Source organism: Pelotomaculum propionicicum (assembly GCF_004369225.1).
Lineage (GTDB): Bacteria > Bacillota > Desulfotomaculia > Desulfotomaculales > Pelotomaculaceae > Pelotomaculum_B > Pelotomaculum_B propionicicum.
In genome coordinates, this window is the sequence record NZ_QFFZ01000011.1 from 1 (window position 1) to 84,243 (window position 84,243).

Consider the following 84,243-nt stretch of genomic DNA (forward strand, 5'->3'; position numbering starts at 1 on the left):
GTAATTGTTATTCCTTTGAAACCACCTTTGCGCATTAACGACCTTGCCATGTCAATATTTGTCATTCAATTGTAAGATGAATTTTTTAATTTCCCCATAGAAACTAGCCGTCAGCGGTTTAGTCCAAGGTGGCTTATGCGAAGCTTTGCATAAGCCACCTTGCGGTACCCCTTCCTCGGTGTATATGACTACCCCGTTCAGCATCACACCAGACTTGAGATAGAGCCGGATTAGTCTAAGAACTCGCTTGTCCTTTACTTTTCTTGCAACCAGGCTCATTAGTTTATCCTGGTTCACTGTATCAAAGTACTTAGCCAAGTCGATATCTACCACCCACTTGTATCCTCCCTCAATGTACTTCCGAGCTGCTTTGACCGCCTGTTTTGCATCTCTGCCAGGCCTGAATCCATAGCTGTTTTCGGAGAATTCCGGGTCGAATATGGGTGTCAATACCTGCGTTATCGCTTGCTGTATCATCCTGTCAAGAACTGTAGGTATACCTAGCTGTCTTTTGCCCCCATCGGGCTTATTTATTTCCACACGCCTGACGGGTTGGGGAGTATATCTCCCTTCCAGGATTGCCTGCCTGATAGCTTCCCCGTTTTGCTTCAGGAAGGGCAGAAGTTCATCTACCTAGCGTGCCTGCCAGACCTCCCCGGGTAAGAGCGACCGCTTTCATTCCGTATACTTGCCACATCTACTGTATAAGCCTCGGGTAGTATTGGGCTTCGCTTTGTGATGCAAACTCGCCCGACTTAATTCAGCCTATATGTGGTTCGTGTTCCTCAAGCCGGAACTTTGCTTACAGCTTCTTTCAGATTCCACCTCACGACGGACACCCTTGCTGTTCGGCTAGTGGTTGCTACTACCAAGCCCCACAGCGGACTTTCACCGCCAAGCTGTCGCCCATGCCAGGCACACATCTAAAAAGCAAAGCCGGAATCCAGCTTTGCTTTAAGATTCGTCCTAAACTATCAGCTTTCCTTTTCAAAATCCTTTTTGCCCGCGCCGCAGACAGGGCACACCCAGTCATCAGGCAGGTCTTCGAAAGGCGTCCCGGGTGCGATGCCGCTGTCCGGGTCACCAACTGCCGGGTCATATACATACCCGCACACACTGCACACGTATTTTCCCGAGGACGTTTTCTTCTCTTCCTCTTTCTTATTAAAGGTAGGCGCCGAGGGAGGCACGCTGCCCTTTTTCACCTGCTGATAGTATGCGTAAGTCATAGGGGCGCCCTCCCCTAAAACATCGGCTTCAGTGATCTGGCCGACAAAAACTGTATGTGTGCCGGCATCAAACTCGTAGACAACTTTTGCTTCGATATAAGCAAGAGTATTTTCGTCAATATACGGCACGCCGTTTGGGGTCAGTTTCTTGTTAATTCCCTGGAACTTGTCAATCTCCCGGCCGGATTTAAAGCCAAACTGGCCGATCAGCGAGAGCGGCGCGTCCTGGGCGATGACTGACACCGCGAAAAACTTGCTGTCCTTGATATACTCGTGGGTCAGGTTGTTCTTGTTAATGCTCACTGCTATCGTAGGAGGATCATTAGAAATCTGAAAGGCGGTGTTGGCAATCTGTCCGTTCAGCGAATCGCCCTTTTTTGATGTAATGATGTACAGGCCGTAGCTGATGTTATAAAGCGCTTTGGGGTTCAATACTGTCACCTCTTTCTGTAATTTCTTAATCATTCTCCTACAATTATCTTATGATTTCCTTACCATTTTCTTATTTTATTTTTAATTCTTCGATGCCCCAGAACTCTTCGGCTTCCTTCTCCATTTTCTCCAGCCTGTCGTAATAATCCGGAAACTCGTTAAGGTGAGCGAGAGCAATTTTGCCGGTTACCAGCGGGTCATCCTCCGTAACGTTGGTTAAAGCATCGCGGGAGCCGTGTTCCAGTTCCACATCCATTCCCCTTCTGAACTGGTCCACATCGAACTTGTCCCATTTGATCCCGAGCTTTTCACCGATTTCCCTGGCCTGATCCTCTGTAAATTTCTTCTTCACCTTTTACCATCCTCCCTAAAGAATAATTATTCTCTTAAGATGCCATGTTTAATCCTTTTTACTCACTCGTATTTTGGCATTTTGTTCTTCCAGACTTTACAAAACTCCTTATGGCCGGGGCTGGCAAAACGCTTTATCACCAGGGAGGCAACCACTACCGCCAGGGCCGGAGAGAGCCCTACATGGGTAACCAGCAGTGAGGCCAGCGCGGCAGCCACAGCAAGGTCATTTATATCAAAAGCGTTGATTAGTTCCTGCCGGTCTACCATGTCGTCAATATTATCACCACAGATAAATTTATATGTCTCCACATTCCAGCGGCGGAAAAGGCGCCGGCCAAAATCCCTGACATCCTCGACAAATTCCATTTCCGGTTCATTATATATGACTATCGGTTCAAAAAGACCAGCCTTGGCCGGGTCTGCCGCTATGGCTCTGGCAGTTTCCCCCAGCCTCTCGTACAGTTCATCCTCACTCAGCTTTAATAATTTGGCAACTACCGGTTCAGCAAGCTCAGCTAATACAGACATTAACATACCTCCTCCCCGCTCGCTTTCATTTTGATGTGCTGTAGTTGATTACTTTCCCGTCTGATTCAAATACTATAGTTCCCTGCTGATCAGTCCTGAGTGTCACCGCGCCTGACCTGGCCAGCCTGTCAAGGACAGCCGGATGGGGGTGGTTATAATCATTGCCGGCGCCGACTGATATAACCGCATAACTTGGGCTTACCGCCTGCAAAAACTTTGCAGTAGTGGAGGAACTGCTGCCGTGGTGGCTTACTTTCAGGACCTGTGCCTTAACGTCACAACCGGCGGCAAGCATCTCCTTTTCAGACTCACTCTCGGCATCACCGGTCAACAAAAAAGCCACATCCTGGTACTTGAGAAAAATAACCGCCGAATAATTATTCAAACTCTCGTATTCTGTTGCTTGCGGCGCCAGCAATTTTGCCGACAAACCGCTGTTCTCGAAGATACTTACCCCCGCCCTGGCTTTTTTAATAGACAGGCCCCGCTCTTTAATTACCTGCAAGAGATCATAGAAAACCCGTGTGTTGGTAGTAACTTCAGGCATGATCACCTCGCCGGTCTTAAAGTTCTTGATTACAGCGTCAAGTGAACCGATATGATCTTCATGCGGGTGAGTGCCCACGATAAAATCTATCCTGTCAACGCCCCTTTCCCTCAAATAACCCATAACAGTGCTTTCACTTTCTCTTGCAGCGGCATCTATAAGCATGTTCCTTCCATCGGGCAGCTGCACCAGAATAGCGTCGCCCTGTCCCACATCAATAAAGTGGACTTTGAGCACCGCGGGCTTTGCCGGGACATTTGGCTCGCTTTGCGTCTGGACCGGCAAGGGACTCTGCACATTGCTCTTATTGTTCGCCTGGTCTGACCAGATTTTGGCGCAGACTGTTAAAAAAATAAGAGCCAGAATAATTATGAACAGCTTTTTCATGGTGTTTCCCATCTAAAAAATCAGTCCTTAAAAAGTTTTCTGGCCAATGAATCTGTTTTGTTTTTTAATCTCGCCGTAGCAACTGGATCAACCCGCACATTAAGCCTGATCACATCGCCCTCCATAGCTTCAGGCGGCAGCAGTTCCCGCGGCAGTTTAAAAATAATTCTGTTTGCTTCCACTATAACCCAGTCACCCTCAAAACGGTCGATCACTAACATGTCGCCCTCCGGGTTAAATTAATTGCCGAATCCTGCCATATGTATTATTATATCAATGAATTCAGCCCGTAACAATCATGACCACCCGTAAAACGGGTGGTTTGCTCTAGCCCTATAAGGGCTTGGTACTAAGCTGAGTCTCAAGACTCGCTGAAAGTTCCTACCAACCGCATGCATGCCCCACTACCCTTAAAAGGGTATTTCACCTACTTTTTAGCTGATTCCATTTAATTTGTTTCGGTCTTAACTTTTTCCCACTTCCAAATTTTTAACACTTTTTCACTAACGTATTGCTTTCAAGCTATTGTCAACCTTTAATCTGAAAAGAACTGTTCATAGCTATAAGCTTTTTGGAACCACCTGCATAGCAGGTGGTTTTCGTTACACAACAAAAACGGCGCCTAAAGCGGCGCCGTTGCTTTTATAATGTTGAGATCCTTACTGTGTATAGATATACACTGTGTTGTCGGCATCGTTATACTTTACTGTGCAGCCGAATTCCTCCGCGACAAATCTCAGCGGCACCATAGTCTTTTGGTCAATCACATAGGGTACTGCGTCAAGCTGTTTTTCTTCTCCGTTTACATAGTAGGCGCGTTTTTTCAGGTACATAATTATGACTGTGTCATCGCGCAAAATATTAATCTGGTCCGGGCTGTATCAGTTTACCTCACAGCCCAGCGCTTCAGCCAGGTTTCTCAAAGGCACCATGACCCGCTTGCCGCTTTCCAGGTTTACTACCATCGGATCGGTGTCAAAGGTAAGGGTCTTGCCGTCAAGCACCACCTTCGGGGTATTTTTGATAAACTTCTCAAATTCAGCGCTGTTGAACTCAGTCAATACAGGGACATCGATCTGCACCTCCTGATCGGTCCTGACCTCTGACTTGCCTTTCATAGCGAAATCCAGGTAATTAATGTTCTCTTCAGTATCTTTAACACTGACTTTGATGTCGCAATTTGATTTTGCTTCGAGACCGGTCTGATATAAATCTCCCGTCACAATTATTTCGCCGTTTCCTTCGTCCGCGCTGACGTTCAGTTTTAAAGAATAGTTTCCGCTTAATTCAGTTTTACTGCTGGCAGATTTACTGTTGAAAAAAGCGGTCCCTTTAAAATCCTTATCGCCGAAATTCACAGTAACCGCGGCAGACCCCTGCCCGCCGGGCAGCAGGGACGTTTCTATTTTACATTCTTCCAGGGTCACCTTGTCGCCCAGCAATGTCCTTATCTTTTCCGGGGTATCCGGGTAACTGCCGTCCTTGACGCTTTTTTCGATACCATCTATAATGTCGCTTTTAATTTTAGTGATGTCCTCAGATTTAACTCCTGAGGCAGTTAGATAATCAGTCAGCAGGGTGGCGAACCGGTCTTTTTCAATGGCGATTTTCCGCATCTCCGCCGCCGCCACTTCTACCAGGCCGTCCTGGTCCAGTTCGAAAACCACTTTATGGTCGGATAAACATAAAGAGGGACAATAGTCCTGCCTTGTTTTGTGGCCGCAGGGCCGGAACAGAAACACAGCCTGAACCGACCCTGTGGCCTCTTTTAAAATGTTCGGAGCAGACAGCAGTTTTAACCGGCCGCCCTCTTCCCCCACGGTTTGATTACCGAAATAAACACCTGCGCTATAAGCAGCAGTATTTGGGCGATCCCGAAATTTAAAGCCATGCGGCTGTCATACAAGTAAGTGGGGTCGTGGAAAGCCAGGGCGCGCTGGGCATCCGCGATGGCGGTAGCCCCGTTGGTCCACGGTCCAAGCCAAAATGTGCCGAAAAGAATCTGGGCCACTGTGGCCACCCACTTAAATGTTACCCAATTGAACTTGAAAAAACCCCAGTTGGTAAATAAGGAAAATAAAAGGCCGGTTATCAGAGAGCCAAAAGCAGCCGGGATTATGATAAAATCATCCAGCAGTTTTATTGTGGCATTAAAGGCGTATAACTCATCCCCGTTGGCGGTATAGCCTTTCAGCAGGGCCAGGAGAGTCATTGAGAGGCCGGTGCCAATCCAGGCGCAGGAGAAGAATATGTGAAATCCTTTAAGCCATGACCTTCCTTGCAAACCAAGCTGTTTCAATTCTTCGAACACCCCCTGGTATGATTAATCTATATTTTCTAGGTAACAATGGGCACTTCGATGCTTAAAAGCGGCGCGTGCTGCTGAGCCCCGTAAACATCAGTCTCACCCTGACCGCCTGAAACAACAGGGCGGACAATGGTAGCCTTAATCGCGTTAGCCTGTTCAAACTCCACAAGGTCCAGCACTTGTTCCACACTTATATTATAAAGTCGCGCATACAACTCCTTTCTGAAAATTCCGGAATGCCGCGCCAGCTTAAAAAACTTTCGGTTCTTAAATATTATATCCAGGGTCAGCTCATAAGGGCCCGAATTCTTACTGCGTATAACTTCGGCCAGCTCAGTAATCTTAACTTTTTTCAAAATTCATCACCTTAAATATTGAATATTTCCAGCGGGAACAGCTCAAACGGGTCATTTACTTCCATGAGGTGGTAGATATTAAAACGGTAGACCTCACCGCCTTTAAAATCCGACGGTGAGTACGGGAAAGCCAGGTTTCCCGCTGTGGCTACCCGGCCGGGATAACTGCAGTGGAGCATGGTCGAGCGGGCAAAGCCGCAGATGGTGTCGGCAATTGCCTGAGACTCGCCTACCGCTTCAATGATGATGCCGAGTTCGTGGGGGACTATGCTGCGTTCCGGTTCCAGCAATCCCATCACACCATTTTTCCCGTAAAACTTAAAATCCAGTAAATATTTATAAGCGGCTGAAGCAAAATTATCCTTGACTCTTTCCCTGACTGTTTCCACAACCAGGTCTATTTCTTTAATCATGACAGGATCGCGGCAGCCTGCAATGGTTACAGCGCGGAAGCCGGCCTTTTTTACCCCTTCAAGTTTTACTGAATATTTTTGAGACGGTATAAGCTTGCTGCCGGTAACCCTTACCCGGCCCTCCGCCGCCTGCTCAAACTCAGCGTTTTTGAGCTCCAGGCAGCCGCCCGGCAGCGGCAGGTAGAGAGGGTCTGATTTTTCATATAGGGTATGCGCGGCAACAGAAGTCACAGTACAGCGGCGCATTGGATTAAGCGGCTCCACCTCAAAATAACCCGCTCCGATAGTGCCCAGCAGGCAGTCACTGCCGCTGCCGGGAGTGGCGGCTATAGCCCCGCACTCCAATATTTTCCCCAGGTGGATGGCCGGTCCGGGCCTGTAACCCTGCCTGACCAGCGGGGCGGCAAAAACCGAAGGGTCATAAGCCCGTCCGGCTAAAACAACCTGCGCTCCGGCCTCAAGAGCCCCGACCAGAGGCTCAATGCCCATTTGGCCGACAATTCTAACTGACTGGTCTATATCTTCTTCTGTTAACAGCGGCACCGGGCCAAGCGGCGTAATTTTCCCCGTTCCCAGCGCCGCTTTGACTTTTTCCCGGTCTATCTCAGCGTGGATCAAGGCCAGCCTGAAATGGAGGCCTTTTGCTGCGGCTATCTCTCTGACCAGTTCAGTGTCCCTTTTTAAATGAGGCTCCCCCCCACTGCCGCCGGCTGAGCCGATCAGCAGCGGGATGCCGTTAGCCACAGCCGCTTCCAGGAGGATCTCCAGGTCCCTTTTAACAGAGTTCCGGTCGGTAAAGGGAACACCGGCGCCAAGATAATAGGGACCGGGATCTGTTGAGCCCGCGTCTACCGCTATGGCGTGGGGTTTTCTTTTCATACCTTCCTTAAAAGAATCCAGGGGAAAACCATAGCCTAGAATAGCGGTTGGTGACAAAACGCGCATTTCGCCCATTGCCAGTGCCTCCTTTGTAAACGCCTGCGCTTCACTTACAATTTCATAATAGGTCTAATTACTACCCGGTTAAAACAACAGTGAATTTTGGCAGTTAGATGCAGGATAAATCTTTATAGCAGAAGAATACCATTTTTAAAAGATTATTTAAAGGGAGAAGACTATGAAATATTTAGTTTTATTGAGCGATGGCATGGCTGATTATAATATTGAAGAGCTCGGCGGCCAAACACCCCTTGCCTACGCCAAAACCCCCAATATGGACTTTTTGGCCGCAAAAGGTGAAATCGGCACTGCCGCTACAGTACCGGCAGGATTTCCGCCCGGCAGCGACGTGGCTAACCTTTCTGTAATGGGCTATGACCCTAGAAAGTACTACACTGGCCGCTCTCCCTTGGAAGCTGTCAGCATGGGCGTTAAGCTGGCTGACAGCGACGTGGCCTTTCGCTGCAACCTTGTGACTCTTTCCGGTGAGGAAAAATATGAAGACAAGTCTATGGTCGATTACAGCGCTGATGAAATAACCTCCCCCGAGGCTGCAGAACTGATTAATGCGGTAAATGAGCAGTGCGGCGGCAACGGCCTTGTTTTTCACCCGGGTTTCCGTTTCAGGCACCTCCTGGTCTGGCAGGGCGGACCGGATGGGATGAAACTGACACCTCCCCATGATATATCCGGGCGCACCATAGGTGATCACCTGCCAGACGGAGAGGGCGGCGGAGTTTTATTAGATCTGATGAAGAAAAGCAATGGCATTTTAACCGGCCACCCGGTGAATCTGTCCAGGATCAAGCAGGGTCTGAGGCCGGCTAATTCGGTCTGGTTCTGGGGCCAGGGCAGGAAACCCGCATTGCCTAGATTTATTGACAAGTATAATCTTACCGGCTCCATCATCTCAGCGGTTGACCTGATCAAGGGGATCGGTATCTGCGCGGGCCTTGACATAGTAGAGGTGAAAGATGTGACAGGCACGGTCGAAACCAACTACAAGGGCAAGGTCGCAGCTGCCCTGAAAGAGCTTGACAGCGGCAAGGATTTTGTTTACGTCCATGTAGAGGCGCCGGACGCCGCCTCCCACAGGGGGGAAACCGGGACCAAGGTCAGGGCCATCGAAATGGTAGACGAAATGCTCGGCCTGCTGTTGGCAGGTCTGGAGCGGCACGGCAGCTTCAAGGTCATGCTTCTGCCGGACCATTTTACCCCGCTCAGCACCATGACGCACTGGGACGGGCCCGTACCCTTTGCCATTTACAACAGGAAGGCCGAAAAAAACAACAAAAACGCAGCCTTTACTGAAGAGGCAGCAGCCGGTAGCGGGATCTCTTTCGAAGACGGTTATAAATTGATGGATTATTTCATAGGAGCCTGACTTTCTTGGCTCATCCCACATGATATAGAAAATAAAAGCCCCCTTTGTTTGGCCAAAGGGGGTGTCTCTATTTTACAATATGATTATTCCTTTTACTCAGTAACACCCTTAAGGTTGCCTTGTAAGTCTTCTGTCAATGAAACAAATTGACAGGATTTACAAGATTAAAAGGATTTACAGGATAATAGTTTAAGGAATTCAGAATTCAGTAGTCAGAAGTTTAAAGTCAAAAGTCTAAAATCAGAAATAAAAAAGATCTTATATATTCAGTCTCCTGACTCCTGTATTCTGACTCCTGTATTCTCTTTGTCCTTAAAAATCCTGTCAATTTGTTTTATCTTTACACTGAGCTAACGGTATAATCATTCTTTACAATATTTTTTCTTTTTAATTCCCATTCTGCTCAGCCAGGTTGAATTTCTTGTGCAGGGCGGCGACTGCCTTAACAGAGTCTTCCGCCCTGATAATACAGGACACCTTGATTTCAGAGGTGCTGATCATCTCCAAATTAATCCCTTCCCTGAACAAGGCTTCGAACATTTCAGCCGCCACACCGGGGTTGCTGACCATGCCGGCGCCTACAATGGAGACCTTGGCCACACCGTCACCGTAGGTGAAACCGTCAGCTCCCAATGCTGTCTGCAGTTTTTCAACAACCTCCAGCGCTTTTTTCAAATCTCCCTTCGAGCAGGTAAAAGATATATCATTCCTTTCATCGCGCATAGCGCTTTGAATAATCATGTCAACATTTATTTTCTCATCCGCCAGGGCTTTAAATAAGGTATGGGCAATGCCCGGCTTGTCCATAACATTAAAAAGGCCTATTTTCGCAACATTATTGTCACAAACCACTCCGGTCACAACAAGCGATTTTTCCATTTCTTCCACCTCCCTTACCACAGTCCCGGGGTTATGGTTAAAACTTGAGCGTACATGCAGCGGCATCTTATACTTCATAGCCAGCTCCACAGCACGGGGGTGCAGCACCGCCGCGCCTAAATTAGCCAATTCCAGCATTTCCTCGTACGAAATCACAGCAAGCTTGCGGGCTTCCGGGACAACGCGGGGGTCAGTGGTATAGACCCCGTCGACATCGGTATATATCTCACATAAATCGGCTTTTAAGGCTATGGCCAACGCCACAGCGGTCGTATCGGAACCGCCCCGTCCCAATGTGGTAATGTTGTTGTTCACCTGGTCAATCCCCTGGAATCCTGCCACCACTACTATTTTACCCTGTTCAAGTTCTTCTTTGATCCGTACAGTATCTATACTGTTAATCCTGGCTTTAGTGTGGGCGCTGTCGGTATGGATCCCGGCCTGGGCGCCTGTCAAAGAAATAACTGATTCTCCAAGTTCTTTTATAGCCATGGCTAAGAGCGCTATGGAAACCTGTTCCCCTGTTGACAAAATCACGTCCATTTCCCTGTCTGTTGGAGAATCGGTTATTTCTTTAACCAGACTGACGAGGTCGTCAGTGGTATCACCCATGGCCGACACGGTCACCACGATTTGATGGCCCTTGCTCCTGACATCGGCAACCCTGCGGGCAACCCTGTGAATTCGTTCAGCGTTGGCAACAGAACTGCCGCCGTATTTCTGGACTACAAGCATCTTCTACAATCGCCTGCCTTTATACCTCAGTTTAACTATTAATCAACTGTTAAATTCTTTTATTCTGACTTCTGAATTCTGAATTCTGACTCCTTTGCCCTATTTAACCTCTAGCGCCCTGGCCCCGATCGGGCTGGGTTTTAGCACCATTACCCTGGATTTCACACCGTTTTGCCGGAAAGTCTCGCCCATAACCCTGGCAATTAATTCGAAATTTGAATCGGCAAAGGCTATCACCGAAGGACCCGCGCCGCTTAACGTTACACCGCGTGCACCGGCTAGTTTGGCTGCGGCAAGCACCTTTTTCAGCCCCGGAATTAAGGGTGAACGGAAAGACTGGTGGAGCCTGTCCTCCATAGCCACACCCAGAAGCCCCAAGTCCCCCTGCTGCAGGGCCGCCACCAGCAAAGCGGCCCGGCCGACATTAAAAGCAGCGTCCTGAAAGGGTACCTGGGCCGGTATAATTTCTCTCGAGGTTTTGGTAATCAGAGCAAAATCCGGTACCGCCACCACACCTTTCAGTCCATTGGGTGGTTCAATTTTTAAATATTTTATCTCTCCGTCAGACTGCACCGAAACAACAACGCCCCCCAGTACGGCAGGAACCACGTTATCCTGGTGACCTTCGATGGAACTGGCTATGTTGATCAGCTCTCTGATAGAAAGCTTGCCGCCGGTGAGCAGGTTGGCGGCTATTACGCCTCCTACTATGGCTGCCGTGCTGCTGCCCAAACCGCGGGCGACAGGTATTTGATTTAAAAGGCGCAGCCTTAAGCCTGACATCGCAAAACCCACTTGCCGGAAAAGACTGCGGGCGGCTTGAAATACCAGGTTGCTCTCATCCCTGGGAATGTCCGCCGCGCCCTCACCGCTTACTTCAATGGACAGCCCGCGGGAGGTCGGGACCATTTCTATCACGTTATGAAGCTCCAGCGCCATCCCAAGGCAGTCGAAACCCGGACCAAGGTTCGCCGTCGTAGCCGGCACCTGTACTCGGATTATCACAGGCAGTCCCCCTGCGTCTTAATAAAATGAAAGGTCAGTCCGCTATTCGCCTTCAACCCTGATCACGTTGGAAACTTCATTTACTACTGGCAGTTCTTTTATTTCTATAAGAGCATCCTGCAAGTTTTTTTCAAGAACATTATGGGTAATCAGAACCAGTTCAGCGCACTCCCCTGAGGTATGCTGAATCACAGAAGCGAGACTAACCTGGTACTTGCCAAAAATGAAGGCTATGCTTGCCAGCACGCCCGGCCTGTCAGCCACATTTATGCGTATGTAATACTTGGTTACAGTGAGCCCCATCGGCTTGACCCGCTTCTCCTCAAAACAGGTGCAGCCGATCATCCCGGGCACGTTATTAACCAGGTTGCGCGCGGCGCTCATCACATCAGCCGCAACAGCACTGGCGGTGGGAAGTTCACCCGCTCCACGGCCGAAAAACATCACATCCCCCACAGCGTCACCAGTGACAAAGATGGCGTTATACACATCATTCACTGCTGCCAGCGGGTGATTTTTCGGCAGAAGCGCCGGATGCACCCGTGCCTCGATACCGTCACTGCTCTCCCTGGCTATGGCAAGCAGTTTAACCGTATAGTTGAGATTGGCGGCGTATGCTATATCTTCGGCGGTAACGCGGGTAATTCCTTCTACAAAGACCTGGTCCAGGCGCAGCCTGGTGTTAAAAGCGATTGAGGCCAGGATGGTCAGCTTGCGCGCGGCGTCGTACCCCTCAACATCTGAGCTGGGGTCAGCTTCAGCGTAACCCAGGGACTGGGCTTCGCACAGCGCTTCCTGAAAACCAAGGCCTTCCTTGCTCATCCTGGACAGCATGTAATTGGTGGTGCCGTTGATGATGCCGATTAACTGCGTAATTCTGTTGGCTGCCAGGCATTCCTTGAGAGGCGTGATGATGGGGATCCCGCCCGCCACACTGGCTTCAAAAAACAAATCCCGGCTGTTGGCATCAGCCGCCGCAAAGAGCTTCTTACCATGCAGGGCGATCATGTCCTTGTTGGCGGTAACCAGGCTTTTCCCTTTTCCCAGCGCTGACAGGGCATACTCCAGCGCCTGGTCCACTCCGCCCAGCACCTCAACGATAATGTCTATTTCAGGGTCGTCAAGCAGCTCGTTGACATTGGTGGTCAGTAAACCCTCACTCAGCGCCAAACCGCGGTCCTTTGCCGGATCCCGCACCAGGATTTTTTTTATTTTGATGGGCACTCCAACTTTTTCTTCGATACCCGCTCTGTTGTCAGTCAGAATACGGTAGACACCGCGCCCGACGGTGCCCATGCCCAGTAAGCCAACACCGATTTCTTTTTTTGCAGCCACCCGGCTTTCCTCCTTTATAAACACAAAAACCTTAGTACATCTTGCTATACTCTTAAAGCCTCTGCTAGACATTATAGCATCGGCGCCGCACCCGGGCAACGTCAAAAACGCCGGCAGAGGTATCTATTAAAAATATCCTGGCATAATTGCTATTTTCTTGATCCAGATTGTCATTAAAAGGCGCCTTCTGGATAATAATAGAACCAGTGGGACAAGAAAGATTCTCTACAGGGTATATCTAAGAGGTGCTTTCAGTTGGACACCAACTCCTGTTTTGAACAAATTCAAGAACTGCAAAGCAAATCGATTGAAATGCAAATATATAGTTGGACCCATAATGAAATATTTTCATTTCAATGGTGGCTGCTCATGGTGATATTTATTGTCCCCTGGTTAATTTGGTGGAAATATGTGGATAGAAAGCGGCTTAAGGAAATCTTGTTATATGGATTTTTTGTGCTGACAGTTGTAACTATCATTGACGAGGTAGGTTGCCAGTTAAATCTATGGGAATATCCATTTGATATTGAGCCGTTATTTCCACGTTTAATTCCAGTTAATTTTACGGCATTGCCCATTATTTTCATGTTTATTTATCAATACTTTTCAGAATGGAAACCATTCATCATAGCCAGCGTCTTAGTGTCTGCCGTTTTATCTTTTATTGGAGAGAATATACTTGAATGGGTTGGTATTTATGTATTGTTTAAATGGGAAAATTATTACTCGCTACCTATATATGTTATTATCGGGGTGTCCTTAAAGTGGTTATTAGAAATTGTCCTGAAAAAGGAAGAGGATGCCCATAAGAACCATTAGAGAATAATCTTCTTTCCGGTTATTTATTTGCAAGAGGTGTTCGGGATTGTTTAAAACCATAAACAGAAAGAATCAGCGTTATCCCAGAGCCGTGATTTCTCCCTTCACAACAAACACCATCAACAGGACCAACCCCTGGGTGGCGGCGTGGTGGTCCGCCGCTTTTCCGGGGTTCGGGCATATGTTTTTGGGCAGGTACATCACAGGATTTGTTTTAACCATCTGGGAAATCATTTTAAACCTTAAAGCCAACATAAACCTGGCCATCATTTATAGTTTCACGGGGCAGTTTGACCAGGCCAGAGAGGTCCTGGACTACAAGCTGTTTATTGTTTATATTGGCGCCTTTGTCTTTGGAATTTGGGACAGCTACCGTATTTCAGTTGAAATGAATAAGCGTTCAGTTCTGGCAGATAGAACAGATCCCGTGGTTGACAATTTCTCAATGAGCCCTTTTAGCATTAATTGTTTCGAAAAAAGGAACCCCTGGGTCTCCGCCGCCTGGTCCTGCTTGGTGCCGGGCCTCGGGCACGTTTACATCCACAGGCTTGCCACCGGTTTTTTTGTTTTAATTATCTGGGCTCTGGCCGTTTATTTTTCACGCATGCTTGTGGCCATGCATTTAACTTTAACAGGTGCGTTCAGCGAGGCCGCGGCTGTAATCGATCCCGCCTATTTTCTCTTTCTGCCGTCTCTTTATGGTTTCTCTATTTATTGTTCCTACGTTTACACAGTGGAATACAACAAGGTTTTCAAGGCGGAACAGGCAGGATATTTAAAAGCCAATTACCAGTCGCCCGATTCTAAAATGCCCTGCTGATTGATGTAAGCCGTATCTACCTTTTTATATTTGCCGGGCAGAAAAGGGGTAAATAAATATAAATGCATATTGTGGCCTCTCTTGAACAGTCCCTCTTCCTGGAACTGGCCATCACAGAACTGGAAGAGAAGGGTATCGCAAAAAACAAAATAGTCGCTGTGCCGCTTAAAAAAAAAGCTGGGAACAGTAGAATATTTGACACTATCCACCGTGCCGACGGTATCAGCCTGTTTGACGGCGCCATGATCCTGGGCACCGTATTTGCGATTTTGGGAGCCATCTACGGAACGGTTTTAAAGTGGGGTCCTGTACTGTGGGGGATCATCGGTTTGTTTACCGGGTTTGCCGTGGGTCTTCTGCTCGACCTTTTAATAAACAAGAGACGTACCGCAGGTAAAAAGACAAAACCGATTCCAGCGGAAGTAGTACTGATCATTAACTGCGACAGGGAACAGGCAGAAATGGTTGAAAAAGTTCTCTGGGATAACCAGGCCCTGGGTGTGGGAAGAATCAACACATAAATTGTGTTAAATAATAACAGTAAGCGGACAGGCGGAGGGTTAATTAATTATGAACATAAGCGTGGAACCGGTAATTAGTCTAACAGCTTTTTTATTAGCTTTGCTCCTGTTAATTTTTGCTGTTGACTGGCGCTACTTCCGGGACTGGATAGTCATCTTTCTGTATAAAAGCCTCTTGGACAGTTTATGGGGTAGTGCGGTGGTGAATGCCGGCCGAATAGAATTTCCTTTCCGTCAGTTACCCCAGCTTTTTAAAATGGGTCTTCTGTTTGATTACTGGGTCTTTCCTATCCTCTGCGTCTGGTACAACCATATCACCAGGGAGCGCGGCCTCTGGCAAATTTTTTTCTACGCCGTGCTTTTCAGCGCCGGCATGACTGCAATAGAATTCCCCCTGGAGTTGTATACAAACCTCATAAAGTACATAAAATGGGACTGGTTTACGACTTTTTACACTTTAACCATAACATTTTTGTCATCCAGGGCTTTCATCGCTTTCTACCGCTGGGGCTGCGACTATTTCGGCCGCACAAAACCTTAAACTGGACTGTGCCGATAAAAAATAAAACCGGCCAGGCGACCGGTTAAGTTTATCAAATTATTATACAAATCAGCCCGCCGGAGCCTTCATTGACAATACGCTGAAGCGTTTCCTGAAGTTTGCCCTGGGCGTTCTCAGGCATGCGGTGCAGTTTGTTCTGAATTCCTTCCCGGACCAGGTCGTGCACCGACTTGCCGAAGATTTCCGACTTCCATATCTTCTGCGGGTTGTCTTCAAATTCTCTCAGCATATACTGCACAAGTTCCTCACACTGTTTTTCAGTCCCGATTATAGGTGTGATCTCAGTGGTAATGTCTGCTTTGATCATATGCAGGGAAGGCGCGCTGGCCTTGAGCTTAATGCCGAAGCGGCTGCCCTGGCGGATCAGTTCGGGTTCTTCCAGGATCAGTTCATCCAGGGTCGGCGTAACCACTCCATAACCGTTCTCCCGGACTTCTCCCAGAGCATCCGCCACCTTGTCGTATTCCCTTTTAGCCACGCTGAGATCCCTGACCAGGCGGAACAATTCTTTTTCACCGCCAATATCAAAGCCTGACTGCTCGCTCAGCACCTGGTAGAAAAGCTGCGGGCTGGAAGTTATATTTATCGCCGCGGACCCGGTCCCCATATCCATACTGCGCAGGCTGACCTGCTCTATAAAATCATAGTCTGCCAGGGATTCCACCGCACCGTCGACATCTCTAAGCCGCCGCACGTTTTTAACGGTTTCACGGATCGACTCCTCAAATTTTTGACGCAGCCAGTGTTTAAGCTCCAGTTCCTCCACCCAGGGCGGCAAATTAATATTTACTTCGTTCACAGGAAACTCAAAAAGCAGCTTTTCCAATATGTGCAGAATATCCGCCTGGGACATCTGGGCGCAGTCCACCGGGACTACCGGGGTGTCGTATTTCTCACTCAGCTCGGCGGCCAGTTTTAGAGCCTCCTCACCAGCGGCGTCGGTGCTGTTAAGAAGCACCAGGAAAGGACGGTTGATGCCCTTCAACTCCTCAATAACCCTTTCCTCGGCCTCAACATAATTCTCCCTCGCAATATCTGTTATGGAACCGTCAGTGGTGACCACCAGGCCCATGGTGGAGTGTTCAGAAATCACCTTTCTGGTCCCTACTTCAGCCGCTTCCTGGAACGGGATAGGCTCTTCAAACCACGGTGTCGACACCATCCGCGGCCCGTCATCTTCCTCATAGCCAAGAGCCCCTTCCACCCGGTAACCAACACAGTCGACCATCCGTATTTTTACGTTTAGATTCGGCGTCACCTGGATTTCAACAGCTTCGTTGGGCACAAACTTGGGCTCGGTAGTCATTACCGTCCGTCCCGCCGCGCTTTGAGGCAGTTCGTCCTTGGCCCGCTCCCGGTCATAAACGTTGGTCATATTGGGGAGTACCATCAGTTCCATCAGGCGTTTTATAAAAGTTGATTTGCCGGTGCGGACGCCGCCAACCACGCCCAGGTAAAGATCCCCCCCGGTACGTTCCGCGATATCGCGGAAGATATCGTTCATTTCCATATGCACACTCCCTCCCAAATAAATTTTTAGACGCATCTATCGTAAAAGATTGCATCCCTCCCCACATCTCAAAAAATCAAATATCGATCCTGCCGTGAAACCTAGTCCACGTCTATTTTTTTCCAGTGGCATACAATAACAGTATATATATATGAGCCTGTTGGACGAATATAACCTGGCAAATGAAAAATCCAAAAAAAAATCCAATATTTACCTGATACATTCCAAGTGCTCCTGAGAAAAGGGAAAGAGTATGTTTTGTTGAACTACCTTGGTGGGAGGTGTTTGAAAATGCTTGAGAAGGACAGGCATGTGCTGGAGGGCACTTTTTTAAGCGACCCCAAAAACTTCAGGCGAGTCCTGCTGAGTATCGCTGACGGGGTCTATATGACATTTATACGCTGAAGCCTCGGGCGATCAAGCAATTATTGGGGTAAAGGACAGCGGCATTGGCATAAACACCGCTGAACACGAAAAAATATTCGAGCAGTTCTATCGCACTGACAACATGGTTACGCGTAAAACCACAGGCACGGGCATAGGTCTTTCCATTGTCAAAAAAATTGTGGCGATGCACAACGGGGAGATTACCGTCCTTAGCGAGCCTGGTCAAGGCAGCACATTTGAAGTAAGCCTGCCTTTGTCCGCCGGTTAAACAATACGCCTGCCTATTCTGAAAATCTTATCTTTCCCATAGCCCCCGCGACACGCGCCACTTCTTCCATCTCGTGGGTTTTGCTCCGGGTCATCAGGTTGTTTACAGCAATGTCAGGCGAAAGCCCTTCTTCCAGCACCCTGTAAATCTGCTCGGTGATAGGCATTTCAACTCCATAGCGTCTGGCCAGGCTGTAGGCGGCACGCGTAGTGCGGACTCCTTCAACCACCATTTTCACTTCAGCCAGAGCTTCATCAATTGATTTGCCTTTGCCGATGGCGATGCCGGCCCGTCGGTTGCGGCTGTGCATGCTTGTACAGGTCACAATTAAGTCCCCCACACCGGCAAGCCCGGCGAAAGTAAGGGGGTTGGCGCCCATTGAGAAGCCAAGACGTGAAATCTCGGCCAGCCCCCTGGTCATTAAGGCTGCTTTGGTATTGTCCCCGTACCCCAGGCCGTCCGCAACACCGGTTCCCAGGGCGATAATGTTTTTTAAGGCGCCGCCCAGCTCGATACCTGTCACATCCGGGTTGGTGTACACCCTGAAATACTGGCACATAAACAAATCCTGCACGTATTCTGCGCTGCTCAGGCAGTATGACGATGCCACTACTGCTGTTGGCACCAGCCTGCCGACTTCCTCAGCGTGGCTGGGGCCGGAAAGCACCACGAAACGTTCCAGCATGTCCTGCCCGGCCTCCTGCGCCAGTGCCTGCGACAAGCGGCAGAGGCTGTCCTCTTCAATACCCTTGGCGACATTAACCAGCACTGCACTGCCTGGCAGGTAAGGCATGGACTGGCGGAAAACCTGCCTGAAAGCGTGAGAGGGAACGCCATAAATAACCACATCAACGTCCTCCAGGGTCCGTTCCATATCTACAAGAACTTCTACACCCGGTGGAATAGTTACACCAGGCAGGAAGCTGCTGTTTTCCCTTGTTTGCTTGATTTCATCCACCTGATCCGGCAGAATGGACCACATTCTTACTGAAAAACCCTTATGGGCCAGAAGCACGGCAATAGCTGTCGCCCAGCTGCCCGCGCCGAGGATTCCTATTTTTCTAAACACTGAAGCCAACCCCCTACCACTTTTTCAGGTTGATTTTAGGCTCGGTACCGTTTGCCAGCCTTTTCATATTTGGAATATGTTTATACACTGCAAATACCGCGGCAAAAACACCCAGCAAAATATACGGAAAATCAAGGTGAAAGGCCGCCATTAAGATTGGGATTGAGATAATGCCCAGGATGGATGCAAGTGAAATATACCGAAAGATACCAACTAAGACAAACCAGATTACAGCGGTGCAGGCCAGCACCGGAAAGGAAACAGCGGCAAAAACACCGGCCGCTGTGGCAATCAGCTTGCCCCCTTTGAAACCAAGGAACAACGGCCAGCTATGGCCGGCCAGCACAGCCGCCCCGGCCAAGGTTACCAGCCAGGGGCCGCCGAAGTGCCTGGCCAGTATAACAGCCAGCACACCTTTGCCAAGGTCACCGGCAAGAGCGATGATGCCGGCCACCGGCCCGGCCGTCCGCCAGACATTAGTTGTCCCCACATTACCGCTGCCGCACTGGCGGATGTCGATACCTTTCCACCACCGGCCCACCAGAAAACTGAACGGTATGGAACCGATTAAATACGCCACAAATATTACCCAGGAATTGTTCATACTTGTCTCCCCCTACAATTGGGAAGTGAGACGTGAGAATTGGGACGTGGGATACAGGTATTCCTCTTAAGCAAATTCTGTGTGAATGAATTCGCACCTACAATTAAGCAATCAGACATCAAACGTGGGTTATGCCGCATCCTTGAGGTTTTTATCCCTTAAGAATATCTTTCATTCTCACTTCTCACTTCCCACGTCTCACTTCTCACTTCTCATTTCTCAACTTCTTTTGTCCTTTTACGCAGCGCGAAGCGGATTGGAGTGCCTTCAAATCCATAAGCCGAGCGAATTTGATTCTCCAAAAAACGCAGGTAGGAAAAATGCATAAGCGCGGGATCATTCACAAACAAGATAAACTTGGGGGGTTTTACTCCACCCTGAGTGGCATAAAGAATTTTAAGCCTTTTGGTTTTTTCTGACGGGGGCGGAGTGCGCGTAACAGCTTCTTTTAACAGGTTGTTTAAATCCGGGGTGTTGATGCGGAATGAATGCTGCTCAGCCACAAAATCCACAAGCTCCAGCACATTAGAAACGCGCTTCCCTGTTATAGCTGAAGTAAATATCAGCGGCGCGTACTGCATAAATCCCAGTTCCTTGCGTACTTTTTCAGTGTAGCGGTTCATAGTTCGGTCGTCTTTTTTGAGCAAATCCCACTTGTTGACCACCAGTATGGACGCCCGGCCTGATTCGTGAGCGTATCCGGCTATGCGCTTGTCCTGGTCCGTTACACCGGCCACCGCGTCAATTATCATCAAGACAACGTCGCTACGTTCAACAGCCCTGAGCGACCTGATCACGCTGTATTTTTCAGTGGGATCTTCAATTCTGCTGCGGCGGCGAATTCCCGCGGTATCTATGATCACATAATGCCTGCCGTCACGTTCAAAAGCAGAGTCAATGGCATCCCTCGTAGTGCCCGGTATGTCACTGACTATAACTCTTTCCACACCGAGGATCGCGTTAACGATTGATGACTTGCCCACATTAGGCCTGCCGATAACAGCAATCTTTATTGTATCGGGAGGATAATCCTCCTCAGTATCAGCCGGCAGCAAGCTCACCAGCCTGTCCAACAAGTCGCCGGTATTCAACCCCTCGGCCGCGGAAACCGGTACCGGTTCGTCCAGTCCCAGCTTGTAAAACTCGTAAGTGTCAGTTTCAAATTTAAAATTTTCTACTTTATTGGCAGCAAGGACAGCAGGTTTTTTAGATTTGCGTATAATTAAAGCTACTTCCAGGTCATCCGGGTTCAAACCGGCCCTGGCATCCACAACAAAAAGGACAGCGTCCGCCTCATTAATGGCCAGCTCCACCTGACGCCTTACGCCCTCGTTTATTTCTCCGCTTTCCTGGAAATCCAGCCCCCCGGTATCAACCAGGGTAAAACTGCGGCCGGCCCACTCTGTATCCTGGTAAAGACGGTCTCTTGTAACTCCCGGCTCACTCTCCACTATGGCTACCCGGCCGCCGACGATGCGGTTGAAAAGAGTTGATTTGCCTACATTTGGCCTTCCCACAATGGCCACAACCGGCTTAGCCAAAAAACATCACCTCCGCAAACAAATTGACAGGATTAACAGGATTTAAAAAGATGATTTACAGGATTAAAATAAGAATATTAAAAATATAAATATACCATGAAATCAATAAAAGATATTAACTTATAATTTTAAAAATTAGTAACTTATTACCAAAACATTAAATCATATTTTAATTTATTAAATCTTAGTTTTAAAATCCTGTAAATCCAAATAATCCTGTAAATCCTGTCAATTTGTTTTAATAATTTATATTTTACCCCGGATTCAACTGAAATTAACTATTTTTAATAAAAACATCTGCTCTTTCAGGGCTGCCGGTCAGGACATCCACCAGTTGGCGCGGTCCCGCCACAGCCGCTGTATTTACCTGCAGGCGGGATGCCAGTTCGGCTAAACTTATATCGTCCAGGAAAACCGGCGCTTCCTTTTTCAGCATGACTGACGGTATTACCAGCAGGTCGCCGGCCTCACCAGGCGCCACCTGCTTTAATATGTCCCTGCCTGTTACCAGGCCGGCAACGGTTACCTGCCGCCCGAAAAAGTAGTTCTCAATTGTATGCAGCGAGACATTCAGACCGCTGATTTTATTCAGTCTTTCCGCCACAGGTGACAAAATTTGAGCCGCCAGTGACCCGGTTAAGATGGCAGCTTTCTTGGCGGCAATTTCTGGCGGCAGGGTTTTCTGCACTTTAGCCCATTCGTCCAGAAAAAGCCGGGTAAGGCCAACACCGTTTTCCAGCTGAGGGAAACTGCCGTATCTTACAGCCGGCGGTACCGTTTCTCCGGCCAGCAGGTAAAATTCGTCAGAGGCAAAAATAAAAGGGTCACCAAAATCATGCGTGTATTGTTTCTGCCTGGCGCCCACCCAGCGCACAAGGTCACTGGCTTCACCGGAGGCAACCCCCCGCAGCTGAAAAAGCTCCTGCCTGTAACGGGTAAGCCCTACGGGCACGACTGCCAGAGAACTGACTGACGGCCATAATCCGGCCAGGTCGGAGGTAGTCCGCTCCAGCTCCGCCCCGTCATTCAGGCCGGGGCAAAGCACCACCTGAGTGTGCATTTCAATGCCGGCTTCGGCCAGATAACCAAGCTGGTCCATGATTAGGGCCGCTTTGTCGCTGCCCAGCATTTCCCGCCTGAGCGCGGGGTTGGTTGTGTGTACTGAGATGTAGATCGGGCTCAGCCGCTGCCTCGCTATCCTGCGCAGTTCATTGTCTTTAAGATTAGTTAGTGTGATAAAATTGCCGCTCCAGAAGGACAGGCGGTAGTCGTCGTCTCTCACGTAAAGTGTCTTCCGCAGCCCCACGGGCATTTGATCGACAAAACAAAAAACACACTTGTTGGAGCATCTTCTGGTCCTGCCAAAGCCGCCGCCGCTGAATTCCAGACCCAGGCACTGGTCAAAGTCCTTCTCGACGTCCAGGATCCACAGCTCCCCGCCTGCTTTTTTCACATCTATACTTAATTTTTCTTCAGTCTCCCAAAAGCGATAATCAATCAGGTCATGCAGAGTCTCACCGTTTATAGAAAGGACCCGGTCTCCGGGCTCCAGACCGAGTTCCGCCGCGATGCTTTCCGGCTTCACCAGACAAACTTCCAGACCCCTGTTTTTCAATGGGGCATTACCTCCCGCGTTTACTCTAAACAATTATCTATAAATTCCATAATATAGTCAAGGAAGATTTGAACGTACGGTTTTTACATCATGCACCAACTCTGCAAGCCTGCCGTAAATCTTTTTAATCCCTGCCGCAGCCAGAGAGTAGCCCAGGGGGGCAAGGAACCTGGAGCCGCATAGCAATCTGCCTGCCAGAAGGTACAAGTTGTCCCTGACCCCGCTGTCAACCAGGTTCAGTTCGTCTTCCGGTATGTTGTAGATGCTCTGAAAGCTTTCAACCAGTCGGTGGACCATGCCCCTCTCACCCTTGACGGACAGGGCATATATTTTATCCCCCTGCTCATCAGAGCCAAGTGATACTACATTACCCTCCCCGTCTCTTATATTCAAAAACAGCTGGCCCCACAGCTGGCTTTTGCCCGGTACTCTCCCCGCGGGCAGGCGTCCTGTATGTATGGCTCCGGCCAGCGCGGCCAGAGGCAGTTTGCTGTCGCTGAAGTACAGAATCCTTTTCACTGTCTTTACCTACCTGGTCTTTTATTTTTCGCACCAGCTCGACCACCCGGAAATACGCGGCCTGGGTTCCCATTGTCACGATCGGGCGCCCAAACCTGATAAATCCCCAGCGCCGCGAGATGAAACCTCCAAATTTCATAGTTAAATTAACTTTTTCCATCACATTTACAAAAAGGTAGTCATCCTGCGGGATATCAAAAATACCGGCCAGGCCTGCAAACACCTTTTCTAAAACCAGTGGCCGGCTGCGCCGTGCTGTAAGGTATATTTCATGGCCGAATTCATCAATACCCATAAAATAAATATGCCCGTGCTCGTCGGCATCCTGCCGGTCAAAAAGCGGCAGCTGCCAGAATTCCTGCTTTTCGGGGACATGGTCCACGGGCAGCAGGCCCAGGTGAATCGCAGCGGCGGTTACTGAGGAATGGGCCCCACCGTAACAGTGATATATAATTTTCATCGGCTCACCTCAATGCCTAACTAAAATGTAGCTGCCGTTCTCCAAATCATGCGCCATGGCGTCAAAAATTCTGGCTAAATAATTGGCGGTGCGCTCCTGTTCCACCTTATCCCGGGCAAAAAAAATAGGCGCTCCCCCACTGACTTGCTCCTTATCAAGGGCAACTATCGCTAATATAATGCCTGAGGCGGTTTCGTTCATTGGTTGTTCACCTTCTCCTTCGCGGCGCGAATTGATGGGCCGGCCTTTAAGGGCTTGCTCCTGGCGCTCTCCAGTACGGGTGTCAGTTTTACAGCGGCAATAAGCTGTGCCGGATCCTTTTCCACCGGTAAAATATAAAGGCCCACTTCACCGGTATCAGGATTTTTTCTGGCCAGCGGCGTATATTCAGGAATGTCTATGTCCTTTTTGCTCCCAAGGATAACAGCGGCTGTAAAAGCCATGGCGTTACGCTGGCCGATATCATGTATGGTCGCCCTGGCGTTGCCGTCTTTAGGCTTGATTTTAACAGCCAGGCCGTCCTGCAAAATTTTTTCCCGCATAGACTGCAAACCAACGTTCATGATACCTATTTCATCCACCATCAGGACCGGACCTTTAAAACTAATAGTTGCTGGGACAACTTCGCAGATATCACCGACAATCTCGCCTGACATGAAATGGTGGCAGGCCAGCAGCGCCAGGACAGCCACCAAAACACCGGTAATCATGCCGCCGAACTGTACAGCCAGGCTGGTCGCGAAAGAGGCGCCCATCACCAGGTAGTTTCTGGCTTCAAAAGTCCTGGCGATCCCTTCGATGTAATCAAGCCCCCTTTTTACCAGTTCGGTTCTTTCCAGGCTTTCCAGCGTCCGGCGCTCCATGTTTCTGATTTCCCTGAACTGCTGTGCGGCCAGGGCCAGAAAGGTTACAGCCGCAAAATCAGGCTTCAGGATAGCGGGGACAGCCACGGCTCCCAGCGCGGAGGCGATCAGCCCCAGCAGGAAGTGCGCCAGGAAACCGTGCGGGTAACCGGGGTACTGCCGGTAGTCAATCCTGAGCAGGACTACACGGGCAAGTGTACCGGTCAGTACGCCGGATAATATGACAATAAGGTAGTCTGGTATATAGTTTAGCATCCCTGGCTCCTAGGGCTTACTCCTGGTCGTCACTGTCCTGCCCGCCCCTTTCCCGCGTACCCGGCTTGCGGGCGGCCCCGCGCAGGCTGAACAGCCCTGTAACCTCCCTGCCGAAGTTAGACATGTTCTTTTTCATATTGGCCGTGCTCCCAGAAGTTATTAAAAGATAACCCAGCCCTAAGACCAGGGTGATGCCCAAAATCCAGCCTACAGCTTTCCAGCCGCCCCCTCCGGTCGTTTTAACCGGCTTGGCGGCGGTAGGGGCTGCTCCAGCCGGCGCACCTGATATGCCTAGCACGGTTGGCACAGCGTCAGTAAACAGCGACACACCGCGTTCAGCTTCTTCTTTACTGTTGGTATGTGTGCCGGCCTCGATCAAAAGAGCTGTGGAAGAAAGGTCCTGGTTATAGTCACCCTTGCCGACAAAAATCTCTTTGACCACCTTCGCGTGCATTTCGTTGGCCGCGGCCATCATGCGCTTGGCAAAGTCCATATTGGCGTCCATTTTGGGATTTTCCCTGCCCACAACCAGGCGTACTTTTGCCACATTTTTTCCTTCAATATTTGAACGGTAATAACTTGGGTCAGGCACACCGTCCCGGTGCACGTCAAAGATAGCGGCCGGGTTGGTCTTCATTAAATTTGACGCTGTCCTGCGTGAGCGGACATAGGCGTTGTTGTCGTGCGGGTCATGGGCAGTCTGGTCGTAGTTGACAGTCATATTCTTACCCTGCAGCCTGTCAACCATAGCCTTGCCTACCTGGTAGATCCCTCCTTTAAATGGGATCGCTTCACTTCCGTCCGATGGCACATACGATTCATCAGTGTGGGAATGATAAATGGCAATATTCCCTTTTTTCTGTTCAGCCAGATTTGTACTGACCGGCACTTCCTGCCTGGCGTACAGTTCGCTGTACGCCACTATCTGGGGGTCAACCCCCAGAAACCTGGCCTCCGCCCTGTCACCGTCAACTTTATAGACCCGGTAGCTGTTTCCTTCTGAAGTGTAAAGCTCGTCTCCCACATAAGTGGTCCTGGCCATGATGCTCAAGGTATTACCCTGTTCGTCGAAGATTGTAGTGTACCTGCCGGAGAGGTGATCCGGGCTCTCCTTATTGAAGAACCCGGCTATGGTAATGGCGGGATACACATTTGAGTTCCTGGCAGCGCCATAATAAATCAGGGAGACTCCTGCCAGAAGCAAACATCCATATAAAAAGGGTTTCAGCCGTTTACTGCTCATCCTTTTCCATCTCCTTTACCCTTGCTGTTTCCCAGTCCGGGCCGGTCCCACTATCACTGTCCGGGCCTGGTTTTTTCAGCCCTTTCACCAGTTCTTCCGGCCGTCCTTTGGCACTGGGCCCGCCTGCCAGCCTCTCCAATGATTCACCTATAAGCTCTGCTAGGATAACCGCGACTATGCCGGCCAGTACAATGGTGTCAAACGCCCCGGCGCCCCCGATATTAACTCTGTAATTCGCCGGCGCTCCCTGGTAGACCAGCCAGACGTAGTGAAAAACATCGACCAGGAGCACACCCAGAGTAGCCGATATGAAAGCGCCTCTCCTCGATCTGCCGAAGAGGTAGGCAACAATACCACCTACAAGGGGATAAAGATAAATGGGGTCGAGGACTGCGTAACGCCCGGCAGGCTCCATAGTCGTCCCTCGGTTGACAAGAGACCCGATAAAATAAACTATAACCGCCGTCGCGGCAGTTCCCACCAGCGCCCTGACCCATTCCTTCCCGCTGCCGGCCCTGGCTAAAAGGTAAATTGCCAGCCCCAGCGGCACCAGAGCGCCGCCCACATTCAAAGAAGTGTTAAAAGGAAGAAAGGGAAGGGGGATATTTATATAACTTCCAATAATTATAGCCCCTATCACCACTAAGGCGCCCCTGTCCGACAGCCTCATCCGGTCCAATGCCCGCTGGGCCAGACCCAGGTAAATAACAATTGACGCCACTAGTAAAATGATGATACCGATGTTGTTCTGGTCCATATTTTAAGCCTCCTCATGCTTGGAAATATCATGAATTAGGCTGTCCATTCGGCTTTAAATTATACAAAAAAACCTCTGAATTAATTAATCAGAGGTTTATCATATAGAAAAAAAGCGGCTTTGCGCCGCTTTTTACTCAATATCCTTTTTCTCAAAAAGGTCGCCTACCATGTCTCCAATAGTAACCACATCGTTCTTTTCCTGAGTTTTGGTGTTGTTAAAATCGCGGACTTCGCGTTCCTGTTTTTCTTTGGCGACCTCCCTGATCGAGAGTCGAATACGCTTCTCAGCCGGGTCCACACTCAAAACTTTTACATTGACCTCTTCTCCCTCGCTTACAACCTCATCGGGCTTAGCGACATGCCGGTCCGCCAGGTGCGAAATATGGACCAGGCCTTCCACACCGGGCTCCAGCTGTACAAAGGCGCCAAACGGGGCCAACCTGACCACCTTGGCCTTGACCACACCGCCTACCGCGTACTTTTGTTCCACGGTATCCCAGGGGTTAGGCAGCACCTGCTTTAAGCCCAGGGAAATCTTTTCATTATCCCGGTCAATTCTTAAAACCTTGACTTCTATTTCGTCCCCTACCTTCACCACTTCCGAAGGATGATTGATCCGGTGCCAGGACATTTCTGAAATGTGCAGTAGCCCGTCAACGCCGCCAATATCCACAAATGACCCAAACTGAGTCAACCGGCGCACAACCCCTTTAACTACCTGGCCCTCTTCCAGGTTGTCCAGCATTTCCTGGCGTATCCTGGCATATTCTTCTTCCAGCACGGCCTTGCGTGAAAGAATCACTTTTTTCCTGCCCCGGTTTAGTTCAATGACTCTTGCGGTAATGGTCTGGTTAAGATATTTGGAGAGGTCTTCCACATATCCCCTTTCAACCAGTGAGGCAGGCAGAAAAGCACGCACACCGACATCCACCAGCAGCCCGCCTTTGACCACATCACGCACGACTCCTTCAACAGGTTCACCGGAGTTTAATATCTCCTCAAGCTTTTCCCAGGCTTTTTCAGCATCTGCTTTTTCTTTTGACAGAATCAGTTTCCCTTCGTTGTCCTCTGCTTTTAAAACATAAACTTCTATTTCATCCCCCACTTTGACAATGTCCTGTGGGGAAGTAACATCACAGCAGGACAGTTCCCTGATCGGAATGATCCCTTCTGATTTGGCCCCCACGTCGACCATCACCTCGTCCTGGCCGACATGCACTACCGTGCCGGTAACAATGTCTCCCGGCCGGACAGCCTTCACTTCAACAGCGTCTTTCATCTCTTCTTCCTGCTCAGGGCCGTTTTGTTCTTCAATCTCGCTCATTCGTCTCCTTACCTCCTCTATAATCCAGTCAGGTGTGGACGCACCCGCTGTTAATCCGGCCGTATTTACCCCGTTAAACCAGGCCGGATCCAACTCATCAGCCGTCTCTATAAGGTGTGTGGCAGTTCCCGAAGCAGCGCAGAGACCGGCCAATTTCCTGGTGTTAGCGCTATTTGCGCCTCCCACAACGACCATCATGCCGACCTTGCCGGCAAGTTCCCGGGCCGCCTGCTGCCGCTGGCTCGTGGCGTTGCAGATGGTGTTGCATACCTTAATCTTCGCGCCAGTGCCGCGCAGCACTTCAACAACAGAATTAAAGTTTTCCAGTGGCTGCGTTGTTTGGGCTATCACCCCGTATGCCGCTTCCTTGTTTAAAAGAGCCGCCTCCGCGGGGTTTTCCACCACAATCGCCTTGCCGCCTGTCCAACCTTTAATTCCCTGGACTTCAGGGTGATCCCTGTCCCCTACCACCACTACCTGATAGCCTTGCTCCGTCAGGTCATGGGCCAATTCCTGCGCCCTGCGCACAAACGTGCAGGTAGCATCAACTATATCTAAACCAAGCACCCGGGCTTCATTCACTATCTCCGGACTTACGCCATGGGACCTGATTACTATCGTACCATTGCTTATTTCTTTTAAATTGTCTATCTCCACAACGCCCATTTCAGCCAGGCTTGCCACTACCTGGGGGTTGTGAATTAAAGGACCCAGGGTATAAATAGGGCCTGGATTACCGCGCACAGTATCCTTTACTATTTCTATAGCCCTCTTAACACCGAAACAGAACCCGGCTTTCGCGGCTACCCGTACCTTCATTTTACCACCGCTTTACCCGTATCATAAAGTGTTTCGCTCAGATACCGTAAAAATCCTTCAAAAAATTAATTGTCCGGCACAGACTTTTAATTGCTTTTATTCTCTCCGAGCAGCACAGCCACCTGTTCCATAATGGTGTCGCTGGCCTTCTCCCAATCATCTTTACTGGCCTTTTTGCCGCTATGGCAAACCACCGGTTTACCAACAAAAACTTTTATTTTCCCCCACACGCCTCTGGTGCCGCTCACCGCTATGGGCAGCATGGGAACCCCCGCTTTGAAAGCCAGCATTGCCGCGCCGAGGTGGGGTTTTAACATATCATCGGTAGGGTTTCTGGTTCCCTCCGGAAACACACCTACCACCTGACCTTCTTTCAGCAGACTGACAGCGGTCCTGATGGCATTACGGTCAGACTTGTCCCGCCGTACCGGGAAAGCTCCCGACGATTTAATCACATACCCTACAGCCGGTATTTTAAAAAGCTCCGACTTGGCCATAAAGTGAACTTTTCGTTTAAAAGCACAGATTATTACTACGGGATCCCAGTAGCTGACATGGTTTGCCACCAGGATAATCCCGCCGCTGGCGGGGAGGTTCTCTCTCCCATAAACTTCCCAGCGCCTCAGCACCACCAAAACAATCCGGGCTAGATATTTAAGCACCCGGTAAACAATGTTCTCCATATTTCTACCCTGCCGGCTGAACTCTGGCAATAATCATATCTGCCACCTGTTCCGCTGTAAAGAAAGTACTGTCAATGACCTCCGCGTCAGGCGCCTTGGTTAACGGGTCTGCTTCTCTTGTTGAGTCGATCCCGTCTCTTCTGATGATTTCTTCTTCCATCTGTTCTTGACTGAAGATACTGCCCTTTACCGCTAGCTCATCCCTGCGCCTTTTTGCTCTTACAGGGGTGGTGGCTGTAAGAAATATTTTTACGGGCGCGTCCGGCAGGACAACCGTGCCGATATCGCGTCCCTCCATTACAACCCCGCCTTTTTCAGCCATGGCCTTTTGCAGTTCAACCATTCTCCGCCGCACTGCCGGGACCATAGCCACGTAAGAAACATTACCGGATACTTCCGGGCCGCGGATCTCTTCAGAAACGTCCTCATTGTTTAAGAAAACCCTGAGCCTGTCATCCTCACCATTCCGGAGACTTACCGGTGTGACCCCGGCCAAACGGCCGAGTGCTTCCGGGTCGTGCATGTCCACCCCGTCACGCAGCGCCTGCAGGGTTAAGGCCCTGTACATAGCGCCGGTGTCTATGTAAATGTAACCAAGTTTTTTCGCTACCAGCTTCGCCACGGTGCTCTTCCCGGCGCCAGCGGGTCCGTCTATGGCTATATTTGGATAAAGGTTCATCTGTCAACCCCGTATTGTTAAAAAGTGCGGAACACGGACAATTTCGACGTTTTTAACTTTTTTCCTTTTTTTTATTATTTTATTATAACCGGATTACCATCTATAAACTAATGCTTTCCAGTACATTTTTGAACCCCGGAAAAGATATATCAATACAATCAGAGCCTCTTACCAGGGTCTGGCCGGATGCCAGCAGCCCGGCCACGGCGGCGGCCATGGCGATACGGTGGTCCCCGCCGCTCTCACAGGCACAGCCGTTAAGAGATCGGACCCCTTTGATCGACAACCCGTCCGCCAGTTCTTCAACCGAAGCCCCGAAACCTGAAAGCAGCCTGGCCGTGCTGGCTATTCTGTTGCTTTCTTTAACTTTCAGCTCAGCGGCGTCCCGGATTTCGGTCTTGCCCTCCGCCAGCGCTGCAGCAACCGCCAGGACGGGCACCTCGTCAATAAGGCGGGGAATGATCTCTCCGCCCAGTTTTACTCCAGTAAGCTTGACGGCGGAGCGGACACGGATATCGCCCACAGGCTCGCCCCCCTCCTCGCGCAGGTTTTGCAGCGTTATGTCCGCGCCCATCTCTGAAAGCGCGTCAATAATGCCGCTCCTGGCAGGGTTTAAGCCCACACCGGTGATGGTAAGGTCCGAACCCGGAGAAACACAGGCGGCCACCAGCAGGAAAGCCGCCGAGGATATATCCCCGGGAACTTTTATAACCTGCCCGGTCAGCCGCGGCAGGCCTTTTACCCGCACACTTTTATCGTCAGCTTCCAGCTCAGCCCCAAAGTGCCTGAGCATTCTCTCGGTATGGTCCCTGGAACGGTGCGGTTCGCTGACCACAGTATCCCCTTGGGCAAAAAGTCCGGCAAAAAGTACAGCTGATTTAACCTGCGCGCTGGCTACCGGTGAATTATAGCAAATTGGCCGCAGTTTTCCACCATGCACTGCCAGGGGAGCCAGCCTGCCGCCCTGCCTGCCTTCAATATGAGCCCCCATCAGGCGCAGGGGTTCCGTCACCCTGGCCATGGGGCGCCGGCGCAGGGAATCGTCTCCGGTTATAACACTGAAGAATTTTTGCCCGGCCAGAATACCCAGGGCAAGACGCATGGTTGTTCCAGAATTTCCCGCATCCAGAACATCGCCGGGTTCCTGCAAACCTGCCAACCCGCGGCCAATCACCCTGACCATGCCCTCTGCCGGGCCTTCTATGACCACACCCAGTTTTCTAAAGCAGTTTATAGTGGAAAGACAGTCCTCGCCGGGCAGAAAGTTATAAATCAGCGTTTCCCCCTCCGCCAGAGCGCCGATCATCACTGCCCGGTGAGAAATGGATTTGTCGCCGGGCACGGTCACGGTACCGCGCAGCCCTCCGGTTGGCTGGATCACCATGTCCATAGCACTCACCTTCTACTCCTGTATGATTTAACTCAAGCTACAATTTCGAATAAATTCGAACCTAACAACAGGTCGCATTCAACAGTAAATGAGACAGGAGAACCGTCCCCTTGTCTCACCTTTTACGCACTTTATAGCCTTTTTCTCCAAGCACCTTTACGGCGCCTTCCTGCTCCTCAGCGGTGGCGAACCCCAAACGGATAGTGCCGCCTTCTCCTTCACGCACTCTTAAAATTTCGATGTCAAAAACGTTCAGGCCCTCCTGGGCCAGGAAGGAAGTAAAACGGGCAATAACACCCGGCTGGTCGGGCACATTGAGCAGTACTTCGAAAAGCGCCGGCAGGTACCCTTTGGTCTTAGCCGGCAGAGTGGAGCGGACTGCCCTGGCGCTTTCCAGCCTGGCCAGAATTAAATCTTCGTTTTCCTGTTCTATGGCGTTTTCAAAAAGATCAAGTTCTCCCCTGAAGCGGCGGATCATTTCCAACAGCTGTGTTTTGTTGGCTATAAAGATATCCCGCCACATTAAAGGGCTGCTCGCGGCGATCCTGGTGGTATCCCGGAACCCTCCCGCCGCCAGGGGCAAAACCCCCTCGCTGTCAGGTGTCAGCAAGGCGGTATTGACCAGTGAAGCGGCCAGCAGGTGGGGAAGGTGGCTGACTGCCGCCACCACCTGGTCATGCCGCTCCGGTGTCATCTCAATGACCTTGCCGCCGACGCCTCCAGCCAGTTGCCGCCCCGCCTCAAGAGCCGCGGGGGGTGTTTTGTCAGTGGGGGTGATGATATAAAAGGCGTTCTCAAACAGGTAGGGGTCGGCCCCTTTGACGCCGCCCTGCTCCGAACCCGCCATGGGGTGGCCGCCGATGAAATTGACGCCCGGGGGCAAAATGCTTTCCGCCCCACGCACTATCCCCGCTTTTGTGCTGCCCACATCTGTCACCACAACGCCGGGAGACAGGCGCGGCATTATTTGTGCCAGCACCGGGATGGTAGCGCTGACCGGGGTGGCGATAATTACCAGGTCCGCGCCTGCGACCCCTTCAGCCGGAGTTGCGGCAAAGCGCTGCACCGCGCCGAGTTCAACGGCAAGACGCAGGTTTTCAAGCCTGGACCCTGACCCGACCACTTCACCGGCCAGTTTCCTGGCGCAAAGAGACATGCCGAGTGAGCCGCCGATCAGGCCTACCCCTATTATAGCCACCCGGTTAAACACCGGTTTCAAGGCATTTTCCTCCCAGTTACCTCCACCATCCGCCTTAGATCCGCCATCATTCCAGCAAAGTTCTCAGGCGTCAGGGACTGCGGGCCGTCACAGAGCGCTTCAATTGGATTGGGGTGCACTTCAATCATCAGCCCGTCGGCGCCGGCGGCGATAGCCGCCCTGGCCATAGGCGTCACAAAACGCCATTTGCCTATGGCATGGCTGGGGTCAACAATAACCGGCAGGTGAGACAGGTGTTTTACCACCGGCACAGATGTCAGGTCCAGTGTGTTTCTGGTATAGGTCTCAAAACTGCGTATGCCTCTCTCACACAAAATTACATTGTAGTTGCCGCCGGACATGATGTATTCAGCCGCCATCAGCCACTCTTCAATTGTGGCGGAGGGCCCCCTTTTCAGCACAACAGGTTTATCAATCTTGGCCACTTCCCGCAGCAGAAAGAAATTTTGCATATTGCGGGCACCGATCTGCAGAATATCCGCATACTGCGCAACCACAGGCAGCGTTTTGGCATCCATAACTTCAGTCACGATCAGCAGGCCGGTGGCCGCGCGGGCTTCCGCCAGCAGTTCCAGGCCTTCTTCCTCCAGGCCCTGGAAGGAGTAAGGGGAAGTCCTCGGCTTGTAAGCGCCGCCCCGCAGGATAGTAGCCCCGGCCTCCTTGACAATGCGCGCGGCGCTGAGCAGTTGCTCCCTGCTTTCAACGGCACAGGGCCCGGCCATGACATGGACCGTTTCCCCTCCTATTTCCAGGTTGCCTACCCTGATCACCGTTCCCTCTTCATGAAAAGTCCTGCTGGCCAGTTTATAAGGCCGGAGGATGGGAACGACTTTTTCCACGCCTGGCATTGCCTCCAGGTCAAGCTCTATTAAATGGCCTTTATCACCGATAGCGCCGATAATTGTGCGTTCAACACCGCGTGAAAGGTGAATCTGGAAACCCAGTTTTTCCAGGCGAATTATTACCGCTTCTATCTCGTCATCACCGGCGCGGTGATTCATTACCAGAATCATTTTGCAGGTCCCCCCGTTCCGTATAATAATTAATAATCCTATTATTTCACAAATGCAAAAAACAAAAAGCACTCCCAAGAGGAGCACTTAATCAGACCATAAGCATATACTTACCGCCTCCCCTGCCGTTCTGCCGTACTTCTCGTGTTGTCTCCCCGGAGCGCCCGCAGGCTTAAGCCCCGGGGCCATAAACCGTCCTGCAATCCAACAAAAAACAATAGACCAGATTTATCTTAGCATACAAATGGCAAAAATGGCAATAAGCATCTCTGCCGGCTCCGGTGTTAAGCCGTGTCCAGCATGTTTTTCATACTCCTCACCAGCGCCCCCGCCGCCGGTCCGGCCGCGCCGGCATCCCTGCTGCCGGCAATGATCTTAACCAGGGCGCTGCCGACCACCACCGCGTCACAATACACCGCCGCACGCGCGGCCTGCTCCGGCCCGGCAATGCCGAAACCTACCGCCAGGGGCAGGTTTGCAAAGCGGCGCACCCGGCTGGTGAAAGCTGCCAGGTCCGTTTTTATTTCCTCCCTGACCCCGGTCACACCGGTCACGGAAACACAGTAGATGAAGCCCCGCGCGTCCGAGGCTATTTTAACAAGCCTGTGCTCAGTCGTAGTCGGCGCCACCAGGGGAATCAGGTCAAGGCCGGCCTTGGCCGCCTCCCGCCGCAGCGGGCCCGACTCTTCATGCGGCAGGTCGGGAATAATCAGCCCGTTTACCCCTGTCGCCGCGGCATTGCCGGCGAATTTGCCAACACCGTATTTGTAGACAGGGTTATAATAGCCCATCAGTACAATGGGGACACTGCAGTGCTGTCTTATCTCTCCAACCGCTCCGAATATTTTATCTATTGTTGTCCCTGCGGCTATGGCCCGGGCGGAGGCCTGCTGGATTACCGGGCCGTCGGCCAGGGGATCTGAATAAGGTATGCCCAGTTCAATAATATCCGCGCCGGCTGCTGCCAGGTGCTTTGCTATAACTACCGTACCGGCCAGGTCCGGGTCACCCGCTGTGATAAATGTAATGAGGCCCTTTTTCCCTGCCCGGCGCAGCTTCTCCAGGCATGCTGTAATCCTGCTTTCGCCTCTCATATGTTCACCCCCGCTGATCCCGCAATAGCCGGGATATCCTTATCACCACGCCCCGAAAGGTTCACCACGATCATACTCTCTGCCGGCAGGGAAGGCGCCATTTTGACGGCCTCGGCCAGGGCATGCGCGCTTTCCAGGGCCGGTATGATGCCGTCTGTCCGGCAGAGCAGGTGAAAGGCCGCCAGCGCCTCCTTATCGGTGGCGGTGGTGTAAACTACCCTGCCGGCGTCTTTTAGGTAAGCGTGTTCGGGGCCCACACTCGGGTAGTCCAGCCCGGCGGATATGGAGTGGGCGTTTTGGACCTGACCGTTTTCATCCTGCAGGATATAACTTAGCGACCCGTGCAGCACCCCGGCGCTGCCGCGGCTCAGAGTTGCCGCGTGCTCACCGGTGTCCAGGCCGCGCCCGGCGGCTTCGACCCCGATTAGCCTGACTCCTGTTTCGTTTAGGAACGGGTAAAAGATGCCCATAGCGTTGCTGCCGCCCCCCACGCAGGCAACGATAAAATCGGGCAGGCGGCCCGCTTCCCGCACAGTCTGGGCCTTTACCTCCACGCCTATGACCGACTGGAAATCCCTGACCATCTCAGGGTACGGGTGGGGTCCGGCCACTGAGCCGATCAGATAGTAGGTATCACGCACGCTGGTCACCCAGTCGCGGATGGCCTCGTTCATGGCGTCTTTCAGTGTTTTGCTGCCGTCGGAAACAGGTATCACCTCTGCTCCCAGCAGCCGCATCCTGAAAACATTCGGGCTCTGACGCCTGATATCTTCCTCACCCATGTAAACGGCGCATGACAAACTGAACAACGCGGCAGCCGTGGCCGCGGCGACGCCGTGCTGGCCCGCTCCTGTCTCGGCGATCACCCTCTTTTTGCCCATGCGGCGGGCTAAAAGAATCTGCCCGATAGTGTTATTGATCTTATGGGCGCCGGTATGGTTGAGATCTTCCCTTTTAAGGTAGATCCTGGCCCCGCCGCAGTGTTTTGTGAGACCCTCGGCGAAGTAAAGCGGTGAAGGCCTGCCGACGTAATGTTTCAGGTAATACTCCAGTTCCCCTATAAATTCAGGGTCGTTTTTTATGTTACGGTACGCCTGCTCCAGTTCCTCCAGCGCCGGCATTAAAGTCTCCGGCACGAAACGCCCCCCGTAACCACCGTAATAGCCCCTGTTGTCCGGGAAAGCATCTCCGGCATAATTCATAAGTTATCACATCCCCTTTGCCTATCGAAAGCGCGGCAGTATTTATCTTTCATTTGCCTGTGTCAACCGCCGGCCCGGAAATCTGTCAACTTGATTAAACCCTGTCCCGGTTCGGCACAGCGCACCAGTGCCTCACCCACCAGCGCGGCGTGCACCCCTCGTTCTTTCAGCCTCAAAATATCGCCCTTATTTTTAATCCCGCTTTCTGAAACAACTGTAATTTTGTTTAAATCGATAAGGTCAATCAAGTTGAAGGTCACGCTCAAATCAGTTACAAAATTGTGCAGATTACGGTTGTTAATCCCGATAATTTCCGCACCGTACGCCAGTGCCTGGCTGAGTTCCCGCTCCGTATGAACCTCCACCAGGCAGGACAGGCCCAGGTCGCCGGCTAATTTGGTCAATTCCGCCAGCAGAGCGGGAGAAAGTGCGGCCACGATCAAAAGCACGGCATCGGCACCCAGCGCACGGGATTCGTAAATCTGATAAGGATCTATGATGAAGTCCTTTCTTAAAACGGGTATACGCACCGCTCTTTTAACTAAAACAAGGTGACACGGGTGACCCAGAAAAAATTTCTCCTCGGTGAGGACCGATATGGCGGCAGCGCCGGCCTGTTCGTATGCTGCCACTATTTTTACCGGATTATAGTTTTTACACAGGATGCCTTTAGAAGGAGACGCTTTTTTGGTCTCGGCAATAACTGCAAGCTCTCCGGAGCGCCGTATGGACGGCGCCAGCGGCAGCGGCGCCGGCAGGCCCTGCGCCGCCTTTTCTAATTCATTAAGAGGCATTATTCTTTTGCGGCTGGCCAGTTCCGCTCTTTTATGGGCCAGGATACGGTCAAGGATCATTGGGAGACCGCTTCTTTAGGCGACAGGCGCCTGGTTGTTTCAATCAAATCTTTGAGTTTGCGCATGGCGGCCCCGGAATCAATACTTGACGCGGCCATTTCCAGGCCTTCTGAAATCCCCCGGGCCTTACCGCCCGCCACCAAACCCAGAGCCGAGTTTAACACCACCGCATCGCGGCGCGGGCCTTTCTCACCCTCCAGAACCGAGCGGGTAATATCAGCGTTTTCTTTCGGCGTCCCCCCGGCTAAATCAGCAACAGGGGCATATTTGAAACCAAACCGGGCAGGGTCCAGAGTACCTTTGCGCACGGACCCGTCTTTAACTTCACAGATCACGGAAGTACCGGCCAGGGAAACCTCATCCAGGCCTCCGGCCCCGTGCACCACAAAGGAACGGGACGAACCCAGCCTGGCCAGCACCCTGGCCAGCACCTCGGTAAGCGTCGGGCTGTAGACACCCAGCACCTGCGCTCTCGCTCCGGCGGGATTGGTCAGCGGGCCGAGAATATTAAAAATGGTCCTGATCCCTATTTCGCGGCGGGGTCCCGCGGCGTAACCCATCGCACGGTGCAGTACCGGCGCAAAAAGAAATGCGATGCCTGCCTCAGCCAGGCACTCCTCCATAGCGGCATGGTCCAGGTCGACCCTGACGCCCAGCTCTTCCAGCACATCGGCGCTGCCGCTGCGGCTGGACACCGACCGGTTGCCGTGCTTGGCGACAGGCACACCCGCCCCCGCCACTACAAAGGCAGCGGTTGTAGAAATGTTAAAAGTGCCTGAACCATCGCCTCCGGTACCACAGGTGTCCACCAAAACCGGGTAGCTGGATTTGACCGGCGTTGACATGCGCCTCATCACCCTGGCAAAACCGGTGATTTCCTCCACTGTTTCCCCTTTAAGGTGCATGGCTGTAAGCAGTGAAGCAATCTGGGCGGGGCTGGCCTCCCCTTTCATAATCTGTTCCATTACGGCAACGGCCTCTTCTTCCGCCAGGTGCCGCCCTGAAACAACCTTCCTGATAGCTGTCTTCATCTCAGCTTTCCTCCTCTCAACTTGCTCAGCTTTATTATGATTATTCCTTTTACTCAGCAACACCTTAAGATTGTCTTGTAAATCTTATGTCAATAAACAAATTGACAGGATTTACAAGATTATAAGGATTTACAGGATTTTATAAATAAATGAAGACATATATTGATTATTCCTTTAGCATTGAAACCTTTAATGTTATCCTGAAAAACTTTTGTAAATAAGAATTCTCAATAAAAATTTAATTTTATAATCCTGTTAATTTTCTAAAATCCTGTTAATCCTGTCCATTTGTTTTATCTTTACTGAGCCAACGAATCAATCATTTTTTTAGTATTCCAAAAAGTTGCGCAGCAGGCTGTGACCGTACTCGGTAAGGATTGATTCCGGGTGAAACTGCACCCCTTCCACACGGTACAGGCGGTGGCGCAGCCCCATAATCTCGCCTTCCCCGGTCCAGGCGGTAACTTCCAGGCAGTCGGGCAGGCTGTCTGTATCGACTATTAATGAATGGTACCTCGTGGCGTTAAACGGTGACGGTATGGCACGGAAGATAGTCCTGCCGTCATGCTGGATAGGAGAAGTTTTTCCGTGCATCAGCCTGGCCGCCCGCACCACCATGCCGCCGAAAGCCTGACCTATGGCCTGGTGGCCCAGGCAAACCCCGAGGATGGGGACACTGCCGGCAAAACGCGCAATCACCGCCAGAGAGATGCCGGCCTGGTCAGGTGAACAGGGCCCCGGCGAAATGACAATTGCTTCCGGCCGCAGTTCCTCTATCTGCTCGCAGGTAATCCTGTCATTGCGGACAATTTTTACCTCCCTGCCCAGTTCACCCAGGTACTGGACCAGATTGTAAGTGAAAGAATCGTAGTTGTCGATCATCAAGATCACTTATTTCGCCTCCTCCAGAGTCTTCAGCAGCACACGCGCTTTACTCATTGTTTCCTCGTACTCCCGCGCCGGGTCGGAGTCGGCCACGATGCCCGCCCCCGCCTGGACATAGGCGTTGCCCGCATGGAACAGCACAGTCCTGATCGCAATGGCGGTATCCAGGTTCCCCGAAAAACCCAGGTAGCCGATAGCCCCGCCGTAGACACCCCTCCGGTCCGGCTCCAGTTCCCCAATAATCTCCATAGCCCGCACTTTTGGGGCGCCTGACAGAGTACCTGCCGGAAAGCAGGACTTGAGGGCGTCAAAACAACTCCTTCCCTGCGCCAGCCTGCCGCGGACATTTGATACCAGGTGCATAACGTGTGAGTATTTCTCCACTTCCATAAACCTTTTCACCCTGACACTGCCTGTCTCGCACACCCTGCCCAGGTCGTTGCGCCCCAGGTCTACCAGCATCAGGTGCTCGGCCTTCTCTTTTTCGTCCGCCAGCAAATCCCCGGCCAAATTCTCATCAGCTGTCAGGTCCTTACCGCGCGGTCTGGTGCCGGCAATCGGGCAGGTCTCCACCGCACCGTCTTCTACTTTGACCAGCATTTCCGGGGAAGAACCCACTACCACCAATTCGCCGAAATCCAGGTAAAAGAGATAAGGGGAAGGGTTTAAGGCCCGCAGTCTCCGGTAAACGTTAAAAGGCTCACCGGTGAAGGGTACCCGTAGCCGCCGCGACAGTACCACCTGCAGGATATCACCGGCTGCGATGTATTCCTTGGCCCGCCGGACCTTTGCCATAAACTCGGCGCGGGTCATATTGGCCTCAGCCGCCCCGCCTGCCTCAGCCCTTTCCTTCCTTTCATGCTCAAGAATAATGTTGTTTTTCAGCGCCCCAATAACCTTTTCTATCTGTTCCACAGCCCGGTCATAGGAACTTGCCGGCTCAGCGCCGGGCCGGCTGTTGACAACAATGTTCAGCGCCTGCCGGACATGGTCGAAGATCAGGACAGTACCGGCAAAAATGAAGCAGCATTCAGGTATGCCGGGAATGCCTTCACCCGGCTGCATTTCTATATCCTCAATAAAGCGCACCAGGTCATAGCCGATGTACCCCACAGCGCCGCCAAAAAAGCGGGGCAAACCAGGTTTCAGGTAGACTTTAAAGGAAGAAACAATTTGCTCCAGGTTATCCAGCGGCATACCTGCACAGGTTTCCTGCCGCCCTTCTTGTTCAACCAGGGACCCGGATCCTCTGGAGACAAAGGTGAGGAAAGGGTCAAAACCTATAAATGAGTACCTGGCCAGGTTCTCACCGCCCTCGACACTCTCCAGCAGGTAAGCCGGGCTTTTGGGAGCAATTTTCTTGTAGATGCTGGTTGGTGTGTCAAGGTCGGCGTTGATCTCACAGCTGACCGGGATCAGGTTATACGCCCCGGCCAGGTCCAGGTACTCAGCCCTGCCTGGCGTAATCATGCTCTCCCCCCCTGAAAAAAGATAAACCGGCACTCAAATGAGTGCCGGCAATTTTCAAAAAATGAAAACCGAACTCACCTCAGCTATACTCGACTATTCCTCTGCTCAACTAACTCTGCTCTAATAAATTTGTACTTAAAATACCACAATGGACAAAATGCCGTCAAGCATTTTTTTCTTTTACAACCATGACCGGACAATCGAGGTTTGCCACCAGGTGGGTGGAAACACTCCCCATCAGGAAGCGCTTAACTGCGCCGCGGCCGCGGGCGCCGACAATAACCAGGTCAAACTTGTTCTCCAGGGCAAACCGCTCAAGAGTACTGGCCACAGTGCCCCTGAGCAGGTGGGTAACCACCCGCACGCCTGCCTGTTCCGCCATTGCCGCGGCACGGTCCAGGTCACCACGGTGGGAGGCGCTGTCCTGCAAGGCGCCGCCGCTCTCCGGCAGCTGCGGCAGGTTCACCGCCATGACCACGTTCAGCGCGGAACCGTACTTCCGGCAAAGATCTATGGCTATGCTTAAAGCCTTTACCGAGTGAATTGAACCGTCATAGGCGACCAGTATATTCTCAAACATATCGGGCCTCCGGATTCCCAGCGTACCACATTAATTATAATCCCGCCATCCAGATTATGTCAAAGAATAAATCTCTAACAAAATGATTAGCTTTAATCACCTGTATTTATTTCGTACTCCTTCATTTTTCTATACAGGGTGTTCCTGCCGATGCCGAGTGCCTGCGCCACTTTAGAGATATTATAGTCAAATTTACTCAGAGCCTCGGAGATGGCCTGCTCCTCCAGATGCCGCAGGTTTAAGTCCGCGACAGAATAATTTCCTGCCACAGGTTGTTTTCGCTTCAGATATTCAGGCAGATCTTCAAGCGTGATGGTTGTCCCCTCGCAAAAACTGATCGATCGTTCAATTATGTTTTCCAGTTCCCTGATATTTCCCGGCCAATCATAGCTCTGGAAGAGGAATTTAACCCCCGATGCGATATGATTGACCACCTTGCCGAGACGGTTGCTTATTTTTCTGACGAAGTAATTGGCCAGCTCCATAATGTCGCCTTCACGTTCACGCAGGCTGGGAATGTCGATACTGAGCACGTTTAAACGGTAGAACAGGTCTGGCCGGAAATTACCGCCGGCTGCTTCTTCCACCAGATTTTTATTGGTGGCGGCAATGATCCTGATATCAACCGCTACCGGCCGCTGCCCGCCGACGCGGACAACCTGCCGTTCTTCCAAGACACGGAGCAGACTGGCCTGAATGTCAAGGGGCATGTCCCCGATTTCGTCCAAAAAAATTGTGCCGCCATTGGCCTGCTCAAATACCCCCTGCCGGCCGCCGCGCTTGGCCCCGGTAAAAGCCCCTTCTTCATAGCCAAACAGCTCGCTCTCAATCAGGGTCTTAGGCAGGACCCCGCAGTTAACAGCCACAAAAGGCCCGTTTTTACGGTTGCTGGCATTGTGAATCGAATGGGCGAACATTTCTTTGCCGGTCCCCGTTTCTCCCTGCAGCAAAACGGTGGAATCGCTACGCGAGGCCAGTTCGGCCAGCCGTTTGGCGTTTTGCAGGCGCGGGCTGCGTCCGATTATGTCGGCAAAAGTGTAACGGGTAGAATTACCCGGAACGGTTGTTTGCCCGATTGGGTTTTTAATATTCTTTATCGAAGCCACAGCACCCATCCAGCGGCGTTTTTCACCCCAAATTGAACGGATGGAGTAGGTAAAACCATGCCTTATGGCTGCCTGCCGCAGCAATCTGTCAAGACGGCCGGGGCCGTCCAGCAGTTCCGTCCAGACAGAGCTATTATCGTTTAAAACCATGAATCGATTACAATTTCAGGTACGACGGCAGGGTTGACCTGCCTGTTCTCGACAAACTGCTGCCAGGCGGGAGGAGGAACTGTAAGGTTTGACCTGGTCATTTTGTTCCCTCCATAATGGACAACGTTCATCCTGGGATATAGATTGTTTTCTGTAATTATGTTTCATGATCGAACAAATTTCAACTATTTCTGTTTTCCTAATTGTAATCGCTACTTAAAGCGAGTGCAACATCTAACCTGTTGGATTTACAAGCGCTTTTTGGTTGTTTACTGTTCCATTCCGGAGCAAAATCTTGATGATTTTTGCCATATTGACACAATTCCTGTGAAGGAGGCAGCCGGACAGGAACCGGTCATAACACCGTTAACCCGCTAAACTGCTTCCCTCAAAGGAATTGTTTGTGATAAAAATATAGTCTGACCTTTGGCATGTATTTTGCTAAAAATATTTTAAATATTTTTCATCCGGTATCCCGCAGTATTGCCTGAACACTGAAAGGAGGGTCTGGCTGGAGTAACGGATTTTACAAAATATAGGTTTTGAAATTAAGGAGGTGAAGAACCTGGCCAGCAAAGGCCAGGTCCGGTATGACAAAAATATTATCTTTGGCGCCGGAGAAATGCACCGGCTGCCGCACCTGTGAATTAGCCTGCTCTTTCCAGCACAACCAGGAGTTTCGGCCTGCCGCGTCCCGGATCTCTGTTCTTACCTGGGAATCAGCCGGTGTTTCAGTGCCTATGATGTGCCTGCAGTGCGACAACGCGGCCTGTGTAAAGGTCTGCCCGGTAGGGGCTATCAGCAAATCTGTGACCGGAGCCATGGTTATCAATGAAAACCGCTGTATTAAGTGCAAGATGTGTGTGATTGCTTGTCCTTTCGGCAACACCACCTACGACGGGTCAAGCGGCAAAATAGTCAAGTGCGACTTATGTCAGGGAGATCCGGCCTGCGTGAAATTCTGCCCGTCGGGGGCGGTTACCTATAAAGAGGCCGCGGCGGCAACCGTAAGCAAGAAAAAAGCTTTCGCGGCTAAATTCAAGGATCTGGTTCAGGAGGTGAGCGAATAATGTTTGGTTGGGTAGGACAGGTTTTAAGAGTTAATCTTACCGCTGGAACTGTAAAAAAGGAAGCGCTCGATCCTGCTGAGGCACGGAATTACATCGGCGCGCGCGGTCTGGGGACCCGCCTGTGGATGAAAGAAGTCGACCCTAAGGTTGACCCGCTCAGCGATAAAAATAACCTGATCTTCATTACCGGCCCGCTGACCGGGACTCTGGGAACCAGCGGCGGCCGTTACAACGTGGTCTGCAAGGCGCCGCTGACGGGCGCGATGGCTGCTTCCAACTCAGGCGGCTACTGGGGACCGGAACTGAAATTCGCCGGTTATGACGCCCTTATATTTGAAGGCAAGGCTGAGAAGCCTGTTTATCTCTGGATTAATGATGATGAGGTGGAATTACGGAGCGCGGCAAAACTCTGGGGCAAAACGGTCAATGAAACCACCGATCTGATTAAAGAAGAAACCGATGAGGACGCCAAAGTAGCCTGTATCGGGCCGGCGGGTGAAAACCTGGTCAAGTTCGCCTGTATTCTAAATGATTATACCCGGGCCGCAGGGCGATCAGGCCTGGGCGCGGTAATGGGCGCAAAGAATTTGAAAGCTGTTGCCGTTAAAGGAAACGGCGGTATCCGGGTGGCCGATCCCGACGGGTTTATGGCTTCTGTCACCAAAGCCCGCCGGATGTTAAAGGAGCACCCGGTTACCGGCGAAGGGTTGAGAGCTTATGGAACCAATATCCTGATCAATATTCTGGACCAAACCGGCGGCCTGCCGGTGCGTAATTTCCGGGATTCCGGCACTTTCCCGAACGCCAATGCCACCGGCGGGGAAAGCCTGGCGGACAAATATCTGGTACGCAACAAGGGCTGCATGGGCTGTTCCATCGGCTGCGGGAGGATTTCAGAGGTAGCATCGGGCAAATTCAAAACTTTCGGTGAAGGACCTGAATACGAAGCTGCCTGGGCTTACGGCGCGGACTGCGGGATTGACAACCTGGAGCCGATCATCAAGGCCAACAACCTGTGCAATGAGCTGGGACTTGACTCCATTACCATGCCTACAACCATTGCCTGCGCCATGGAATTGTTCGAAAGCGGCTATATCACCAGTAAGGAAACTGGATGTTTTCTGAATTTCGGCAATATGGACGCCATTGTTGACCTGACGTATAAAACCGCGTACCGCCAGGGCTTCGGCAATCAATTAGCGGAAGGTTCATTCCGCCTGGCCAGCAAATACGGCCATCCCGAGCTGTCCATGAGCGTCAAAAAGCAGGAACTGCCCGCTTACGACCCGCGCGCCCTGCAGGGGATGGGCCTGAATTATGCCACCAGCAACCGGGGAGGCTGCCATGTGCGGGGTTATATGACTTCTCCGGAAATTCTGGGAATTCCCGAGAAGTTGGACAGCCTGGCCACGGAAGGCAAGGCGGGCTGGGTCAAGATCTTCCAGGACCTTACGGCGGCTGTGGATGCCGCGGGGATCTGTCTTTTCACCACCTTTGGCATAGGCGCTCCCGAACTGGCTGAGCAATTGGCTACAGCAACAGGTTTTGACTATACCGTGGAAGAGGTATTGCAAGCCGGCGAAAGGATCTGGAACCTGGAACGGTTGTTCAACTTAAAAAAACGGTTTCACCAAAGCAGATGATACGCTGCCGCCCCGGCTGCTTAAGGACCCGATGAAAGTGGGCCCCAATAAGGGACATGTCACCAGGCTGAGCCTAATGCTGCCGGAATATTACAAGGCGCGCGGCTGGGATGACAAGGGCGTGCCCACCAAAGAGAAACTGCAGGAACTGTCTCTGGAGGTCTAAGGCAAGTAACCTTCCGGACAGGTGCATAGTCAAGGGGGGGACATCTTCATCAGAGACATAACTCTGACGGGTGTCCCCTAATCCTTCCCGCAAGTGTTTAGCCTGCAAAATGAAAAGGAGAGTAACAGTGTTTACGTTGCTTTTAGTATTGCTGTTCATACCTTTCATCGGAGCGTTTGTTACTGCACCGTTACAACAAAGAAAGGCGGATGTCGCCGCCGTGATCATGGCAGGGGCAGTCATGCTGGCCGCAATTTCAGCCATCATTTGGGCGGGCGGCGGCCGTTTCGACTACTCTCTGGCCGGCCTGCCCTGGCTGACTGTACCTTTCCCGCTTTTCGGGATCCAGGTCGACCCCTTGAGCAGTTTAATGCTGCTTGCCATCACCGTGGTGGGGTTTCTCATTGTCCTGTATTCGGCAGGTTATATGAGTGAGCTGAACAAAGAACACCCTACCCAGGCGGAAAAAGACCGGTATTACTTTTTTACGCTGCTATTCGTGGGTGCTATGACCGGGTTGGTCTTGTCACGCAATTTTTTCCAGATATTTTTGTTCTGGGAATTGACCACCTTGTGTTCCTGGGGGCTCATTTCACATAAAAGAAGCTCCGTTGCCGTGCAGGCCGGCTTTAAAGCCATGGTCATTACCGCCGGAGCGGGGTTATTCTTTATAGCAGCCCTCTTAATCATGTACGTCAAAACTGGCTCCTTTGAGTTTAGCGCCCTGGGTCAGCTACCGCCAACTCTTCGCCTTACGGCCGTTATTTTTCTCCTGATCGGAGCCTGGGGCAAGTCAGCCCAGTTACCCTTCTCGTCCTGGCTGCCGACGGCCATGGAGGCGCCCACCCCGGCCAGCGCCTACCTGCACGCGGCGGCTATGGTGAAGGCCGGCGTATATTTAACCGCCCGGACCATTATTTCTTCCCAGGCTGTGCCGGCACAAGCCGGTTACCTTATGGGCGGCCTGGCCGTGGCAACGATGTTTTTCGGACTAATTCTATACTTTTTTCAGGATGATCTTAAGCGTCTGCTGGCCTTCTCGACCATTGCCCATCTGGGCTACATGTTCCTGGGCATGTCGCTGGGGGTTGCCGGTTCCCGGCTGGCCCTGCAGGGCGGTCTGCTGCACCTGATCAACCACGCCTTCACCAAAACTCTGCTATTCCTGGCAGTGGGAGCGATCTCCTGCGCGACCGGCACGAGAAGCATAAAGGCATTGAGCGGCCTGGGCAGGAAAATGCCTGTGACCGCGGCGGCGTTCATCATAGGCGCGCTGTCTATCAGCGGTGTGCCGCCGTTCAATATTTTCTGGAGCAAGTTTTTCATTATCGCCGGGGCGATTCAGCTTAATTCCGCCTGGGGCTGGACGGTGGGGCTGCTGGCGATAGTGGAAAGCCTGGCTGGTTTTGCCTGGTTCCTGGCGGTTGTGCACCGGGTGTTTTTTGGCCCGGCTTCGCCCGCCGCGGCTGCGGCCGCCGATCCACCGCCGGTGATGCTGATTCCGCTGCTGGTCCTGATGGTTTTAAGCCTGCTTTCTCCTGTATTCGGTCTGGCCATCATCACCAGGATCATGGGAGGTTAAGTAAATGTACCTGTTGAACTGTCTCTGGCTGGCTTTTGCTATTCTTCTGGCTGGCAGTGTTTTGTGTCTGGTGAGCAAACGGCACAAGGTAAACGGTCCTCTGGCCATGATCTCTATGGCCGCGGCGGGGCTTCTGGCGGTATTTGTTGCCGTACAGGTCTGGCTGAACGGCCCGGTTACCGCCGGCATCGACAGCCTGTCCATCGCCGGTTTTCCCGCAGTGCCCGTTTTTACCGTAGACCGTCTGAGCGCGCTCTTCCTGGGACTGATCGGCATCCTCAGCATGGCTTCGGTGTTATATACTCAGGGCTATTTACCACATTATAAAAGTGAGGACCCCCGCCGCTATTACCCTCCTTTTCTCCTGTTTGTACTGTGCATGATGGCGGTGGTAACCGTGGCAGACCTTTTCTACTTCCTGTTTTTCTGGGAATTCATGACCCTGACCTCTTACTTCCTGGTCGTCTACCAGCGGGATAACAAAAAAAACCTGGAGGCCGGCTTTCTTTACTTTTTCATGACTCATGTCACCTCAGCGGGCCTGATCCTGGTGACAATCCTGTTCAGTGGCTGGACAGGCTCCCTGTCCTTTACAGCCATACCGGAAATTTACCGGCAGCGTCCGCCGCCAACCCGGCCATGCTGAACCTGCTCATTGGCTTGCTGGTTGTCTGTTTTGCCACCAAGGCCGGCATTTACCCCCTGGGCTTCTGGTTTCCCGAGGCTCACCCGGCTGCCCCCGCCGGCGCCAGCGCCATGCTTTCGGGTGTGATGAACAAGGTGGCGGTATACGGGCTGCTGCGGCTTACCTACTGGATGCTCCCACCTTCCGGAGCAACCAACGCCTGGGGACTGGTCATCGCCACCGCAGGCGTAGTTTCAATGGTTGTGGGTAATTTAAGAACACTTTCCGAAAAAGACGCCAAACGCCTGGTAGCTCAGAGCACCATCGGCCAGATGGGCTATATCTGGCTTGGCCTTGGCATCAGTTTAATGTTTCTGGCCACCAACCCCTGGTTGAGCCTGCTGGGTATGGTCGGCGCCCTGTACCACCTGATCAACGACGCCTGTTTCAAGTCGCTGCTGTTTTTAAACGCGGGTTCAGTCGAATACACCAGCGGTCAGCGCGATCTCAATAAAGTGAGCGGCCTGATTAAGATCATTCCGCTAACCACCATGGCGGCCTTGACCGGGTCCCTGGCTATCGCCGGGGTGCCGCCTTTAAACGGCTTTATGAGCAAGTGGCTGCTTTACCAGGCAGCCGTAACCGTCGGCAAGACCTGGCAGGTCTTAATGCTGTTCGGGATTGTAGCCGTCTTTTGCAGTACTGTCAGCCTGGCCGGCTACATGAAATTCTTTGGCTCGGCTTTTCTGGGGCCGCTTCCGGCCTCACTGCAAAAGCAACACGATGTCCCGCTGTCCATGCGTTTTACTGAAGCCTGCCTGGCCCTGGGCTGCCTGCTTCTCGGCATTTTCCCGGCCTGGCCGCTGGCCCTGGCCCTGGGCGCCCTGGACGGCTCTTTCCTGGCGGCTGCCAGCGGTAACAGTTTTTTAAATATTGCCCCCTGGGGAGGCGTCAAGCTCTTCCTAACCGGCGGGACGGCAGGACAGGCGGCCCCGCTGGTCGTCCTGGCCGGATTGGCGGCGGGATGCCTGGCCGCTTACGGGATTTACCGGCTGGCTGCCGCGCCGGTCCGGCAGTCGCAGCTCTGGAACTGTGGTGAATTGGAAGCGGAAGAAGAAGTCCTGTACCGGGCAGACAGTTTTTACCTGCCGTTCAGGGAACACTTCGCAGCCCTGTACCGCAGCCTGAACTTGCCGCGGGTCAAACTGCCGTCCCGCCTGGCTGTCTGGCTGGACCTGGATAACTTCTATTTGCCGCTGGGCCGGCTTTTTGTCAGCTTCAGCCGCCGGGTCAGCCGGGTACATACCGGCGGGCCGCGATGGTACCTGTTGTGGCAGGTGCTGGGACTGGGTTTGGTACTGGCGGCGGCTTTTCTGGTAATAAGGGGGTAAACAAGGTGACACGCGAAGAATTAACCCGCAAACTAACGGAACACCTGGGCAAGGCATTACCTGCAATGTCAACAGCCGGCAACATGCTGCTGGTTAAGATCAAAGCTGAAGACCTGCCAACCCTGGCCGGTTACGTGTTCAACCAGCTGGGGGCGCGGCTGATCACCACAGTGGGAACCGACCGGACACCGCTGACTGGTAATTACGAGGTGTCTTACCTGTTTTCCTTTGACCGTGCTGACCTGTTCCTGTCGCTGAAAGTGGAAATAGACCCGGCCAATCCGGTCATTGAATCAGTTACCCCCGTCATCCCCGGAGCCGATTGGGCGGAGCGGGAGGTCCGGGATTTAATCGGTGTCGTGCCGAAAAACCATCCCGACCCGCGGCGGCTGGTCCTGGCCGATGACTGGCCGGAGGAACTTTACCCGTTAAGGAAGGATTTCCCTTATGACTACAAACCGCCCCAGGCGACCGTCGCCGGGCCCCGGATGAAGAAAGCCCCGGAGCAGGCCACGGTTATGACCGTGGGTCCGTTTTTCCCAACGCTTGAGGAACCGGCCTACTTCCGCCTGTTCGTGGAGGGAGAACGGATCGTGGGCAGCGACTACAGGGGATTTTACAGCCACCGGGGGATCGAAAAACTGGCCGACACGGTTCTTGATTACAACAAGATTACCTTCCTGGCCGAGCGAATATGCGGCATCTGTGGTTTTGTCCACTCCTGCTGCTACTGTCAGGCCGTGGAGGCCGCGGCGGAAATCGAGGTCCCGGCCCGGGCCAAATACATCCGTACCATCATGCTCGAGCTGGAACGCCTGCACAGCCACCTGCTGTGGCTGGGACTGGCCGGCCACATCATCGGCTTTGACACAGTCCTGATGCAGTCCTGGCGCATACGGGAACAGCTGATGTGGCTGACCGAGCAAATCACGGGCAACCGTAAAACGTACGGCATGAACCTGGTAGGCGGCGTACGGCGTGATATCCCAGAAAAACTGCAGCCAAAAATCAAAGAGGTGCTGGCCAAGGTCGAGAGTGAAAGCCGCCAGGTGGTTGAGGCCATTGCCGGCGACACCACCCTGTTGATGCGGCTGCAAAACGTCGGTTATCTGTCTGCCGCGGACGCCCGTTCGTTTTGCGTGGTGGGCCCCACTGCCCGGGCTTCGGGAGTTGACATAGACAGCCGCCGGGACCACCCCTACGCCGCCTACCCGGACCTGCAGTTTACAGTACCGGTGTACAACGAAGGAGACACATGGGCACGCACGCTGGTACGGCTGGATGAGCTGTTTGTTTCCATTGACCTGGTGCGGCAGGCGCTGGGCAGGCTGCCCGGCGGGCCCATCATGGCTGAAAACACCGAGGTGCCGCCGGAACGGGAAGGCCTGGCGGTGGTAGAAGCACCCCGGGGTGAGTGCTGTCATTATGTGCTTACCGGCACAGACCGGCCGGAACGGTGGCGGGTGCGCGCTTCAACCTACCCGCAGCTGCAGGCGGCGCCGTCTATGTTTGCCAACCAAACGGTGGCTGACGCACCAATCATTATAGGAAGCATTGACCCGTGCTTCTCCTGTACCGAACGCATGGAGACCGTTGATGTGGAATCAGGCAAATTGAGGGTATACACCCGGGAGGAACTTTTAAAGGCCGGCCGGGCCGGCTGCAAGGGTGGTGACAGCCGTGCTTAAGTTAATTTTTATAGCGGTAATTAACCTTGCAGTGACACTGGCACTGGCGCCTTTGCTGGACGGATTTATGCGCAGGATCAAGGCGGTGGTGCATTCAAGACAGGGTCCTCCCCTGCTCCAAACTTATTACGACCTGTTTAAACTTTTCGGCAAAGAAGACATGGAAGGCGCCGGTGGTGTCATTTTCCGGCTGGCGCCCGTCGTATGTCTTGGGTCGGTCCTGCTGGCGGCCCTATTCACGCCCATGGGCGGACCGGCCCCCCTGGGTTTTGGCGGGGACCTGTTTTTACTGGTCTATCTGCTCAGTATCCCCGGCATCGCGATCATGCTCGGGGCCATGTCGTGCGGCAGCCCGTACGCCATGCTTGGCGCCAGCCGCGAAATGATGCTTGTTTTAACGGTGGAGCCGATCCTGCTCATCACCCTTTTTACCGCCGGGATTAAGGCCGACTCCCTGGTCCTGGCTGATCTTAGCGGCTGGACGCTTACCCACGGCTGGAGTATTTCAGCTGTAATCGCCGGGCTGGCTTTGTTCCTGTCCCTGCAGTCGGAGCTGGCCAAGCTCCCCTTTGATATTGCCGAAGCGGAAACGGAAATCATGGAAGGACCGTTTGTGGAATACAGCGGCCCGAAACTGGCGCTTTTCAAGTGGGCTCTCTACGCTAAAATGGTCATTTACATCTCGCTGTTTCTTGAAGTATTTCTGCCCTGGCCCAAGACCGGCATCCTGGCGGCTGACCTGCTGTCAAACCTGGTCAAGGTTTTCATTGTAATAGGTCTCGTGGAATTAATTGAGCTGGTAAACCCGCGCCTGCGGATTGATCAGGCGCTCAACTACTTCAAGGGTGTCGCCGTCCTGGCCCTGGTTGGACTGGCCTTTGCCCTCATGGGCTTGTAAGGAGGTGGGCCGATTTGTTTATAAGTAAGTGGAAAGAGGCCCTGATCTGCCTCAAGGCAGGCCGGGTAACCCTCCCTTACCCCTTCGTCCCGCGGCCGACTGCCGAAGGTTTTCGCGGGCAGCCTGAAGTTGACGGCCGGCGGTGTATCGGCTGCGGGGAATGCGCAACAGTTTGTCCGCCCCGTTTGATTACTCTTGTTGACGATGGAGATTCCCGGGCGCTTAAGGTTGATTACAGCCGCTGCACTTACTGTGCCCGCTGCGCTGATGTCTGCCCCGAAAAAGCGATTCGCCTGGGAAATAATTATGAGCTGGCTACCAGCCAAAAGGAGGATTTAACCATGACAGTAAATTTAAAAATGGCCAATTGCTCCCTGTGCGGGAAGCCCTTTGCCCCCGAGCGGCTTTTGAGAAAAACGGGTGAAAAGCTCACTGGCGGTGAGTTTGGGCAGGAGGCCCCGGAGTGGCTGTCCTGGTGCCCCGAGTGCCGGAAGACCAAGCAGGCCAAAGCACTGGGGGGAGTGGAGGCAAAGGATCATGTTTGAACATTCCTCAGTGCTTCAGGGACTCAGCCTGGCCCTGGTGGCAACTTCGCTGACGGCACTGGAGATCAGGCAGCTGAAATACGCTGTTATGGCTTACTTTGCCCAGGCCTTGCTGCTGGCGGCGCTGTTGATTGCTTACGCCGCGCTGCTGCCCAACCATACCCTGTATTTGTGGAGCGCCACCGTACTGGTCACCAAGGCAGGCATTATTCCGCTGCTATTATGGCATTACCTGAAACGGATGCCGGCAACAGAAACGCCTAACGCACTGGGTTTCGGACTTTCGCTGCTGACCGGCGCGGCGGTGCTGGCGGGATTCTTCCGGCTGGTTGACGGGCACATGAGCTGGCTGGCGCCGTTTCCGGAAATAGCAGGCGAACCATACGGGACCAACCTTTCCGTGGCTTTTACCATTTTGGCCTTTGGCCTGTACGGCCTGCTGTCACGCCGGGACGCCCTGAAGGCTGTAATAGGAGTCTGCCTGATTGAAAACGCCGTTCACTTAAGCCTGGTCAGCCTGGCCCTAAGCCTGCCGGAAACGGCGATGATCGGGGTAGTTACAGACGTGGTCCTGTCAGTTTGGATCCTCTTGATTATTGTGGCGGGGATTCACGAAAAAGTGGGCTCGACGGATATGCGTGAAATGGCGAAACTTTGGGGCTAGGAGGCTTTGCAATGGAGAGCAATTCAGTTTTGCCCTGGTTGATCATTGGCGTGCCCGCGCTGGCCGCGGGAGCGGAGGTCCTGCTGGGGCGAAAGAGGCCGCAGTCAGCCGGCCTGGCTGCCATAGCGGGAGTGACGATCACCCTGGGGCTGGTCCTGGTTTTGGCAGGGCGGGTCGTCCAGGGAGAGAAATTAATTGCCTGGAACGGGCAGCTCTATGCTGACGGGCTGAGCGCCCTGGTCACCCTGGTGATCGGTGTGGCCGGTCTGGCGGCCACTGTCTTCAGTTACCGTTACCTGCGCAACGACGTTGCCGCAGGCAAAACCGTGGCGGAGCGTTTACCGTTTTATTTCAGCCTGGACGCCCTTTTTATCTGTACCATGCTTTGGGCGACGCTTACCAACAACCTGATCATGCTTTATGTAGTAGTGGAAGCCACCACCCTGGCCTCGGCCCTGCTGGTGACCTTTTACTGGAAGCGCGAGTCCCTGGAGGCGGGGTTTAAATACCTGCTGCTCTGTACTGTGGGAATCACCTTTGCCTTGCTTGGCTGTGTTTTGATTTACGCCGCAGCTTCGCCCCACGTGGGCGGCCACCAGGCTATGCTGATCACAGCCCTGGCGCCGGTGGTGGACAAGTTTCCCAGAGAGCTGACCATCCTGGCGCTGGCTTTCCTGGTAGTGGGATTCGGCACCAAGGCGGGTTTGGTCCCGTTTCACGCCTGGCTGCCCGATGCCTACTCCCAGGCGCCGGTATCGTTCAGCGCGCTTCTGTCGATCGGCATCAAGGTGGCGGCTTACGCCCTGGCCCGGGTGCTGACTATTTTTTACCCGGAATACAGTACCATTGGGCTGCTGGTGGTAGTGCTGGGAATGGTGACAATGCTGTCCGGCATTGTTTTCGCCTTTGCCCAGGACGACCTGAAACGGATGCTGGCTTTCAGCAGCGTCAGACAGATCGGCTACGTGATGATGGGCCTGGGGTTGGGATCGTCTCTCGGGTATTTTGGGGCCTTATATCATTTTTTAAACCACGCCCTGCTCAAGGCCATGCTCTTTCTCTGCACCGGAGCACTTGTTTACACCTCCGGAACGACTCTAATTTCTCAGCTGCGGGGGCGTAAGGAAAAGGGCGCCCTGACGGCGATCTGTTTCTTTACCGGAGCCCTGGCCATCGGCGGGATGCCCCCGCTGAACGGCTTTTGGAGCAAATTCACCATCTTTATAGCCACCGCCCAGGCCGGGCTGTGGTGGGCAACGGGAGTGGCTGTTTTCACCAGCCTGCTGACCCTGGCCTGCCTGGTCCGCGCCGGTTATCTGGTATTCCTGGAGCGGGAGGAGGCAACCGGGGAAGAAACGGCGGCAACAGCCGGGCACGGAGGGTGTACTTCATCCTCTCCCGAGCCGGCGCAGCATCACCCGGCAGCCGAACCGCCCTGGTCGATGCTGGGTATGATGCTGGCCCTGGCCGCGGCCTGTATACTCATCGGCCTGTTGCCGGGCCCGGTCAACCGGCTGATTGCGCCGGCGGTGCAGTCCATTATGTACATTGTGGCAGGAGGCTAAAGACAATGCTTAACCGTAAGTATTTTCAATCTTTGTTTGCCGGGGCTTTCAAAAAGTCTCTCTGGGTCTACCACGCCAACGCAGGGGCCTGCAACGGTTGTGATATCGAGGAAATTAACGTTTTCACTCCGTATTATGACGCCGAGCGTTTCGGCCTCAAGCTGGTAGGATCACCGCGCCACGCCGATATTCTGCTGGTTTCAGGTCCGGTCACCCGCCAGGTTGAGCCGCGCCTGCGGCGTTTGTACGAAGCCGTTCCCGACCCCAAGCTGGTGATTGCCTGCGGCTCGTGCGCCATCGGCGGCGGCATCTGGTTTGATTCCTATAACGTAACCGGCGGAGTGGACAAAGTTTTCCCGGTTGACTATTTCATACCAGGCTGCCCGCCCCGGCCGGAGGCGATTATTTACGGCGTCGCACTAGCCCTGGGGCTGGTGGATAAAAAGGTGGCGCCTTATTCTTACCGGGAGGGGGAAAGCCCTCATGCTGGCCAGCCTGAGTAAGCGGCTCAAGGGGCGGGTGTTTCTTGTAGGTATTGGCAACATCCTGCGGGGCGACGACGCCGCAGGACCGCTTTTGATTGAACGGCTGGCAGGAAAGGTGAAAGCGGACCTGCTGGACGCCAGTGAAGTTCCGGAAAGCTACATTGGACGGATTGCCGGCCGGCGTCCGGATACGATCATGCTGGTTGACGCTGCCGATATGGGGGCTGATCCTGGTGCTATAGCGATAATTGAAATAGAAAATCTAAGGGAACAAAGCTTCAGCTCGCACCAAATGGGGCTGAATCTGTTTATGCGCTGCCTGCAGACAGTAACAGGCGCGGACGTTTTTCTGCTGGGCATTCAGCCCCGGGTAACCGGCTTTGGCGCAAAATTCAGTCCTAAGGTTGCCGAAACAATTCACTGCCTGGAAGAGTTTTTCATGGAGGTTTTAGCCGGTAAAGAAGAATTGTAAACTTGACCATTAAAAAATGGTCAAGCTATAAATGCGAAAGTCAAACATGAAGTTTAGCGTTTCTGTTCGGTGCTTATCAAGTCTTTCTAACAGATTTCTTGCTTTTGTCTTTTTCGGTTTGCCTCGCTGCCCCTTGGGCTTAGGCCAGACTTCAAAAAATGGATTCTCATGATACCCGAGGGTGATGATACTGCTGTAACGTCGTTCGAAATCCATAAGCTGCTCCAGTTCCAGGCGTGTCTTGGAGGTCTCCTTTGCTTCATCCACCGCCGCCTTGATATCCAGGAGCAGGCCATGTATCTGCTGTGCCCAGGTCTGCTCCTCGTTTTCGATGACCCAAGTAAGCTCCCGCAGGTGATGGTCGTTGCAGAGGGAATGGTCGCAGTTTGTGTACTTAAAGTATACTTTCAGGCCGTCGTGCTTGGCGATTCCGGTGTAAACGGGCAAGATTCCCATCACATCCATGGCCTCCGAGCCGCGCTTTGGATGGATTCCGTAATAGGTCAGATTCAGTGTGCTGGCCGTGTGCAGCCAGTGATTCTTTCCCTCCACCCGGGAGCCAGTCTCATCACAGTGAATGACTGAAGAGTTTAAAATCTGCTGTTTGATATCCTGCTCGGTTTCGGCCAAGGCCTCGTAGCAGGCTTGATTGGCGGTAAACAGGGCGCCCTCGGAAAACGGCTGACCGAACAGGTCTGAAAAAAGCTCCCCGGTCCGGTTGTAAGGGATGAGCTGGTACTGATTGGGGTAAATGGCAAAAGCCTTGATCTCTGGGCCATACTGCACAGGCTGGGTTACTCCTTCGGGAAAGGATGCCTTGTTGCGGGCGCCGCAAATTGGGCAAGTTTTCCGCTCTGCCTGGTGTTCTGTAACAAGTAGCTTGAGAGGTAGCATGTCAAACACCTGGTGTCTTTGAAATCGCCTTCTGTCATATACAGGTAATTTGCATTTGTCGGGTCGACAGCAATTGCCCTTTGGTCGCTGGATGGCGACAGGGGAATTTCACGGACAACATTGCCAAGAGTCGTGTCGAATTCCTGGATGCTTTGCTTAATTGGCGAACTACCGCCGCTCCACAAACCGGTAATGTAGATTTTATGATTGGATTCGTTAACAGCAAAATCAGTGACACCTCTATCAATAGGCTTGGATGTTTCGATCGTAAAGCTCTTAAGATCAACTATATAAAGATTTCCGATCCCTTTATCGGCTTCGCCATGTATATAGGTCCCGAAATAAGCCTTGCTTTCATCTGAACTAACTGCCAGTCTGCGCGTGCTTGTTGCCGCCGGAAGGTTGCTGCCTTGCTGCAAGCGTAGCGTTCGTTTCACCGATTTACTGGCAACATCAAATTCAAAAAAGGTGGATTGGAATGCAGACTTAACCACAAGAATGCCTTGGGTATAAAACAGGAGAACTAAGCGTATTTGAACCCAGTTTCAATATTTACGATACCTCTAACATCTTTCTTGTATATTATCCTTATGTCTACTGTAAGGAACTTCGTCAAATAGACATTAGTCCATTTAATTAGATAAACAACAATTGGAACTAATCACTTTCCTGTCTATCATACTCCGCTCTACCCAATATTCTTACGATGGATATTGGCTACTAAGATGTATACTTTTACCTTATGTGACAAATTTCCTGCAAAACATTGAAAATATTTACATGTCAGTACTTACAATTTTTTTTGTGCATACTTGCCACTACAAGGATAAAAAAGAAACCACAGGATAGCGTAACTAACTACGCTCGCCTGTGGCACTTTGAGTATTTACCTCAAATACTTTGTCACCGACTCGCCCAGTTTGGCGATCAAAAAACCATAGCCGAAAAACCTTAAAGTTTTGCCCAGCAACAGGAAAGAAAAAACCGTAATTGCCCTCTGCTTGAGACAGCCGGAAATTATCACCAGGATACGGTAGGGGAAAACAGGAAACATCGAAGCAATGACCAGGGCCCATGGGCCGTACCTGCTGAAGACGTCCACGCCCTTTTCAATCTTTTCCTGGGAAATGTACCTGTCCATAAAAGTCTGGCTCCAGAAATACGATACGGTATAAATCAACATCAAGCCCAGCACGTTCCCCACAACACAATACATGGCATAGGACAAAAACTTTTCATGGCTGACCATTAAGATGGGGACAAATGCCACTTCCGGCCCCACCGGAAGAACAATGGCGTTGGCAAAAGAAAGGATAAATAAAAATATCCCCTGGTCGGTATTTTGCAGCCAGTTCAAAAAACCCACAAAATTCCACCCTTAATTGGGGAACTATCTTCTTTGATATGTTTAGAACCGGGACACAAGCGGTACCCGGCACCTGATATTACACTGAAGATGTATCCCCTTCCTACAATTCCTTTTTTGCCTATTCGATAATCTTATGTTAATCCCTTTTTTTAGACAAAAAAATCAGCGGGACTTCCGGTTGGTCCAACCTTGCCCGCCACTTGTTCGTTTGAAATATGATTAAAGAGTTCGACTGAAATCGAGCCTACAATAAATTTAGATCTTCCCGCAATACAGCGGCGCCCCTGAGATAAACGTGTTTTAATTCCTTTTGCGACTTTTCGGTGTTCACATGGATCAAAACCCTGATGCATTTGCCGAGGCTGCCAGGCACATTGATCTCATTGGCGCACAACAGCGGGATATACTGCCACCCCATCTCCCTGGCCGCGGTTGCCGGGAACCCGGCATCCAGGTCCGGGGTGACTGTAAAGATGGCGCTGGCTATATCTTCAGTATCCAGGCTGTTTTTAGTTGTTATAGCCTCAATTAACTCCCTGGTAGCGGCGGCGATTTCCGCCGCTTCGTTGCGGTCGACTGTGATTGCCCCGCGTATTCCTCTTAAAGATCTACCTGCCATTCTACTGTCCTCCCCGATCCACCCTAGGAGTGTACCGCCCTGTGGCCTAAACCCACAGCCACCTCGTCAAGGTGAAGCAAGCCCACCCCAAAAAATATAGCCACGCTGATATGGTCGTCCTTTCTGGCAATGCCGATTTTACCGCCGACATTAAAACCTAACGCCTTTGGCATCACCTGTGACAGCGCCTCTCTGGTGGCGCCGGCCACTGCTCCTTCGTCGGCGTGCATTTCCTTGATCACGCCCTCCCGTTTGGAAGCCACCACAGCCCGCTCAATAATCTTGTTAACCGATGAAATAAAGTCGCCGCCGTAATCAACAGCCGCTGTCTTGATGCCTTCTTTAGAAAAACGCGTCTTGTATTCCTTTTCCTGCTCCCTGCTGTCAGTAAGCGCCATTTCTATAGCCACCCTGGCAACTTTACGGCTACCGTAAAGGGTCATGCTCCAACCACCTTTGTTAAATAAAATACACTCCGCACAGGAGTGCAAAAGCTCCTATATTTAGTGCCTGGTTTCTGATAGTTAAATAAATCTGATTTATTTAGAATAATCCAGATTTATTAACTTTCTCTCCCGCCGACTAACGGGAGGCAGCGTCACAGGATTCAACTGCTGAGCTGTAAGCTTTCACTTACATTCCGGGTGGCTTATGCCGCCGTTAACCTTTCGGCTATCCGTACTACCCGGAAGGGGGTGTTACCCACCGCCTGGGTTCTTGACTGTACGGCGACGGCCTTTCACCGCGTGTACCGCGCCATACTCCCGCAAACTCTATGGCTAAGGGTTTACCCTACTATCATTTGTTTTCTGTAATGCTGCCATGAAACCAGACTTTGCGCCTCCTGTCTTGTTTGTTTTTTTGTAGCGGCCATAACCGCCTTCTTTACTGCGCTCCACTGCTTCCAGTTGGAGAGTTTTGAAAAATTTTCTTTTTCTATGATGAACTTGTTATTCAAGGGTTTCGGCACTTTTTCCCGGCTGTACCCAAGAGCCCGCCTGGCAATAACGTAACTGGCTGCTTCGTGATTTGATATGCCATATTGCTGCTGGTATTTTAAAATCCCTATGGTGGATGTAAATGGTGGTTTTACTTTAACCAGGGGCACTCCGGCCCTGGCTGCCCCGCGCTCTACTTTTTCTAAGAAGTTTGACCAGACAAAGCTGTGGCTTATTCTATTGAATTTTGCTGTCACTGACTTGTCGTCTTTGAAGGCCAAATCTTCTACGGCCAAGATGCTATTTAATTGTTTTGCCAGTTCTACCACCAAAGCCGTGGCTTCTCCGATCAGGTTATCCCGCCGGTTGCTCCTGGTGTAGGTCCACTCTCCTTGTGGCAACCACAGGCTTTCTCTGTACTGCCCCAGGTAATCTGCACGGGTTATGCCCAAACCGTCCGGGTTGGTGTCTACTCCCACTGCGCCGTTACGGGCAACGTAAGCCTGGGGTGTTTCTTCTTCAATGGTAACGTGGATGTAATAGCGCCCGTTTTCCCGGATGATTTCTACTTGATAGGCATTACCGGCCTTGAGGTAATTTAACACCATCTGCCGGTAATTGCGTCCATTGATTCGCCCTGTCTTTTGGGAGGGCTTGTGGGCCAGGTAGACGGGCACGGTGATCCGGTTATACCTGATGACTTTGTCTGTTTCTATTGGTTCGGCAGCTATGTCCAGATAAATATTGCCGTCTTTTGCGTACAGTCTGGTGTTGAGATTGCCGCCTTTGGTTTTGTCGCCCCTAGAGAGGTAGCGATTGCTCCGGGCTTCCTGCCATTGTTCGTGGCTGATATTGCCTTTGCACCGTTCAATAAATAGCTTTTTGCCGCCGAATAGCACCGGTGGAGTAGCGCTGTTTTCCATATGTTTTTGTAATTCTGCAAGGCGGCGTTGTTCTTTGTTCAGCTTTCTGGTCAGGTTTGCTTTTTTCTTTTTTGACCGTGCTTTTTTTAAGCGGCTTTTGGTAAGTTCTACTCTCTTTTTAGTATTGCTGCGGTTTAATTTGACCAGTTCTTTTTGCGATCTTATCGTCGTTTGGGCTTCGTAAACGGCGTCATTGGCCTGGCGGGAATTTAGACTGAATTTTCCTTGGACAGCCAATCTTATGTCCTGAATTTTCCACATGTCCAAGAGTCTCTTGTATGACCAGCGCACGGCAGCGCAAAAGCTGTCCATCAGGTTGTCCAGATAGGTTTTTCCCTGTTCATTAATCTGGAGGATGACGCCTTTAACTGTGGTCTTCATTGGCGAACATCTCCCCCAAAACCTGTTAAACCTGATATCCTTACCACCTGACGGGATACTAATAATTTATCCATTGACACCACCCCTTACCATTATTTTAATAAAACAAGTGTTCGTGTCAATGGTTTGTTTAAAAATGTTTTATTAATTAATGTTTAGTTTTATTTCTCTATTTTGTAGCAGTTGCTAACCTCCTGACAATATTATACCGGAGCGTCCACTTAAAAGCAAACAAACTCAAACTGTCTTTCCTACAGGAACGCCTCGCGGCAGTTCACTGGTTTCACCTGCTCAAGTTATATTTTTTCTCCAACTTCTGCCTGAATTCTTTCATTTCCTCGTACACTTTGAAAAGCAGCCTTTCAATGTCTGAGTGGTTTAAGGTGAGAAAGGCCGGGTCAAGTATTTCTATTTTTCTGAAATCATCCCTGGCAATGAAACGGACCACGTTTTCCAGGCTGTCGGCTTTAACGGTGAGCACCAGCGGGGCATAAGCCGTGTCATTGTTGGCCAGGTCATCATAAACAGTGTACACGTCGGCACTGGCGTCTATGTCCATAATCTGTATGCCCTGTATGGGCACGTTGCGGAAAACAGCTGCCTGCTGCTCCCTCGCCTCTTCGGCTAACCTGTCTGTGGGCTTGCCCCCGAACAAAAACCGCCCGGGCTTGCCCGTACCCTTAAAATCAAGACGGACTTTCAATAAAACACCGTCCCTATCACCTGTGCCGTCGGCACCCTGGCTCTTAGGCAAAAGTATCCCTCCCGCAATCATTGGGCATCTCTAAAACACATTATGTTTTGATAATTCTACCCTGCCCGTTAAACTCCTGCTCACAAACTCCATTCTATACTAATAAAGCCACATTATGGACAGTGTTAATTATTTTTCTTTCAGGCCGGCCTTTTCTTTCAACCTGGCCACTTCTTCTCCTCTGAGATGGCGGTACTGCCCCGGCCGCAAGCCTACAAGATCAAGGCCGCCGAACCTTATTCTTTTCAAGCGGAGGACCGGGTGCCCTATATGCTCGCACATCCGCCTCACCTGGCGGTTGCGCCCCTCGTAAATGGTGATTTCCAGCAGCGCGTTGCCCTCTCTTTCTCCCGTGAGGCGCACCCTGGCCGGGGCGGTAGGACCGTCCTCCAGCGTCAGGCCGCCGGCCATTTGCTCCAGTTTCACCTGCTCCGGCACTCCTGCCACCCGGACCTGGTAGGTCTTGGGGACCCGGCGCCCGGGGTGGGTTAAAGCATAGGTCAGATCACCATCGTTGGTAAGCAGCAGCAGCCCTTCGCTGTCGTAATCAAGCCTGCCGACCGGGTAGACCCTGCCGGCGCCTGGTTTCAAGAGATCGGTTACTTTTTTGCGCCCCTTTTCATCACTCATGGTAGTGATATAACCGCGGGGCTTATACATCAAAATATAATGTTTTTGTGTCTCTGCCAAAAGCGTTTCGCTGCCAAGCTGTATTTTGTCTTTGGCGGGGTCCACCTTGGCGCCAAGCCGGCTGACCACTTTGCCGTTCACTTTTACTATACCTGAAGTGATCAGCTCTTCGCAGCGGCGCCGCGAGGCCACCCCCGCCCTGGCCATGAATTTTTGCAGCCGTTCCATAGAGATCTCCATTCCTTAAAAGATTTAAGGACATATCGAATGTCCTTAAAAATTTAACAGAAATAGGCATGGGTTGTCAATTGCAGCCAGGCTGGCCTAAAACATTGTCCTGACAATAAACACAGAGGCAGACAGCGTGGTAAAATCGGCCACCAGCCCTAAAAACACCGAATACCTGTACTTTTTGATACCGACCGAGCCAAAATAAAGGGTTAGAACATAAAAGGTGGTGTCACAGCTGCCCTGCATGGTGGACACCAGGCGTCCTAAGAAGCTGTCCGGCCCGTAAGTTTTTATTATATCTGAAGCTATGCCCAGCGCCGCCCCGCCGGACAGCGGGCGCATGATGGCGTGGGGCAGCACCTCCGCCGGCAAACCGATAAAATTAAGGGCCGGGGAAAGCGCGGCCACCAGCACTTCCATCGCCCCCGAGGCCCGGAAAATACTTATAGCCACGATCATCGCCACCAGGTACGGGATGGTTTTAATGGCTGTGGCAAAACCTGCTTCCGCCCCATCCACAAATGTTTCATATACCTTGACACCGCGCAGGACGGCAATCACAGGCACGACCAGGAGAATGACCGGTATGGCCCAGCGGGACAGTTCGGCGACAATCTCCAATCTGACCTCACCTCCTGCCGGAATAGATCAGGCGCAGCACCCGGTCCACAATAACGGCCGCGACCATGCTGAATGCTGTGGCCATGATGGTCGGCCCCACTATGTCCGTAGGGTCGGTGGAGCCGTAAAGCAGGCGGATACCTATGATCGTGGTGGGGATTAAAGTAACGCACGAAGTGTTTAAGGCCAGGAAGGTGCACATCGCTTCCGAAGCGGTATCGCTGTCCCGGTTCAGGCTTTGCAGCTCCCGCATGGCGATCAGGCCCATCGGTGTGGCGGCGTTGCCCAGCCCCAGGATATTGGCGCTGAGGTTCAAGACAATGGCCCCCATAGCCGGGTGGTCTTTAGGCACGCTGGGAAACAGAAAGCGCAGCACCGGGCGCACCAGCCAGGCCAGAGCCCGGACCAGGCCGGACTCCTCGGCCAGCTTCATAATGCCCAGCCAGAAAGTAATGATGGCTATCAGGCTGATCGAGATCTTGACCGCGCTGTTCGCGCCGTCCAGGGCCGCTTTGGTTATAACCTCAATGTTGCCGTTGACAGCTGCCACGATGATGCCGAAGACAATCATACCCAGCCAAACGAAATTTACCATAAAAATACCCCCGCCCCCAGGGTTGTCTATTATATCACTATGAAAAAAAGGACGTGAATATTACAAATAATGGGAGAGAAGGGTGTTTTGGAAGAAATGAAAAACCTGCTAAGCTAGTCAAGCAAGCGCTTTTTAAACACACCGGCCAATCCTGTCCTGGCAACCTTTTCCTTGATGGCGGCCGCATCTGTCGTATACAGTCCCAAATCCCGCATCCGCTGAAAGTAGACTGAGCCGGAGAAGGTGTACTTTTGCCCCAGGCCTGCCGGTGTTTTCATTTCTTCGTGCATATAGGAGATGATATCGCCGCAGGCCAGTTCAGCCGGCAAAGAAAGCGGCTCTTTGCCGTCTATCAGCCGTACCGCGTTGTGCCCGGCCAGGAAGCCGGTGACTATGGCCTCTGTATGCCCGACAATCAGGCCGGTTTTTTCGCCGGCGCAAAACAAGTTAGCCACGCCCGGTACCCGCAGGCTGTCATCGCAGGGAGCAATGGCCATAAAGCGGACTGAGTTACCCCTGCCGCCGGAGTAAGGATCAGCGTAGCGGGCGTCTTTAAAACCATCCAGGGTGCGGAGGATTTCCAGGGGAAAATACGGGGTCATGAGCTTGGCGTGCCCTGTGTCCAGGATAATCAGGTTTTCAAAAAAGTCGCTGGTAGCGTACTGCTGGCAGGCTTTTCTGGCCAGCTGTTCGGCTTTCTGCAGGTGCGGCGGCAGCGGCATGACCAAAACACCTTTGTTTTCTAATTCTTTAACCAGCGCCGCGGCTAAGGACTTTTTGTCCAGCTTGCATGACCCGCTCATCGCTTCAAAATGGGGAAATCCCTCCCCCGCCCTGATTTCCTCGACTCCGGCACTGGCTGTGAAGCTTACTCTGGGGCCGAAAGTGGGGCAGCGCAGGATGCACATGGCGCACCCGGTGCCAAAACGGGTACAGTTGGCGGCCGGTCCAGCGGTACCGGTACAGTCCACATAAACGTCGCCTTTGACCGTTTCTCCATCAGCAGTGGTTATATCTGTTATCAGGTTGTTTTGTTTGGCGACGGAGACAACTCTTTTCTGCAGCTTTAACTGCACACCGCGGGACAACAGCAAATTTTTGACCGCTGGCTCGATCCTGGTCACATCGTACAGCATGGCGTGGCGGTGCCCCGGAAAGTCGACCCTGCGGTGGGTCGCGGCCTCTTCAATAACCCTTATGAAATCACCGGCGCCAAGCGCCCGCACCTCTTCCAGGGCGGTGAAACGCCCGTTGTTGCGCATAATCCCGCCGACCAGTCCCGTGCCCAGCAGCATGTCTGTTTTCTCCAGCAGCACTGTCCTGGCCCCGGCCGCCCTGGCCGAGTATGCCGCCGCGCACCCGGCCCAGCCTCCGCCCACGATGACGACAACCATAGCAAAGCCACTCCCTTACAGGACAGTATATTCAAAAGCCTTACTAAAGGCTTCACCTGTTTACCAATAAAAGGCTTAACATGAAATAGATGTTTGGCTTAGCGCAAAGAGGGGATATGGCAAACCCATATCCCCTACAAAGTAGAAATTAATTTAATTTGAATCCATTGCAACATTGTTTAAATAAATTCTCACCTACAACTTATAACTTTATAAAAATTTTTTACTTACTTTTTCGCCGTTATATGAAAAGAGGACCGGCTTGTTGTCAAGCACTGTTTCCAGGTGCGACGGCCTGCCCCATAAGGTGTAAACATGGGGCAGTGTTTTTTCAAGGTAAATCACGTCTAGTTCGGTTCCCTCAAAACTGTGCTTTAAATACAACTCGCCCCGCTTGTTGAAGTCCCCGTCCTGCACCAGTATGTACGGGTAGCCGCAGTTGGTGAGGCTGTTGACAATGCCGTCCCGCACCGTTTCCCATTCCTTGTCTGAGATTTTCCACTCGTAACCTGTCTTCTTGTATAAATACAGGTCCAGTTCGTCGATCAGTTCCCTGGTAAGGTAATTGCGCAAAAAAGATATGTCATTTTCCTCCGCCCGCACTTCAAAAATCTTTTCCCTGCCGTCACCGCCGGGGCGGCCCAGCTTTTCTTTTTCTTCCGGGGACGGGTTATCCCACCTCTTTTCTATGTCCTCAAATATCTTCAGTCCAAGGTGATAAGGATTTATGCGGGCGCGTGAGGTCTGGATGATCCCGGAGTGCATTTTGGCGAATTCCAGAGCTTCCGCCTCGTCAAGATCAATCTCGCGCATGATCCTGAGGTGCCAGTACGTGGCCCACCCCTCGTTCATTATTTTAGTCTCCATCTGCGGCCAGAAATAGAGCATCTCATGGCGCACTACCGACATAATGTCGCGCTGCCAGTCCTCCAGCTCTTTACTGTGCTGGATTATAAACAACATCAGATCCTTTTCCGGTTCTTCCGGAAATTTTTTTGCCTGTTTACATTTGTCGCAGTCATTTTCCTGCTTCTCGTCCAACAGCCAGAGGTCGTCGTAAGGAGTTTCGGGAGCTGTTGCCCGGCAGCTTTTTTGCTGCCGCGGGGATTCAGATTTCTTATTTTTGACTCTGACCCTCGGTTCCACATGCTCCTGGATGGCTATAACAGCATCAATAAACGTCTCGACCCGGTCGTGGCCGTACTTGAACGCATAGCCCCGGAAGCGCTCCGCCGCCGCCGCCATGGATTCGACCATGTCTCTGGAAGTGTTTTTAAAATAAGCGTTATTCTTGAAAAAATCACAGTGCCCCAGGACGTGGGCCATGACCAGCTTGTTCTGGATCAGGGTATTGCCTTCCAACAAAAAAGCGTAGCAGGGGTTGGAGTTAATCACCATCTCGTAGATGCGCCCGAGGTTGTAATCATACTGGGTCTTCATTTTATGATAAGATTTGCCAAAGGTCCAGTGTGAGTAGCGGGTAGGCATGCCGTAGGCCCCAAAGGTGTAGATGATATCAGCCGGGCAAATTTCAAAATACATATCGTAAAAATCCAGGCCGTAATCCCTGGCCTTGGCGGTGATCTTCACCAAAGCTTGTTCCAGCAGCTTTATTTCTTCTTTTGGGTTCATCAGTTCATCCCTCCTGGATATACAATATGCCGGCAAGAAATTTTAATTGCCAACCCCGCCAAAAACAACGAGGCAAACGGGGGGCGGTTCTTGTTGTAGCTGGCCTTTTGAGACGTGAGAAGTGAGACGTGGGCCGTGAGAAAAATAAATCGTAGGCCGTAAGGTGTGGGTAGGGCGTAGGTATGCATGAAGATTCATATGGTCAAAAAAGCTGAGAAGCAATGCAGGATACCGACGTCCCACCTCCGACGACCGACGACCGAAACCGTAGGTGCGACTTCAGTCGGCTAAGGTCAGGGGACACACCTCAATTTCAGGTATTCCTTTTACTGACGAGGTATGTCCCCACTGGAATGTTCGGATAAATCCGAACCTACATATTTAGGCCAGAAGGGAAAAGGAGCAAATCAGCTGTGATCTGCTCCTTGGGGTTAAAAATAATTATTACCTAATTGATGTCGTTTTTACTGTGGAACTGTCAATTCAGTGGCAGAGCTGACATCCGGCGCGATAAACGCACCGCCGAGGCCGCTGATGCTCATGTCTCCTTTAAACCTCATGTCCATTTTCATCTGGCCCGGTTCCCCTGACGCCCCGGCCTGCGGATTGTCCAGGGTTATGATCATGCGGCCGTCAAATTTAATGATATCGCTGATTAGTGTTTCCTTGTTGATCAGCACAGAGTAACTGTAATCAAACTGGGCGTTCTCCAGGAGCTTCTGCATGACAGCCTGCATTTCAGCAGGATTGGCAGGCGCTCCCTGCGGCAGGCTCTGCACAGCCTGCTGTAATATTTTTTCGTAACCCTGTTTGAATTTGTCCATATCCATGGTCGCGTTAACCACGTAATAACCAGTGCCGTCCACCACGGTATCATTGCCGAAGTTCAAGAGAATGCCCATTTCCTTCAACAGTGCCGCTGCTTTTAAGGGATCGGACTGGATGTCCTGCTGCTGTTGCCAAAATTCGGGAGAAAAAGGCATGGGTGATGCCATCCAACCCTGTCCCGGCGCTTTGATGTACATTTTTTCCTGGGTCATGAAAACTTCCACTGTTGTTTCCTGATTAGTCCCTCCGGCGCCAGGCATGGTTATGATTTGATTCATATATACCTGCAGCGGTTTGTTTTGGATCTGGCCGGTTAATTTGGTGGTCATACTGCGCGGCGCCTGCCTATCAGCCTTGCCGTCCGTGGTCAGGTCCAAGCCAATATTGACCAGGCCTTCCATGGAATAAGTGTTGTAAACAAGGCTGGCCTCTGTCGACTTAGCCAGCAGGTCGGACACACTCAGACCGTCCCTGGTTTCAGAGCGGGTTAAAGTGACCAATCTTTTTTCAGCGTCCCAGCCGACTTCAAAACCAAAGGCGCTGCTGACCGCGCGGAGTGGAATTAAAATACTGCCGTCTTTATTGACCGGTTCAGCCGGCAGCGATACGGACTTGTCCCCCAGTATTGCTTCCTGCGAGCCCAGGGTCATTTGCATAGTGGTCCCATTCTCAGTAATTGTGACAGCATCAGCGGATGAGTCCGTATCAGCGCCGGCAAGGCGGGCATAAACATCAACAGGAATCATACTGATACTGTTTTCAAGACTGAGTCCGGGCGCGGGCACTATATCTCCGTTGACCTGGAGCTGCGGGTTCCCGGCCGCGAAAGAGGGGAATGAAGTAACTGCAAGAAGCATCAAGAAAATAATAGCCACAAAGAGTTTTCTTTTCATAATCCAACAACCTCCAGTAATTTTTTTACCCCAAAATTAAGCCTCGCACCTCCTTTGACGCAAGCGGGCAAAATTATCCTCTTAGATTATAACACATTCAACTTCAACGTTGTGACAGGTCCAGGCAAACAATTATTGGGATCCAAATAAAAAAGGCAGGTCAACCAGAACTTCCAGCTGCCTGCCTGAACTCTTTTTAACTTGACGCCTGGCCGGGCTGCTGGGCAAAGAACTTTTTCAAGGCCGGATAGACACCGCTTTTGTCTTTAATCGTCACACAGGTAAACTTGTTATTCTGCACCTTTTTAAAAGCCGTGCGCAGTGTGCTGGTATAGTAGTACGGCCCTTCGATCTCCCCGTATCCCACCATGTTGCATACCTCGAGCAGAGAGTTGATGGTTTTGACACAATTTTCATTATCCGATGCCAGGTTATCCCCGTCCGAGAAATGAAAGGCATAGATGTTGTAGTCGCTGGGGCTGTACCGCTTTTCAATGATCTCCAGGGCCAGCCTGTAAACTGATGAGCAGCGGGTGCCGCCGCTGGCGCCCTTGGTGAAAAACTCCTCTTCCGTGGTTTCTTTGGCTTCGGTGTGGTGGGCCAGGAACACGATATGAACATTGTTGTACTTGGTCCGCAGAAAGCGGACCATCCAAAAGAAAAAGCTGCGGGCGATATATTTTTCAAATGGCCCCATTGATCCTGAAGTGTCCATCATCGCCAGGACCACGGCGTTGGATTCGTATTTATAGGTAACCTCCCATGTTTTAAAGCGCAAATCTTCAGGTGTAATTGTCAGCGGGTCAGTGCCGCCTTTGACGGCGTTGCGCTTGACAGCCTCCATGATGGTGCGCTTACGGTCAATGTTACTGGATATGCCCTTCTTGCGGACGTCCTTGAATTCCAGGGAATCGGCAGCCATTTCCGGCTTCTTTTTCTGCTCCAGGTTGGGCAGCCCCAGGTCCTCAAAAATCATTTCGGCAAGTTCGTCGACAGTGATATCCGCTTCATAGTAGTCGACCCCCGGCTCATTCCCGGCCCCCTTGCTTTTGCCCGGCCCGTGCTGGGGCTCGCTGAAGATGACGTCGCCCTGTTTGCTGTCCCCCTGCCCCTGGCCGGCATGCTTCTGCTTGCCGAAGTCGAAACGGAAATGGTATTCATGCAGGGAGCGGATAGGCACCTTAACTATCTTACGGCCGTCGTGCATGATAATGCTTTCCTCACTCACGATGTCCGCCAGGTTTTTTTTAATAGCCTCCCGCACTTTTTCCCTGTGCCTCTGCCGGTCCATCTCACCTTTGCGGTGCAGCGACCAGTCCTCTCTCGAAATGATAAAACTTGACCCAGGCATGCGCACCACCCCCTAGCGGTTAAGCAGGCTGCCGATGTACTTGAGCAGCTCGTTGGCGCAGTTGGGACAGTACCCGTGGTCGGCGATCAGCCTGGCGCTGACCTGGTTGATCCTCTTTAACTGCTCGACATCCGGCGTCTTGGTGGAAGTGGTGATTTTCACAACATCCTTCAAATCGGCGAAAAGCTTTTTCTCAATGGCTTCCCGCAGGCGCTCGTGCGAATTATAATCAAAGCGCCTGTTTTTGCGGGCATAACTGGACAGCCTGATCAGTATTTCCTCACGAAAAGCTTTCTTGGCGCTCTCTGAGACACCGATCTGTTCCTCAATGGACCTCATCAATTTCTCGTCCGGGTCTAGTTCTTCGTCAGTAATCGGGTCTTTCAGCTTAACGCCGTTGCAGTACGCCTCAACATTATCCAGGTAGTTGTCGAATAAAACTTTGGCTGACTCCTCATAGGAATATACAAAAGCTTTCTGCACTTCTTTTTTGGCCATTTCATCGTACTCTTTGCGGGCTATAGAAATAAAATTGAGCAGGCGGTCTTTTTCCTCCTTGGTGATTGATGCATGCTGGTCCAGGCCTTCCTTCAGGGCGCGCAGGACATCCAGCGGGTTGATGCACTGGGTGGAAGTCCGGATCAGGGCTGAAGAAAGCCTGTTAATCACGTAGCGGGGGTCAACACCGCTCATACCTTCGTCAACAGCTTCCACCTGCAATTCGTTCAGGTCCTTCTGCTTGAAACCTTCCACATCCTCACCGTCGTAAAGCTTCATTTTTTTGACCAGGTCCATACCCTGCTTTTTAGATTCTTTCAGCCTGGACAGGACCGAAAAGATGCTGGCTACCCGCAAAGCGTGCGGCGCGATGTGAATGTTGCGCAGGTCACTCTGCTTGATCAGCTTTTCGTAGATCTTTATTTCATCGCTTACTTTCAAGTTATACGGTATCTTTATTACGATGATCCTGGACTGCAGGGCCTCATTCTTTTTATTGCTGATGAAACTCTTGTACTCGTTTTCATTTGTATGGGCCACGATCATCTCGTCCGCATAAATGAGCGCGAAGCGCCCAGCCTTAAAGTTGCCTTCCTGGGAAAGGCTGAGCAGGTTCCAAAGAAACTTTTCATCACACTTCAGCATTTCCTGGAACTCCATCATACCCCTGTTGGCAATGTTCAGTTCCCCGTCAAAACGGTAGGCGCGGGGGTCGGATTCGGAACCGTACTCGGTGATGGTGGAAAAGTCCATACTGCCGGTAAGGTCGGCGATGTCCTGTGACTTCGGGTCAGACGGGGTAAAAGTGCCTATGCCCACCCGGTTGTCTTCGGATAAAAACACTCTCTCCACCGGCACCTTTTCAATATTGCCTCCGTACTCCACATCCACCATCATGCGGCAGGAAGGGCAAAGCTCCCCTTCAATATAGATATTGTAAAGTTTTTGGAATTCCTCTCTTAATTCCCTGGGAATCAGGTGCAGGGGCTCCTCGTGCATAGGGCAGCCCTTGATCCCGTATAAAGCTCCTTCGTCTGTCCTGCTGTACCTTTCCAGGCCCTTTTTCAGCATTGCCACCAGGGTTGATTTGCCGCCGCTTACCGGGCCCATCAGCAGCAGGATCCGCTTGCGCACGTCCAGGCGCCGCGCCGCCGGGTGAAAGTATTCCTCAACTAACTTCTCCAGGGTCTTTTCCAGTCCGAAGAGCTCGGAAGAAAAGAAATTGTACTGCTTTGACGCCTCTTTCTCTTCAACCCCGGCAAACTTGATCATATTATAAATCCTGGCGTGGGCAAGTTGGCAGACATCAGGCCTTACACTGACAAGCTCAAGGTAATCTTTGAAAGATCCTTCCCAGGCAAGCTGCTTTTCCAGGGAACGGTATTCTTCTATACGTTTCAGGAAATCCATAGTTTCACTCCTTCTCTAACAGTTTCAAAACCTGCCGACTTCCACTTCAGGCGGGAACTAAAACTAGAACGAATACTACATTATATGCGAAACTGGCAAAAAGAAGAATGTGAGCGGCCTGTACGGGCGTCCGGTTTACATATAATGTCAATTTTCAAAAATATTTAGTCCCCATTTATTACTTATATAAGGTATTAATTGCAAATAAAAAAAGCCACAAAAAACTGCGGCAAAATTAACTGGGTTGGTGGCCCCTGGCTTATAAATTAAGGCAGAGGGCAATTTTTAAGAGAATTTAGATTCTGAAAATTTTTCTGCCGATGCGAACATATATTCTATTCTCGCGACTGGCACAGGTCAAAAGAAGGACTTAAAATATTATAAATAAAAAACGCCACAGGAAATTGTGGCATTTTTTATATCCATGATTACCTTTGACTACCAGTTCACCGGCACCACTACTTTATCCAACTCTCTGCCGTCTTTCGGGCTGATCCAGAATACTTCCAACTCGCCGCGCCCTGGTGAGGGAGCGTTAAAGGCAAGCGATTTCTCAAACTGGCCCCTGCCGGGCGCCCCCTGTGTGGCTGTCGTGAAACTTTCGGCTATGGTCTTGCCGGATTCATCTTTGAGCCTCATGTTGACTGTAGCCTCAAAAACCATGGCGCTGCCGGCCACCTGCAGAGGCGACCCCACTTTCTGGTTGGACGCCGGGCTGGTCACCCAGATGGCGGGCTCTTTAACCACTGACACATCTCTAGAAAAAGGCTGTTCGTACAACCCGACGTGCCCCCACCAGTCCATGGCCGCCTGGTCCACTTTACCTTCCACCATAAATGAGACCTTCTTAATCTCGGGGAATTCCGTCAGCGTGTTGACTATGCTCTGAATACCCAAGGCTTCCCCGGAGGCGCCCGTGTTAGCCCTGAGTACTTCTTGTGAAAAATCCACTGTCGCCAGGCCGTCATTAATGTTGATGCCTTTAATCTTGGTGGCGGCCGGCAGCACCCGTGCCGCGCCGGGGCTGACCGGGTTGGCGTTAATCAATTCTTCCAGCGCCGCCCTGGCCACTTCCTTGGTGGGAGGGACCTGGTGCACCTCTCTGACCAGGTAGGCGTCTTTCTCGGTCATTTTGACATAATAGACAGCCACATTCAGCTTTTGTTCTTCCGGCGCCGCCGCGTTTTCCTGAGAGGGAACCGTCTCTTTCTTGCCGATGGTGGTACAGGAGGCGGCCAGGAAAGCTGAAATCGCCAGCGTCAGCGCCAGGAAACATGATATCACCAGAAACCTTTTAACTTTTTGGTTCACAGTAACACCTCCTTGCATCTATATTAAATATTCCACAGGAATAAAAAAAACCCTCTAATACTTACATCCGCAAGCCCAGCCTGTCCAGCATGACCCTGCGGGCGGACTCTTCCAGGCTGTCATCCAATTGTTTCAGATGATACTCCATACCCCTTCTCTTTAACGCCAGGCTGATCAACCTGTCGGTAAGCCCGCTGTTTTTGGGCAGCAGCGGCCCGTGCAGGTATGAGCAGTACACATTCTTGTAGCGCGCTCCCTCCAGCCCGTCACTGCCGTTGTTGCCGCTGCCGCATAGGACTTTCCCCAGAGGCTTGACAGAGCGGGTGTAAGTGCGGCCGGAATGGTTTTCAAAACCAACCACCTTCAACGGCTTGCCGCCAAGTTTAACTTCGACAACCAGGTTTCCCACCAGCCGCTTGCTGCCCGCCGTGGTATACAGGTCGAGAATATCCAGGCAGGGAATTTGTTTGCCTTCAGCTGTCTGGTAGTACTTGCCGAGAAGCTGGTACCCCCCGCAGATGGCCAGCACCACCAGCCCGCCTTCAATGGCGTCCTTTAACCGGTCTCTCCGTTTCATCAAGTCGGCGGCAATCAGGTTTTGCTCGCGGTCGGAGCCGCCGCCGAGAAAAACAAAGTCGTAATCTTTAAATTCAATTTTATCGCCCAGGCTGATGCTCTTTATTTTCACGGGGATGTTGCGCCATTCGCAGCGCTGCCGGAAGGCTATAATGTTGCCGCGGTCCCCGTACAGGTTCAGTAAATCAGGATACAGATGGCATGCGCTGATCATCGGCGTTCCCCTTCACGGCCAGGAATTCCAGTATCTTGTGCGCCGGCCACAAGGCAGTATAAGTGGGAAAGAGATAACAGGCCTGCGCGGGGCCTGACAGCACCTGCTCTATAGCCAGGCGCATATTGTTATTGACTGTAATCTTTTCAACCGGGACACCCGCGTATTTAAGGCGCAGGGCCATTTCTTCCGCGCGCCTGCCCGAACAGATAAAAGTTTCAAATGCCTGGTGTTCTCGGCCCAGCAGCTCAAAGTCAACATCCCAAAGCCATGATATATCCCTGCTGTCCGCGTAATTGTCATTGACGGCAATAAACACGTCTTTCATTCCTTCAGCGTCGCAAAGAGCGGCTAATGCTTCGTTAAACCCGGTAGGGTTCTTAACCAGGTTTAAATAAACCGGTTTCCTTTTATAGGTGAACCTTTCCATGCGGCCGAAAACCGGCTGGTATTTCTTCAGGCTGTTCAGAATGGTCCTGACGTTGATACCCAGGTGCAGACCAACTGTGAAAGCAGCCAGGGCATTGTAAAGGTTATAAAGTCCAAGCGCCTGAATAACCAGGGAGGCCTCACCCTTTTTATACCTGATCCTGCAGCAGTTCACGTTGCTTTTGGAGACCGTACCCAGGGCTTCAACCTGGAGCTCAGGCCTTTGAAAAACGCAGTTCGGACAGTAATAAGTGCCCAGCTGCCCGTAGTTAAAAAATTCGTAGACCAGCGCAAAGCCGCAGCAGGGGCAAAACTTTGCTTCTCTGGTTTGCGTATTGGTCTTCCTGGCGAGCTCATATCCGGAAAGCCCGTAAAAGATGGCCGGCAGGCCGGTTTTACCCCGGAGTTGAGCCACCAGGGGATCATCGGCATTTAACACCAGGGTGGTCGACTTTTTTAGCTTTTGTAAAGAATCATTGATCACACCGATGATCTTATCCAGTTCCCAGTAACGGTCCAGCTGATCCCGAAAAAAATTAGTAAGAAGCACTACTTTGGGGTTTGTCTCCTCCAGGACTGCCGGCATGGAAGCTTCATCCACCTCAAGCACGGCATAATCACAGTCAACATGCGCGCTGACCGCGGAATTAGCCACGAAACCGGCGGTAACCCCGCTGATCATATTCGAGCCTTCCCGGTTGACGATAACCTTATAGCCGGCGTCCCCAAGTACTCCGGCGATCATATTGGTGGTTGTGGTCTTGCCGTTGGTGCCGCTGACCACAATGATGCCCCTGCGCACCTGGGCGGACAGGTCTATTAAGGCGGCCGGGCAGATCTTGCGGGCGACCAGTCCAGGCAGGGAAGTGCCCCTGTAGCCACAAGCGCGGCTGAGCCTGGCAGCGGCTTTTCCTGCTAAGATAGCTGCTGATAACCTGAATCCCAAATTAATGCTCCTCTTTCATCTAAATATTAGACGCTTTAAAACTATGCCCCGGTTCAATTTGTCATACATGGCCGAAAGCTTCAAGCGCTTTTTTTGGTATAGTAAGAAACACCGCCGCGCTCTTCCCTGGCAGCCAGCTCTTCTTCCACCAGATAATCCAGGTGGGCAAATATTTCAGAGATGCCGAGATAGATTTGAAAGCCCCTGATTTTGGGGTAAAACTCCCGCATTAACTGGTAAGTGTTTAAAGGGCGTCCTGTCAGTTTGGCGAGACAAGCCTCCAACCGCCGGGCATGGTGTTTCTGAGCATTTACCATTGTTTCCGCGCTGTTATCAATAGTTTTACCATGTCCTGGCAGGATTAGCCCTATCTTCATCATTTCCACCCGCCTGAGCCCTGCCAGGTATTGCCGCAAAGCAGGCGTCCTTTTGCTGTAATCAGCCGGGTCAGCTTCCATCACCGGGTTGGGTGTGATATGTTTGAGTATGAAGTCTCCGGCCAGCAGTATACCGCTGGCCTGCTCAAAAAGACAAATATGGCCGCTGGAGTGCCCCGGCAGATGCAGGACTGTGGCTGTGCCTCCCGTAAAGTCAAGCTCTTCCCCGCCATGCACCAGCACCACGCCTGATTCCGGCAGCACCGGCTTCACTACCGGGTCCTTATCCTCAAAAATCTCGTTCAGAACATTTTCCGGTATGCCTGCTTCTGCCAAAAATGGCAGCCTCTCATGGTAATATATGTAATCCTTCTGCAGTTTGCGCTCTTCCGATTTGTGGACATAAATCTCAGACCCGGCCTGTTCATTGATCCACCTGGCCAGACCGCTGTGGTCGGAGTGACTATGGGTGATGACAACCCTGCTGATATCCTGCAGGCCGATACCCAAAGAAGACAGGCCTTCCAGCAGGCCCTTCCTGGCCTCCTCAGTCTCCGGCCCGGGGTCGACCAGAGTGCAGGGATGGTTTTTAATCAGGTAGGCGTTGGTAGGGCCCGGGACGTAAGGTGTGGGCACTGAGATAGTGTGTATTTCCAGCATGGTTTTCTCCTCAAAAAGTGATTTTGAATTTGGTGAACTCTCCCCAATACTTTTCCCAGGCCACCTCTACATCCGAAACCTCTGCTTCCGGCGGCCCCTGGCGGCACCAGGCAATCAGTTTTTCAACATTATCCCGCTCACCTTCAAAAAGACCTTCCACACTGCCGTCCGGCCTGTTTTTGACCCAGCCGGTTACTCCCAGCGCCAGCGCCTGGTCCCGCGTTTCCGCCCGGAAGTATACCCCCTGGACCATGCCGCTGATGATGACATGCGCTCTTACATTTGCCATTTCTTCTCCTCCTGTTAATCCTATTCATCACAAAAACTATTATAACAAAAAACGGTAAAAATTTGCAATCATGCTAATTCTTACCGGTGATACATATTATGAGAAGGCTCTTGTCCCCTTCTGATTTATTATACAATCAGTCCACTGGGCGAGCAATAGTTTGGTATGTGAGTCATAGATTATAGTGGAGCAATGTCAATGGAAAGGGGACACACCTCTTTGGTTTGATGACGGCAAAAGTTTGTCTGTGTTGAGAAAAGTTATCTGACAGTGTAGCTGGTTTACTGTATGAATCAAGGAATGTCCCCAATGGAATGCCCTTGATTGGAGAGGGGGGGTTGGATTGATTAGAAAACCAGCTGCCTTGAAGGCTGGTTCTACCCTGGGGATTATCGCTCCCGCCAGCCCCTGCGGCAACCCTGACTTTATAGCCCGAGGCAAAAAGACACTGGAGGAAATGGGCTTCAGGGTGGTCCTTGCGCCTAACGCCCTGAAAAGCGACAGGTATTTAGCAGGCACCGACAGCGAAAGGGTTGCCGACCTCCACCGCATGTTTCTTGACCCGCGCATCGACGGCATCCTCTGTTTGCGGGGAGGATACGGCACGCTTAGGCTCCTGCGCCAAATAAATTACCGGATCATCAAGAGCCGGCCGAAGGTACTGGTTGGTTACAGCGATATCACCGCGCTGCAGCTGGCGATCTGGCAAAAAGCCGGCCTGGTAACCTTTTCCGGCCCTATGCTGGCTTCTGACTTTGGGCTGGAACCGGGCGATTTTACAGTGAACCACTTTTATCAAGCCCTAACCAGTTATCACCCTTTAGGGCCGGTGCCGGCGGCACCTGGCGCCATGACTCACACAATCTATCCCGGCAGGGCGCGCGGCCGGCTGATCGGGGGCAACCTCTCCCTGGTGGCCGCGACGCTGGGCACCCCTTATGAAATAGATACCAGGGGCGCCATACTTTTTCTGGAGGAGGTGGGCGAAGAGCCTTACCGGGTAGACCGCATGCTCCGGCAGCTTTACCTGGCCGGCAAGCTGCACAAAGCCGCCGGGGTTGTCTTTGGGGAATTTGTCGACTGTGAGGCGGGCGATAAAAGCGCATCTTTCACCTGTGGGGAAATAACAGCCGACCTGTTTAACCGCCTGAAAATCCCTTGTTTTTACGGCCTGGGCCCGGGGCACGGCGCCTCTAAAGTAACAATGCCGCTGGGCGTGAAAGCTCAAATAGACGCGGGCCGGTGCCAACTGGTTATAATTGAACCAGCAGTAGTTGCACCATTTAAATAAGGTAAATTTATCATAAAATAAATAAACTTTTTAATGACAACACTTACAGCTTGTGATAAAATAACTATTGAGCTGGGGAAGCCCCAGGAGTTAGAGGAGACTAAAACCGACAATCACATACGGAGGTGAGCTGAGTATGAGGTGAGCTGAGGCGAGGCAAGCTGAGTGTTTTTTTATTTTGCAATCAGGCCGGGCTCACGCCCGGTTTTGTTATTGCAGGGACTAATCTTAAATTTTAATTTATCAGGAGGTTTTCATAAAATGTCCAACACCCAATCAATTGAAACTGACAGCTTTATTTCCACCGGTTCGAAAATGGTGCGCTCCAAGCAGCTAGCCGTGGTGGCGGTGCTGCTGGCCATCGGCGCTGTGCTGCGCGCAGTTACACCTCCCATTGCCGGAATCACACCAAACTTCGTTATAGCCATGTACTGCCTGGCCATCCTGCTGCTCCGCCCGAATATCGGGGGCGCGTTGGGTATCGGCCTGGTCGGCGGCGCCGTGGCAATGATCTTCTCCAAGTCACCCATCCCCTACCTGAACCTGATCTCCGAACCGGCCGGCGCGCTGGCCTGCGCTCTTATTGTCAGCTACCTGCCGGAATTCTCTGTGAAAAACTATTCATTCAAGCCTATTCTGGCTGCGGCTATAGGCACTCTGGTAAGTGGCCTTTTGTACATCACACTTAACTTTAAATTCGCGCTGAACCTGCCGCCCGAAAAAATGATGGTTGCCTGGAACGCGGCCTTTATTACCGTAGTAATACCGGTAACTGCAATCAATGCGGTTTTAAACCAGATTTTTTACGCTCCTGCTAAAAAATTCCTAAAAATATAGCATGCGAGGGATACAGGCATGGCCATTCTGGAGATCAAAAACTTCACTTTCCGCTACCCCCAGGCCGCGCGGCCGGCGCTTAAAGACATCAGCCTGAGCGTAGCCAAAGGGGAATTTGTCGGCATCACCGGGCCGACCGGGGCGGGCAAGACCACCCTGGCCTGCTGCCTGAACGGTATTATTCCCCACTTTCAGGGGGGCGAGGCCACCGGCCGGATCGAACTCGACGGCTTATCAATTTTCAATAAAAGCACCGCCCAGATTTCCCGCCTGGTGGGCAGCGTCTTCCAGGACCCGGAGGCACAGATCATCTCCTCCGAAGTGGAGCAGGAACTGGCCTTTGGACTGGAGAACCTAGGCTTCGCGCCGGTGGAAATGGAGAAGAGAATTTCAGAAGTCCTGGAGCTTGCAGGCATCCCGGACCTGCGCCACCGCTCCACCATAGGGCTCTCGGGCGGGCAGAAACAAAGAGTGGCCATCGCCTGCGCCCTGGCCATGCGGCCGGAAATCCTGCTCCTGGACGAACCTACATCTGAACTCGACCCGGTGGGCACCGAGGAGGTTTTTCAGGTGCTCAGCCGCCTCAACCATGAACACGGGATCACAGTGCTGGTGGTTGAACAAAAAACAGAGCAGTTGGCCGCCCATGCCGGTAGGATCCTGGTTCTGGACGACGGCGCCCTGGTCATGGACGGAGAGCCGTGGCAGGTCTTTGCCAGACAGCGGGAACTGCAGGCAATTGGCGTGAAAATACCCCAGGTGACTAAACTGGCGGGCATGCTGGGGGGCAGCGACAAATACTCCCTGCCCCTGACCGTGGAACAGGCCCGTATCTATATCGAAAGGCTGGTGCGAAGCTGATGACAGCAGCCAGGCAACCCCTGATCAAAGTTGAAAACCTGACCTACCAATATAACGGCGCGCAGCCGGTGCTGAAAAACATTTCACTGGAAATCGGCAGGGGCGAGTGCCTGGCTGTCATTGGACAAAACGGCTCCGGCAAAACAACCCTGGTAAAACATTTCAACGGCCTGCTCAAGCCGTCATCCGGACGTGTGTACATCAACGGCCGGGACACAGGACCTCAAAAGGTTTCCACCCTGGCCCGCACAGTCGGTTATGTCTTTCAAAACCCCGACCACCAGATCTTTCACGACACGGTCGGCAAAGAAGTGGCCTTCGGCCTGAAAAACCTGCGGCTGCCGGCTGAAGAAATTGAACGCCGGGTAAACGAAGCGCTGGAAGCGGTGGGGCTTACCGGCCACTACGCGACTTATCCCTTTAACCTGAGCAAAGGCCAGCGGCAGCGGGTGGCCCTGGCCTCCGTACTGGCCATGCACACCGAAGTGATTGTTTTGGATGAACCGACCACCGGCCAGGATTACCGGGAGTCGGTCCAGATCATGGAAATGGTAAAAAATTTGCATGAAAAAGGCCATACCATCGTCTTTATTACCCACGATATGTCCCTGGTGGCGCGCTACGCCGCCAGGACAGTGGTCCTGTGTGAGGGTGAAATCCTGGCTGACGCTCCGGTGCGTGCGGTATTCGCCCAGCCGGAACTTCTGGCCCGAAGCTACCTTAAGCCACCCCAGATCACTCTCCTGGCGCAGGAACTCGGCAAGCGCGCCATCCCTCCCGACGTGATCAGCGTCAGAGAAATGTATGACCTGCTGCAGAAAGCGAGGGCTGATAAAATTGGCTGCTGCGGTTGAATATATTCAAAAAGATTCGCCGGTCCACCGGCTTAACGCCGCCACCAAGATTTTCTGGGCGCTTTTCACCCTGGCCTGCGGGCTTTTGTTTAACGACTACCGCTACCTGCTGGGCCTGCTGGCCTCAGTGCTGCTGGTGGCGGCGGCGGGGCGCGTCCTCAAAAACCTGCTGCCGGCGATCACGGGGTTGTCGGTATTCGCCCTGATCCTCCTGCTGATCCAGGCCCTCTTCTACGACCAGGGGCAGGTTATTTTTCACCTGATCCCTCAAACCAGCTACCTGCCGGTCACAAATTATGGTATCCTATCAGGAGTGGCCATGGCCGCCAGGATGCTGTCACTGGTGCTGAGTTTTCTGGTACTCCTCGCCACTACCCGGATTCAGGATATGGTGCTGACCATGGTGGAAAAATTTAAAATGCCCTATGATTACGCCTTTATGTTTATGACCACCCTGCGGTTTATCCCCACTTTTCTGGGTGAGGTCAGGCAGATCACTGACGCTCAGAAGGCCAGGGGTCATGCCGTGGAAGGGTTTAACCCTTTCAAAAAAATCCGTTCGTACGCCCCAGTAACCGTGCCGCTGGTGCTGATCTCATTAAACAAGGCGGAAAACATGGCGATGGCCATGGAAACAAGGGGTTACGGCGGCGGGCGTCGAACTTATTTTAAAGAGCCTAAAATGCGCGGCGCTGACTACCTCCTTACTGCTGTTCTGCTGCTGCTGCTGGTGCTGGGTGTCACAGCCCGCGTTAAAGGCCTGGGCGTCATGTGATCAAAAGACATAGTGTTACTCCCCCTCACTCACCAGGGAAACACCATGCCTGTATCCGCCAAGCATATCTCAAGGGGGGCTGTTTTTGGCTTTAAAACTACTAATGGGCAATGAAGCAATCGCGCACGGCGCCGTTGAAGCCGGCGTGCAGGTTGCCGCGGCATATCCCGGCACACCTTCATCGGAAATCCTGGGGACCCTGGCCGGTATGGCCAGGGCTAACGAGTTTTACGCGGAATGGTCGGTCAACGAAAAAGTGGCCCTGGAAATAGCCGCCGGCGCGTCATACGCCGGGGCGCGGGCACTGGCGGCCATGAAGCAGGTGGGGCTTAATGTGGCCTCGGACCCGCTGATGAGCCTGGCCTATATTGGCGTGAAAGGCGGTCTGGTAATTGTGGTGGCCGACGATCCCGGCCCGCACAGTTCCCAGACTGAGCAGGACACGCGCAGGTTCGCCCAGCTCGCCAAACTGCCCGTCCTGGACCCGGCTGACCCGCGGGAAGCCAAAGAAATGGCCAAATGGGCCTTCGAACTTTCAGAGAGACTGCTGCTGCCGGTGATTCTGCGGCCTACCACCAGGACCTGCCACGCCTGCCAGGACGTTTTCATCGAGGATGGGCCGGGAGAGCGCCGGCAAACCGCGGGTTTTGTGAAAAGCCCCAACTGGGTTATTTTCCCCAACCTGTCCGCCCGCAAACACATCTGGCTGAACGGGCAGCAGGAAGCCGCCAGAAAAATTTTCGAACAGTCACCTTTCAACCAGTTAACCATCAAGGAAAACTCCGCTTACGGCGTTATCGCCTGCGGCGTCAGCTATAACTATGTGCAGGAAGCGCTGCTGCTGGCGGGGCTGGAAGCTTCCGTGCTAAAAATAGGCACTCCGTATCCCCTGCCCCACAGCGATGTGCTGGAACTGCTCAAACACGCCGAAAAAGTCCTGGTAATCGAAGAACAGGAGCCCGTTGTGGAAGACCAGGTCATTTCGCTCGCCTGGCGTCACCGCCTGTCAGCGGGCATATCAGGCAAAAACGACAGCCTGGTGCCGCGTGAAGGTGAATTCAACGTCGACCGGGTAAAAACATTTATCGAAAAGTTCTTTAAGACATCGCCTGCTGCGCAGGAGACCGCGCCTTTGCCGGAGCTGCCCCTGCGGCCGCCCGTGCTCTGCGCCGGCTGCCCGCACCGGGCTTCGTTCTTTGCTTTTAAAGAAGCCGCCAAAGATAAAGATGTGATATTTACCGGAGACATCGGCTGTTATACGCTTGGCGCCATGCCGCCGCTGCGCGCCGCGGACACCTGCCTGTGCATGGGCGCCAGCATTACCATTGCCACCGGGCTGCACCATGCCGAGCCGGGCCGCCGGCAGGTGGCTTTTCTGGGGGACTCCACTTTCTTCCACACCGGTATTCCGGGGCTGATCAACGCTGTGCACAACCAGGCGGACATTACAATAGTGATTCTGGACAACAGCACCACCGCCATGACCGGCCACCAGTCCCACCCCGGACTGAGCCGCACCGCCACGGGAAGTTCCGCCAAAAGCGTGGATATCGCCGGCCTGGTCAAGGCCTGCGGGGTTGAATTTGTGCGTGAGGTCGACCCCAACGATCTCAAGGCGGCTATGGCGGCAGCCAGCGAGGCCTTGAGCTATCCCGGGCTGTCTGTGGTGATTATGAAACGCGAGTGCGTGGCGCTGGCTAAAAAAGGCCGGCCCTACGCTGTAAACCAGGAAATCTGCGTCGAATGCGGCGCCTGCCTGGAGGAACTGGGCTGCCCGGCGATGGGAAAAGCCGGCGGCAGGCCTGAAATCTCCGCCAGCTGCACTGGATGCGGTGTCTGCGCCCAGATCTGTCCGGTTGAGGCGATAACGGAGGTATTATCATGAAGCTGGATATTGTTATAAGCGGTGTCGGCGGGCAGGGTTCAGTACTGGCGTCCCGGGCGCTGGCGCTGGCAGCTATGGAGAACAACCTGACGGTGCGCACCTCGGAGGTCATCGGCATGGCCCAGCGGGAGGGTCCCGTGACCAGCCACGTGCGTATGGGCGACCAGCTTTACGGAGCGATCATACCGGATCATGAAGCTGACTTTTTGCTTGGACTGGAACTGGCTGAAACAGTCCGGGGTTTAAATAAACTAAAGCCGGGCGGGACGGTTATCGCCAGTACTTCCGCCATTGTGCCCGTCTCAGTGCAGCTTGGGCTGTCCAGTTATGATCGGGAAGCTTTTATAAGTGTCCTTGAAGAGCGGGCGCAACGGGCTGTTTTTCTGGATTTCGACCACCTGGCAAGCCAGGCCGGCCATCCCAAAACCGGCAATGTGATCATGCTGGGCGCGTTTGCGGCGCTGCCGGGACTTCCCTTTTCACCGGACCAACTGCTGCAGTCTGTGCTCAACCTGATTCCGGCCAAGTTAAAAGATATCAATAAACGAGCGTTCGAAATTGGGCGCCTGGCTATGGAGGTAGCTTAAAATGTCTCTGGCTGTACCTAAGAATTCAAACTCATTTATGGAAAAAATATTTTCAGAACAAGGGGAAAAACTGAGCTGGTTTGTCCCGCACCTTTACGAAAACTCTCCTTTCTACCGCCGGAAGCTCGGCGAAGCCGGGATTGACCCTTACAGTGTCCGCACAGTAAAGGATCTGGAACAGCTGCCTTTTACCACTAAAGAAGAGCTGCGCACAGGCTACCCGCTGGGGTTGATGGCGGTACCCGAGGAGCAGGTTGTGAGAATCCACTCCTCATCCGGCACTACCGGCAAACCGGTGATTGTGCCATACACCGCCAACGATGTGGCCACCTGGGCTGAAATGATGGCCCGCTGCATGGCCCTCACCGGGGTAACCAGCAGGGACCGCGTCCAGGTAACACCGGGCTACGGCCTGTGGACGGCGGGGATCGGCTTTCAGGCGGGAGTGGAACGCCTGGGCGCCATGGCCATCCCGACCGGGCCGGGCAACACGGAAAAACAGATCGAAATGATGCTTGACCTGAAAACAACCGTACTTTGTTCTACCTCCTCCTACGCGCTGCTGCTGGCGGAAGAAATCCACAAACGGGGCCTGCTGGACCGCATCAGCCTGCGCCTGGGTATAATCGGCTCGGAGCGCTGGGGTGATAAAATGCGCGCCAGGATCGAAGAAATGCTCGGCATTGAGACGTTTGACATTTACGGGCTTACAGAAATATACGGCCCGGGCACATCCATCGACTGCCCGGAACATTGCGGCCTGCACTACTGGCACGAGCACCTGCTATTTGAAGTTATTGACCCGTCCACGGGCAAACAGCTGCCGCCAGGTGTGGAAGGCGAGCTGGTGGTAACCACGCTGACCAAGGAGGGTATGCCCCTGCTGCGCTACCGCACCCGCGACATCACCAGGATCCTCCCCGACAGGTGCCCGTGCGGCAGCCCCTACCCCATGCATGCCAGGATCCTGGGGCGCACAGACGATATGATCAAGATCAAGGGGGTAAACATTTACCCCGGCCAGGTGGACCACGTGCTGAAGATCACCGATGGAGCCGGCAGCGAGTACCAGATTATTGTGGCCAGGGACCAGGGGAAAGACAATATCCTGGTCAAGGTCGAGGGCGAACAAGACTGCAGCTTTGAAGAGGTCGCCGACCGGCTGCGCAAAAATATTAAAACCAGGGTCGGGATCCTGGCGGACGTGGAAGTCGTCCCGCACGGCTCCCTGCCGCGCAGCGAGAAAAAGAGCAAAAGGGTTTTCGACTATAGAGACTGCTAGATCGAGTAAGGTAATGCTGCAGTAATTTTCTGCAGCATTATCTCCGGGTAGAAGGGCCACCATTTGGTGGCCCAACCCCCACGGAACCCGGCGTGCGGATTTCCCGCACCGGGCTCTTCAGAAATTGGCTCACAGCATTGCGTATGCTTTTAATTCCGTATATGGTATT

Annotated in this window: 81 protein-coding genes and 3 pseudogenes; 26 read left to right on the forward strand and 58 right to left on the reverse strand. The window is 52.2% G+C overall.

All coding sequences use genetic code 11. From position 1 onward, the window contains the following. Window positions 1-153: 153 nt before the first annotated feature. The 11 genes and pseudogenes from Pmgp_RS06755 to Pmgp_RS06805 all read right to left on the reverse strand — a co-directional run. Window positions 154-633: pseudogene (locus Pmgp_RS06755) on the reverse strand (reverse transcriptase domain-containing protein); the annotation flags it as partial. 341 nt (window positions 634-974) lie between these two features. Next, a complete protein-coding gene (rd, locus tag Pmgp_RS20545) occupies window positions 975-1,694 on the reverse strand; it encodes a rubredoxin (protein WP_192902830.1) in 720 nt (239 codons plus the stop codon). 37 nt (window positions 1,695-1,731) lie between these two features. Further along, window positions 1,732-2,013: a DUF5661 family protein gene (locus Pmgp_RS06765; protein WP_134213218.1), complete on the reverse strand. Its 282-nt coding sequence runs from the start codon at window positions 2,011-2,013 to the stop codon at window positions 1,732-1,734. Between the two features lie 62 nt (window positions 2,014-2,075). After that, window positions 2,076-2,543, reverse strand: coding sequence for a hypothetical protein (locus tag Pmgp_RS06770; RefSeq protein ID WP_134213219.1), 468 nt, complete (start codon window positions 2,541-2,543; stop codon window positions 2,076-2,078). Window positions 2,544-2,568: 25 nt separating this feature from the next. Further along, window positions 2,569-3,477 (reverse strand): ComEC/Rec2 family competence protein, encoded by a 909-nt coding sequence (locus Pmgp_RS06775; RefSeq protein WP_134213220.1) that lies wholly within the window; start codon window positions 3,475-3,477, stop codon window positions 2,569-2,571. Window positions 3,478-3,497: 20 nt separating this feature from the next. Continuing rightward, window positions 3,498-3,698 (reverse strand): DUF3006 domain-containing protein, encoded by a 201-nt coding sequence (locus tag Pmgp_RS06780; protein ID WP_134213221.1) that lies wholly within the window; start codon window positions 3,696-3,698, stop codon window positions 3,498-3,500. Between the two features lie 438 nt (window positions 3,699-4,136). Beyond that, window positions 4,137-4,334 (reverse strand): copper amine oxidase N-terminal domain-containing protein, encoded by a 198-nt coding sequence (locus Pmgp_RS06785; protein WP_153189194.1) that lies wholly within the window; start codon window positions 4,332-4,334, stop codon window positions 4,137-4,139. A gap of 24 nt (window positions 4,335-4,358) precedes the next feature. Further along, window positions 4,359-5,297 carry a stalk domain-containing protein gene (locus tag Pmgp_RS06790; RefSeq protein ID WP_134213223.1) on the reverse strand — a complete coding sequence of 313 codons (939 nt, stop codon included), beginning with the start codon at window positions 5,295-5,297 and terminating at the stop codon, window positions 4,359-4,361. Beyond that, window positions 5,273-5,776, reverse strand: a complete 504-nt coding sequence (locus Pmgp_RS06795) for a hypothetical protein (protein WP_134213224.1) — start codon at window positions 5,774-5,776, stop codon at window positions 5,273-5,275. Before Pmgp_RS06795 ends, Pmgp_RS06790 begins: the two co-directional genes overlap by 25 nt. A gap of 38 nt (window positions 5,777-5,814) precedes the next feature. Then, a complete protein-coding gene (locus tag Pmgp_RS06800; RefSeq protein WP_134213225.1) occupies window positions 5,815-6,141 on the reverse strand; it encodes a DUF4387 domain-containing protein in 327 nt (108 codons plus the stop codon). An 11-nt stretch (window positions 6,142-6,152) separates the two neighbouring features. Beyond that, entirely contained in the window at window positions 6,153-7,508 is a 1,356-nt protein-coding gene (locus tag Pmgp_RS06805) for an acyclic terpene utilization AtuA family protein (protein WP_134213226.1), read from the reverse strand. A 163-nt stretch (window positions 7,509-7,671) separates the two neighbouring features. Here Pmgp_RS06805 and Pmgp_RS06810 point away from each other — a divergent pair, with 163 nt between their 5' ends. Continuing rightward, complete coding sequence (locus Pmgp_RS06810) at window positions 7,672-8,877, forward strand: cofactor-independent phosphoglycerate mutase (protein ID WP_134213227.1); 1,206 nt, start codon at window positions 7,672-7,674, stop codon at window positions 8,875-8,877. A gap of 387 nt (window positions 8,878-9,264) precedes the next feature. Here Pmgp_RS06810 and Pmgp_RS06815 read toward each other — a convergent pair whose 3' ends face one another. The 3 genes from Pmgp_RS06815 to Pmgp_RS06825 all read right to left on the reverse strand — a co-directional run bounded on the left by Pmgp_RS06815 (window position 9,265) and on the right by Pmgp_RS06825 (window position 12,831). After that, entirely contained in the window at window positions 9,265-10,491 is a 1,227-nt protein-coding gene (locus Pmgp_RS06815; RefSeq protein WP_134213228.1) for an aspartate kinase, read from the reverse strand. A gap of 99 nt (window positions 10,492-10,590) precedes the next feature. Beyond that, window positions 10,591-11,493 (reverse strand): homoserine kinase, encoded by a 903-nt coding sequence (gene thrB, locus Pmgp_RS06820; RefSeq protein ID WP_134213313.1) that lies wholly within the window; start codon window positions 11,491-11,493, stop codon window positions 10,591-10,593. A gap of 45 nt (window positions 11,494-11,538) precedes the next feature. Then, window positions 11,539-12,831, reverse strand: coding sequence for a homoserine dehydrogenase (locus Pmgp_RS06825; RefSeq protein WP_282432884.1), 1,293 nt, complete (start codon window positions 12,829-12,831; stop codon window positions 11,539-11,541). Between the two features lie 255 nt (window positions 12,832-13,086). Between Pmgp_RS06825 and Pmgp_RS06830 the strand changes: the two genes are divergently transcribed. The 4 genes from Pmgp_RS06830 to Pmgp_RS06845 all read left to right on the forward strand — a co-directional run bounded on the left by Pmgp_RS06830 (window position 13,087) and on the right by Pmgp_RS06845 (window position 15,532). Then, window positions 13,087-13,650 (forward strand): CBO0543 family protein, encoded by a 564-nt coding sequence (locus Pmgp_RS06830; RefSeq protein WP_134213230.1) that lies wholly within the window; start codon window positions 13,087-13,089, stop codon window positions 13,648-13,650. 46 nt (window positions 13,651-13,696) lie between these two features. Continuing rightward, window positions 13,697-14,470: a hypothetical protein gene (locus tag Pmgp_RS06835; RefSeq protein ID WP_243119757.1), complete on the forward strand. Its 774-nt coding sequence runs from the start codon at window positions 13,697-13,699 to the stop codon at window positions 14,468-14,470. A gap of 62 nt (window positions 14,471-14,532) precedes the next feature. Next, window positions 14,533-14,991 (forward strand): hypothetical protein, encoded by a 459-nt coding sequence (locus Pmgp_RS06840; protein ID WP_134213231.1) that lies wholly within the window; start codon window positions 14,533-14,535, stop codon window positions 14,989-14,991. Window positions 14,992-15,040: 49 nt separating this feature from the next. Next, window positions 15,041-15,532 (forward strand): CBO0543 family protein, encoded by a 492-nt coding sequence (locus Pmgp_RS06845; protein ID WP_134213232.1) that lies wholly within the window; start codon window positions 15,041-15,043, stop codon window positions 15,530-15,532. Between the two features lie 52 nt (window positions 15,533-15,584). On the opposite strand, the gene spoIVA is transcribed toward Pmgp_RS06845, so the two are convergent. Further along, window positions 15,585-17,063 (reverse strand): stage IV sporulation protein A, encoded by a 1,479-nt coding sequence (gene spoIVA / locus Pmgp_RS06850; protein ID WP_134213233.1) that lies wholly within the window; start codon window positions 17,061-17,063, stop codon window positions 15,585-15,587. 421 nt (window positions 17,064-17,484) lie between these two features. On the opposite strand from spoIVA, the pseudogene Pmgp_RS06855 reads away from it, so the two are divergent. After that, window positions 17,485-17,718: pseudogene (locus Pmgp_RS06855) on the forward strand (sensor histidine kinase); the annotation flags it as partial. 13 nt (window positions 17,719-17,731) lie between these two features. Here the strand turns inward: Pmgp_RS06855 and Pmgp_RS06860 are convergent. From Pmgp_RS06860 to Pmgp_RS06975, 24 genes are all read right to left on the reverse strand, one after another. Further along, on the reverse strand, window positions 17,732-18,787 hold the full coding sequence (locus tag Pmgp_RS06860) for an NAD(P)H-dependent glycerol-3-phosphate dehydrogenase (RefSeq protein WP_134213236.1): 1,056 nt from the start codon (window positions 18,785-18,787) through the stop codon (window positions 17,732-17,734). Window positions 18,788-18,800: 13 nt separating this feature from the next. Next, window positions 18,801-19,391, reverse strand: a complete 591-nt coding sequence (plsY, locus tag Pmgp_RS06865) for a glycerol-3-phosphate 1-O-acyltransferase PlsY (protein WP_134213238.1) — start codon at window positions 19,389-19,391, stop codon at window positions 18,801-18,803. A gap of 212 nt (window positions 19,392-19,603) precedes the next feature. Beyond that, the gene (der, locus tag Pmgp_RS06870) at window positions 19,604-20,932 is read right to left on the reverse strand and encodes a ribosome biogenesis GTPase Der (RefSeq protein WP_134213240.1); all 1,329 of its coding nucleotides are present in this window, start codon (window positions 20,930-20,932) and stop codon (window positions 19,604-19,606) included. Between the two features lie 274 nt (window positions 20,933-21,206). Next, window positions 21,207-22,580, reverse strand: coding sequence for a DUF512 domain-containing protein (locus tag Pmgp_RS06875; RefSeq protein ID WP_192902831.1), 1,374 nt, complete (start codon window positions 22,578-22,580; stop codon window positions 21,207-21,209). 24 nt (window positions 22,581-22,604) lie between these two features. Continuing rightward, the gene (locus tag Pmgp_RS06880; protein WP_243119767.1) at window positions 22,605-23,033 is read right to left on the reverse strand and encodes a DUF3189 family protein; all 429 of its coding nucleotides are present in this window, start codon (window positions 23,031-23,033) and stop codon (window positions 22,605-22,607) included. Further along, window positions 22,915-23,526 carry a DUF3189 family protein gene (locus Pmgp_RS06885; RefSeq protein ID WP_243119758.1) on the reverse strand — a complete coding sequence of 204 codons (612 nt, stop codon included), beginning with the start codon at window positions 23,524-23,526 and terminating at the stop codon, window positions 22,915-22,917. The genes Pmgp_RS06880 and Pmgp_RS06885 overlap by 119 nt, the downstream gene beginning before the upstream one ends. A gap of 9 nt (window positions 23,527-23,535) precedes the next feature. Further along, the gene (locus Pmgp_RS06890) at window positions 23,536-23,727 is read right to left on the reverse strand and encodes a capping complex subunit for YIEGIA (protein ID WP_134213245.1); all 192 of its coding nucleotides are present in this window, start codon (window positions 23,725-23,727) and stop codon (window positions 23,536-23,538) included. Further along, window positions 23,724-24,644: a YIEGIA family protein gene (locus tag Pmgp_RS06895; protein ID WP_192902832.1), complete on the reverse strand. Its 921-nt coding sequence runs from the start codon at window positions 24,642-24,644 to the stop codon at window positions 23,724-23,726. Before Pmgp_RS06895 ends, Pmgp_RS06890 begins: the two co-directional genes overlap by 4 nt. 16 nt (window positions 24,645-24,660) lie before the next feature. Further along, the gene (gene spoIIP / locus Pmgp_RS06900) at window positions 24,661-25,887 is read right to left on the reverse strand and encodes a stage II sporulation protein P (RefSeq protein ID WP_134213247.1); all 1,227 of its coding nucleotides are present in this window, start codon (window positions 25,885-25,887) and stop codon (window positions 24,661-24,663) included. Further along, window positions 25,877-26,644, reverse strand: coding sequence for a DUF1614 domain-containing protein (locus Pmgp_RS06905; RefSeq protein WP_134213249.1), 768 nt, complete (start codon window positions 26,642-26,644; stop codon window positions 25,877-25,879). The genes spoIIP and Pmgp_RS06905 overlap by 11 nt, the downstream gene beginning before the upstream one ends. A 132-nt stretch (window positions 26,645-26,776) precedes the next feature. After that, complete coding sequence (locus Pmgp_RS06910; protein ID WP_134213251.1) at window positions 26,777-28,789, reverse strand: bifunctional 4-hydroxy-3-methylbut-2-enyl diphosphate reductase/30S ribosomal protein S1; 2,013 nt, start codon at window positions 28,787-28,789, stop codon at window positions 26,777-26,779. 86 nt (window positions 28,790-28,875) lie between these two features. Further along, entirely contained in the window at window positions 28,876-29,472 is a 597-nt protein-coding gene (locus tag Pmgp_RS06915; protein WP_243119759.1) for a lysophospholipid acyltransferase family protein, read from the reverse strand. A 4-nt stretch (window positions 29,473-29,476) separates the two neighbouring features. Then, window positions 29,477-30,151, reverse strand: coding sequence for a (d)CMP kinase (gene cmk / locus Pmgp_RS06920; RefSeq protein WP_134213252.1), 675 nt, complete (start codon window positions 30,149-30,151; stop codon window positions 29,477-29,479). 100 nt (window positions 30,152-30,251) lie between these two features. Beyond that, complete coding sequence (gene aroA / locus Pmgp_RS06925) at window positions 30,252-31,541, reverse strand: 3-phosphoshikimate 1-carboxyvinyltransferase (RefSeq protein WP_134213254.1); 1,290 nt, start codon at window positions 31,539-31,541, stop codon at window positions 30,252-30,254. 115 nt (window positions 31,542-31,656) lie between these two features. Beyond that, window positions 31,657-32,751 (reverse strand): prephenate dehydrogenase, encoded by a 1,095-nt coding sequence (locus Pmgp_RS06930; RefSeq protein ID WP_205077971.1) that lies wholly within the window; start codon window positions 32,749-32,751, stop codon window positions 31,657-31,659. Between the two features lie 5 nt (window positions 32,752-32,756). Continuing rightward, window positions 32,757-33,773: a 3-deoxy-7-phosphoheptulonate synthase gene (gene aroF, locus Pmgp_RS06935; RefSeq protein ID WP_134213258.1), complete on the reverse strand. Its 1,017-nt coding sequence runs from the start codon at window positions 33,771-33,773 to the stop codon at window positions 32,757-32,759. A gap of 284 nt (window positions 33,774-34,057) precedes the next feature. Further along, window positions 34,058-34,867, reverse strand: coding sequence for a tryptophan synthase subunit alpha (trpA, locus tag Pmgp_RS06940; RefSeq protein WP_134213259.1), 810 nt, complete (start codon window positions 34,865-34,867; stop codon window positions 34,058-34,060). Then, window positions 34,864-36,069 carry a tryptophan synthase subunit beta gene (gene trpB / locus Pmgp_RS06945; RefSeq protein ID WP_134213261.1) on the reverse strand — a complete coding sequence of 402 codons (1,206 nt, stop codon included), beginning with the start codon at window positions 36,067-36,069 and terminating at the stop codon, window positions 34,864-34,866. The genes trpA and trpB overlap by 4 nt, the downstream gene beginning before the upstream one ends. Window positions 36,070-36,131: 62 nt before the next feature. After that, complete coding sequence (trpC, locus tag Pmgp_RS06950; protein WP_134213263.1) at window positions 36,132-36,923, reverse strand: indole-3-glycerol phosphate synthase TrpC; 792 nt, start codon at window positions 36,921-36,923, stop codon at window positions 36,132-36,134. Beyond that, complete coding sequence (trpD, locus tag Pmgp_RS06955) at window positions 36,920-37,954, reverse strand: anthranilate phosphoribosyltransferase (protein WP_134213265.1); 1,035 nt, start codon at window positions 37,952-37,954, stop codon at window positions 36,920-36,922. The genes trpC and trpD overlap by 4 nt, the downstream gene beginning before the upstream one ends. A 327-nt stretch (window positions 37,955-38,281) precedes the next feature. Beyond that, a complete protein-coding gene (locus Pmgp_RS06960; RefSeq protein ID WP_134213267.1) occupies window positions 38,282-38,845 on the reverse strand; it encodes an anthranilate synthase component II in 564 nt (187 codons plus the stop codon). Further along, the gene (gene trpE / locus Pmgp_RS06965) at window positions 38,846-40,309 is read right to left on the reverse strand and encodes an anthranilate synthase component I (RefSeq protein WP_134213268.1); all 1,464 of its coding nucleotides are present in this window, start codon (window positions 40,307-40,309) and stop codon (window positions 38,846-38,848) included. A gap of 163 nt (window positions 40,310-40,472) precedes the next feature. Further along, window positions 40,473-40,889, reverse strand: a complete 417-nt coding sequence (locus tag Pmgp_RS06970) for a universal stress protein (protein WP_134213270.1) — start codon at window positions 40,887-40,889, stop codon at window positions 40,473-40,475. A 92-nt stretch (window positions 40,890-40,981) separates the two neighbouring features. Further along, complete coding sequence (locus Pmgp_RS06975) at window positions 40,982-42,145, reverse strand: sigma-54 interaction domain-containing protein (RefSeq protein WP_134213271.1); 1,164 nt, start codon at window positions 42,143-42,145, stop codon at window positions 40,982-40,984. Window positions 42,146-42,735: 590 nt separating this feature from the next. On the opposite strand from Pmgp_RS06975, the gene Pmgp_RS06980 reads away from it, so the two are divergent. The 12 genes and pseudogenes from Pmgp_RS06980 (at window position 42,736) to Pmgp_RS07035 (ending at window position 54,939) form a co-directional block, all read left to right on the forward strand. Next, entirely contained in the window at window positions 42,736-43,215 is a 480-nt protein-coding gene (locus Pmgp_RS06980; protein ID WP_134213273.1) for a 4Fe-4S dicluster domain-containing protein, read from the forward strand. Then, window positions 43,215-45,024, forward strand: a pseudogene (locus Pmgp_RS06985) (aldehyde ferredoxin oxidoreductase family protein). Before Pmgp_RS06980 ends, Pmgp_RS06985 begins: the two are co-directional and overlap by 1 nt. 127 nt (window positions 45,025-45,151) lie before the next feature. Continuing rightward, entirely contained in the window at window positions 45,152-46,606 is a 1,455-nt protein-coding gene (locus Pmgp_RS06990; RefSeq protein WP_192902833.1) for a hydrogenase 4 subunit D, read from the forward strand. Between the two features lie 4 nt (window positions 46,607-46,610). Continuing rightward, complete coding sequence (locus Pmgp_RS20550) at window positions 46,611-47,252, forward strand: proton-conducting transporter transmembrane domain-containing protein (RefSeq protein WP_134213276.1); 642 nt, start codon at window positions 46,611-46,613, stop codon at window positions 47,250-47,252. Continuing rightward, window positions 47,246-48,622 carry a proton-conducting transporter transmembrane domain-containing protein gene (locus tag Pmgp_RS07000; RefSeq protein WP_134213277.1) on the forward strand — a complete coding sequence of 459 codons (1,377 nt, stop codon included), beginning with the start codon at window positions 47,246-47,248 and terminating at the stop codon, window positions 48,620-48,622. The genes Pmgp_RS20550 and Pmgp_RS07000 overlap by 7 nt, the downstream gene beginning before the upstream one ends. Before the next feature lie 5 nt (window positions 48,623-48,627). Further along, a complete protein-coding gene (locus Pmgp_RS07005) occupies window positions 48,628-50,310 on the forward strand; it encodes a hydrogenase large subunit (protein ID WP_205077969.1) in 1,683 nt (560 codons plus the stop codon). Next, window positions 50,303-51,208, forward strand: coding sequence for a respiratory chain complex I subunit 1 family protein (locus tag Pmgp_RS07010; RefSeq protein WP_192902834.1), 906 nt, complete (start codon window positions 50,303-50,305; stop codon window positions 51,206-51,208). The genes Pmgp_RS07005 and Pmgp_RS07010 overlap by 8 nt, the downstream gene beginning before the upstream one ends. A gap of 14 nt (window positions 51,209-51,222) precedes the next feature. Then, window positions 51,223-51,753 carry a 4Fe-4S dicluster domain-containing protein gene (locus tag Pmgp_RS07015; protein ID WP_134213279.1) on the forward strand — a complete coding sequence of 177 codons (531 nt, stop codon included), beginning with the start codon at window positions 51,223-51,225 and terminating at the stop codon, window positions 51,751-51,753. Continuing rightward, window positions 51,746-52,417 carry an NADH-quinone oxidoreductase subunit K gene (locus Pmgp_RS07020; RefSeq protein ID WP_134213280.1) on the forward strand — a complete coding sequence of 224 codons (672 nt, stop codon included), beginning with the start codon at window positions 51,746-51,748 and terminating at the stop codon, window positions 52,415-52,417. Before Pmgp_RS07015 ends, Pmgp_RS07020 begins: the two co-directional genes overlap by 8 nt. 11 nt (window positions 52,418-52,428) lie before the next feature. Then, on the forward strand, window positions 52,429-53,982 hold the full coding sequence (locus Pmgp_RS07025) for a complex I subunit 5 family protein (RefSeq protein ID WP_134213281.1): 1,554 nt from the start codon (window positions 52,429-52,431) through the stop codon (window positions 53,980-53,982). Between the two features lie 5 nt (window positions 53,983-53,987). After that, window positions 53,988-54,485, forward strand: coding sequence for an NADH-quinone oxidoreductase subunit B family protein (locus tag Pmgp_RS07030; protein ID WP_134213282.1), 498 nt, complete (start codon window positions 53,988-53,990; stop codon window positions 54,483-54,485). After that, window positions 54,466-54,939: a hydrogenase 3 maturation endopeptidase HyCI gene (locus tag Pmgp_RS07035; protein ID WP_134213284.1), complete on the forward strand. Its 474-nt coding sequence runs from the start codon at window positions 54,466-54,468 to the stop codon at window positions 54,937-54,939. The genes Pmgp_RS07030 and Pmgp_RS07035 overlap by 20 nt, the downstream gene beginning before the upstream one ends. A gap of 9 nt (window positions 54,940-54,948) precedes the next feature. Here the strand turns inward: Pmgp_RS07035 and tnpC are convergent, their stop codons facing one another. The 19 genes from tnpC to Pmgp_RS07130 form a co-directional block, all read right to left on the reverse strand. Next, complete coding sequence (gene tnpC, locus Pmgp_RS07040; RefSeq protein WP_134213285.1) at window positions 54,949-55,926, reverse strand: IS66 family transposase; 978 nt, start codon at window positions 55,924-55,926, stop codon at window positions 54,949-54,951. A 793-nt stretch (window positions 55,927-56,719) separates the two neighbouring features. Then, on the reverse strand, window positions 56,720-57,199 hold the full coding sequence (locus Pmgp_RS07045; protein WP_134213287.1) for a YqaA family protein: 480 nt from the start codon (window positions 57,197-57,199) through the stop codon (window positions 56,720-56,722). A 247-nt stretch (window positions 57,200-57,446) separates the two neighbouring features. Further along, window positions 57,447-57,821: a chorismate mutase gene (aroH, locus tag Pmgp_RS07050; RefSeq protein WP_134213289.1), complete on the reverse strand. Its 375-nt coding sequence runs from the start codon at window positions 57,819-57,821 to the stop codon at window positions 57,447-57,449. A 23-nt stretch (window positions 57,822-57,844) separates the two neighbouring features. Further along, entirely contained in the window at window positions 57,845-58,264 is a 420-nt protein-coding gene (locus tag Pmgp_RS07055; protein ID WP_134213290.1) for a HutP family protein, read from the reverse strand. A gap of 344 nt (window positions 58,265-58,608) precedes the next feature. Then, window positions 58,609-60,063 (reverse strand): IS200/IS605 family accessory protein TnpB-related protein, encoded by a 1,455-nt coding sequence (locus tag Pmgp_RS07060; RefSeq protein WP_134213291.1) that lies wholly within the window; start codon window positions 60,061-60,063, stop codon window positions 58,609-58,611. Window positions 60,064-60,346: 283 nt separating this feature from the next. Then, the gene (locus Pmgp_RS07065) at window positions 60,347-60,817 is read right to left on the reverse strand and encodes a hypothetical protein (RefSeq protein ID WP_192902835.1); all 471 of its coding nucleotides are present in this window, start codon (window positions 60,815-60,817) and stop codon (window positions 60,347-60,349) included. Window positions 60,818-60,946: 129 nt separating this feature from the next. Continuing rightward, window positions 60,947-61,675: a pseudouridine synthase gene (locus Pmgp_RS07070; protein ID WP_134213292.1), complete on the reverse strand. Its 729-nt coding sequence runs from the start codon at window positions 61,673-61,675 to the stop codon at window positions 60,947-60,949. 96 nt (window positions 61,676-61,771) lie between these two features. Continuing rightward, window positions 61,772-62,299 carry a spore maturation protein gene (locus Pmgp_RS07075; RefSeq protein WP_134213293.1) on the reverse strand — a complete coding sequence of 176 codons (528 nt, stop codon included), beginning with the start codon at window positions 62,297-62,299 and terminating at the stop codon, window positions 61,772-61,774. Window positions 62,300-62,306: 7 nt separating this feature from the next. Then, window positions 62,307-62,894: a nucleoside recognition domain-containing protein gene (locus Pmgp_RS07080; RefSeq protein ID WP_134213294.1), complete on the reverse strand. Its 588-nt coding sequence runs from the start codon at window positions 62,892-62,894 to the stop codon at window positions 62,307-62,309. A 113-nt stretch (window positions 62,895-63,007) separates the two neighbouring features. Next, window positions 63,008-64,288, reverse strand: coding sequence for an FAD-dependent oxidoreductase (locus tag Pmgp_RS07085; protein ID WP_134213295.1), 1,281 nt, complete (start codon window positions 64,286-64,288; stop codon window positions 63,008-63,010). Window positions 64,289-64,498: 210 nt separating this feature from the next. Beyond that, window positions 64,499-65,920 (reverse strand): SpoVR family protein, encoded by a 1,422-nt coding sequence (locus Pmgp_RS07090; protein WP_134213296.1) that lies wholly within the window; start codon window positions 65,918-65,920, stop codon window positions 64,499-64,501. Between the two features lie 464 nt (window positions 65,921-66,384). Further along, on the reverse strand, window positions 66,385-67,641 hold the full coding sequence (locus tag Pmgp_RS07095) for a copper amine oxidase N-terminal domain-containing protein (RefSeq protein ID WP_134213297.1): 1,257 nt from the start codon (window positions 67,639-67,641) through the stop codon (window positions 66,385-66,387). Between the two features lie 196 nt (window positions 67,642-67,837). Then, complete coding sequence (yhbH, locus tag Pmgp_RS07100) at window positions 67,838-68,992, reverse strand: sporulation protein YhbH (protein WP_134213298.1); 1,155 nt, start codon at window positions 68,990-68,992, stop codon at window positions 67,838-67,840. Between the two features lie 12 nt (window positions 68,993-69,004). After that, window positions 69,005-70,900, reverse strand: coding sequence for a PrkA family serine protein kinase (locus Pmgp_RS07105; RefSeq protein WP_134213299.1), 1,896 nt, complete (start codon window positions 70,898-70,900; stop codon window positions 69,005-69,007). Between the two features lie 438 nt (window positions 70,901-71,338). Further along, window positions 71,339-72,211, reverse strand: coding sequence for a Gmad2 immunoglobulin-like domain-containing protein (locus Pmgp_RS07110; protein ID WP_243119762.1), 873 nt, complete (start codon window positions 72,209-72,211; stop codon window positions 71,339-71,341). A gap of 61 nt (window positions 72,212-72,272) precedes the next feature. Next, entirely contained in the window at window positions 72,273-73,001 is a 729-nt protein-coding gene (locus Pmgp_RS07115; protein WP_134213301.1) for a type 1 glutamine amidotransferase, read from the reverse strand. Beyond that, complete coding sequence (locus Pmgp_RS07120) at window positions 72,973-74,376, reverse strand: MurT ligase domain-containing protein (RefSeq protein WP_134213302.1); 1,404 nt, start codon at window positions 74,374-74,376, stop codon at window positions 72,973-72,975. The genes Pmgp_RS07115 and Pmgp_RS07120 overlap by 29 nt, the downstream gene beginning before the upstream one ends. Before the next feature lie 80 nt (window positions 74,377-74,456). Further along, window positions 74,457-75,413, reverse strand: coding sequence for an MBL fold metallo-hydrolase (locus Pmgp_RS07125; protein WP_134213303.1), 957 nt, complete (start codon window positions 75,411-75,413; stop codon window positions 74,457-74,459). A 10-nt stretch (window positions 75,414-75,423) separates the two neighbouring features. Beyond that, complete coding sequence (locus Pmgp_RS07130) at window positions 75,424-75,702, reverse strand: acylphosphatase (RefSeq protein WP_134213304.1); 279 nt, start codon at window positions 75,700-75,702, stop codon at window positions 75,424-75,426. Between the two features lie 343 nt (window positions 75,703-76,045). Between Pmgp_RS07130 and Pmgp_RS07135 the strand changes: the two genes are divergently transcribed. From Pmgp_RS07135 to Pmgp_RS07170, 8 genes are all read left to right on the forward strand, one after another. Next, window positions 76,046-76,993, forward strand: a complete 948-nt coding sequence (locus Pmgp_RS07135) for a S66 peptidase family protein (RefSeq protein WP_243119763.1) — start codon at window positions 76,046-76,048, stop codon at window positions 76,991-76,993. A 261-nt stretch (window positions 76,994-77,254) separates the two neighbouring features. Further along, entirely contained in the window at window positions 77,255-77,830 is a 576-nt protein-coding gene (locus Pmgp_RS07140; protein ID WP_134213306.1) for a tryptophan transporter, read from the forward strand. Between the two features lie 18 nt (window positions 77,831-77,848). Beyond that, a complete protein-coding gene (locus tag Pmgp_RS07145) occupies window positions 77,849-78,691 on the forward strand; it encodes an energy-coupling factor ABC transporter ATP-binding protein (RefSeq protein WP_134213307.1) in 843 nt (280 codons plus the stop codon). Then, window positions 78,691-79,545, forward strand: coding sequence for an energy-coupling factor ABC transporter ATP-binding protein (locus tag Pmgp_RS07150; RefSeq protein WP_134213308.1), 855 nt, complete (start codon window positions 78,691-78,693; stop codon window positions 79,543-79,545). The genes Pmgp_RS07145 and Pmgp_RS07150 overlap by 1 nt, the downstream gene beginning before the upstream one ends. Continuing rightward, window positions 79,529-80,320, forward strand: coding sequence for an energy-coupling factor transporter transmembrane component T family protein (locus Pmgp_RS07155; RefSeq protein ID WP_192902836.1), 792 nt, complete (start codon window positions 79,529-79,531; stop codon window positions 80,318-80,320). The genes Pmgp_RS07150 and Pmgp_RS07155 overlap by 17 nt, the downstream gene beginning before the upstream one ends. A gap of 103 nt (window positions 80,321-80,423) precedes the next feature. After that, window positions 80,424-82,205: an indolepyruvate ferredoxin oxidoreductase subunit alpha gene (iorA, locus tag Pmgp_RS07160; RefSeq protein WP_134213319.1), complete on the forward strand. Its 1,782-nt coding sequence runs from the start codon at window positions 80,424-80,426 to the stop codon at window positions 82,203-82,205. Then, window positions 82,202-82,792, forward strand: coding sequence for an indolepyruvate oxidoreductase subunit beta (locus Pmgp_RS07165; protein WP_134213310.1), 591 nt, complete (start codon window positions 82,202-82,204; stop codon window positions 82,790-82,792). Before iorA ends, Pmgp_RS07165 begins: the two co-directional genes overlap by 4 nt. A 37-nt stretch (window positions 82,793-82,829) precedes the next feature. After that, window positions 82,830-84,074, forward strand: coding sequence for a phenylacetate--CoA ligase family protein (locus Pmgp_RS07170; RefSeq protein ID WP_427910020.1), 1,245 nt, complete (start codon window positions 82,830-82,832; stop codon window positions 84,072-84,074). Window positions 84,075-84,243: the final 169 nt, after the last annotated feature.

Bases quoted from the DNA above. Each gene is read 5' to 3' on its own strand.
- Pmgp_RS06845 (WP_134213232.1), top strand. From the start codon at position 15,041: ATGAACATAAGCGTGGAACCGGTAATTAGTCTAACAGCTTTTTTATTA.
- Pmgp_RS06970 (WP_134213270.1), bottom strand. From the start codon at position 40,889: ATGTTTGAGAATATACTGGTCGCCTATGACGGTTCAATTCACTCGGTA.
- Pmgp_RS07095 (WP_134213297.1), bottom strand. From the start codon at position 67,641: ATGAAAAGAAAACTCTTTGTGGCTATTATTTTCTTGATGCTTCTTGCA.
- Pmgp_RS07025 (WP_134213281.1), top strand. From the start codon at position 52,429: ATGGAGAGCAATTCAGTTTTGCCCTGGTTGATCATTGGCGTGCCCGCG.
- Pmgp_RS07030 (WP_134213282.1), top strand. From the start codon at position 53,988: ATGCTTAACCGTAAGTATTTTCAATCTTTGTTTGCCGGGGCTTTCAAA.
- Pmgp_RS06780 (WP_134213221.1), bottom strand. From the start codon at position 3,698: ATGTTAGTGATCGACCGTTTTGAGGGTGACTGGGTTATAGTGGAAGCA.
- Pmgp_RS07035 (WP_134213284.1), top strand. From the start codon at position 54,466: ATGCTGGCCAGCCTGAGTAAGCGGCTCAAGGGGCGGGTGTTTCTTGTA.
- Pmgp_RS06975 (WP_134213271.1), bottom strand. From the start codon at position 42,145: ATGGTTTTAAACGATAATAGCTCTGTCTGGACGGAACTGCTGGACGGC.
- plsY (WP_134213238.1), bottom strand. From the start codon at position 19,391: ATGAACAATTCCTGGGTAATATTTGTGGCGTATTTAATCGGTTCCATA.
- cmk (WP_134213252.1), bottom strand. From the start codon at position 30,151: ATGAACCTTTATCCAAATATAGCCATAGACGGACCCGCTGGCGCCGGG.
- Pmgp_RS07055 (WP_134213290.1), bottom strand. From the start codon at position 58,264: ATGACCCTTTACGGTAGCCGTAAAGTTGCCAGGGTGGCTATAGAAATG.
- Pmgp_RS06810 (WP_134213227.1), top strand. From the start codon at position 7,672: ATGAAATATTTAGTTTTATTGAGCGATGGCATGGCTGATTATAATATT.
- Pmgp_RS07080 (WP_134213294.1), bottom strand. From the start codon at position 62,894: ATGGTAAATTTCGTTTGGCTGGGTATGATTGTCTTCGGCATCATCGTG.
- Pmgp_RS07000 (WP_134213277.1), top strand. From the start codon at position 47,246: ATGCTGAACCTGCTCATTGGCTTGCTGGTTGTCTGTTTTGCCACCAAG.
- spoIIP (WP_134213247.1), bottom strand. From the start codon at position 25,887: ATGAGCAGTAAACGGCTGAAACCCTTTTTATATGGATGTTTGCTTCTG.
- iorA (WP_134213319.1), top strand. From the start codon at position 80,424: ATGGGCAATGAAGCAATCGCGCACGGCGCCGTTGAAGCCGGCGTGCAG.
- Pmgp_RS07145 (WP_134213307.1), top strand. From the start codon at position 77,849: ATGGCCATTCTGGAGATCAAAAACTTCACTTTCCGCTACCCCCAGGCC.
- Pmgp_RS06905 (WP_134213249.1), bottom strand. From the start codon at position 26,644: ATGGACCAGAACAACATCGGTATCATCATTTTACTAGTGGCGTCAATT.
- Pmgp_RS07105 (WP_134213299.1), bottom strand. From the start codon at position 70,900: ATGGATTTCCTGAAACGTATAGAAGAATACCGTTCCCTGGAAAAGCAG.
- Pmgp_RS07060 (WP_134213291.1), bottom strand. From the start codon at position 60,063: ATGAAGACCACAGTTAAAGGCGTCATCCTCCAGATTAATGAACAGGGA.
- Pmgp_RS06805 (WP_134213226.1), bottom strand. From the start codon at position 7,508: ATGGGCGAAATGCGCGTTTTGTCACCAACCGCTATTCTAGGCTATGGT.
- Pmgp_RS06885 (WP_243119758.1), bottom strand. From the start codon at position 23,526: ATGAAAATTATATATCACTGTTACGGTGGGGCCCATTCCTCAGTAACC.
- Pmgp_RS07090 (WP_134213296.1), bottom strand. From the start codon at position 65,920: ATGAACCCAAAAGAAGAAATAAAGCTGCTGGAACAAGCTTTGGTGAAG.
- aroA (WP_134213254.1), bottom strand. From the start codon at position 31,541: ATGGACATGGTGATCCAGCCAACCGGAGGGCTGCGCGGTACCGTGACC.
- Pmgp_RS06895 (WP_192902832.1), bottom strand. From the start codon at position 24,644: ATGCTAAACTATATACCAGACTACCTTATTGTCATATTATCCGGCGTA.
- Pmgp_RS06840 (WP_134213231.1), top strand. From the start codon at position 14,533: ATGCATATTGTGGCCTCTCTTGAACAGTCCCTCTTCCTGGAACTGGCC.
- aroF (WP_134213258.1), bottom strand. From the start codon at position 33,773: ATGATTCTGGTAATGAATCACCGCGCCGGTGATGACGAGATAGAAGCG.
- rd (WP_192902830.1), bottom strand. From the start codon at position 1,694: ATGATTAAGAAATTACAGAAAGAGGTGACAGTATTGAACCCCAAAGCG.
- trpB (WP_134213261.1), bottom strand. From the start codon at position 36,069: ATGAATTATGCCGGAGATGCTTTCCCGGACAACAGGGGCTATTACGGT.
- Pmgp_RS06770 (WP_134213219.1), bottom strand. From the start codon at position 2,543: ATGTCTGTATTAGCTGAGCTTGCTGAACCGGTAGTTGCCAAATTATTA.
- Pmgp_RS06775 (WP_134213220.1), bottom strand. From the start codon at position 3,477: ATGAAAAAGCTGTTCATAATTATTCTGGCTCTTATTTTTTTAACAGTC.
- trpA (WP_134213259.1), bottom strand. From the start codon at position 34,867: ATGAGAGGCGAAAGCAGGATTACAGCATGCCTGGAGAAGCTGCGCCGG.
- Pmgp_RS07170 (WP_427910020.1), top strand. From the start codon at position 82,830: ATGGAAAAAATATTTTCAGAACAAGGGGAAAAACTGAGCTGGTTTGTC.
- Pmgp_RS06910 (WP_134213251.1), bottom strand. From the start codon at position 28,789: ATGAAGGTACGGGTAGCCGCGAAAGCCGGGTTCTGTTTCGGTGTTAAG.
- Pmgp_RS07130 (WP_134213304.1), bottom strand. From the start codon at position 75,702: ATGGCAAATGTAAGAGCGCATGTCATCATCAGCGGCATGGTCCAGGGG.
- Pmgp_RS07020 (WP_134213280.1), top strand. From the start codon at position 51,746: ATGTTTGAACATTCCTCAGTGCTTCAGGGACTCAGCCTGGCCCTGGTG.
- Pmgp_RS07115 (WP_134213301.1), bottom strand. From the start codon at position 73,001: ATGATCAGCGCATGCCATCTGTATCCTGATTTACTGAACCTGTACGGG.
- Pmgp_RS06980 (WP_134213273.1), top strand. From the start codon at position 42,736: ATGACAAAAATATTATCTTTGGCGCCGGAGAAATGCACCGGCTGCCGC.
- Pmgp_RS07125 (WP_134213303.1), bottom strand. From the start codon at position 75,413: ATGCTGGAAATACACACTATCTCAGTGCCCACACCTTACGTCCCGGGC.
- Pmgp_RS06915 (WP_243119759.1), bottom strand. From the start codon at position 29,472: ATGGAGAACATTGTTTACCGGGTGCTTAAATATCTAGCCCGGATTGTT.
- trpE (WP_134213268.1), bottom strand. From the start codon at position 40,309: ATGATTACGCCAGGCAGGGCTGAGTACCTGGACCTGGCCGGGGCGTAT.
- trpC (WP_134213263.1), bottom strand. From the start codon at position 36,923: ATGATCCTTGACCGTATCCTGGCCCATAAAAGAGCGGAACTGGCCAGC.
- Pmgp_RS06815 (WP_134213228.1), bottom strand. From the start codon at position 10,491: ATGCTTGTAGTCCAGAAATACGGCGGCAGTTCTGTTGCCAACGCTGAA.
- Pmgp_RS07165 (WP_134213310.1), top strand. From the start codon at position 82,202: ATGAAGCTGGATATTGTTATAAGCGGTGTCGGCGGGCAGGGTTCAGTA.
- Pmgp_RS07140 (WP_134213306.1), top strand. From the start codon at position 77,255: ATGTCCAACACCCAATCAATTGAAACTGACAGCTTTATTTCCACCGGT.
- Pmgp_RS06890 (WP_134213245.1), bottom strand. From the start codon at position 23,727: ATGAACGAAACCGCCTCAGGCATTATATTAGCGATAGTTGCCCTTGAT.
- Pmgp_RS07150 (WP_134213308.1), top strand. From the start codon at position 78,691: ATGACAGCAGCCAGGCAACCCCTGATCAAAGTTGAAAACCTGACCTAC.
- yhbH (WP_134213298.1), bottom strand. From the start codon at position 68,992: ATGCCTGGGTCAAGTTTTATCATTTCGAGAGAGGACTGGTCGCTGCAC.
- Pmgp_RS07070 (WP_134213292.1), bottom strand. From the start codon at position 61,675: ATGGAACGGCTGCAAAAATTCATGGCCAGGGCGGGGGTGGCCTCGCGG.
- aroH (WP_134213289.1), bottom strand. From the start codon at position 57,821: ATGGCAGGTAGATCTTTAAGAGGAATACGCGGGGCAATCACAGTCGAC.
- spoIVA (WP_134213233.1), bottom strand. From the start codon at position 17,063: ATGGAAATGAACGATATCTTCCGCGATATCGCGGAACGTACCGGGGGG.
- Pmgp_RS07085 (WP_134213295.1), bottom strand. From the start codon at position 64,288: ATGGTTGTCGTCATCGTGGGCGGAGGCTGGGCCGGGTGCGCGGCGGCA.
- trpD (WP_134213265.1), bottom strand. From the start codon at position 37,954: ATGAAGACAGCTATCAGGAAGGTTGTTTCAGGGCGGCACCTGGCGGAA.
- Pmgp_RS20550 (WP_134213276.1), top strand. From the start codon at position 46,611: ATGTACCTGTTGAACTGTCTCTGGCTGGCTTTTGCTATTCTTCTGGCT.